Here is a 113,790-nt window from a genome sequence, read left to right as displayed (position 1 = left end):
GACCGAGTCCGGCTTCGTGGTGACGACGCACGGCGGCCGCACCGAGACCAGCCTCGATGCCCTGGACTGGGCGCGTGAGGCGATCGAGCGCGGCGCCGGCGAGCTGCTCGTGAACTCGATCGACGCCGACGGCACGCGGGAGGGGTTCGACCTCGAGCTCGTCGCGCTCATGCGCGAGGTCTCGAGCGTTCCGGTGATCGCCTCCGGCGGTGCCGGCGAGGCGACGCACTTCGGCCCGGCGATCGAAGCCGGCGCAGACGCGGTGCTCGCGGCATCCGTCTTCCACTCCGGTCAGCTGACCGTCGGTGACGTGAAGGCGGCGATGGCCGCCGACGGGATCGCCGTGCGCGACGTGCGAGGGGTGCCCTCATGACCGAGACCGTGCAGGACCGCATCGACCGGGTGGCGTTCAACGCCGACGGACTGGTGGCGGCGATCGTGCAGCAGTGGGACTCCCGCGAGGTGCTGATGCTCGGATGGATGGATGCCGAGGCCCTGCGTCGCACCCTCACCGAGGGGCGGGTGACCTTCTGGTCCCGTTCCCGTCGGGAGTACTGGCGCAAGGGCGACACCTCGGGCAACATCCAGCTCGTGAGGGGTGCGCGCCTGGACTGCGACGGGGATGCGATCCTGCTCGAGGTGGACCAGGTCGGACCCGCGTGCCACACCGGAACCCGCACCTGCTTCGATGCCGACGACCTGGCGCCCGTCGCCGGACCGGAGCGCGGCACCCGATGAGGCTCTGGCGGCGCGTGACGGTCCTCCTCCTGGGCACCCTCGTGGTCGCCGCGACACTCGTCTTCCCCGGCAAAGCCGTCGCCGCCGTCCCCGGCGTCGAGCGCGTGGCCGGTGACGACCGCGACGCGACGTCGGCGCGCATCAGCGCCGCGACCTTCGCACCCGGGGTCGCCGCGGCCTACGTCGCCGCGGGCAACAGCTTCCCCGACGCCCTGTCGGGCGCGGCGGCAGCGGGCACGCGCTCCTCGCCCGTGCTGCTGACCCACCCGGACTGGCTGCCGCCCGTGATCGCCACCGAGCTCACCCGCCTGCGTCCGGCCGAGATCATCGTTCTCGGCGGCGAAGGGGCGGTCTCGCCCGCCGTGGCCGCAGCGCTCGCGCGCCTGACGACGGGCAAGGTGACGCGCCTGCAGGGTATCGACCGGTATGCGACCTCCGCGGCCATCAGTGCGAAGACCTTCCCTAGCGGTGCGTCGATCGCGTACGTGGGCAGCGGGGAGGCGTTCCCCGACGCACTGTCGGCCGGTTCGGTCGCCGGTGGGCAGCGCGGTCCGATCCTTCTGACCCAGTCCGGTGTGCTGCCGACCTCGGTGCGCGACGAGCTCGTTCGGCTCAAGCCGGCATCGATCGTCATCGTCGGCGGCGCCGGCGCCGTGTCGGCTGCCGTCGCCACGCAGATCCGCACGGCTACGGGCATCACCCCGACGCGTCGATCGGGCGCGGACCGCTTCGCCACGTCGGCCGACATCAGCGCATCCGCCTTCGCCCCAGGCGTGCCCGTCGCCTACGTCGCGAACGGAATGGATTTCCCCGACGCGCTGTCCGCCGCAGCCGCGGCGCGCGGTGCCCCGCTGCTGCTCACGACGACCTCCTCGATACCGCTCCCCGTCGCCCGCGAGCTGATCCGGCTGAAGCCGGCGAAGGTCGTCGTCGTCGGCGGCACGGGCGTCGTCTCCACGACGACGGCCACGCGCCTCAGCATCGTCGGAACGGATCTTGCGACGGCGACCGGGTCACGCCTCACCGCGTCGACGGAGGTGCGGGCAGGCACCTGTCTCCCGTCGCCCGACCGCACGGTCTCGCTGTGCGTCTCGGCGACCGGATCCTTCTCGGTGTCGCGCGGGTCGACTGTGCTCTGGTCGTCGGGCACCACCGACGCGGCGCCACGCGGGCTGCGGCTGCGCTCCGATGGCAACGCGATGCTCTACAGCGTCGACGGTCGCCTGATCTGGGAGTGGAGCACTGCCGGCACTCTCGCAAGCGAGCTTGTCGTGCAGAACGACGGAGACCTCATGCTGCGCACTGCGGCGGGCCAGATCTCCTGGTCGAGCATGTCGAGCGCCACCGCGCCCAAGTGGCGGCTGCCGTACGCGGCCGGCCAGAGCTGGGCGGCGGGCGGGCCGCATGCGAACTCCGGCGGCACCGCCGGAGCCCGAGGGTCGATCGACTTCGGACCGCGGGCGGGCGGCGACCGCCGGGTGCTCGCAATCGCCGACGGCACCGTGTACCGGGTGCAGTGCGGCTCCGGCTCGTACCTCGGGATCAACCACGCCGGCGGGTGGCAGTCGACGTACTACCACCTCGTGAACTACCAGGATCAGCTGGTCGGCACGCAGGTGAAAGCCGGGACGTACCTCGGCGACGTCGGCCGCACGGTCCCGTGCGGGGGCGGCGCCAACTTCGACCACGTCCACCTCGTGATCCGGCGTGCCGGCATCCCGGTGTCCGTCGAGGGCATGCGTTTCGGCGACTACACGGCGCGCAGCTCCGGGGCGGACTACTGGGGCTTCTGGGCCGACGTCGCCGGCCGTCGCGTCCTCACCGCCAACGGCGGCGCGACGTGCTGCCTTCCCGCACGATGAGCGGCTCCGCCGCGCCAGCGTCTCCCGGTTACAGTGAAGGGGTGACCCGTCGCGCCCGCCTCGCCGCCGTCGTGGCGATCCTCCTGTGCGGCGCGATCGGCGTCATCTCGTCGACGCAGACGTGGCTGGTCGTGGTCCTCGGCGACAGCGCAGGCCGCACGCTCGAGGTTCCCGGCGCCTCGGCCATCCCCGTCCTCGCCCCGCTCAGCCTCGCGGTGCTCGCCCTCGGCGGTGCGCTGTCGATCGTCGGATCCGTCCTGCGCTACGCGTTCGGGGCGCTCACCGTCGGCATCGCCGTCCTGCTGACGTGGGCGACCGCTCAGGTCGCGCTCACGCATCCGGTCTCAGCCGTCTCCTCGACCGTCACCGAGGCGACCGGAATCACGGGGGAGTCCGCCGTCGCGGGGCTGCTCGACTCGATCACGTCGACGGCCTGGCCGATCGTGACGCTCGTGGTCTGGATCCTGCTGATCGCCGCCGGAGTGTTCACGCTGGCCACCGCGCACCGGTGGCGGAGCAGCGGCCGCCGCTACCGCACCGACGAAGCCTCAACCACCGCAGGACCCCCAGGATCGCGCCCGCACGACGCGATCGACTCGTGGGACGACCTGTCACGTGGCGAGGATCCGACCGCCTGATACGTCGTCAACACTGCTGTGGCGCGGATGTTGCACGCCGGTCCATTTCGTCGCTAGTGTGGCGCCACGCGCCCAGAAGCGTCTCCGGGCACGAGATGAGATGTGCGGTTTGGGGAAGCCCACAAGGGGCTGCTGCCGCACTCGTCCCTGGGGGTCTATACGGTGCTTGCGGTGCGTCAACCTGCGTCGATGTCGGTCGGTCGGGCGTCTCGTACTGGCGGGGCCGTTGGTCGCACTTTCCTCACTGTCGTCGTCGTAATCGTGCTCGCGCTGGGGACAGCGGGTCCAGTCCACGCCGCCACGGCGTTCAAGACGGCACCGACGCCGACGATCTCGGGGACGGCGGCAGCGGGGTCCAAGTTGACGGCGAATTCTGGGACGTGGTTGCCGACGGCGACCTTGAGCTACCAGTGGAAGCGCAACGCCACGGCGATCAGCGGAGCGACTGCTAAGACCTATCTGGTGACTGCAGCCGACCGCGGAACGAAGATCACGGTCACGGTGACGGGGAAGCGTGCGGGCTACACGACGACTTCTAAGACGAGTGCAGCGAAGGCGATCCCGACGATCGCATTCACGACGGCTCCGGCACCGACGATCTCGGGCACGGCTGCCGTGGGACAGACGCTGACCGCGACGCCGGGGACGTGGTCGCCGACGGCGACCTTGACCTATCAGTGGAAGCGCAACGGCACCGCCCTCGCGGGTGCAACCACGAAGACCTACGGCGTGGTCGCCGCCGACCGCGGAACGAAGATCACGGTCACGGTGACCGGAAAGCGTGCCGGCTACACGACGACCTCAAAGACGAGCGCCGCAACGACCATCCCGACGACCGCTTTCACGACGGCACCGACGCCGACGATCTCGGGGACAGCTGCTGTAAGCCGGACGCTCACCGCGAATCCCGGGACGTGGTCGCCGGCGGCGACCCTGACCTACCAATGGAAGCGCAATGGAACAGCTATCAGCGGCGCGATCGCGAAGACGTATCTCGTGGCGGCGTCCGACCGTGGCACGAGCCTGACAATTACGGTGACCGGCAAGCGTGCCGGCTACACGACGACGACGAAGACGAGTGCGGCGAAGACAATCCCGACGATCGCGTTCACAACGGCGCCCGCGCCGACGATCACGGGCACGGCTGCGGTAGGCCAGACGCTCACCGCGAATCCCGGCACGTGGTCGCCGACGGCAACTTTCACCTATCAGTGGCAGCGGAATGGCACGGCCATCACCGGCGCCACTGCGAAGACATACGTAGTCATCGCGGACGACGGCGGCTCGACCCTCACCGTCACCGCGACCGGCTCCAGGACGGGATACACAACAACCAGCAGGACGAGCGCCAGCAAGACCATCCCGACGGTGCCGTTCACGGCGGCGCCGACGCCGACGATCACCGGTACTGCAGCTGTCGGTCAGACGCTGATGGCGAGTCCTGGGACGTGGTCGCCCACAGCGACGCTGAGCTACCAGTGGAAGCGCGACGGCGCCGCGATCCCGGGAGAGACCGAGAGTTCGCATGTCGTCGCCCCCTCGGACGCGGGCACCGAACTCTCGGTGAGCGTGACGGGTGCACGAATCGGATACACGACTACAACGCGCACCTCCTCGGGACTCACGGTGGCGGCGACGGGTCGGGTGACCATTCCTCTCGGTGGGCCGATCGCCGAGGATATGACGCTGCTGCCGGCGGATGAGGCGATCTACGTCGTTTCAGGAGCCCTTCGCGTTCCGCAGGGGCAGACGCTCACCATTCCTGGCGGCGCCGTCGTGAAGTTCGCTCCGGGCGCCGGCGCCGACCTGTACGTGAGTGGTTCGCTTGTGGTGGAGGGGACGGTGGGGAATCCGGCGATTCTGACGTCGCTTTATGACGACACCGTGGGTGGTGACACCAATGGTGACGCGGATGACACCACCCCGCAGGCCGGCAACTGGGGCGGCATCACGTTGGAGAGCGGGTCGAGTGGGTCGGTGTCTGTGACGCATGCGCGGGTTCGGTATTCCGGTAGTGGAGTCACCGGGGATGGTGCGTTGTTCATGGTTCGGGATTCGCAGATCGATGGCAGTGTCAGTACGAGTCGTTCGTCGGGTTCGACGTATGCAGGTCGGAAGATCGAGATCACGGGGAACGCGATCAGTGGTGGTGGTCTGTCGGTGACCGATGACAACACCTCGGCCGGGGCTGTGCCGTTGGTGGTCACCGGGAACACGGTGAGTGGAAACTCGTCGGGCTATCCGATCGAGATCGCTTCCCGTGGACTGCGGCCGTCGAATCTCGTCGGCAACATCGTCACCGGAAACAAGATGAACGTGCTCGCCGTTCGGGGAACGCTGGTCGAGGACTGGACCATCCCCACGAGCGGACCGCAGCTCGTGATCGCCGACGGCAACTTCCGCGGCAGCAACTATTACGGGCTCACCGTAGCCGCTGGCGTCACGCTCACAGTGCCCGCGGGTGCGCTGCTCAAATTCGCCCCCGCCAACGCGGTCAGATACGACTACTACGCAGACAAGTCGTTCCTCAGCGTGAGTGGTTCGCTTGTGGTGGAGGGGACGGTGGGGAATCCGGCGATTCTGACGTCGCTTTATGACGACACCGTGGGTGGTGACACCAATGGTGACGCGGATGACACCACCCCGCAGGCCGGCAACTGGGGCGGCATCACCGTTCAGGCTGGCGGAGCACTTCGGGGGACTGCGCTCGACGTTCGCTTCGCAAGTACCGGCATCTCGATGTCGAAGACTTCTGCGCTGGCACTGAACTCCTCCTCGATCACGCGGGTGGGACAGACATGCTTGGAAGTCAGTGGAGCTGACAGCGCCAGCTACTTCCACGGCATTGTTCGCGATTGCGAGTACGGGATCTTCTCGACCAGCCTTACGTACCTCGATGCCTCAGATGTCGACTGGGGCGACGGGCAGCCTCCTGGCAACGGTGTCGACGGTCGGCCGCGCGCGGCGGGGCCAGGCGTCGACGTCTTCCCGTGGGTCGGCTGGGTCGAGCCGCCGCCGGCACCGCAGCCCGTCTACTACCCGGCCTCGTCATGCAGAGATCTGCTCGTCATCGGTGTGCGTGGCTCTGGAGAGGAAGCGACGACGACCAACCGCCGCATGGGAAATATGGTGAACCGGTTCTACGACGCCTTCGTCACGGAACTCGCCAAGATGGTCGGAACACCGGTCTCGAGTCGGACTCTGGGCCTGGAGTACCCCGCGTACGCAGTACCGCTCTCTGCCTCGGATGCTCCCGGGCTCCTGACATACACGAGCGGGGCGTGGTACGGCGCTGTCGAGCTGATGTCGGCGATCAAGACCGAGATCGAGCGGTGCGGGAGCTCCGGCGAGAGGATTGTTCTTGTCGGATACTCACAGGGTGCGTGGGTGATCCATTCAACCATTGCGTATATGCAGAAGACGGGAAGGCTGCCCGTCAACAACCTAGCCTCCGTCCTCCTCATCGCAGACCCGCAACGATCGCAGCTCGGGGCCGAGCTCAATATGGGCACGGCAACGTCGGATACGTGGGGCGTCGCGAACGCCCAAGTCGTCGGTGTTCCCGCCGCTAAGTTCAGCAACTGGCTTGCCGGATCGATTTATCCGGATGTTCGGGAGTTCCAGGCGAGCAACATCAGCAGTACCGACCTGATCACCCCCGTGGACATACCCGTCGCGCTGTTGTCCCGAGTCGTGACTATCTGTAATTCCTCCGATCCTGTATGCGCAATCGGAGGGCGAGGCTTCCCAGACATCAACGTGCACAGTGAGTACCCGACGTCAAGCTCATGGCTTAGCTTCGTGACGGAGGCAGCATCAACGACCCGTATCTATGTCGATTAGTCACGAACCCCCAACCTGTCACGTGGCGAGGATCCGACCGCCTGACCGCTAGACTGACGTCATCCCGCGCCTAACTGGAGGAGATCCATGAGCAACCACATCGGCGACCCCGGCCACGGACACTCGCCCGCCGCCTGGACGGCCGTAGTGATCATGCTCGTGGCGGTCACCCTCGGCACGCTCTTCTACTGGTTCGACATGCCCGTGCTCGTGTGGGCGTCGGCTGCGCTTCTGGTCGTCGGCCTCATCGTCGGCTGGATCATGGCCAAGGCCGGCTACGGCGTCAACGGCCCGAAGTACACCGCGAAAGAGCACTGACGTGCTGGCCGACCTGACGGCCGGCGCGGTGGAGGATGCCGAGGCGCGTGCCTCGGCGCGGCCCATTGCCGCGGTCGAGGCGGCAGCGCTCGCGCAGCCGTCGGCGCGCGATGCTCTGGCCGCCCTCGCCCCCGCCGACCGCGTGAAGATCATCGCGGAGGTCAAGCGCGCGAGCCCGTCCCGCGGCGACCTCGCCGCCATTCCCGACCCCGCTCATCAGGCACAGCTCTACCAGCAGGGCGGCGCGTCCGCGATCTCGGTGCTGACTGAGGGGCGACGGTTCAAGGGCAGCCTCGCCGACCTCGAGGCGGTCAAGGGTGCGGTCGAGCTGCCCGTGCTGCGCAAGGACTTCATCGCCACCGAGTACCAGGTGCTGGAGGCCCGCGCGTCGGGCGCCGACCTCGTGCTGCTCATCGTCGCCGCGCTCGAGCAGGACGTCCTCGCCCGGCTCCACGCGCTCACGCTCGAGCTCGGCATGACGCCGCTCGTCGAAGCCCACGCTGCCGACGAAGTCGACCGCGCCGCCGACGTCGGTGCGCGCGTCATCGGCGTCAACGCCCGCGACCTGTCGACGTTCGAGCTCGACCGCGATCTCTTCGGCCGCCTGGCCGACCGCATCCCCGCCGGGGCGGTGAAGGTCGCGGAGTCGGCCGTGCTCGCACCGGCCGACGTCGCGCACTACCGTGCGGCGGGGGCCGACGTGGTGCTCGTCGGCGAGGCGCTCGTCACGAGCGACCCCATCACCACCCTGAAGGCGTTCCTGGAGGCCGGCGCATGAGTCTTCGCGAGGCATCCGGACCCTTCTTCGGTGACTTCGGCGGCCGGTACATGCCCGAGTCGCTCATCGCGGCGATCGACGAGCTCACTGCCGAGTACGAGGCGGCCAAAGCCGATCCTGCCTTCCAGGCGGAGTTCGTGCGGCTGCTGAACACGTACGCCGGGCGTCCGTCGCCGATCACGGAGGTGCCGCGGTTCGCCGAGCACGCCGGCGGTGCGCGCGTGTTCCTCAAGCGCGAAGACCTCAACCACACCGGCTCGCACAAGATCAACAACGTGCTCGGCCAGGCACTGCTGACCCGCCGCCTCGGCAAGACGCGCGTCATCGCCGAGACGGGCGCCGGTCAGCACGGTGTGGCGACGGCGACGGCGGCCGCGCTGTTCGGCCTCGAGTGCACCATCTACATGGGCGAGGTCGACACCGAGCGCCAGGCGCTCAACGTCGCCCGCATGCGCCTGCTCGGAGCCGAGGTCGTCCCGGTCACGACCGGGTCCCGCACCCTCAAAGACGCGATCAACGACGCGTACCGCGACTGGGTCGCCACCGTCGAGACGACGAACTACATCTTCGGCACGGCGGCCGGCCCGCATCCGTTCCCAGCCATGGTCCGTGATTTCCAGAAGGTCATCAGCGAAGAGGCGCGCGCGCAGCTCCTCGACGAGGCCGGGCGCCTTCCCGACGCCGTCCTCGCGTGCGTCGGCGGCGGCTCGAACGCCATCGGCATGTTCGACGCCTTCCTCGACGACGAGGGTGTGAAGCTCTACGGCGTGGAAGCGGCGGGCGACGGCGTCGACACTCCGCGCCACGCCGCCTCGATCGAGCGGGGTCGCCCCGGCGTGCTGCACGGCGCCAAGACCTTCGTGCTGCAGGACGACGACGGCCAGACCATCGAGTCCCACTCGATCTCTGCGGGGCTCGACTACCCGGGCGTCGGCCCCGAGCACGCGTGGCTCGCCTCCATCGGCCGCGCCGAGTACATCCCCGCCACCGATGACGAGGCCATGCAGGCGCTGCGTCTCCTCTCGCAGACGGAGGGCATCATCCCGGCCATCGAGTCCGCCCACGCTCTCGCCGGCGCGCTGCGGATCGGGCGCGAGCTCGGACCCGACGCGATCCTCGCCGTCTGCCTGTCCGGCCGCGGCGACAAAGACATGGACACCGCGGCGCGCTACTTCGAGCTGTACGACGAGGGAGCGGATGCCGCGACCGCGGCGGCAGCTCCGCACGACGAGGCCGCAAAGGGCGAGGGGGAGAAGCTGTGACCTCGCGCGTCGCCGCCGCGATCGACGCAGCCCACGCCGACGGGCGCGGAGCGTTCATCGGCTACCTCCCGCTCGGCTTCCCCGACCTGCAGACGAGCATCGACGCCGCAGTCACCCTGGCCGAGAACGGGGCCGACATCCTCGAGCTGGGCCCGCCCTACTCCGATCCCGTGATGGACGGCACCGTCATCCAGGAAGCGACCCAGGCGGCCCTCGCCGGCGGCTTCCGCCTGCGCGACACGTTCACCGCCGTCGCCGAGATCACGCGCCGCGTCGATGTTCCGGTGCTCGTCATGACGTACTGGAACCCGGTGCTGCAGTACGGCGTCGACCGCTACGCCGATGAGCTGCGCGCAGCAGGCGGGGCGGGGCTCATCACGCCCGACATCACGCCCGAAGCGGCGAGCGAGTGGATCGCCGCGAGCGAGCGCACCGGTCTCGACCGCGTCTTCCTCGCCGCGCCCACCTCCACCGATGAGCGCCTCGACCTGATCGTGGAGAACTCGACCGGCTTCGTGTACACGGTGTCGACGATGGGCATCACGGGGGAGCGGGCGGAACTGGATGCCGCGGCCCGCACGCTGGTCGGTCGTCTCCGCGAACGTGGAGCCGAGCACGCCTGCGTCGGCATCGGCATCTCGAATGCGGCGCAGGTTGCCGGCGTACTGGGCTATGCCGACGGCGCGATCGTCGGCACCGCCCTCGTGCGCGCCCTGCGCGACGGCGGGCTGGAGGGCCTCGGCGAGGCCGCTCGCGCACTTGCAGCGGGCACGATCCGCACCGCGAACTAGACTTCTGACGTCGGCCCGCCGCCGACCTCCCCACAGCAAGGATTCCCGCTCCCATGATCAACGCCGCACCGAGCCTCGCCCAGGGCGTCGTCGCCAGCATCCCGAGCCCTTCCGTCAGCTCGTTCCAGCTCGGCCCGCTCACGATCCACTTCTACGCGCTGTGCATCATCGCGGGCATCATCGTCGCCGTCTTCATGACGAACCACCGCCTCACCAAGCGGGGCGCCGAGCCGTGGGTCGTCATCGACATCGCGCTGCTGGCGGTGCCGCTCGCGATCATCGGCGCGCGCATCTACCACGTGCTCACCCACTTCGACTTCTACTTCGGAGAGGGCAGGAACCCGCTGTCCGCGCTGTACATCTGGGAGGGCGGCATCGCGATCTACGGTGCCCTGATCGGCGGCGCCGTCGGCGCGTGGCTGGGCTGCCGCTGGACGGGCATCCGGTTCTGGGCCTTCGCCGACGCCCTTGCACCCGGACTCCTGCTCGCGCAGGCGATGGGCCGCTTCGGCAACTGGTTCAACCAGGAGCTCTTCGGCCTGCCCACCGACCTGCCGTGGGGCCTCGAGATCGCGTACCCGAACCCGGCGTGGCCGGTCGGGCTCCCCGAGGGCACGCTGTTCCACCCCACGTTCCTCTACGAGGTCGTGTGGAACGTGCTCGGCGTGGTGGTGCTGCTATGGGCCGGCCGCAAGTTCCGACTGCAGTGGGGTCGCCTGTTCGGCCTGTACCTCATCTGGTACAGCGGCGGGCGCATCGTGTGGGAGTCGATCCGCATCGATCCGAGCGACATCTTCCTGGGAGTGCGCACCAACGTGTGGGCAGCGATCCTCGGCGTGATCCTCGGTCTGGTGATCTTCTTCGTGCAGAAGCGCCGTCACCCCGGCTACGAGCCGTCGCCCTATGTGTCCGGACGCGAGTGGACTGCCGGACAGGCTGTACAATCGCAGGACACCGACGACTTCGTCGACGTCAGCGAACCCCCGACGTCCGAGTCTGTCGAAGGCACCGCCACAAGCACCCCCGCCACGAAACAACGCATGCTGAACAGCTAGCACGTGCAGTTCGACTAGCACAGGGCCGACGTCGTCCCATCTTGAAGCATCAACGTGAGGACGGTAGGTATGGCTTCGAGCCCCCGTCGCGTCGTCTCCTCCGAGACGAGCACCCAGAACAGCGGCACGGCCGGCTTCCCCGGCAAGCAGGGCATGTACAACCCCGCCTTCGAGAAGGACGCCTGCGGGCTGGCGATGGTCGCCACGCTGCGCGGCGAGGCCGGGCACGACATCATCGACCTCGCGCTGACGGCGTTGCGCAACCTCGAGCACCGCGGTGCGATCGGCTCCGATGCCGGCACCGGCGACGGCGCGGGCATCCTCACGCAGATGCCCGACGCCTTCCTGCGCGCGGTCGTCGACTTCGAGCTGCCTCCGGTGGGGGAGTACGCGGCGGGCATGGTGTTCCTGCCCCGTGACGACGAGGCGCGCGCCGCCCAGAAGACGGGGATCGAGCGGATCGCGGCATCCGAGAATCTCACCGTCCTCGGCTGGCGGGAGGTGCCCACGGTCGACGAGAACCTCGGCAAGCTCGCGTTCGCGGCGCGCCCCGTGTTCGAGCAGCTGTTCGTCTCACGTCCGGCCGTCGGTGACGCGCCGGCATTGTCGGGCATCGCGCTCGACCGGCGCACGTTCCGTCTGCGCAAGCGCGCACGCACCGAGCTCGACGCCTACTTCGTGTCGCTCTCGGCGCGCACGCTCGGCTACAAAGGCATGGTCACCACGCTTCAGCTCGAGCCGTTCTACCCCGACCTGCAGGACGAGCGCTTCGCCTCGGAGCTCGCCGTCGTGCACTCGCGCTACTCGACCAACACGTTCCCGTCGTGGCCGCTCGCGCAGCCGCTGCGCATGCTCGCCCACAACGGCGAGATCAACACGGTCAACGGCAACCGCAACTGGATGCGCGCGCGCCAGTCCCAGCTCGAGTCCGAGCTGCTCGGCGACATCGATCCCCTCCTGCCGATCTGCACGGACGGCGCGAGCGACTCGGCGTCGTTCGACGAGGTGCTCGAGCTCCTGACACTGACGGGTCGCAGCCTGCCCCACGCGATCATGATGATGGTGCCGGAGGCCTACGAGAAGCAGGCCGACATCGACCCAAAGCTGCGCTCGTTCTACGAGTACCACTCGATGCAGATGGAGCCCTGGGACGGTCCGGCCGCGCTGATCTTCACCGACGGCACGCTGGTCGGTGCGACCCTCGACCGCAACGGACTGCGCCCCGGTCGGTGGACCGAGACCACCGACGGCCTCGTCGTGATCGGCAGCGAGACGGGCGTGCTCGACATCGCCCCCGAGCGCATCAAGCGCCGCGGGCGTCTGCGCCCGGGACGCATGTTCCTGGTCGACACCGTGCAGGGGCGCATCGTCGAAGACGACGAGATCAAGCGTCAGCTCGCCGAGCTCGAGCCCTGGCAGGAGTGGCTCGACTCGGGTCGGGTGCGCCTGGCCGAGCTTCCCGAGCGCGAGCACATCGTGCACCCCATCGCCTCCATCACGCGCCGCCAGCGCACCTTCGGCTACACCGAGGAGGAGGTCAGGATCCTCCTGACCCCGATGGGCCAGACCGGCGCCGAGCCGCTCGGCGCAATGGGAAGCGACACCCCGGTGGCCGTGCTCAGCGAGCGACCGCGTCTGCTCTTCGACTACTTCACGCAGCAGTTCGCGCAGGTCACCAACCCGCCGCTCGACTCCATCCGCGAAGAGGTCGTGACGTCGCTGTCGCTGGGCCTGGGCCCGGAGCGGAACCTCCTGGAGTGGGGGCCGGGCCACACGCGCGTCGTGACGCTCGACTTCCCGGTCATCGACAACGACGAGCTCGCGAAGATCCAGCACATCGACACCGCCCTCCCGGGCCGCACGTCGGTCACGATCCGCGGTCTCTACCGCGTCGAGGCCGGACACAAGGGCATGCAGAAGCGCCTCGCGCAGATGTGCCAAGAGGTCGACCAGGCGATCGAGGACGGCGCCGAGTTCATCGTGCTGTCGGACCGCGACTCCAACAAAGACCTCGCACCCATCCCGTCGCTGCTGATGCTCGCCGCCGTGCACCACCACCTCATCCGCAACCAGACCCGCATGAAGTGCGGCCTCGTGGTCGAGGCAGGCGATGTGCGGGAAGTGCACCACGTGGCGACGCTCATCGGGTATGGCGCATCCGCCGTCAATCCGTACCTCGCGATGGAGACGGTCGAGTATCTCGTCCGAGCCGGGTACATCACGGGGATCACCCCCGAGAAGGCGGTCCGCAACCTCATCTACGCGCTCGGCAAGGGCGTGCTGAAGATCATGTCGAAGATGGGCATCTCGACCGTGTCCTCGTACGCGGGCGCACAGGTGTTCGAGGCCGTGGGCCTCTCGCAGGAGTTCGTCGACAGGTACTTCACCGGCACCGAGACGAAGCTCGGCGGCGTCGGGCTCGACGTGATCGCGTCCGAGAACTCGGCGCGTCACGCGTACGCGTACCCGGAGGACGCCGCGGTGCGCGCGCACGAGCGGCTGTGGACCGGCGGCGAGTACCAGTGGCGGCGCGACGGCTCGCCGCACCTCTTCAACCCCGACACGGTCTTCCGGCTGCAGCATGCGACGCGGACCCGCCGCTACGACATCTTCCGCGAGTACACGAAGCTCGTCGACGACCAGGCCAACGAGCTCAAGACCCTCCGCGGACTGTTCAAGCTCAAGACGGCCGGCCGCTCGCCCGTGCCGATCGACGAGGTCGAGCCGGTGTCGTCGATCGTGAAGCGGTTCTCGACCGGAGCGATGAGCTACGGGTCGATCTCCCGTGAGGCGCACGAGACGCTCGCGATCGCGATGAACCGTCTCGGTGCCAAGTCCAACACGGGCGAGGGCGGCGAAGACGTCGATCGCCTGCTCGACCCGGAGCGCCGCAGTGCGATCAAGCAGGTCGCCTCGGGCCGGTTCGGCGTGACGAGCCTCTACCTCACGGAGGCCGACGACATCCAGATCAAGCTCGCTCAGGGCGCCAAGCCGGGGGAGGGAGGCCAGCTGCCGCCCACCAAGGTGTACCCGTGGGTGGCGCGCACGCGTCACGCGACGGCCGGCGTGGGACTGATCTCGCCGCCGCCCCACCACGACATCTACTCGATCGAAGACCTCAAGCAGCTCATCTTCGACCTCAAGCGGGCCAACCCAGGCGCGCGGGTGCACGTGAAGCTCGTGAGCCAGTCGGGCATCGGCGCGGTCGCGGCGGGCACGGCGAAGGCCCTGGCCGACGTCATCCTCGTCTCCGGCCACGACGGCGGTACGGGCGCCAGTCCGCTCAACTCGCTCAAGCACGCGGGAACACCGTGGGAGCTCGGACTCGCCGAGACGCAGCAGACCCTCATGCTCAACGGCATGCGCGACCGTGTCGTCGTGCAGGTCGACGGGCAGCTCAAGACCGGCCGCGATGTGATCATCGGAGCGCTGCTCGGCGCCGAGGAGTTCGGGTTCGCGACGGCGCCGCTCGTGGTGTCGGGCTGCATCATGATGCGCGTCTGCCACCTCGACACCTGCCCCGTCGGGGTCGCCACGCAGAACCCGGTGCTGCGCGAGCGCTTCACCGGCAAGCCGGAGTTCGTCGTCAACTTCATGGAGTTCATCGCCGAAGAGGTGCGCGAGTACCTCGCCGAGCTGGGCTTCCGTTCGCTCGACGAGGCGATCGGCCACAGCGAGCTGCTCGACATCGACGGAGCCGTCGAGCACTGGAAGGCGAGCGGCCTCGACCTGTCGCCCGTGCTCGAAGGCCCCGCGTTCGCCGATGACGAGCCGCGCCGCAACACGACGGCTCAGCTGCACGAGATCGAAGACCACTTCGACGTGCCGCTCATCGAACTCGCCCACGACGTCATCGAGAACGGCGGCGAGCTGACGATCGACCTCCCGATCCGCAACACCGAGCGCGCCGTCGGCACGCTGCTGGGTCACCACGTGACCCGGGCGCGCGGCGAGAACGGGCTGCCGTCGGGAAGCATCGTCGTCAACCTGACCGGCTCGGCCGGGCAGTCGTTCGGAGCGTTCATGCCCGCCGGCATCACCCTGCGGCTCGAGGGCGACTCGAACGACTACGTCGGGAAGGGTCTCTCGGGCGGACAGATCGTGGTGCGGCCTCCGCGGGGCGCCACCTTCGACGCGTCCCAGAACGTCATCGCCGGGAACGTGATCGGCTACGGTGCGACGCAGGGCACGCTGTTCCTGCGTGGAGTCGTGGGGGAGCGGTTCTTCGTCCGCAACTCCGGCGCGACCGCCGTGGTCGAGGGCGTGGGCGATCACGCGCTCGAGTACATGACGGGCGGCCTCGCCGTCATCCTGGGTGCGACGGGGCGCAACCTCGGCGCCGGCATGTCCGGCGGCACCGCCTACGTGTACCGGCTCGACCGCAAGCTGGTGAACCGCGAGGCGCTCGCGACCGGCGAGCTCGTACTCGGCGAGCTGGGCGCCGGTGACGCCGAGATCCTGCGCGACCTGCTCGAGCAGCACGTCGCAGAGACCGAATCGACGCTCGCGGCGGCCCTGCTTGCCGACTTCGACAACGAGCTCGACAACTTCGTCCGCGTCCTTCCGCGCGATTACGCCGCGGTGCTCGAGACGCGTCAGACGGCCGTCGCCGAGGGGCTGGACCCCGACGGCGATGTCGTCTGGAACCGCATCCTGGAGGTGACGGGTGGCTGACCCGAAGGGCTTTCTGAAGGTCACCGAGCGGGAGCTGCCGCCGCGGCGTCCCGTGCCGGTGCGCATCATGGACTGGAAAGAGGTCTATGAGCCGGGCGACACCGCCGTCCTGCGTCGGCAGGCCGGTCGTTGCATGGACTGCGGCGTCCCGTTCTGCCACAAGGGATGCCCGCTGGGCAACCTCATCCCCGAGTGGAACGACCTCACGTGGCGGGGGGAGGGCCGCTCGGCGATCGAACGCCTGCACGCGACCAACAACTTCCCGGAGTTCACGGGCCGGCTGTGTCCGGCGCCGTGCGAGAGCTCGTGCGTGCTGGGCATCAACCAGCCGGCCGTGACGATCAAGCAGATCGAGGTCTCGATCATCGACGAGGCGTTCGCGCACGGCTGGGTGGAGCCCGAGCCGCCGGGACGCCTCACCGGCAAGACGGTCGCCGTCGTGGGCTCCGGTCCGGCCGGCCTGGCCGCCGCCCAGCAGCTCACGCGCGCGGGCCACACCGTGGCCGTGTTCGAGCGTGACGACCGCATCGGAGGGCTGCTGCGGTATGGCATCCCGGACTTCAAGATGGAGAAGAAGCACCTCGAGTCGCGGCTTCGCCAGATGCGGGACGAGGGCACGCGCTTCCGGGCGGGCGTCGAGATCGGCAAGGACATCGCGTGGAATGACCTTCGCGCGCGTTACGACGCCGTCGTCATCGCGACGGGCGCGACGATCCCGCGCGAACTGGCCATCCCGGGCCGTGATCTCGCCGGCGTGCACTTCGCCATGGAGTACCTCATCGAGTCGAACAAGGTCGTGGCGGGCGATGCGATCGCCAACCAGATCTCCGCCGAGGGCAAGCACGTCGTGGTCATCGGCGGCGGTGACACCGGCGCGGACTGCATCGGCACCGCCCACCGTCAGGGCGCGCTGAGCGTCACGAACCTGGCGATCGGCCGGCGTCCTCCGGGCGAGCGTCCCGACCACCAGCCGTGGCCCATGGCGCCGACCCTCTTCGAGGTGTCGTCGGCGCACGAGGAGGGCGGCGAGCGTTCGTACCTCGCCTCCACGGTCGAGTTCCTCGGCAACGACGGCGGCGAGGTGCGTGCGCTGCGCGTTGCCGAGACCGAGTTCGTCGACGGCCGCCGTGTGCCCAAGAGCGGCTCCGAGCGCGAGATCCCGGCGGATCTGGTGCTCATCGCGATGGGCTTCACCGGTCCGGAGCGCGCCCTGCTCGAGGAGCAGCTCGGCGCCCAGTTCACCGGCCGCGGCAACGTGCACCGCGAGAACGACTACCAGACGACGGCGCCCGGAGTGTTCGTCGCGGGCGACGCCGGCCGCGGCCAGTCCCTCATCGTCTGGGCCATCGCGGAGGGCCGTGCAGCCGCCGCGAGCGTTGACTCCTACCTGATGGGCGAAACCCAGCTGCCTGCCCCTGTCCGCCCCACTGATGTCGCCATCGGCCTGCAGCCCGCGTAGGCTGGCCACGGCATTCGCCCCCGAAAACCCGGAGAAACACACGGATGAGACGCGCCAAAATCGTCGCAACCCTTGGCCCCGCCACGTCGTCTTATGAGAGCGTCCGCGCGATCATCGACGCCGGCGTGGACGTCGCCCGCTTCAATCTGAGCCACGGCGACTATTCGATCCACGACAACAACTTCGCCAACGTACGCAAGGCCGCCGACGACGCAGGACGCGCGGTCGCCATCCTCGTCGACCTCCAGGGCCCGAAGATCCGCCTCGGCAAGTTCGAGAACGGCCCCCACGACCTCGCTGTCGGCGACATCTTCAAGATCACCGTCGACGACATCGTGGGCACCAAGGAGATCGTCTCGACGACCTTCAAGGGTCTGCCGCAGGACGTCAAGGCCGGAGACTTCCTCCTGATCGACGACGGCAAGGTGCGAGTCGAGGTCGTCGAGACCGACGGCACCGTCGTGACGACGAAGGTCATCGTGGGCGGCCCGGTCTCCAACAACAAGGGCATCAACCTGCCCGGCGTCGCGGTGAACGTGCCCGCGCTGTCCGAGAAGGATGAGGCCGACCTGCGCTGGGGGCTGCGCGCCGGAGCCGACATCATCGCGCTCTCGTTCGTGCGTGACGCGAAGGACGTACAGCGCGTTCACGTGATCATGGCCGAAGAGGGTCGCCACGTGCCCGTGATCGCGAAGATCGAGAAGCCGCAGGCCGTCGACAACCTCGAGGAGATCATCGACGCGTTCGACGGCATCATGGTCGCGCGAGGCGATCTCGGCGTCGAGCTGCCGCTGGAGGCCGTGCCGATCGTGCAGAAGCGGGCGGTCGAGCTGTGCCGACGCATGGCCAAGCCGGTCATCGTCGCGACGCAGATGCTCGAGTCGATGATCGAGAACCCCGTCCCGACCCGCGCCGAGACGAGCGACGTCGCCAACGCCGTCCTCGACGGCGCCGACGCGGTCATGCTCTCGGGCGAGACGAGCGTGGGCAAGTACCCCGTCGTCGTGGTCGAGACGATGGCCCGCATCGTCGAGTCCACCGAGGAGCACGGACTCGAGCGCATCCTTCCGCTGACGACCAAGCCCCGAACGCAGGGCGGCGCGATCACCCTCGCCGCACTGGAGGTGGCCGAGTTCGTCGAGGCGAAGTACCTCTGCATCTTCACCGAGTCGGGTGACACCGCGCGCCGCATGTCGCGGCTGCGCCCGCGCATCCCGATGATCGGATTCACCCCCGAGCCGTCGATCCGACGCCGCATGGCCCTCACGTGGGGTGTCGAGTCGGCGCTCGTCGAGCACGTCGCGCACACCGACCGCATGTTCATCCAGGTCGACGACTACTTCCTCTCGAGGGACCTCGCGAAGGTCGGCGACAAGGTCGTCGTGATCTCGGGTTCGCCTCCTGGGATCATCGGCTCCACCAACGACATCCGCATCCACAAGATCGGCGATGCGGTGCACGGCAAGGCGCCGATCTACCAGTCCGGCGAGTAGTCCCGGCAATCCTGCCTCGGAACGGTCGCGCTCACTATGCTGAGCGCGACCGCTCCGTTTTCCGGGCAGGAGGCCCTCGCATGGATCTGTTCTGGTGGCTGTTGTGGATCTTCTGGTTCGTCGCCTACATCTACGTCGTGATCGTCGTGATCACCGATCTCTTCCGGGATGACAAGCTGAGCGGCTGGTTCAAGGCGCTCTGGATCATCGCGCTGGTGTTCGTGCCGTTCCTGACCGCGCTGGTGTACGTCATCGCCCGCGGCTCGGGCATGGCGCAACGCGCGCGGGAGCGCTACGCGAGCGCCCCCGAGAACGACGACTACCGGCCTGCCGCGTCGACGAGTCCCTCGGAGGACATCGCCAAGGCGAAGGCCCTGCTCGACGCGGGGACGATCACGCAGGGTGAGTTCGACGCCCTCAAGAGCAAGGCGCTGGGCGGCCAGTACTTCGGCGCGTAGCCGGGGGAGGACGCGACGAAGGCCATTCGACGGCGGGTGATCGACAGCCCGGCCCCGGGCCCCGCACGCCTGGGATGCTGCGCGAGCCGAGTCGGCTAGCGTTGGAGAGCGCGTCTGAGATCTCGCGCGGGAGGAACCCATGACTACACGCACGCCCGAAGCCACGGTGCACATCCTGTCGAGCACCGTCGCGGAGGTCCATGTCGGAACCGACGTGGAGGAGCTCGTGGCCGCTGACAGCCGTGCGCTGCGGGACCGCGTGGTGGAGGAGATCCGGCTCCTCGCCGCATCGGCCGGCGAGCCCGCACGCGCGACCCTCGTGGAGGGCTCATCGCGGTGGCCCTTGATCGTCCACCCCGATGGCACCTTCGCGGAGAACCTCGAGCCGTCGCCGCCGGCCGCGCCGGCGGGGGAGCCAGTGGTCCCCGCGCCCGCGGTGTCCGAGACCGCGATGTCCGAGCCCGCGGTCCCCGCGCCCGCGATGCCCGCGCCCGCGGTCCCCGCGCCCGCGGTCGCCGTCACCCCGGCCTTCGCCGCCGATGCGCCGCCTGCACCGACACCTACGGTCATGGCCACGCGCAGCACCGCGTCGTCCGTGCGCGACCACTCGAAGCCGACCGTGCAGGATCTGCTCGAGTCGCGCGACAAGGGGGACCGTCCGCGCGCGACCGAAGGGTGGCAGGGCGCCGTGCGCCGCGCAACCGGAGGCCTCGTCTCACCCGCTCCGGGCCGTGCGGAGCAGTCGCGACTCGACCGGCAGCAGCGCGTGCAGCGGCGTCTCGACGCCCCGCGCACGATCGTCGTGCTCAACCCGAAGGGCGGAGCTCACAAGACCACGAGCACGCTGCTGCTCGCTGCCACCTTCGGCACCCTCCGGGGCGGTGCGACGCTCGCGTGGGACAACAACGAGACGCGCGGCACCCTCGGCTGGCGAGCGCAGAACGCGCCCCACCACCGCACTGCAGTCGATCTGCTGGAGGAGCTCGATCGCTTCGCCGATCCGGATGGCTCCGGACTGGCCACCCTCGACACCTACGTGCGAACGCAGGTCGACGCACGGTTCGACGTTCTCGCGTCCGACGAGGACGCCGCGGCGTCGTCGACGATCGACGCGGCCGCCTTCGACCGGCTGCACGCACTGCTGCGGCGCTACTACCGCCTGATGATCATCGACACCGGGAACAACATGCGCGCGTCGAACTGGATCGCGTCCGTGGCGGCGGCGGATCAGCTCGTCATCGTGTCGACCGTCCGCGAGGACACCGCTGCAAGCGCCGCCTGGCTGCTCGACGGACTCCGCGAGAAGGGGTTCGGTGAGAAGGTCGACCGTGCCGTCACGGTTCTGACGGCACCCTCCGCGAAGGCCGACCGACGCCTCGAGAGCCGGCTGACGCGCCACTTCGAGCAGGTCACGTCGGGCGTCGTGATCGCTCCGTTCGATCCCTCGCTGGTCGATGGCGGACCGGTCGACTTCGATTCCCTCTCACCGGCGACCCGCGACGCGTGGCTCACTGTCGCCGCCACGGTGGCCGATCGCCTCTGACACGACGACGCGACCACCTCGAGGGGCGCTCGCAGTCCGTGCCGGTGGTGGGAGTCGAACCCACACGCCCTCGCGGGCAACCGAGTTTGAGTCGGTCGCGTCTGCCATTCCGCCACACCGGCCCGCGCGTCCTGCCGCGCGTCCGCGATTGACCATACCGTAGGATTCAATGGTGACTGAGCAGGAGCTGACCCCCGGAGCGCAGGCCTCCACCCCCCGTCGAGTCGTCGTGGCGGAGGATGAGTCGCTGATCCGACTCGATATCGTCGAGATCCTCCGAGACAACGGCTTCGACGTGGTCGGCGAGGCGGGTGACGGCGAGACCGCCGTGCAGCTCGCCACCGATCTGCGTCCAGACCTCGTGATCATGGACGTCAAGATGCCGCAGCTCGACGGCATCTCCGCCGCCGAGAAGCTCAGCAAGAACCACATCGCCCCTGTGGTGCTCCTGACCGCCTTCAGCCAGAAGGAGCTCGTCGAGCGGGCGAGCGAAGCCGGCGCCCTGGCATACGTCGTCAAGCCGTTCACCCCGAACGACCTGCTGCCTGCGATCGAGATCGCGCTCGCGCGCTACGAGCAGATCATCACGCTCGAGGCCGAGGTCGCCGACATGGTCGAGCGCTTCGAGACCCGCAAGCTCGTCGACCGGGCGAAGGGCCTGCTCAACGAGAAGATGGGCCTGTCCGAGCCTGAGGCGTTCCGCTGGATCCAGAAGGCGTCGATGGACCGTCGCCTCACGATGCAGGACGTCGCGAAGGCGATCATCGAGCAGCTCGCCCCCAAGAAGTGAGCTGATCCTCACCCAGGACTTGCGAGAAGCGGATGCCGCGGCATCCGCTTCTTCGTCTCTACTGGTCCTTGATCTCGATACGCGACGTCGGGCTTCGCCCGTCGGCGCTACTCGATCCGGCGGACGTGGTTCGTGATGCGGATCGTGGAGCACCGGCGCCCCTGGTCGTCGGTGACGACGACCTCGTGCACCGTGACGGTGCGGCCGAGGTGCACCGGAGTGCAGACGCCGGTGACGACGCCGGACGTCGCCGAGCGGGTGTGCGTCGCATTGATGTCGACGCCGACCGCGAGTCGTCCGGGTCCTGCATGGAGGTTCGCCGCCATCGAGCCGAGCGACTCGCCGAGCACGACGTACGCCCCGCCGTGGAGCAGGCCGACCGGCTGCGTGTTGCCCTCGACGGGCATCGTCGCGACGCACCGCTCCACCGAGAACTCGGTGAACTCGACGCCCATCTTCTCCGCGAGGGCTCCCATGCCCCGCGCCGCCGCCCATGCGAGTCCGTCGACGTTCACGGGGGCGTTCTCGGGCATGGCTCACCTTCGGGCTGCGGCGGGTGGGGGTGTCTCCGGCCCTGACTAGGCTTGCAGGGTGACGGACTCCGCAAAGCCTACCCTTCTCGTCGTGGACGGCCATTCGCTGGCGTATCGGGCCTTCTACGCCCTTCCCGTAGACAACTTCTCGACGAAGGACGGCCAGCACACCAACGGCATCTACGGGTTTCTGGCGATGCTCATCAACCTCATCAAAGCGGAGAAGCCGACGCATCTGGCCGTGGCCTTCGACACCTCGCGCCAGTCGTTCCGCACGCGCGAGTACGCCGAGTACAAGGCGAACCGCTCCGAGACGCCGTCCGAGTTCAAGGGGCAGATTCCGATCCTGCAGGACTGCCTCGCGGCCATGAGCATCACGGTGCTCCAGAAGGAGGACTTCGAGGCCGACGACATTCTCGCCACGCTCGCTACGCAGGCCGCGGCCGAACACTACGACGTCCTCGTCTGCTCGGGCGACCGCGACACGATCCAGCTGGTGAACGACGACATCACCCTGCTCTACCCCAACGTGCAGGGCGTATCGCAGCTCAAGCGATACGACCGTCAGGCGGTCATCGACCGCTACGGCGTGCCCCCCGAGCAGTACCCCGACGTGGCGGCACTCGTCGGTGAGACGAGCGACAACCTCCCCGGCGTGCCGAAGGTCGGCGAGAAGACGGCCGTCAAGTGGCTGAACCAGTTCGGCTCGCTCGACGAGCTGCTCGACAACGCCGACAAGGTGACGGGCGTCGTGGGCGGCAACCTGCGTGCGCACCTCGACGAGGTGCGCCGCAACCGCACGCTCAACCGTCTGCTGACCGACGTCGAACTGCCCGTGACGGTCGCCGACCTCGAAGTGAAGCCGATGGACGCCCAGGCCGTGCGCGACATCTTCGCCCGGCTCGAGTTCAAGACCCTCATCCCGCGTGTGGCCGAGCTCGCCGGCATCGAGCAGCAGATGGCGGCGGTGACCTCTGCGGCCGCGGTGCCCATGCCGGCTGCAGCCGAGCTCGCCGCTTCCGAGCTGCTCGCGTGGCTCGAAGCCGTCGAGGGCGAAGTGGGGGTCACGGTCCTCACCGAGGGCGGCCTTCCCACCAGGCTCGGAGTGGCGACGCTCGAGGCTGCGGCTGAGGCGACGTGGACTCCCGAGCTCGCCGAGACGCTCGGGTCCTGGCTCGCCTCCGACGTACCGAAGATCTTCAGCGACGCGAAGGCGCAGGTGAAGGCGCTTCGTCGAGTCGGCCTGCGCGTCGACGGGCTCGCGTTCGACACGATCGTGGCCGGATGGCTGCTGCGCCCGAGCTTCCCCGACAAGAACCTGGCCGACCTCGTCGACCGCTACCTCGACGAGAAGCTCCCTGAGGCCGACCCGACCCAGCTCGTCCCCGAGACCGAGGGCGCGACTCCCGGTCAGCTGTCATGGTTCACGATGCGCGTGACCGAGGCGCTGCGCGGCGAACTGCCCGAGAGCGTCGCGCGGGTGCTGACCGACATCGAGCTGCCCACGCTGCTCACCCTCGCCGACATGGAGCTGGCGGGCGTCGCCGTCTCGCACGGCACCCTGTCGACCTTCTCGGCCGAACTGGGTGAGCGGGCCGATGCGATCGCGCAGCAGGCGTTCCAGGCGATCGGCCGCGAGGTCAACCTCGGCTCGCCCAAGCAGCTGCAGGAGGTGCTGTTCGACGAGCTGCAGCTTCCGAAGACCCGAAAGACCAAGACGGGATACTCGACGGATGCCGCGGTCCTCGCCGACCTGCAGGAGTCCAACCCGCATCCGTTCCTCGACCTGCTGCTCCAGCACCGCGAGGCCACGAAGCTGCGCCAGATCATCGAGTCGCTCGACACCGCGATCGGCGCCGACGGGCGGATCCGCACGACGTACGTGCAGACCGGCAGCCAGACCGGCCGGCTGTCGAGCACCGACCCGAACCTTCAGAACATCCCGGTCCGCACCGACGAGAGCCGCCGCATCCGCTCGGCGTTCGAGGTGGGCGAAGATTACGAGACGCTGCTCACAGCGGACTACTCGCAGATCGAGATGCGGATCATGGCCCACCTGTCCGAAGATCCCGGGCTCATCGAGGCGTTCAACTCGGGCGAAGACCTCCACCGCTTCGTCGGCGCCCGCGTGTTCGCGGTAGACCCGTCCGACGTGACGCCGGCGATGCGCACCAAGGTGAAGGCGATGTCGTACGGGCTCGTGTACGGTCTGTCGGCGTTCGGTCTCTCCAAGCAGCTGCGCATCGAGCAGAGCGAGGCGAAGCAGCTCATGATGGAGTACTTCGCACGCTTCGGGGCGGTGCGCGACTACCTGCGGTCGTCGGTCGAGCAGGCTCGCATCGACGGCTACACCGAGACGATCTTCGGCCGCCGTCGGCCGTTCCCCGACCTCGCCAGCCCCAACCGGGTGCTGCGTGAGAACGCCGAACGGGCGGCCTTGAACGCTCCGATCCAGGGCAGCGCGGCCGACATCATGAAGATCGCGCTGTTCCGCATCCACGACGAGTTCATGTCGCGCGACCTGCGCTCGCGGGTGCTCATGCAGATCCACGATGAGCTCGTGGTCGAGGTGGCTCCGGGCGAGTGGGAGGTCACCGAGCAGATCGTGCAGGACCGCATGGGAGACGCCGCGGAACTCTCGGTGCCCCTCGACGTGCAGATCGGCCGCGGACCGAACTGGAACGAAGCCGGACACTGAGCCCCACGTTTGGCGCGTCACGCCCGGGCTCCTTAGGCTCGACTCCATGACTCAAGAAACACGCACGCCCACGCAGATCGACACGATCGCTGATGCATGGGTCGACACGCTCGCCGAGCTCGAGCCGACGCTGGCCACCTACATCGGCCGTTCGGAGTACAACGACCGGTTCGGCGACTACAGCCCGGCCGGCCAGCAGCGCCTCGTCGAAGAGGGCCGCAAGACGCTGGCGGCTCTCGCCGAGGCGACCCCGGTCGACGACATCGACGTCGTCACCCAGGAAGACCTCGCCCGCGAGATCCAGGTGGGCATCGAGCTCAACGAGGCGAACTGGCACCTGCGCGACATCAATGTGATCGCATCTCCCGCACAGGACATCCGTTCGGTTTTCGATCTCATGCCGACGGCGACCGCCGACGACTGGAGCGTCGTCGCGACGCGCCTGAAGGCCGTCCCCGGCGCCCTCGACGGCTACATCGAGACGCTGCGCGAGGGCATCGCCCGCGGGGTCGTCCCCGCACGCCGCCAGGTGACCGAGGTCGTCACGCAGATCGCGCGCTACACCGAGGATGAGGGCTTCTTCGCGACGTTCGTCGCCGAGGCCGCACCCGAAGAGGGTCAGCTGCCCGCTTCGCTCGCGCGAGAGCTGGCCGACAGCGCGAACGCCGCTCGCGTCGCGTACGACGAGCTCGCGAGCTTCCTCGGCAGCGAGCTCAGCGCAGCGGCGACCGACGATGACGCGGTCGGTCGTGAGCTGTACGCGCTGCACTCCCGTCGGTTCCTGGGTGCGACCGTCGACCTCGACGAGACCTACGATTGGGGGGTCGAAGAGCTCGCCCGCATGGTCGCCGAACAGGAGTCGATCGCGAACGAGATCAAGCCCGGGGCATCCGTCGAGGAAGCGGTGGCGTTCCTCGAGCAGGACGAGTCTCGCAAGCTCTACGGCACCGAGGCGCTCCAGAAGTGGATGCAGGAGACCAGCGATCGCGCGGTCGCCGAGCTCGGCAAGACGCACTTCGACATCGCCGAGCCCATCCGCAAGCTCGAGTGCATGATCGCCCCCACGAAGGAAGGCGGCATCTACTACACGGGTCCGACCGACGACTTCTCGCGCCCCGGCCGCATGTGGTGGTCGGTGCCTGAGGGCGTCGAAGACTTCGACACCTGGCGCGAGCTCACCACCGTGTACCACGAGGGCGTTCCCGGTCACCACCTGCAGATCGCGCAGGCCGTGTACAACCGGGCGCAGCTCAACTCCTACCGCCGCCTGCTCGGAGGCACCTCCGGTCACGCCGAGGGATGGGCCCTCTACGCCGAACGTCTCATGGAGCAGCTCGGCTACCTCGACGACCCTGCCGATCGCCTCGGCATGCTCGACGGGCAGCGCATGCGCGCCGCGCGCGTCGTGCTCGACATCGGCGTGCACCTGCGCAAGCCCCGGCCCGACGGCCAGGGCACGTGGGACGCCGACTTCGCGCTCGAGTTCATGCGTCACAACGTGAACATGTCCGACGAGTTCGTGAAGTTCGAGGTCAACCGCTACCTCGGCTGGCCGGGCCAGGCGCCGTCCTACAAGGTCGGACAGCGCATCTGGGAGCAGCTGCGCGATGACGTCGCGGAGCGCGAGGGAGCGGACTTCTCGATCAAGCGCTTCCACAAGCGCGCTCTCGACATCGGCGGCGTGGGCCTCGACACCCTGCGTTCGGCGCTGTCGCGCTGAGCCGACGGGTCACTCACGGAGGTCGTGGGACAGCAGTTCCACGACCTCCGCGTCGGTCGTCTGGGTGAAGTCGTCGTAGAACTGCCCGACCGCCCAGAAGTCGCGCACCCGGTGCGGGCAGACGTACTCGTCGACCACACCGCGCTCGGGTCGCCAGTCCACGGGCGCGACAGGAGCGGCCAGCACGACCGTCTCCGCGCCGCGCGCGCGCAGCGAGAGGCATGCCGCGGTCGCCGTCGCGCCGGTCGCGATGCCGTCGTCGACGACGATGGCCGTGATCCCCTCGACGTGGTCGTCGGTGTGGAAGAGCGCACCACGGCGCTGGAGCTCGACGCGCTCCATGTCCTCGACGAAAGCCAGCTGCTCGGGGGTGACATGGCCCGCCCGCAGAGCCGCGTCGTTCACGACGCGCACATCGTCCGCGATGGCACCCACCGCGAATTCCTCGTGAGAGGGGGCACCGAGCTTGCGCACGACTGCGACAGCCAGCGGGAGCCCGAGCGAGCGCGCGGCGGCGGCCGCGACGACGACGCCGCCGCGGGGGATACCGAACACGACGGCGTCCTGGCGGGCCCAGGGCTGCAGCGACTCGGCCAGTTCCCGGCCCGCGGCGGAGCGGTCGGCGAAGAGTGCCATACCGCCACGCTACGCCCGGCGCCCCGGCTTGTCTTCGGGAATGCCGGCGATGCCGTCGTGGTTCCTCCCGTCGTGCATCTTATGCACGCGAATGGAAAGGACACGCGATGAGCGACCTCGCATCGGTCGAGCTGGGCCTGGACACCTTCGGCGACATCACCCGCGACGAGTCGGGGGAGCTGCGCACAGGAGCGCAGACCATCCGCGATGTCGTCGACGAGGCGGTGCTGGCCGACCAGGTCGGCCTCTCGTTCTTCGGCGTCGGGGAGCACCATCGCCGCGAGTTCGCCGTCTCGAGCCCCGAGATCGTGCTGGCCGCCGCGGCCGCACGCACGGAGCGCATCCATCTCGGAACCGCCGTCACGGTCCTCTCGAGCGATGACCCCGTGCGCGTCTACGAGCGCTTCGCGACGCTGGACGCCGTCTCGAACGGCCGCGCCGAGGTGATCCTCGGGCGCGGTTCGTTCATCGAGTCGTTCCCGCTGTTCGGCTACGATCTGCGCGACTACGAGACGCTCTTCGACGAGAAGCTCGATCTGTTCTCGCAGCTCATCGAGGAGAAGCCCGTCACCTGGCAGGGGACACTCCGCGCGCCGCTCACCGACGCCGATGTGTTCCCGAAGACCGAGAACGGTCTGCGGGCGTGGGTCGGCGTAGGCGGCACCCCCGAGTCGGTGGTCCGCGCGGCTCGCTACGGCTACGGCCTCATGCTCGCGATCATCGGTGGTCCGTCCGATCGCTTCCGTCCCTTCGCCGACCTGTACCGGCGGTCTCTGACGACGTTCCAGCGCGAACCGCTGCCGATCGGCGTGCACTCGCCCGGGCACGTCGCCGACACCGACCAGCAGGCATGGGAGGAGGCGTACGAAGGCTTCGAGGCGATGAACAACACGATCGGCCGCGAGCGCGGCTGGCCCCCTTACAGCCGCATGCGCTTCCAGCGCGACGTCGGGCCAGAAGGCGCCCTGTACGTCGGCTCGCCCGAGACGGTCGCCCGCAAGATCGCCGGCACCGTGCGCACGCTGGGGGTTCAGCGCTTCGACATGAAGTTCTCGACGGGCACGCTGTCGCATGCGCGCATGATGCGGTCGATCGAGCTCTACGGCACGAAGGTGGCGCCGCTGGTTCGCGACCTGCTGTCGTGAGTGCCGCCGGGGCGGCCGCATCCGTAGCATGAAGATATGACGGATGCCGACACCCGCGCTCCCGCGACAGTTTCGGAGCGCCTGGACCGGCTGCCGTTCACGCGCCGGCACCTGCGCGTCCTGACCGGGTCGGGCCTCGGCTGGGCACTCGACGCGATGGACGTCGGGCTGATCTCGTTCGTGATCGCCGCGCTGGCAGCCCAGTGGAGCCTGCAGCCCTACGAGACCGGGTGGATCGCCTCGGTGGGATTCATCGGCATGGCGGTCGGTGCGAGCCTGGGCGGCCTGCTCGCCGATCGCTTCGGCCGGCGCTCGGTCTTCGCGCTCACGCTCATCGTCTACGGGCTCGCGACGGGTGCGAGCGCCCTCGTCGGCGGGCTGGTGGCATTGCTCGTGCTGCGGTTCTTCGTCGGACTCGGGCTCGGAGCCGAGCTGCCCGTCGCGTCGACCTACGTCAGCGAGTTCGCCCCCGCACGCATTCGCGGCCGCCTCATCGTGATCCTCGAAGCATTCTGGGCAGTCGGGTGGACGGCAGCGGCCCTCATCGGCTTCTACGTCATCCCCGCCTCGGAGGCGGGGTGGCGGTGGGCGTTCGCGCTGGGCGCGATCCCCGCCGCCTACGCACTGTTCGTCCGCTGGGGGCTTCCCGAGTCGCCACGGTGGCTCGAGCGACGGGGCCGGCACGCCGACGCCGAGGCTGTCGTGCGGTCGATCGAGGCGGCAGCCGCACCCTCCGCGGTCGCCCAGCCGGCCAGTGCCCAGCCGGACACCGAGCCGCCCGTGGCGTCCTCAGTCCGTTCGCGTCTCGCATCGCTGTGGTCCCGCGAGTTCACGATGCGGACGGCCTGCCTGTGGCTGGTGTGGTTCTGCGTCAACTTCTCGTACTACGGCGCGTTCATCTGGATCCCGTCGATCCTCGTCGCGCAGGGGTACGACCTCGTGCGGTCGTTCGGCTTCACGCTGATCATCACGCTCGCTCAGCTTCCGGGGTATGCGGCGGCGGCCTGGCTCATCGAGGTGTGGGGCCGCCGCGCGACGCTCTCTGTCTTCCTCGTGGGGTCCGCTGTGTCCGCCGTCGTGTTCGGCACCGTCGGCAGCGAGGGCGGCGTGATCGCCGCGGGCATGGCGCTGTCGTTCTTCAACCTCGGGGCGTGGGGAGCCCTCTACGCGGTGACACCCGAGATGTACCCCACATCGCTCCGGGCCACCGGCTCGGGCTGGGCCGCGGGCGTAGGCCGCATCGCGTCGATCATCGCACCGCTCGCCGTCCCGGCCCTCCTGGCGATGGGCGGTGCTCCCACGCTCTTCGTCGTCTTCGCGGCGTTCTTCGTCGTCGCGGCGGTCGCGGCCTGGGGCCTCGTCGACAAGCGGGGCGTCGCCCTCGACGACCGCTGAGCGAGTCGCGCAACGCGCTTAGGCTGGGACGATGGCATCCGTGCGGTACGTCGCGATCGGCGACTCGTTCACCGAAGGCGTCGGCGACGAGCTTCCCGACGGTCGCGTGCGGGGCTGGGCCGATCTCGTCGCGCAAGGCTGGGCGGATGCCTCCGGTCATCCGGTCGAGTACGCGAACTTCGCGATCCGCGGCAAGCTCGTCTGGCCGATCGTCGAGCAGCAGCTCGAGCCCGCGCTCGCGCTGCGGCCCACCCATCTGTCTTTCAATGGCGGGGGCAACGACATGCTGCGGCCCCGCACCAGCGTCTCGCGCATCGTCGACGCCTTCACCCACGTGCTGCGACGATGCGATGAGGAAGGCGTGACGCTCATCGTGCTGTCCGGCGCCAATCCCTCCGCTCAGCTGCCGCTGAGCCGCGTGATCCAGCGGCGCGGCGACCTGCTCTCGGCCGCCGTCGCGAAGCGGCTCGCCGATCGCGGCGATGTCATCCGGGCGTTCAACTGGCCCGATCGCGAGCTGTCGAGCCCGCCGTACTGGTCGGAGGATCGCCTGCACATGAACTCGCGCGGCCACCACCGCGTGGCGGCTCGCGTGCTCACGGCGCTCGGGCAGGAGCCTCCGGCGGAGTGGTGGTCGCTGCCACCGCTGCCGCCCGCGGCCACGCGCGGGGCCGCCTACTACCGCGAGCACGTCGGGCCCTGGGTCCGGCGACGCCTCACCGGCACCTCGTCGGGAGATGGGCGCGCGCCCAAGCACGGCGAGTGGTTCGACGTGCCGCCGTCAGCCCTCTGACTCGACCAGTGCGTACTCGGAGCCCGACCGCGTGCGCTCGAGCAGTCCGGCGTCGACCAGGTGCCTCCGCAGCCCCGCCACGTCGTCGGCGAACCGCGCCAGGCGCTCATTCGTCTGCTGCTCGCTCAGCACCTCGCCCGGTTCGAACGCGTGAGTCGCCACCCACGCGAGCAGTTCGCGGCGATCGCCGTCCTGCACCGGAAAGCGATCGATGCGACCCGCGCCGTCGAGGAACCGCGCCGGCCCGGTGGCCTTGGAGACAGGATTCTCCTCCAGGATGCCGCGCAGCAGGGCGTCGGCGAAGATGAGGCCGTCGGCGGTCTCGCGGACCAGCCCGAGCCCGGCGAGGCGTGCGACGGCACGCTCCCGGCGGGCGGCCGTGAGCGGAGGTGCGGCCATCGCCTCGGCCAGCACGACCCGCAGGTCGGGGTTGAGGAGCGCCGCGATGACGCCCCGCCAGCGGTCGCTCACCCGCCGATCCCATCGACTGCATAGGTGAGCTCCGCGAACGCACCCGCCTGCCGGACGCCGGTGAGGGTCAGCCGGTCAGGGCCGATGCGGCGGGGGAGCAGCGGTTTGCCCGAGGGCAGCGTCGCCGGGGCCACCGACACGACGATCTCGTCGAGCAGGCCCGCGTCAGCGAACTGGCCCGCCAGGTCTCCGCCGCCGACGATCCATACGTCGCGGTCGCCCGCAGCCGCGCGGATCGCGGGCCAAGCGTCCGTCACGTCGCCGCGGATGAAGCGGATGTCGGCACCCGGCACGTCCGGCAGCTCCCGACCGGTGAACACGAACGTCGGACGTGCGCCGTAGTACGCCGGCCACTTCTCGGGGTGATCCACGAGGTGCTCGTGCCGGAGCACCCACTCATACGTCGCCGACCCCTGCACGAGGACGCCGATGCCGGAGAGGAAGTCCATGAAGTCGCTGTCGCCGCCTTCGCCGCCTGGTGCCGCGAAGAGCCAGTCGAGAGAGTCGTCATCGTCTGCCAGGAAGCCGTTGAGGGTGGTGGCGGTGTAGAAGATCACGCGGGCCATTCCGTCACCGTACCGTGATGCGGCGACATCCTTGACAAGTATTCAACCGGTAGGTACTGTACCGAGCAGTTGAATAAACGAGGTGATCATGACCGACCAGCTGAGCCGCACCTTCTCGGCCCTCGCCGACCCCACGCGACGCGCTATCCTCGAGCGACTCAGCGGGGGAGAGGCGAACGTCGGCGAGCTCGCGGCGCCGTTCGACATGACGTTCGCCGCCGTTTCGAAGCACCTGCGCGTGCTGGAAGGGGCGGGGCTCGTCACTCGGGGCAGGGACGCGCAGTACCGACCTGCGCGGCTCGACGCGCGGCCCCTGGCCGCGGCATCCCGCTGGATCGAGAACTACGCGCAGTTCTGGGAGGACAGTGTCGGCGCCCTGGACCAGTACCTCAACGCCCTTCAACAGCTCTCACCCTCGGCGCCCGACCAGCACGACCAGGCCCATCAGGAGAACGATCATGACTGAGTACTTCACCGTCACCCGCACGCTGAACGCGCCGCGCGAACTCGTGTTCGAGGCGATCACCACGCCCGAGCATTTCGCAGTGTGGTTCGGCACCGCTGCCGTCGAGGTGCCCCAGGACACGCTGACCATGGACGTGCGTCCGGGGGGCGCCTTCCGTGCGGTGATGCATCTGCCCGACGGCCATCGCATCCACTGGTCGGGGGAGTACCAGGTCGTCGAGCCTCCCGCGCACCTCGCGATGACGCTGACCGATCAGCCGGGCGACGACGTCGGGCTGCCCGTGCTGTTCGACCTCGAAGAGGTCGATGGCGGCACCAGGCTCACCATCCGCCAGGACCGCTCCGACTTCACCGACGAGCAGGTCGCCGCGACGATCGCGGGCTACAACGCCTTCGTCGACGACATCGAGCGCGTGCTCGCGACGATGCAGGACGCCTGAGCCCCGCGTCACAGAGCGCCCGCGCGGCGCAGCGCGCTCATCGCGAGCTGGCTGCCGGCGCGGGCGCTCTCACGCGGGTCGGCACCCGACAGCGTGGCGGTGATGCAGCCCGCCGCGAACGCGTCGCCGGCGCCGGTCGAGTCGAGCACGTCCTCGACCCGGTCCACCGGCACCTCGACGCGGGAGTCGCCCTCGATCACGACCACGGGGTCGCCGCCGCGCTTCACCACGAACACGGCACCCGTCAGATCCAGGTCGAGCGCGGTCGCCGTGCGAGCCTCCTCGGCGTTGGCGAACACGACCGCCGGCGCGAGGTCGTCGACGATGCGCTGGAGCCGTGCCGCACCGAGGTCGCGCATCGTGGCGACGCTCGAGAGGTCGAGGCTGACACGCGCCCCGGTGCGTCTTGCGGCGGCCGCGGCATCCGTCACCGCCGTTCTCGAGGCGGGCTCGGCGAAGCCGTACAGCGGCAGATGCACCCAGTCGACGCCGGCGAGCCATTCGGGATCGATCGCGGCGAGGTCTGCGGCTGCGCCCCGGTCGGTGATCATGGTTCGCTCTCCGTCGGCGTCGACGAGGACGACGATCGCACCCGTGCGTCCTTCCCGCTGCACCCGCACGTCGACTCCGGCCGCAGCCATCTCGGCGACGAGGACGCGGCCGATGGTGTCGTCGCCCACCCGGCCGATGAAGCGCACGGGATGCCGCGGCGCGGCGGCGACCGCCACGTTGGCGGCACTTCCTCCGCGCGTGATACGCACCTCCGCGGGATTATCGGTGCCCCGTTCGAGCGAGGAGCCCCCGAGCACGATCAGGTCGGCGATCAGGTCGCCGATGACCGCGAGCATCAGGCGCGGTCCGCCAATGCGCGGGCGATGAGCGCACCGAGTTCGACGTTGCCGCGGTAGACCTCGACGTTGGCGTCGAGACTGCGCCCGCCCGTCTCGCGCTGCAGGAAATCGAGGAGGAACGGGGTGGTGTCGTGACCCGTCACGCCCTGGGCCTCGGCCGACGCGAGCGCGCGGGAGAGCACCTGGTCGTGGAGGGCCGGGTCGAGCTGGTGGTCGGCGGCGACCGGGTTCGCGACCAGAAGGGTGGAACGGATGCCGAGACCGTCGCGCGAGCGGGCGATCTCGGCGATCTCAGCGGGGGAGTCGACCGCGTGCTCGATGTCGTGCCCGGAGTCGGCGATGTAGAAGCCGGGGTAGTCGGTGGTGCGATAGCCGACGACAGCCAGGTTCAGCGTCTCGAGCCGTTCGAGCGTCAGCGGGATATCCAGGATCGACTTGACCCCCGCGCTCACGACGATGAGCGGGAGCGTCGCGAGCGTGCCGAGATCGGCGCTCTCGTCGAAGGTCCGCTGCGCCTCGCGATGCACGCCCCCGAGGCCCCCGGTGGAGAAGACCCTCACTCCCGCGAGGTGGGCGAGGTATGCCGTCGCGGCGACCGTCGTGCCGGCGCTGCGTCCCCGCGCGGCGAGGACAGGCACGTCGCGCAGACTCGCCTTCACGACGTCATCGCTCGTGGACAGACGCTCGATCTCGGCGGTCGAAAGGCCGACGGTGGGCCGGCCGTCGATCACGCCGATCGTCGCGGGCACCACGCCGAGGGAGCGCACCCGATCCTCGGCCTCAAGGGCGACGTCGAGATTGCGCGGCCTCGGCAGCCCGTGGGTGAAGATCGTCGACTCGAGCGCGAGCACGGGGTCGCCCGCGGCAACCGCGGCGCGGACCTCGGGCGAGATGGCGAGGGGAGAGGGCACGGGCATCCTTCCGACGGGTACCGCCACCATACAAAGCCCGGGTCCGGGTCCCGTGGATCGGCGCGGGGGCCGAGGACACGTGAGTGTTCGGTCGACGACAGCCGGCGATGGTGGACGGAATGCAGATGCCCTGAAACCGGAGGATTGTCAACCCCCTGCACGAGGTTCGGCGGATCGGGGAGCGTATCTGTCGGGACGGTTGCGTCCCGAACACAGGGGAGGGCCGATCGCCGTGCCCCGGAAAGGAACCTCGCATGAGCATCGGAGCAGGAATCGCACTGTTCGCCATCGGCGCCATCCTTGCGTTCGCGGTGAACGTGGAAGTCGAATGGGTGAACCTCGACATGATCGGCTACATCCTGATGGGTGCCGGCCTGGTGATCTTCCTCGTCGGAATCGTCCTGATGGCCCGCCGCCGCCGTTCGGAATCGGTGACGCACACCGCAGTCGACCCGACCGCCAACGAGCGGGTGACCCGCCGGTCGACGACCACGCCGGATGACACCGTCGGTCTCTGACCGCACCATCGTTCGAACGGGGGCGGGGCCGCGAAGGCTCCGCCCCCGTTCGCCGTCCGCGGCGACGAGCAGTCTGCGGCATCGGGCCCGCTACGCCCGCTCCACGGGCAGCCAGAGCTCGCACGTCGCGGTGGCGAAGTCGGGGGAGCGGTCGAGCACGGCGACCATCGACGGGCCCGGGCGAAGGCGCCACGGGTTCGAGGGGAACCAATCGGTCGCCGTCGCCGCCCACGTCGACTGCAGCGCGGCGGGGTAGTCGCCGTCCACACGGAACACCGCCCACGATCCCGCGGGCACCTCGATGGTGTCGAGGTCGTCCGGAACAGCCGAGTCCGCTCTCACGGCCACGCCGTGGAGATAGGTGAGCTCGCTGCCTTCGGTGTAGTCGGGCGCGACGTCGTCGCTCACCTGCAGGATGCCGGCGGGCTCGGTGTCGCTCAGTGCCTTGAGGCGCGCATGCGCCTCCGCGGGAAGACCCGCGATGTGCGCTTGGATGTGCGGGTTGGCGCCGTCGTGGATGAGCGGCACGCGCGCGGCGTGGCCCACCAGGCGGAAGGCGGGGCGATCTGCGATACGGGTGTCCATGGGGGAGTTCCCTTCGACGGTCAGGCGGAACCTGAGTTGCGGCTGTGAGCGAAGGGGACCGCCGTCGCGGCGCACGTCGCCGGGGCCGACGCCGTGCACGGCGCAGAACGCGCGCGCGAACGCCTCGGTCGAGCCGTAGCCGTAGCGCACCGCGATCGTGAGCAGTTCGTCGCCGGAGACCACATCTGCCGCAGCAGCCGTCATCCGCCGACGGCGCACATACTCGGAAAGCGGCATCCCGGCGAGCGATGAGAACATCCGGCGGAGGTGATACTCGGTCGTGCCGGCGTCGCGTGCGAGGGCCGCGAGGTCGATGTCGTCGGTGAGATGATCCTCGACGAACTCGACCGTGCGATTGAGCGATGCGATCACGGTTCCTCCTTCAGATACCAGCCTGCGCGGGGAAGCGGGGGCGCGCCCGATGATCCCGGACCGCTTCTGTCGGTTCAGAAACGCGAGTTGACATAATGTGCATTATCGGCGAGAGACCATTCTGGTCGCACGTCCGATTCTCCTCGGTTGAGCAGGACGCGTCGCGCGCGGGTATCGTCGCTGTCGCGGATCGGCTGGCCGGCGTCGTGTCGGTGATCCGCGCCGCGTACTGCCAGCCCTGGAGTCGACTGCCCATGCGTGAACGCAATCTGCCGCTGGTCCTGACCCTCGTCGCCGCACAGCTCGTCGTGATGCTGGACTCCAGCATCCTCAACGTCGCGCTGCCGTCCATCGCCGAGGACCTCGGACTCACGGCCGTCGGCACCGCGTGGGTGCTCAACGCCTACTTCCTGACCTTCGGCGGTCTGCTGCTGATCTCCGGACGCGCCGCCGACGTCTTCGGACGGCGGCGCATGTTCCTCATCGGCGCCACCGTGCTCGCCGCCGGCTCGGTCCTCGGCGGCTTCGCTGCCGACGAGACGATGCTCGTGCTTGCGCGCCTGGTGCAGGGCGCGGGGTCGGCCATGCTCAGCCCTGCGGCCATGTCCGTCATCCTCGCGACCTTCTCCGGGACGACGAAGACGAAGACGATGGCGTGGTGGGGCGCGGCATCCACCGCGGGCGGCGCGCTCGGTGTCACCGTCGGCGGCATCCTCACCGGCGCGTTCGGCTGGCAGAGCGTCATGTTCGTCACCGCCGCGGCCGCCGCTCTCGTCGTCGTCGCGGGCCGGCTCCGACTCGAGCGCGACACGCCGGCGACGCGTCGCACCTTCGACGGCACGGGTGCGGCTCTCATCACCCTCGCGGCCGGCGCCGTTGTCTACGGCGTTCTGAGTATCCCTCACGCGGGACTCGCATCTGTCGAGGTCGTCGTCGCGGCGGTCGTCGCCCTCGCCGCCGGGATCGGCTTCGTGCTCGTCGAGCTCCGCTCATCGGACCCCGTCCTTTCCCTCCCGGCCCTGCGCGAACCGCGCGTCGCCGGAGGCATCGTCGTCAACCTGCTCGGCGGCGGCGCGCGGATCGCGTGCTTCGTGCTGGTCGCGCTGCTCATTCAGCAGGTGCTCGACTACGACCCCGCGGTCGCCGGTCTCGCCATGCTCCCCACCTCGCTCGCCGGCTTCGCCATCAGCACCCTGGTTCTCCCCCGCGCACTCGCCCGTTTCGGACCGGAGAAGGTGACGGTCATCGGGCTGATCCTGCTCGTCGTCGCGCATCTGCTGTTCGCGACCATCGACTACGGCGCGCCGTACGTCTGGCGAGTGCTCCCCGTTCTCGTCATCGCAGCCGCCGGAGTGGCCTTCAGCTTCACCCCGACCACGCTGGTGATCTCCAGCGGCATGGCCGCGCGCAACGCGGGCGTCAGCTCGGGTCTCGCGTCCTCGACGGCCCAGATCGGCGGCGCCATCGGCATCGCGGCGTTCGGCGCCGTCGACGCCTATCGCCGCGCCGCCGTGCTCACCGCCGGCGGCACCGACCTCGCTGCAGCCGAAGCAGGGCTCTCCGCCGCCCACCTCGCAGCGGCGATCGCCGCGGCAGCAGCGACTCTCCTCGCCGTCGCCACGTTCCCGTCGCTGCGGCCACGGCGGCGACTTCCCGACGACGTCGACGCAGCCGCCTGACCTGGGCGGCGCGGCTGACTCAGCAACGCAGGCGCAGAGCCGCGGCGTCCCGCTCATACATAGCCGCGTGCTCGAGGAAGTCGGCGCGCCCGGTCTCGTCCGCGCGGTCGCGCGTGAAGGCCGCGAGGTCGTCGAGCCGCTGCGCCATGACATCCAGGATCTCCGCCTCGGTGAACTGCATGCCGTACGCGTCGAACAGCTGCGCGAGCCTGCGATCCGTGTCCAGACCGTCGGCACCCACCGCGTCCTCGGCGAACGGAACGAGCCGGTACGCCAGGTACGCCAGATCCCACAGCCGCGGTCCCGGCGACGCGAAGTCGAAGTCGATCACGCCGACGAGACCTCCGTCGCGCGCGACGAGGTTGTAGGTCGCGAAGTCGTTGTGACAGATCACCTCCGCAGGCTCGCGACGTGGCGACCGCCACACGAGGGACTCCTGGGCCACAAGGACGGCGCCGGCGTCGTGGAGCTGCCGCAGCAGTCGACCGGCTGCATCTAGGACATCGCCTGCCCACCTCACGCCCGGGGTCGCGTCGCTGAGCATCTCCCCCTCGAGGTAGGTCAGGATCTCGCGGCCCTGTGCATCCCGACCGAGTACACGCGGCACCCCCTCGACGTCGGCGTCGGCCAGGGCGCCCAGCAGCCGGTGGACCGCAGGCGTCCACCGCCCCGTGACGCGCCGCACCGTGTCACCGACACGGATCACCGGCGCCATGTTCCCGCCGCTCAGGTGCCGCTCGATGTCATCCACGCGTTCCACGCTACCCACCCCGCTTAGGCTCGTAGCGTGCTGGAATCGCTCACCGGGTTCGTCGTCGTGGGCGTCGCCATCCTCGTCGGGTGGATCATCGGCCGGATCGATCTGCTCGGCGAGCACGGCCGTCCGGTGCTGGCCCGGCTCACGTTCTTCGTACTCTCCCCCTTCCTGCTGTTCGTCGTGCTCGCGCAGGCCGACGTCCGCACGCTGTTCTCGGCCCTGCTCCCGGTGTCGGCGATCGCTGCCGTCGCGATGATCGCGGTGTTCGTGGTCATCGCACGCTTCGTGTGGAGGCGCTCCGTCGGCGAGACCGTGATCGGCGCCCTCAGCGCCGGGCAGGTGAACTCGAACAACATCGGCATCCCCCTGTCGCTGTACCTGCTGGGCAGCGCGGCATACCCGGCACCGGTCATCCTGCTGCAGCTGCTGATCTTCACCCCGATCACGATGTCGATCCTGGATGCCGTCACCTTCGGCCGCGCGACGCTGTGGCGCTCCATCGTCCGCACCGCGACGAACCCGATCGTGCTCGGCTCGGTGCTGGGCACGCTCGTCTCGGTCGCCAGGGTGGAGCTGCCGCCGGTCGTGCTCGAACCCGCTGTGCTCATCGCCAACGCGTGCGTCCCGGTGCTGCTGATCAGCTACGGCATGTCGCTCGTCGGTCAGCGCGTGCTCGCCCCGTCGGGCCGGCGGCGCGACATCATCCTCGCGACGACGCTCAAGCTCGTCGCGATGCCTGTCGTGGCGTGGGCGGTCGCCGAGTTCGTGTTCGGTCTGAGCGACCAGGACGTGCTCGTGGTGGTGGTGCTGGCCGCGCTCCCCACGGCGCAGAACGTCTTCAACTACTCGCAGCGCTACGACGTCGGCGAGACGATCTCGCGGGACACCGTGTTCCTGACCACCCTGGGCTGCCTCCCGGTGCTCATCGTCATCACGCTCCTCCTCGGCTGACCCCGCAGGCGGCGTCAGGAGTCGGACAGCTCGCGGAGCATCCCGATCACGACGCGGGTGCGCCCGTCCGTACGCAGCACGGTGAAGAGCGTGTGCGTGCACGAGCGGCAGCGCACGATCGCCGCCGTGTCGTCGAGCTCCACGACCGTCTCGGCCAGTGGTCCCGCCGACCCGCACCCGCCGCATACTGCCGTCATGACCGTGATCTCGCCGGCCAGCAGATCGTCCATCATTCCTGCCAGCGCGTTCCCGTCGACCGTCGATGTCGCGTTCTCCGCACGCATCATGCGCCCCCGAATCGTTCCGTCTTCACGCGCGCCGGCGGATGCCCGAGGCGCACCAGCGCATCGGCGACGTGCTCGACGAACCCGGTCGGTCCGCACACGAACACCGTCGGTGCATCGCCTGCCGGCCAGATGGCCGCGCGGATCCCCTCGTCGTCGAGTCGGCCGACGCGCCCGGTCCAGCCCGCCGGAGCCTCCCGCGTGTACGCCCACGTGACCGCCACTCCCCCGTCGCCCGCCGACATCTCGATCTCATCGCGATATATCGCGTCTCCGGGGCGGCGGACGGAATACAGCAGGCGGAAGGATGACGCGGCCGCGGCATCCCGAGCCGCCCGCGCCATCGCCATCAACGGCACGATCCCCGACCCTCCTGCGATGAGCTGCACCGGTCCCTCTCCCCCGGCCCGCCAGACGAAGTAGCCGCCGAGCGGTCCCTTCACCTCGAGTTCATCGCCGGGGAGCACGTCGCGCACGAGGTACGGCGACACCTCGCCGTCAGGGATCTCGTCGACCGCGAGCTCGATGACCGGGCCCGCGCCGTAGGAGCCGAGCGAGTAGGAGCGCTCGGCCTGGTAGCCGTCCTCCGCGGTCAGCCGGATGTCGACGTGCTGGCCGGCGTCGCTCCCGGGCCAGTCCTCGACGTTCAGCCGCAGGACGCGGGCGCTCGGGGTCGCCTCTTCGACCGAGGCGACCCGGGCGGGGCGCCACCCGCCGACGATCACCAATACCGCTCCTCGGTCCACGGGTCCCCGTGCATGTTGTAGCCGTTCTGCTCCCAGAACCCCGGCTCGTCGCTGTCCATGAGCGTGAGGCCCTGCACCCACTTCGCGCTCTTCCAGAAGTACAGGTGCGGGACCAGCAGCCGGGCGGGTCCGCCGTGCTCGGGGTCCAACGGCGCGCCGTCGAACTCGAATGCGACCCACGCCCTCCCGCCGAGGAGGTCCTCCAGCGGGATGTTGGTGGTGTAACCGCCATAGGAGTGCGCCATCGCGAACGCGGCGTCGGTGTCGACGTGCTCGAACACCGTGTCCAGGGACACACCACGCCACGACGTGCCGAGCTTCGACCACCGGGTCACGCAATGGATGTCGGTCGACACGTGCTCGATCGGCAGCTCCATGAACTCGTCCCAGGTCCAGGACACCAGTTCTCCCGACTCGTTTCGCACGCCGAACGACCACTCGGCCGTGTCGACCCGAGGAGTGGGCCCGGCCGACAGCACCGGAAAGTCCTCGGTAAGGTACTGCCCCGGCGGCAGGTTCGCATCGCTCTCCCGACGACGTGCCCCGAAACCGCGTGAGAAGACTGCCATGGTTGCCCTCCGTATCGGACTGCGCGCACGCTCACCGTAGTACCGGGGCCGCCGGGTGCGCGAGGGCGGAAATGCGCGCTCCCTGCCCGAGTGCGCGACACGCAGTGTGCAATGCGCCGATATTCGACCTCGGGTCTAAGCTTTGACCGCTCGTTAACAGCAAATTCTCAGAAAGGACCCTCGCATGTCCACAGCAGACGCGGCCGAGAAGTCGGCCGTCAACGGCATCCGCACGGCACTCGGCATCGGCGGTGTTCTCGCGGTCATCGTCGGCATCCTGATCCTGGCCTGGCCGGGCAAGACCGCGATGGTCGTCGCGGCGATCATCGCCATCTACGCGATCGCCGCCGGGCTCGTCTACGCCGGGCTCGGCATCTTCTCAAAGAACAAGGGCGGGTGGGCGCGCGTCGGACACATCGCGCTCGGAGTGCTCTTCGTCATCGCGGGTGTCGTCGCGCTGATGAACCTCGGCCAGACCACGGCCTGGCTCGCCGTCTTCGTCGGCATCCTCGTCGGTATCATGTGGATCGTCGAAGGCATCGTGGCTCTCTCGACCCTCGGCGACGCCGCGTCGAAGGGGTGGTCGATCTTCTTCGCGATCATCAGCATCATCGCCGGTATCGTGCTGCTCTTCTCGCCGCTGTGGGGCGCCGCGGTGCTGTGGTGGCTGATCGGCATCGCACTCATCGTGCTCGGCATCATCAACGTGGTGCGCGCGTTCACCTTCGGCAAGAAGGACCTCTGAGGCGTCGATACCGCGAAGAGGGGCCCCGGCGTCGCGCCGGGGCCCCTCTTCCTACTGCGATCGGTCAGTCGGCCGGCAGGTGCCGAGCCCACCACGCGAGCACCGCGTCGAACCGCTGCACGCGGTGGCGCGGCTGGCCCGAGCGGGTGAGCTCGTGATTCTCGCCCGGGAACACGAGCATCTCGGCCTCGGTCCCATTGCGCTTGAGCGCCGCGTAGTAGCGCGTCGCCTGCTCGAGCGGGCACCGGAAGTCGAGCTCGGAGTGGATGACGAGGGTCGGCGTCGTCACCTGCTCGACGACCGCCATCGGGCTCTGCCGTGAGATGGCATCGGCATCGATCCCGACGTACTCGTCGCCGAAGAACGTGCCGATGTCGCTCGTGCCCTGGAAAGACACCGGGTCGAGGAATCCGCGCTCGACGATGGCCGCGGCGAACCGGTGGTCGTGGGCGATGACCCACGCGGTGAGGTAGCCGCCGTACGAGCCGCCCATCACGCCGACCCGCGTGCCGTCCAGGCGGGGGTCCGACGCGATGGCGCCCTCGAGGAAGTCGATCACGTCTGCGAAGTCGACGGTGCCCATGGCCCGGCGGATGCTGCGTCCGTGCGCGCGCCCGTAACCGGCCGAGCCCCGCGGGTTGCTGTAGACGACGGCATAGCCGGCATCGACGAGGACCTGCGTCTCGTCGAACAGGTGCACGCCGTACGACGCGTACGGCCCACCGTGGATCTGCAGGATCACCGGGAACGGACCCTCGCCCTCGGGAACGGCGACCCAGCCGTGCACGGGATAGCCGTCGCGACCGTCGACTGTGAGCTCGCGAGGAGTGACGATTCCGGATGCCGCGGCCCGCGCCCCGAAGGCGGTGAGCGTGCGGTCGGTCCCCTCCTCGACGAGGACGAGCTCGCCGTAGGAGTCGGGCCGCGCGATCGCGGCGACGATCCGCTCGCCGGCGGCGGCATGTCCCGCCACCTCGACGTCGCCGCCGAGCACTTCGCTGATCTCGCCCGCGCGCGTCACGCGCAGCAGCCGCACGCGCCCGCGAGTGCGGTCCTGCACGAGGAAGTCATCCCCTACAACCGTGATGTGGCTTCCGACCTCGCCGAGGTCGACGGATTCCGCGTCGGTCAGACGGCGCGGCCCGTCGGCTTCGAGGAGCCAGAGCCCCACCCCGGGAGCGACGAAGTCGATGCCGTCTTCGCCGACCTCGTGGCCGAGCAGCGCGACGGTCCCGTCGGGGGCGACCTCGACTCCGTAGAGCGACAGCCCGGCGTCGACGCCCAGCACCTCGCGCTGTCCTGAGCCGTCGGTGGCCACGGCGATGACGCGCGTGCGGAGGTCGCGACGCGACGGCTCGATCTCGTCGACGGCGGTCAGCACCTCGGTGCCGTCGGCGGAGAAGACGACACCGCCGTGCGACACGGCGCCCTCGGTGAGCCGCCGTGCGTCGGACGCCACCGTCTTCTTCTTCGGGGGCGTCCCATCGGTGTCGCGGACAGCGGCGGCGGGTTCGTAGAACGGCTCGGAGTCGGTCGCGGGAGCATCCACGACGAACATGTGCGCGGGGCGGTCGGCGATGTACCCGAGTCCGTTGGCGTGCCAGCGGATCCCGGTGATGTGGCGGGGCGCCTCGGCCGAGGCATCCAAGCCCTCCACACTGCCGTAGCGCCCCTTCTCGGGAACGCGCGCGGCGAAGGCCAGTGTGCGCCCGTCGGGCGACCATGCGAAGCCCTCGACGCCGAGGACCGTGTCAGTCGCCTGCACGGGCTCGCCGCCTGCGGCCGAGACGACCCAGACCTGGCCCTTGCCTTTTGCGTCCGCGCGCACGAAGGCGAGGGTCTGCCCGTCCGGCGACAGCCGAGGGCCGGAGTCGGACGTGCCGCGCGTGAGGCGGCGGGGAGTGCCGTCGGGCAGGTCGACGCGCCAGAGCTGGCCGACGGCGCGGTTGGCTTCCAGGTCGGCGCGCGAGGTCGCGAACACGGCGAACGAGCCGTCAGGCGCGATGGCGGGCCGACCGACTGAGACGAGCGTGTCGATGTCGAGCGCGCGCACGCGTCACTCCCCCGCGAACGAGCTCGTGTCGCCGACGAGGCGGGTGTTGTCCGCCGGGACGGGGTCCAGTGCGGCCGCGGCGACCTCCGCGGCGAACTCCGACACGTTGTAGAGCTTGCCGGCGTCGTCGCGGCGGGCCGCGATCGCGCCCGGGTTGGCGCGCTCGAGCAGCGTCGCGGTGATCGTGCCCTCGATCATGTCGCCCGACACGACCACGAAGCCGATCCCGCGCTCGCTCAGCGCGGGGATGCGCTCGCGCAGGGCGTCTTCGCCGGCGCGCTTCGAGAGCGCGACCGGCTCGTATTCCGGCATCGTGGGGGTCGTGCGGATGAAGTGCGCCTGGTGGCTCGTCACGAACACGACGCGTGAACCGTCGCCGAGGAGCGGCAGAGCGGTCTCGAGCACGCGCACCTGTGCGTCGCGGTTGAGCTGAAGCGCGTAGTCCTCCGCCATGCCGGACTCCATGCCGCCCGAGGCGTTGAGCACGAGGATGTCGAGGCTGCCGAACACACGGCCGACCTCGTCGAACATCGCCTGCACCGAGTCCGCGTCGGTGAGGTCGGCACCGACCACGAGCACCTCGACGCCGAGTCCACGCAGCTCGGTGGCGAGCTTCTCAGCACGCGGCGCCTTGTTGCGGTAATTGATGACGACGTTCGCGCCCGCCTCGGCGAGATAGCGCGTGGTGTCGGCGCCGATGCCGCGAGAGGCACCGGTCACGAGGGCGGTCTTGCCGCTCAGTGAACCGGCAGGAAGCGTGGGGGATGTCTCAGTCACGCCCTCGACCCTACCTGCTAGGTTCGAAGGACAAGGAGGCGCATCGTGGAGCTCATCCAGACCATCGAGCAGTGGGCGTGGATCGGGTGGCTCGTGCTGATCCTGGTCTTCCTGGTCATCGAGATGCTCACGCTCGATTTCACGTTCCTGATGCTGAGCATCGGCGGTCTCGCGGGTCTCGGCTCCGATCTCCTCGGGGCACCCATCTGGCTGCAGGTCATCGTCGCCGGCGTCGTCGCGGCCGTGCTCGTCCTCTTCCTGCGTCCGCCGCTGCTTCGGCGCCTTCGGCGCGGTGAGGACCCGACGCCCTCCAACGTCGACGCCCTCATCGATCTCCGCGGACGTGTGATCGCGACCGTCTCCACGCACGGCGGCCAGGTCAAGCTCGCCAACGGAGACGTGTGGACGGCGCGCTCCGAGGCCGGCGAGCTCGAACCGGGCACCCCCATCCATGTGAGTCGGATCGACGGCGCCACCGCTGTCGTGCGCTCCGACGCACCGACCGCATCTCCGACGGAGGACCCCCGCGCATGACCGACCTCGACACCCTGATCCCCACCACGATCGCCTGGCTCCTGGCGATCGCGGTCTTCATCTTCGTGCTGGTCGTGATCGTCCGCTCGATCCGGATCATTCCACAGGCGAGCGCGGGCATCGTCGAGCGCCTCGGTCGCTACCACAAGACGCTCAGCCCGGGCCTGAACCTCCTGGTGCCGTTCATCGACCGCCTTCGTCCCCTCATCGACATGCGCGAGCAGGTCGTGTCGTTCCCGCCGCAGCCCGTGATCACCGAAGACAACCTGGTCGTCTCGATCGACACGGTGGTCTACTTCCAGGTCACCGACGCGCGCGCCGCCACCTACGAGATCGCGAACTACCTGGGCGCCGTCGAGCAGCTCACCACGACGACACTGCGCAACGTCGTCGGTGGTCTGAACCTCGAAGAGGCACTGACGAGCCGTGACAACATCAACGGCCAGCTGCGTCTCGTCCTCGACGAGGCGACGGGCAAGTGGGGCATCCGCGTCGGACGCGTCGAGCTCAAGGCGATCGACCCGCCGCACTCGATCCAGGACTCGATGGAGAAGCAGATGCGCGCCGAGCGGGACCGCCGCGCTCTCATCCTCACGGCCGAGGGCACGAAGCAGTCGGCCATCCTGACAGCCGAGGGTCAGCGACAGGCCGAGATCCTGAAGGCCGAGGGCGACAAGCAGGCCGCCGTGCTGCGCGCCCAGGGCGAGGCCGAGGCGATCCAGACGGTCTTCGACGCCATCCACGTCGGCAACCCCGACGACAAGCTCCTGGCCTACCAGTACCTGCAGACCCTGCCGAAGATCGCCGACAGCGCCTCGAGCAAGCTCTGGATCATCCCGAGTGAGTTCACCGAGGCGCTCAAGGGGCTCAGCGGCTCATTCCTCGGCGCCGCGACCGACGCCCCCACGCCGCAGCGCAGCGTCGACCCGCCCACTCCGTGACCCACCCCTGGTTCGAGGGCGCCCGCACCCCGCGGGTCCTCGCGCATCGGGGGCTGGTGGTGGCGGAGGATGCCGCGCACGGCGTCGAGGAGAACTCCTTCGCCGCCGTCGCAGCAGCCCACTCGGCGGGCGCCGAGTACGTCGAGTCGGACTGCCACGTCACCGCGGACGGAGTCGTCGTGCTGTTCCACGACGACGACCTCTCGCGGGTGACCGGTGACCCCCGGCTCGTCGCCGACGTCACGTCCGTCGAACTCGGGGACCTGATGTCCGGCCGCGGCGGTCTGATCACGCTCGCGCAGGCGCTCGACGCGTTCCCCACTCTCCGGTTCAACCTGGACGTCAAGGCAGCCGCCGCCGCCGTGCCCGTGGGCCGGATCGTGGCGCCGCACGGCGACCGTGTGCTGCTCACGAGCTTCTCCGATCAGCGGCGACGCGCCGCTCTCGCTGCCGCGGAAGCATCGGCGCGCGGCATCCGCCCCGCCACCTCCGCCGGTTCGGCGACGATAGGGCGAGTGCTCGCCGCCGTCGCCACGCGCTCCGATCGACTCGTGCGTCGCGCGCTCCAGGGGGTGGACGTGCTGCAGATCCCAGAGCAGCAAGGCCGTCTGCGCGTGCTCACGCCACGGCTGATCTCCGCCGCCCACCGCCACGATGTCGAGGTGCACGTGTGGACCGTGAACGAGCCGGACGACATGCGCCGGCTGATCGACTCGGGTGTCGACGGCGTGGTGACCGACCGGGCCGATGTGGCCCTCCGCACGCTGGGCTGACTCGGTTCCGCCATACGGCCGAGGCGGCGCTCCTCCCCCCTGTGCATCCACTGTGAAAGGCGAGCGCGCAAGCCCCTTTCGGATGATCCGCTCAGGTCGCTTGGTTATACCTATACAGCGACGAGAGGACCACAAAATGGCAGACCGCAGCTTGCGCGGCATCCGACTCGGCGCCCAGAGCCTACAGAGCGAAGAGGGCGTCGTGTTCCATGAGCGTGCACAGCACATCTATTCGTGTACGTCTTGCGGACGTGACACGACACTGACTTTCGCGGCCGACGCCGAGGTTCCGCCGGCATGGGAGTGCCGCACCTGTGGTGCGGAGGCGCTCCTGCGCGTCGGTGAGGGCACCGCGACGGTCGACCACTCGGGTGACAAGACCCCCCGCTCGCACTGGGACATGCTGCTCGAGCGGCGTTCCCTGCCCGAGCTCGAGGAGCTCCTCGAGGAGCGTCTCGCCTATGTCCGCGCCCGTCGGGGCGCCGGCGAGGACGTCACCCTCGACAAGATCAGCGCCTGACCCTCAGTCAGCCGCCTGCGCGACGCCGGTTCCTGCGGGAACCGGCGTTTTCGCGTCCACGCGGCCGGTCAGCGTCACCACGACGCCCAGCGCCATGAGCACGAGAAGGCTGCCCCACCCGAGAAGAGCCTGAACCCAGGGGCCCGCGATGACGGCGGGCGTCAGCCCGGTGCGCAGCGGCACCTCGGTCAGCATGTGCCCCGCCTCACCGGCCGGCAGTCCGTCGAGGGTGCTGCCGTCGGGCGCGATCACCTGGCTGGTGCCCACGGTCGACAGGTTCACGACCGAACGGCCGGTCTCGACCGCGCGCATGCGCGCGAACGCCAGCTGCTGGAGGTTCTCGTCGGTGTCGCGGAAGTCGGCGTTGTTGGTCTGGAACATGTAGACCTGGGCGCCGTCCTGCGCGCCGGCCCAGATGACCTCGTCGTAGATGACGTCGAAGCAGATGGCGAGGCCGACGCCGACCCCGTCCACGTCGAGGAACGGCGCATTCGTGCCGGGCGTGTACTCCCGCTGGATCAGACCGATGAGGTCGGGAGCGAGCGACTCGTAGAACCACCGGTCGGGCACGTACTCCCCCATCGGCACGGGGTTGGTCTTGTCGTGGTACTGGACTGCGCCCTCGCCCGCCTTCCACAGCATGGAGGTGTTGAACGTGTCCTCGCCGCGCGTGGTCGCCGCGTTCACGATGAGGGGTGCGCCGATCCTCTCCGAGAGCGCATCGAGCGTGCGCGCCGTGCTCTCGTTACGGGTCGGGTCGGAGTCGATGCCGCCCTCCGGCCAGAGCAGGACGTCCACGTCCTCATCGAGAAGCGGAGCGGATGCCGCCAGCTGTGCGTTCAGCACGTCGTTGCGGTCGCGGGGGTCGAAGTAGCCGGAGGGGCCGTTGCCCTGGGCGCTGCCGACGCGCAGGGTGCCCGCCGCGGTCGTCGGGAAGGCGGGCACGAGCAGGAGCAGGGCGGCGAGGCCGATCGAGGGAAGTGCGGTGCGCACGTCGCGGAACCGGGCGACGCGCCCCCACTCGATGGCTGCCGCCGTGAAGGTCACCATCAGGAAGGAGAGACCTGCGACACCCATCCACGACGCGAGGTGCGCCAGCGGGCTCTCGGACTGGCTCATGCCGATGCGCGCCCACGGGAACCCGGTGTAGGGCCACGAGCCCATGAACAGCTCGCGTGCCGTCCAGAGGCCGCCGATGAGGATCGGCAGGGCGATGAGCGACACCCATCGCGAGCGGAAGAGCCGCGGCATCCATCGGTATGCCAGCGTGAGCGCGATCGAGCCGACCGCCATGAAGACCGTCTCGAGGCCGGCGAGGGCGAACCAGGGCACGAGGCCGAGGTACCGCGTGATCCACATGATGTGGATCAGGTAGAACGTGGCGCCGAAGATGAACCCGACCAGCAGCGCGCCCCACACCGAGCGACCGATGAGGGCAACGAGCGACAGCCCGACGCCGACGAACGCAAGCGGCCACCAGCCGACGGAGGGGTAGGCGAGGTCCAGGATCGCCCCGCCCGCGATCGACGCCACGACAGCGGCCCACAGGGGCAGGAGCGGGCGCGGCGCGGCGGCGAGAGGCACGTGAATACCCTAAGCGGCGGGAACTGGACGGCCGCTGTCAGACGGCCGAGTAGGCGACGATTCCGCGGCGCACGGACTCCAGCGCCTTCCGTGCGGTCGAGGCGAGGGCGGGCTCGGCCACGATCGAGAGCTGGTCGAGGAGGTCGATCGTCTGCTTCGACCAGCGCACGAAGTCGCCCGCCGCCATGTCGGCCTCGCTCAGCACACGGTCGAGCATGCCCCCGCGGGCCCACGAGTGCATGGCCTGCGCCAGTCCCGCGGCGATGGGCTCGGACCCGGGCAGTCGGTGCTCGCGCTCGAGGTCGTCGAGTCGCTGCCACAGGTCGAGGGTCTCGGCGAACGCGGTGCGGAACGGCCCACGCGGGAGGCCCCCCTCCCCCGGTCCGGCCTCGTCGCGCCGCGGCTCGTACACGATGCAGCAGGCGAGTGCGGCGAGCGAGGGAGCGTCGAGCGCGTCCCACAGGCCGCGTCGCAGCGACTCGGCGACCAGCAGGTCGCGCTCGCCGTAGATGCGGCGCATCGTGCGCCCCGACGGCGTGAGGGTGGTCACGCCCGCGTCGTCGAGTCGCACGTATTCGAGCTCGTCGAGTACGTCGACCACGCGGTCGAAGATGCGGGCGACGGTGCCGGTGCGGGTGTCGATCTGCTGACGCAGCTTGTCGACCGTCCGACGCAGCTTCCAGTACCGCTCCGCCCATCGCGCGTGCTGCTCCCGGTCGGGGCACTGGTGGCACCCGTGGCGCTGCATGCGCTTGCGCAGGTTCGCGATCTGGCGCTGCCGCTCATCGCGAGTGCGGCGCGAGGCGTTCGCATCCTTGCGGTTCAGCTTCTCGAGGTCGCTAAGCTCGCGCCGGATGGAGGAGTACTCGGTGAAGTCGCCCCGGTCGCACGTCATGGCCTGCTCGTAGCCGGCGAGGGACTCCTCCTGCTCGCGCACCTGGCGGGCGAGTCCGACGACGGCCCGGTCGGCCTGGAACTGTGCGAACGACGACTCGAGGATCTCGCGGGCGCGCGCCCGCCCGAACTGGTCGATCAGATTGACCGCCATGTTGTATGTCGGCCGGAAGCTGGAGTTGAGCGGATACGTCCGGCGCGAGGCGAGCGCCGCCACCGCCTGCGGGTCGAGGCCCTCCGTCCACTGGATCACCGCGTGGCCTTCGACGTCGATCCCGCGACGCCCCGCGCGGCCGGTGAGCTGCGTGTACTCCCCCGACGTGATCGCGACGCGGGCCTCGCCGTTGAACTTCTCGAGCTTCTCGAGCACCACGGTGCGCGCGGGCATGTTGATGCCGAGCGCGAGGGTCTCGGTGGCGAAGACGGCTTTCACCAGCTTGCGCTGGAAGAGGTCCTCGACGACCTCCTTGAACGCCGGGAGCAACCCCGCATGATGCGACGCAACACCGCGCTCGAGGTTGTCGAGCCACTCCCAGTAGCCGAGCACGGCGAGGTCCTCGTCGTGCAGGCTGCGTGTGCGCTCCTCGACGATCGCGCGGATCTCGGCGCGCTCCTCGTGCGAGGTCAGCCGCACCCCGGCGCGGCGCACCTGCTGCACGGCGGCGTCGCAGCCGACGCGGCTGAAGATGAAGAAGATCGCCGGCAGCAGGTTGGCACGCGCCAGCAGCTCGACGACGTCGGGGCGGTCGAGTCGTTCGATCCGCTGCACGTTCGCGGACCGCACGGGGCGCTTTCCGCCGCGGTTCGGACGACGGCGGGATGCCTCGTATCCCGCGTTGCGTGCACTGCTGGCCGACTGCGCCCTGCGGTTGTTGTCGAAGTTCGCGCCCTTGAACGACCGGATGCGCATGAGCTCCTGGTTCACCTGCGCGGTCGCGATGCCGGCGCGGTCGTCGAACAGGGGCAGCAGGTCGCCGCGCACGAGCACATGCTGCTCGAGCGGCACGGGACGCGTCTCGGACACGATCACCTCGGTGTCGCCGCGCACCGTGTCGAGCCAGTCGCCGAACTCCTCGGCGTTCGACACGGTCGCCGACAGCGACACCAGCTTCACACTCGGCGGCAGGTGGATGATGATCTCCTCCCACACCGCGCCGCGGAACCGGTCGGCGAGGTAGTGCACCTCGTCCATCACGACGTACCTCAGTCCGCGCAGGGCGGGCGAGTCGGCGTACAGCATGTTGCGCAGCACCTCGGTCGTCATGACCACGATGCGCGCGCTGCCGTTGATGTTCGTGTCGCCGGTGAGCAGGCCGACGTCGTCGGGACCGTAGACGTCCTGCAGCTCGCGGAACTTCTGGTTCGACAGCGCCTTGATCGGTGTCGTGTAGAACGCCTTGTCGCCGTGGCCGCCGACCACGGGCTCGCGCATGGCGAGGTGCACCGCGAACTCGCCGACGATGGTCTTGCCCGCGCCGGTGGGCGCGGCCACCAGCACGCTGCGACCTTCCTCGAGGGCGCGGCATCCGGCGATCTGGAACTCGTCGAGCGTGAAGCGCTGGGATGCCGCGAACGCGGCCGTGATCGGATGGCTCCGGTCGAGGGCGGCGGACGCCTGTGCGCGGGCGTACCGCTCGGAGGGCCCGGGGTCGGTCATGCGGCGGCCTCGGGCGGGAGGAATTCGGCCTGGCGCTTGGCCTTGCGCCGGTCGAACAGCATCGACAGCCCGGCGGCGGCGAAGAACAGCACGACCAGGATGCCGGCGAGCATCAGCATGCTCACGACGTCGGCGGCCGGAGTGGCCAGAGCCGCGAAGATCACGGCGATGAGAACCGCGACGCGCCAGCCCTTCAGAATCGCCCTACCCGACATGACGCCGGCGAGATTCATCGCCACGAGGAAGACCGGCAGGATGAAGGCGACTCCGACGACGACCAGCAGCTTGAAGACGAAGTCGTAGTAGAACAGCGCGTCGTAGAACTGCGCGCCGCCCTGCGGCACGAATGTGGCCATGAGCTCGACGACGTGCGGCATGATCAGCAGGCCTACGTAGCAGCCCGCGAAGAACAGCGGAACGGCTGCGGCCATGAACCCGACCGTGTATCGGATCTCTTTGCGCGTGAGTCCGGGCATGATGAACGCCCAGATCTGCCAGATCCAGATCGGCGCCGAGATCAGGATGCCGATTGCGAACGAGATGCGCAGTCTCATATCGAACGGGCCGGTGATGGTCTGGTACATGAACTCGACCTTGCCCTCTTCGCCCTGCGTCTCCGCGACGACGCGGATCGGCTCGGTGATGAGGTGGATGACCGGGTCGGTGATGAAGAACGCCACCACCATGCCGATGACGAGGGCGAGGGCCGCCCACATCAGGCGCCGACGCAGCTCGATCAAGTGCTGCCCCAGCGACATGCGCTTGTCACGCCGCGTCGGGTCGGTTTCCCCTACGCGCGGCGATCCCGCCGTTGCCACGACGGCGTCAGGGCTTGGAATCGGCGGTGCCGCCAGCGTCCGTCCGGATCTCCGTCGACGGAGCCTCGGTCGAGGCGGCGGTGGCCGACTCTGCGTCGGTCTTGGACGAGTCTTCGTCCTTCATCGCCTTCATCTCACCCTTGAAGACGCGAGCGGACTGACCCATGCTCTTGGCCAGCGCTGGCAGCTTCGCCGCGCCGAACAGCAGCAGGATCACAGCGAGGATGATCAGGAAGTGCCACCCCGTGAGGCCTTGCAGCATGTCGAATTCCTTTCGGCGGGTCCGGACTCAGTGTAACCCGCGGTCGGGCGGCGAAGTGCGCAGCGCAGAAAGTACCGGGCGAGCGGTCAGCGGTACTGGCTCAGGCCTGCATCGGCCCACTCGGCTGCCGCCTGCCTCGCGGCGGGCGGTTCGAGGACCTCCACGTCGCCGCCGCGCTTTGCGACGAGGCGTCTCAGGCTGTACTCGTCGGCGACGTGCATGGTCGCGACGGTCACGCCGTCGACGGTCTCGAGCGATGCGCGGTCCAGGTAATCGCCGAGCAGGGGGCCGACCGACTCGTCGAACCGGATGCGCACCACCATGTCGCCTTCGCCCGACTCGAACCAGCCGCGGGCGGGCTCTCCGGCGTGAGTGATCGGGATCTCCGTGAGCTCGAGCTCGCTCACCCGGTCGAGGTGGAACGTGCGCATCGCCTCACGGAGGTGGCACCACCCCTGCAGGTACCACTGGCCGTCGGCGATGTGCACCTTGACCGGGTCGACCGTGCGGGTCGTGGGCGCGGCATCCGGAGCCTTGTAGGTGAACGACACGGCCACGCCCCGGCGGAGTGCGGTCGCGACGAGGTCGCGGACGGTGTCGACCGGGCCGGGGGCGACGATGACCTCGGCCGGAGCGCTCGAAGCTCCCCGCGCGAGCTTCGCCAGGAGGCCCGAGAACAGATCGGTGTCGCCGACGCCGGGGATCGTGCGCGCGAGCTGGAGTCCCGCCAGCAGCGCCGCGGCCTCACGTGCGGTCAGCTTTGGCGACCTCTCCAGGCCGACCGAGTTGGTGATCACGATGAGATCGCGCTGATCGAGCAGATCCCAGTCGATGTCGAACAGGTCGTTCGCCATCTGCCAGTAGCCGCCGTCGCCGGGCAGCCCGATCACGGTGAGCTTCTCCACCATCGAGCGCATCTGATCGGGGGTGACGTCGAACTCGTCGGCCGCCTCTGCCACCGAAACCTCGCCCTTGCCGATCAGATACGGGACGAGCTGAAGCATCAACGCGGCGCGATCCGTCGCGACCAGCGAGCGGCGGGCGGTCATGCGGATGCTCCGTTCACGTCGCGGGCGGCGGCGAGACGCTCGATCACCTGATCGCGCAGCTCCGCCGGCTCGACGACCCGCACCTCGGGGCCGTAGGACGCCAGCTCATCGGCGAAGATGTGGACGTCGACGTATGGCACGCGGATGCCCTGCTCGGCAGGGCGCGCGCGACGCGCCAGCCGCAGGGCGGCCTCGGTGCCGGGGTTGACCTCGAGCAGCGACGTGCTGCGCGCGGCCACCTCTTCGAGCCCGCGCAGGGCGCGCTCGCCCGCGCCGTCGCGCAGAGCGGCGTCGAACGTCTCACGCGTGGTCGCCACCGGTCCGACGATCCGCGACAGCAGGAAGGTGCGGTCGGCCCGCACATCGAGGTCGATGCCGAACACGTGCCAGCGCGCTTCGTACTCGACGAGGGCGAGCGGCTGCACGCGACGCGTGCGCGGCGCCGCCTCGCCGGGCTTCAGGTACGGGAACCGCACCACACGACTCTGCTCGATCGCCCGCTGGAGATCGGGGAACGACGGCTCGCGCAGACTGATGCGGGGTGAGTAGCCGATGATCGGCTCGTCGACGGGGATGCCCAGCGCACGAATCTTGCGGAGCCCGCTGCGGGCATCGTCCGACATGGAGCTCTCGCTCCACACACCGCCCGCGAGATTGAGCAGGGCGAGTTCGGCAGGAGTGAACTCGATGTCTTCGGGGAGCGCGTACTCGGTCGTGGGAACGCGGTAGCGGGCTTCGCGGAGGTCGTCGGGATCGGCCCAGTCGCCGATCGTCTCGATGGGCACACCCAGGCCGCGCAGGCTCTCCTTGTCGCGCTCGAACATCTTCTCGAGGGCGTCCTTCGACGCGCCTGACTCGCTCTGCTCGCGGTAGCCGGCGACGGAGGACAGGATGGTGTCCTTCGTCAGTCCCTGGTCGGTGGCCATGAGGGCGACGACCAGGTTGACGAGTCTCTCCTCAGGCGGGGACTTGGCAGGGGCGTTCGCAGGCACCCCATCATCCTAGGGTCGGTGCGGCCGGCTCGTCGGCGGTCCGGCGACCACTGGTCGCGCGGAGACGGTGTCGACTTACTGCGTGGTGCCGGGGTCGACGCCGAGGAGGTCGAACACGAAGACGGTCGGCTTCTCGGTGCCGCCCTGCTCGGCCGGCACGACCACCAGCACCTGGGAGCCGATGGTCTGGCCGACGAGCGCCTCTGCGAGCACCGGGTCGCTGTCGAGCGGGACCGACTGGGGCTGCGAGTCCCACGTGTTCGTGACCGCTTCGGTCTCTCCCCACGGCACGCCGAGGATGTGCGCACGGACCGGCGCGTCGGCCGTGACGACCTCGCCGTCGCCCTTCTTGAGGGTCTGGACGACGACGTCGTCCGGGGCCTCGCCCTCGGGGATGATGAGGCCCGGACGTCCGTCCGGCGTGCGCACGACGGTGGGCATGCCGGTTCCGCTGTTGAACTGGTCAGCTCCGTCGGCAGCACCCAGATAGACCTTGTGCACGTCGATGACGGCGACGGCGGAGTCGCCCTCGGCCAGGCCGATGCTCGCGGCGGCCTCGGCCTCGATGTCTTCCGGCGCCAGCGACACGACGACCCGCGAGCCCGCTGAGGCGCACTGGAGCGCGTCACCCCACGTCGGGAACGTCTGAACGATCTGCGGCAGGCCGAGCACGTTCGACTGTTCCTCGGAGTACGGGCTGGCGACGAGCGTCTCGCCGGTGTCGCCCGATACGAGCGTGAAGTCGATGACGACGAGCTGGTCGTCACGCGTGATGACCGCCCCGCCTGTTCCCTGCTCCAGCGTCGCCGACGACCCCTCCGTGACGTGGAACGGAGTGTAGAGCTCGACGTCGGGCGCGCTGCCGACCTCTCCGCTCACCTCGACGACGTCGAGCAGTTCGGCGTCGGAGACGGACTCGGAGCAGTCGGAGCTTCCGGGCAGCGAGCAGCCGGCCAGGCCGACGGTCGCGAGTCCGAGGATCGCGAGGGCAGCGGGGATCTTACGCACCGCAACAGTCTAGGCGGCATCCGGATGTGCGCTGTGCGCCTACACCGCGTCGGGAGCGTCGCTCTGCTCGGCCGCGTGGCGCGCGCCCTCCGCCGCACGCTGCGCTTCCCGGACCCGCTTGCGGAGGTTCTTGTCGGTGATCTGGCGGTCGCCTACCGCGCCCGGCGTCCACAGCTCGACGTCCTCGTCGCCGTAGCTGGTCTTCGAGGCGCGGCGCTTGACCTCGGGCGGAATCGCGCCCGGAGCGAGACGGCGCGCCCAGAGCAGGAATCCGGTGTGCGCCACCATGCGGTGGTCGGGCCGCACCGCGAGTCCCTCGACGTGCCACCCGCGCACCATGGTCTCGCTGGCCTCGGGCTCGGTGAACAGCCCGGTGTTGCGGAGATACTCGGCCACGCGGCTCAGCTGGGTCGCCGTGGCGATGTAGCAGAGCACGACGCCGCCCGGCGTGAGGGCGTCGGCGACCACGTCGATGCACTCCCACGGGGCGAGCATGTCGAGCACGACCCGATCGACGGATGCCGGGGCGACGGCATCCGGAAGCGCCTCGACCAGATCGCCCACGACGACGCTCCAGTTCTCAGGGGTCTCGCCGAGGTAGGTCTCGACGTTGGCCTGAGCGACCTCGGCGAATTCGGGTCGGCGCTCGAACGAGATGAGCCGGCCCTCGGAGCCCATGGCGCGCAGGAGCCAGAGCGAGAGCGCGCCCGAGCCGACCCCGGCCTCGACGACCACCGCGCCGGGGAACACGTCGGCCTCGGCGATGATCTGCGCGGCGTCTTTCGGGTAGACGATCGCCGCGCCGCGCGGCATCGACATCACGAAGTCGCGCAGGAGCGGCCGGAGTGCGAGGTACTCGTGCCCGCTGCTGTTGGCGACGACGGACCCGTCGGGCTGGCCGACGAGCTGCTCGTGCTTGAGCACGCCGTGGTGCGTGTGCAGCTCGCCCTTCTCGCGCAGCGTGATCGTATGCAGTCGACCCTTGGGCCCGGTGAGCTGCACGCGGTCGCCGAAGCGGAAGGGGCCACGGGGTCGTTCGGTCACTTGGCGGCCTCCTTGGCGCGGTGTTCGGCATGGAAGGATGCGACGTCCTGGGCGGTGCGCCCTTCGAGGGTCGGCCACACGGCGTGCGCGCCCGCCCCCGCGATCGAGACCATGAGCGGCACGCCGATGGTGGCGGCGCCGGACGCGACGGCAGATCGCAGACCGTTCGGCGAGTCTTCGATCGCGACCACCTCGTCGGGCGTGACGCCGAGCGCCTCGCACGCCTGCAGATACGGGTCGGGGAACGGCTTCGGCCGGGTCGAGTCGTCACCCGCGATCACCACGTCGAACGCCTCGAAGTCGATCAGGTCGACGACGGTGCGCGCCATGCGCCGCATCGACATCGTCACGAGCGCCGTCTTGATGCCCGCGGCGCGCAAGCTCGCGAGCAGCTCCCTCGCGCCGGGGCGGAAGGGCACGCCCGTCTCGCCGAGCTGGCGCATCACGTCGTCGGTGAGGTGATCGATGATGGCGTCGACGCTCATGCGCACGCCGGCGCTCTGGAAGATCCGGGCCGAGTCCTCGAGTCCCAGGCCGACGAGTGCCAGTGCCTGCTCGTGCGACCAGGTTCCGCCGAAGCGCTCGACGAGCGGCGTCTCGGCCGCCATCCAGTAGGGCTCGGTGTCGACGAGGGTTCCGTCCATGTCCCACAGGACGGCGGACAAGGACGGTGCGCTCACCGCTCCATGCTACCCAGCGGCCCGCGGCCGCCCCGCCGAACGTGGCTCAGGGGCTGGGCGGGGGTACCCCCGGCGCGCGTGCCACCGACCACAGGCAGTGTGCCGGGCCTATCCTGGAAGGACCCGCATCGCGGGTGGAGGAGGTCTCGTGGACGGACTGGGACGCCGGGTGCTCGTCGCCGCGTTCGACGGGTGGAACGATGCCGGAGAGGCCGCGTCGTCCGCCGTCACGCAGCTGCGCGAGGGCGGGACGTACGAGACCGTGTTCTCGGTCGACCCCGAGCTGTACTTCGACTACCAGTACACCCGTCCGCAGATCGCCGCCGACGCGGACGGCAAGCGCGTGCTGCGGTGGCCCGAAGCATCCCTCCTCCGTCCCACCCGCACGACGCGCGGCGGCACTCAGCTCTGGCTCCTGACCGGAGTGGAGCCGGCACGCGCCTGGCAGGCGTTCGCGTCCGAGTTCATCGACATCGCACTCCGCGAGGACATCACGGGCTTCCTTTCGATGGGGTCGATGATGTCGGACGTGCCGCACACCCGCCCCATCTCGGTCTTCGCCGGCAGCGACAACGACGCGCTGCGCACGTCGCTCGAGCTCGAGCGGAGCACGTACGAGGGTCCGGTCGGCATCCTGAGCGTGCTCGGCCACGCGGCCGATGCCGCCGGCATCCCGGCGGCGAGCCTGTGGGCCAGCGTGCCGCATTACGTCGCGGGTCACACGCCCTCGCCCAAGGCGACGCTCGCGCTGCTCGACCGGCTCGAGGACCTCACCGGCGCCACCGTGCCCCGAGGCGACCTCGCGACCGAGGCGGCGGCGTGGGAGGCGTCCATCGACGCGGCTGCGGCCGACGACGAGGAGATGACCGAGTACATCCGCCAGCTCGAGCGGACGCGCGACACGTGGGACTCCCCCGAGGCGTCCGGGGACGCGATCGCTCAGGAGTTCGAGCGCTACCTGCGTCGCGGCGGAGACGGCCCGACCAAGCCCGGCCGCGACGACCCGCGTCGCTGACCCGCTACGCCGAGATCGCACCCACGCTGAGCAGCACCAGCAGCGTCGAACCGAGGGCCACGCGGTAGACGACGAACGGCAGGAAGCTGTGCTTGGAGATCCAGTTCATGAAGAACGCGATCACGCCGAGCGCGACGAGGAAGGCGACCACCGTGGCGACGGCCGTCTCGCCGAGGGTGAAGACGCCCGGCTCGTTCCAGCTCTTGGCCAGCTGGTAGAACCCGCTGCCGAAGACCGCGGGGATCGCCAGGAGGAACGCGTAACGGGCCGCCGCCGAGCGCTCGTAGCCCATGAAGAGTCCGGCCGTGATCGTGCCGCCCGACCGCGAGACGCCCGGGATCAGCGCGAGCGACTGCGCGAACCCGTAGATCACGCCGTGACCGACGGTGATGTCCTGGAGCTTGCGCTTCTTCGCGCCCACATGGTCGGCGATGCCGAGGAGCACGCCGAAGAAGATGAGCATGCCGGCGACCAGCCACAGGGACCGGAACGTCGTCTCGATCTGGTCCTGGAACAGCAGCCCGAGCACCACGATGGGGATGCTGCCGACGATGATCAGCCAGCCCATCTTCGCGTCGGGGTCGTTGCGCGGGATACGTCCGACCAGCGCCTGGCACCAGTGGCTGATGATCCGCACGATGTCGCGCCAGAAGAACAGCACGACGGCGGCCTCGGTGCCGATCTGCGTGATCGCGGTGAACGCGGCACCCGGATCCTGCGCCGACGGAAGGAACTCCCCCAGGATGCGCAGGTGCGCGCTGGAGGACACGGGCAGGAACTCGGTGAGTCCCTGCACGAGACCGAGGATGATCGCCTCGAGGAGCATGGGCGCCTTTCGATGCGGGATGCCGGGCCGCGGCATCCGCTGTCTGTCAGTACGTGCGGAGGAGATCGGTCAGCACTCGCTGGCCGAACTCGAGGGCGTCGATGGGCACGCGCTCGTCGACGCCGTGGAACATCCCTGTGAAGTCGAGGTCGGCGGGAAGCCGCAGCGGGGCGAAGCCGTACCCCGTGATGCCCAGATACGCGAGCGCCTTGTTGTCGGTGCCTCCGCCCATCAGGTAGGGGATGACGGGCACGCCGGGGTCGTGGCGGTCGAGCGCCGACACCATCGCGTCGACGAGGTCGCCTGCGAAGGGCACCTCGAGTCCGATGTCCTGGTGCACGACCTCGACTGCGACGTCGTCGCCGACGATCCGGCGGATGTCGGCCAGCGCGGCGTCCTCGGTGCCGGGGAGCACGCGGACGTCGATCAGCGCCTCGGCGCGATCCGGGATGACGTTGTGCTTGTAGCCGGCGGTCAGCCCGGTCGGATTGGTGGTGGTCCGCAGGGTGGAGCGGAGGAAGCCGGATGCCGCGCCCGTCGCTGCGGCGATCTCGTCGGCGTCGCCCGAGCCACCCGTGAGGACGCCGAGGCGCTCGGCCATCTCGCGTGTCGTGTCGGTGAGCGTGACGGGCCACTCGGTGCGGCCCAGCGCGGCGACGGCCGCTGCCAGCCTCGTGACGGCGTTGTCGCCGTGGAAGCTCGAGCCGTGGGCGGCACGCCCGCGCGCCACGAGGCGGATCCAGATGAGTGCCTTCTCCCCCACCTGCAGGAGGTACGCGCGGCGGTCGCCGACCGCGATCGAGTACCCGCCGACCTCGCTGATCGCCTCGGTCGCCCCGTCGAACCACTCGGGCTTGTTCTGGATCACCAGCGCGGAGCCCTCGACGCCGCCGTTCTCCTCGTCGGCGAAGAACGTCAGCACGAGGTCGCGCTCGGGCTGCTCGCCGCCACGCAGGATGTCGCCCACCGATGTAAGGATCATGGCGTCCATGTCCTTCATGTCGACGGCACCGCGGCCCCACAGCATCCCGTCGCGCACGACGCCCTCGAACGGGTCGACGCTCCAGTCCTCTGCGATGGCCGGCACGACGTCGAGGTGGCCATGCAGGACCAGCGCCGGCTTGGAGGGGTCACGGCCCGGAACGCGGGCCATCACGTTCGTGCGGCGCGGGATGGGCTCGTAGTACTCGGGAGTGAGCCCGAGTCGCTCCAGATAGGCGCCGACGTACTCGGCGGCTTCGCGCTCACCGGCGGCGCGTCCGCCGCCGTGGTTCGTCGTGTCGAAGCGGATGAGATCCTGGGCGACGGAGGCGACTTCGGGCAGCTCCACGTCGGAAGAAGACATGCCGACCAACCTATCCTCTCGACGAAGAAGGCCCCCTTTCGGGGGCCTTCTTCCTACTGTGCGCGAGGGGGGACTTGAACCCCCACGCCCTATACGGGCACTAGCACCTCAAGCTAGCGCGTCTACCTATTCCGCCACCCGCGCAGGTGGTTTTCGGTTTCGCAACCGAGGAATGACATTACCACGTCGCCTGGCCTTCAACGAATCGGCAGGGACCCTGCGCGCGTCATCCCAGTGTGACGCCGAAGAGCAGCCCGAGGGCGTAGGTGACCGCCGCGGCGCCGAAGCCGATCGCGAGCTGGCGCAGCGCGCGGCGCAGCGGCGGCGCCCCGGAGAGCAGCCCCACCGCCGCGCCCGTGCACATCAGCGCGATGCCCACGAGAGCGAGCGCGAGGACGATCGCGGCAAGCCCCGACAGCCCGAAGATCCAGGGCAGCACCGGGATGATCGCGCCCGAGGCGAAGAACAGGAAGCTCGACAGCGCCGCGCTCCAGGCGCTTCCGACGACCTCGCCGTGGTCGATGACCTCGATCGACGAGGAGTGGGTGCGTCCCTGGCCAAGGGCGCGCGCGGCCTCGACCGCCTGTCGCGCGCGGGCGGTCGCCTCGGACTCGGCCATCCCGCGGGTGCGGTAGACGAGCGCGAGCTCATTGGCATCGATGTCGAGGTGCGGGATCGCCCCGTCGGCGAAGGTGCTCGGCTGGGTGGACTGCAGCAGCTCGCGCTGGGAGCGGACCGACACGAACTCGCCCGCGCCCATCGACAGCGCGCCGGCCAGCAGCCCGGCGACCCCGCTGAAGAGCACGAACTGCGGTGAGACGCCCGTGGCGCCGATGCCCATCACGAGCGCGAGGTTCGACACGAGCCCGTCGTTCGCCCCGAAAACGGCGGCGCGGAACGTGCCGGACAGGCGGCGGCGACCCCGTGCGGCCAGACCCCGGACGACTTCGTGGTGGATCTTCTCGTCGGCGCCCATCGCCGGCGTCGCGAACGGCTCATCATCGTACGGCGAGCGGGCTTCGGCGTTCTGCGCGAGCGCGAGGACGAAGATCGAGCCGAACCGCTTCGCCATCCAGCCGAGCAGGACGGTGCGCACGTCAGGTCGGGGCAGCCGAGCCGGCTCGCCGCCCAGCAGCCGCAGCCAGTGCGCCTCGTGCCGGCCCTCGGCGTCGGCGAGAGCCGTCAGGATCTCGCGCTCCTCGCCCCTGCGGCGAGCCGCCAGTTCGCGGTACACGTGGGCTTCGGCGCGCTCGTTCACCAGGTAACGCTCCCAGCGCCGTCGATCGCGGGACGTGGGGGAAGCGGGCACACTCACAGAAGGCCTCCGGGCCGGGGTCAAGGGGACCCATCCACGGTAGTCACCGGTCGGACGCCGCATCCCTCGAGGCCGCGGATTGACAGCATTTCGGGGCTCCGAACCACCTCACCCGCTGCGCCCGGCGAGCTCCTCGCGAAGGCCCCGCTCCCCCGCCCTCATCACGTGCGCGTGTGCGCCCTCGAACGCCGGGCGCAGCGCCCACGCCCACGTGTTCATCCAGCGACGTTCGGTCACGACGTCCCACAGGAATACCACGACGGACGCCGCGTCCCCGTCCGGCTCCACCGACAGGCGTCCCCTGCCGCGCAGATCGCCTGCGCTCGAGGTCGCGAGCGTGCGCCCGGGCTCGATGTCGTCCACGGTCAGCCGGACGCGGAGCCGGTAGCCGAGGGGGCTCCGCACCGTGAGAAAGAGGATCACGCCGGGTTCCAGAGACGCGGGCGCGCCCTCGAAGCGGACCCCTGGCCACCAGGTCGTGCCGGGGCCGGTCAGGTCAGGCGCTCCATCGCCAGAAGGCGTCGTCAGCAACCGGACCGTCTCGCGCCACACGCGGTCGGCGTCGGCGGGCACACTCCACCGCGAGACGAACGAGTACTCCGCGGGCATGCCGGGAGTCTAGGCGGCGGGTGCGGCGCTCAGGAGTGCACGCGCTTGCGCAGCACGTCGATGCGCGACTGCAGCTGGGCGACCGTGGCATGCGAGACGGCCGGGCCGCCGCAGATGCGCCGCAGCTCGGCGTGCACCAGACCGTGCGGCTCGCCGGACTGGCGGGCGTACAGCCCGACCAGGCTGTTCAGCAGCTGCCGCTGCTCCTTGAGGGATCGGTGCAGTGCCGGCGGCAGCGTCGTCTCTGACTCGCCGGGCGGGCTTTGAGCCTCCCGCGCCTCGCGCACGCGCCGATGCCTGCCTTGACGAGCCTGGCGCTGCATCAGGAGCTCGTGCACGTGCTCGGGCTCGAGGAGCCCGGGAAGCCCGAGGAACTCCTCCTCCTCGGGGGTTCCCGGCACGGCGAGCTGGCCGAACTCCTTGCCGTCGAACAGCACGCGGTCGAAGTGCGCGTGCGAGCCGAGCGCCTGGTACTCGAACTCCTCGGTGAGCGCGTCGGACGCCTTGTCCTCGCGCTCTGCGGCGTCCATCAGGTCTTCTTCGGCGTTCCACTCGTCGCCGTCGCCGTCGCGGTCGAGCGCGTGATCGCGCTGCCGCTCCATCTCGTTGGCGAGGGCGAGCAGCTGCGGCACGTTCGGAAGGAAGACGCTCGCTGTCTCGCCGCGGCGCCGTGCGCGCACGAAGCGCCCGATGGCCTGCGCGAAGAACAGCGGCGTCGAGGCCGACGTGGCGTACACACCGACGGCGAGACGCGGCACGTCGACGCCCTCCGAGACCATGCGCACGGCGACCATCCAGCGGGTGTCGTCCTTCGAGAACGCCTCGATGCGCGAGGATGCCTCGGCCTCGTCGGAGAGGACGACGGTGACGTCCTCTCCGGCGATGCCGCGCAGGATCTCGGCGTAGGCGCGCGCGGCGGTCTGATCGGTCGCGATCACCAGTCCGCCGGCATCGGGCACCTGCTCGCGGACCTCGGACAGGCGCCGGTCGGCGGAGCGCAGCACGGCCTGGATCCACTCCCCCTCGGGTGAGAGCGCCGTGCGCCACGCCTGTGAGGTGATGTCCTTCGTGTTGTCCTGGCCGAGCTGCGCCTCCATCTCGTCACCGGTCTTGGTGCGCCAGCGCATCTGCCCCGCGTACACCATGAACATGACGGGCCGCACGACGCCGTCCTCGAGGGCGCGACGGTAGCCGTAGGCGTAGTCGGTGCGGGAGACGCGGATGCCGTTCTCATCGGGGTGGTACTCGACGAACGGGATCGGCGCGGTGTCGCTGCGGAACGGCGTGCCCGAGAGCAGCAGCCGGCGCGTGGCGCGACTGTACGCCTCGCGCAGCGCGTCGCCCCAGCTGAGGGCGTCGCCGCCGTGGTGGACCTCGTCGAGGATCACCAGGGTGCGCGCATCCATCGTCAGCCGCTGATGGACGGATGCCTTGACCGCCACCTGGGCGTAGGTGACGGCCACCCCGTGGTAGTGCCGGGCGGGCGCGAAATGGCGGTTGCTGAAGGCGGGGTCGAGGCGGATCGACACGCGCGCGGCGGCGTCGGCCCACTGCGTCTTCAGATGCTCGGTCGGTGCGACGACCACGATCCGATCGATGATGCGCCGGCGCAGCAGCTCGCTCGCGAGCCTCAGGGCGAAGGTGGTCTTGCCGGCGCCCGGCGTGGCCGCGGCGAGGAAGTCGCGTGGTCCGCCGCCCGGCCCGTCCGGCCCGTCGAGCTCGAAGTAGAGATCGAGCGCCTCGGCCTGCCAGGCGCGCAGCCGCTGCGCGGTTCCCCACGGAGCGCGCTGGGGGTAGGTGGGCGAGAGGTGATCGGCGGCTCTGCCGCCGAGTGGAACAGACGCCTTGGCGAAGCTGCCGAGATGCGCCTCCTCGCGGGTGGCGTCGAGGACCGTCTCGTCGTCCATTGCACCTCCCCGCCAGCCGCGCACAACGAGTCACAACCTTAACCGAGCGCGACGACAACACCCGTCCACCGCACCCGGTGCAGCAGCATCCACCCCCGTCCGCACCACGCGGTACCCTGTCTGTCGGCCACGAACCGAGGAACCATGACACGCAGCGACGACAACCGCACTCCGTACGTCCCCAACGCGCAGCCGCACCCGTGGCGGCGCTACGTCGCGATCGGCGATTCGTTCACCGAGGGCGTGGGCGACCCCGAGCCGACGGCGCCGAACGGATTCCGCGGCTGGGCCGACCGCGTCGCGGAGGTTCTGTCGCAGCAGGTCGATGACTTCGCGTACGCCAACCTCGCGATCCGCGGACGCCTCATCGGCCAGATCGTCGCCGAGCAGGTCGAGCCCGCGGTCGCCCTCAAGCCCGACCTGGTCACGTTCTCGGCGGGCGGCAACGACGTGATCCGTCCCGGGGCCGACCCCGACGCGGTGGCCGCACTGTTCGAAGACGCCGTGGTGCGCCTGGGGAGCAGCGGGGCGACGGTCGTCGTCTTCACCGGCATCGACACGAACTTCACGCCGGTGTTCCGCGGCATCCGCGGCCGGGTGGCGATCTACAACGAGAACATCCGTGCGATCGCCGACAAGTACGACTGCATCGTGGCCGACCAGTGGGCGCTCAAAGAGGTGCAGGACATGCGATTCTTCGACGACGACCGCCTGCACTACAACCGGCTCGGACACCACGAAGTGGCGCGCATGGTGCTGCGCGCGCTCAACGTGCCCAACGATCTGCAGCCGATGCAGCCCGATCCGATCCCGTCGCGCACGTGGCGCGAGGCCCGTGCGGTCGACCTCGTGTGGGCGCGCGAGTTCTTCGTGCCCTGGGTGCTGCGCCGCCTGCGCCATCAGTCGTCGGGCGACACGATCACGGCGAAGCGCCCCGACGTGCTGCCCGTGACCACGCTCGCTCCCGGGCGCGACGCGACCGAGCATCCGGGCGAGAACGCCTGACGCGAGGCGTTCAGCGCGCTCGCAGCTCCCACAGCGCGACAGCGCTGGCGGCGGCGACGTTCAGGGAGTCGACGCCGCCCGCCATCGGGATGACGACGGCGGTGTCGGCGGCCGCCATCGCCGCGCGGCTCAGACCGTCGCCTTCGGCGCCCAGCATGAGCGCGACGCGACCCGGCACCCGCTCCCGGAACACGTCCAGCGGAACGGCGGTGTCGGCGAGGGCGAGCGCGGCGAGGTGGAAGCCGGCAGCGTGCAGGATGCCCCGCGCCTCACGCCACTCGGGCAGCCGTGTCCACGGCACCTGGAAGACCGTCCCCATGCTCACCCGCACACTGCGGCGGTAGAGCGGATCCGCGCAGCGTGCACTGACCAGGACGGCGTCGGCGCCGAGACCCGCGGCGGCACGGAAGATCGCGCCGACATTGGTGTGGTCGACGATGTCCTCCAGCACCACGACGATCCGCGCGTCAGCGATCACCTCGGCGACCGGGGGCAGCGCGGGGCGGTGCATGGCCGCCAGTGCTCCGCGGTGGACGGCGTAGCCGGTCAGCTGCTCGGCGATCACGGCGTCGGCGACGTAGACCGGCACGTCCGGATGCGGCGCGAGGATCTGCTCGGCGTCGCCGAGCCACTTCTCCTGCACGAGGACCGAGCGCGGCGAGTGTCCCGCGGCGATCGCGCGCCCGATGACCTTCGACGACTCCGCGATATACAGCCCGCCCTCGGGTTCTAGCACGCGGCGCAGCGCCACGTCCGTCAGATCGCGGTAGTCGGCCAGTCGCTCGTCGTCCGCCGACGTGATCCGCTCGATCCGCACGGGTCCACTCTCGCACGACGCGTAACATCCCGGTAAACCGTGCGGCCTACACTCTGACCCGAAGGGGTGATTCGTGACCACCGTGACCGAGCTGGACGCCGCAGCGATCGACGCCGTGTCGCGCGCCGTCGCGGCCCTCGCCGGTCGCCGCGTCGCGGTGCTCACCGGCGCCGGGGTGTCGACGGACTCGGGCATCCCCGACTACCGCGGCCAGGGCGCCCCCGTGCGCACCCCGATGACCGCGGAGCACTTCCTCTCGAGCGACTCCGCGCGCCGACGCTACTGGGTGGGCAGCCACCTCGGGTGGCGGGCTTTCGCCGCGGCCGAGCCCAACTGCGGACACCGCGCGCTGGCGTCGCTCGAGCAGAGCGGAGTCGCGACGGGCGTCGTGACGCAGAACGTGGACGGCCTGCACGTGCGTGCCGGCAGCCGGCGCGTGGTCGAGCTCCACGGCACGATGCGCCGCGTGTTCTGCACGCACTGCGGTCAGGTGTTCGACCGGCGCGACCTCGCGCACCGCGTCGAGCACGACAACCCATGGATCACAGTGCCGGAGAACGTGCCGCTGGGTCCCGACGGCGACGTCCTGCCCGAGCGCACCGACGGCTTCGTCATCCCCGAGTGCACCGTCTGCGGCGGGATGCTCAAACCCGACGTGGTCTTCTTCGGCGAGTACATCCCGGCCGAGAAGTTCCGCGAGGCCGAGCAGCTCGTCCACGCCAGCGAGGGTCTCGTGATCGCGGGCTCGTCGCTGGTGGTCAACTCCGGCATCCGCCTGCTCGAACGTGCGCGGCGCCGACGTCTGCCCGTCGTCATCGTGAACCGCGGCGCGACGCGGGCCGACTCCCGCGCGACCGTCAAGATCGACGCCGGAACGAGTGAGGTGCTCCGCGCACTCGCCGACGCTCTGCCCTCAGCGGGCTGACAGGCCACTGCCCGTAGGCTCGACGGGTGACCGTCCTCACCCTGATCCGCCACGGCGAGACCGACTGGAACCGGACCCGGCGCATCCAGGGCTCGACCGACATCCCGCTGAACGACACCGGCCGCGCGCAGGCGCGTGCCGCCGCTGCCGCGCTGCGGGAGGCCCGGGATCCCGCGATCCCCGTCACGGTCGCCGCGAGCGATCTCGCGCGTGCACGCGAGACCGCCGAGATCATCGCCGCCGAGTTGGGCACCGAGCCGCCGCGGCTCTACCGCGGGCTCCGCGAGCGGAGCTACGGCGAGGCCGAGGGCGTCGACGCGGAGGACTTCCTGCGCCGGTGGGGGCCCTGGCACACCGCAGAGGTGCCGGGCGCCGAGCCGTGGCCGAGCGTGCGGGCGCGTGCGCTGACCGCGATCGGCCGGGCGGTCCGGGATCATCGCCGCGCGACGGCGCCGGCCGAGGCGTCCCTCATCGTCGTCGCCCACGGCGCGCTGATCCGCGAGGTCATCCGCCACGCGTCCGGCGGCACGCTGCCGCTGGAGGGCGAGCGCGTGGCCAACGGCTCCGCCCACGAGCTGCTCTACGAACGCGACCGAGTGCGACTGCTTTCCTACGTGGGGTCGGTCACCTAGGCTCGGCGCCATGGCCAGCGCCGCCACCGTCGACGAGTACATCGCCGGGTTCCCGCCCGAGGTCGCCGAACGCCTGCAGCGCATCCGCACGCTGATCGTCGATGCCGTCGCCGCGGAGTCCGGCAGCGCGCCCGAGGAGAAGGTGCGCTACGGAATCGCCGCGGTCATGCTCGGCGGCCGCTACGCGCTGCACTTCGCAGGCTGGAAGAAGCACATCGGGCTCTATCCTGTTCCCGTGCTGACGGCGGCGCTCGAAGATGAGATCGCGCCGTACCGCTCCGAGAAGGACTCCGTGGTCTTCCCGCACTCGCGCGAGGTGCCGTACGACCTGATCGGCCGCGTCGCGCGCGAGATCGCCGCTCAGCGAGGGCCGGCGAAGGACTGACCCCGTTCGGCGAGATCCTCGCGGAGGATCCTGACAGCCTTCGGGCCCACGCCGTGGATCGCCAGCAGCTCACGCTCGGTGCGCTCGGCCAGGGACGCGTAGTCGACGATGCCCTGCAGCGCGAGCTCACGCAGCGCGACCCGCCCGATGCGCGACGTCAGCTCTTCGCTCATGACTCCGCGCGGCGCAGGGTTTCCCGCGCGTGCTGGAGGACCGGCTCGTCGACCATGCGGCCGTCGTACGTGAACACACCGCGCTCGGTCTCGGCGGCTGCGAGCACTCCCCTCGCCCAGTCCACCGTCTTCCCGTCGGGGCGATACGCGTCGCGGATGATCGTGACCTGGCTCGGGTGGATGCAGGCGGTGGCGGTGAATCCGGATGCCGCGGCATCCGCTGCGTCGATGGCCAGACGCTTGGTGTCCTCGATGTCGAGGTGCACGGCGTCGATGGCCGCCTTGCCGCGCGCTCCCGCGGCCAGCAGCACGCGGGCGCGCGCATACCTGGCGATGTCGCGGTAGCGGCCGTTCGGCTTGCGGCTCGATGTGCCGCCGATGCTCGCGACGAGATCCTCGGCGCCCCACATCAGAGCGCTGACGTTCGGCAGAGCGGCGATGCGGTCGGCCTGCGCGATACCCTTCGCCGTCTCGCAGAGCGCGATGACCTCGAAGCGGACGTCGAGCTTCTGCAGCCGTTTGGGCGATTCGGCCTTCGCGACCATGATCCGGCGATAGTCGGTCTGCGACAGGGTCGCCAGGTCGGAGACGAAGTCGTCGGTCCCGGGCGGGTTCACGCGCACGATCACCCGGTCGGGGTCGAGCTCCGACTCGATGACGGCGCCACGGGCAGCGGCCTTCGCAGGTGCAGCGACGGCGTCCTCGAGGTCGAGGATCACCGCGTCGGCGCGCTCGAGCGCCTTCGCATACCGCTCCGGGCGATCCGCAGGGCAGAAAAGGATGGCGGGCCCGAGGCTGAAGCGGGTATCGGTCATGGCGTTCCTCCGGCGTCGGACGCGGCATCCCGAACCGCGTCATCGGGCGCGAACCACATCAGCGCGGTGCGCGTCGCTGTGGCGACAACGACTCCCTGCTGGTTCCGTCCGGTGTGGCGCATCGTCACGATCCCCTGGCGGGGCCGCGACGACGAGGGGCGCTTCTCGAGGATCTCGGTCTCGGTGTAGAGCGTGTCGCCGTGGAACACGGGCGCGGGGAAGGCGATGTCGCTGAGGCCGAGCTGGGCGACGAGGGTGCCCTGGGTGATCTGGGAGACCGACGCGCCGACCATGGTCGACAGCGTCCACATCGAGTTCATCAGGCGCTGCCCGAACGGCTGCCCCTCCGAGAACGCGGCATCCAGGTGGAGGGCCTGCGTGTTCATCGTCAGCGACGAGAACAGCACGTTGTCGGCCTCGGTGGCGGTGCGTCCTGGCCGGTGGAGATAGCGGGCGCCGACCTCGAGCTCGTCGTAGTAGAGCCCGCGCTGCACGATCGCGCGCGCCTCTCCCGTGCCTTCCACAGCTGTCACGCTACCCCGAGAGCGCGCGCGATGACGAGCAGCTGCACCTCGTTCGTGCCCTCGCCGATCTCGAGGATCTTCGAGTCCCGGTAGTGGCGCGCGACGGGGTACTCGTTCATGAAGCCGTTGCCGCCGAAGACCTGTGTTGCGTCGCGCGCGTTGTCCATCGCCGCGTCGCTCGCGGTGAGCTTGGCGATCGCCGCCTCGGTCTTGAACGGCTTGCCGGCGTCCCGCAGGCGCGCTGCGTGGTGCCAGGCGAGTCGGGCGTTGTGCACGCGCAGCTGCATGCGGGCGAGCAGGAACTGGATGCCCTGGCGCGTCGCCAGCGCGTCGCCGAAGACGGTGCGCTTCTTGGCGTAGTCGATGGCGGCCTCCAGGCATCCCTCCGCCGCTCCGGTCGAGAGGGCGGCGATCGCGATGCGCCCCTCGTCCAGGATGTGGAGGAAGTTCGCGAAGCCGCGGCCGCGCTCACCCAGGAGGTTGCCCGCGGGGACCCGGACGTCCTGGAAGGTGAGGGGGTGGGTGTCGGACGCGTGCCAGCCGACCTTGTCGTAGCCCGGCTCGACGGTGAAGCCCCGGGTGCCCGACGGCACCACGATGGTCGAGATCTCCTTGCGCCCCTCGGCCTCGCCGGTGACGGCGGTGACGGTGACGAAGCGCGTGATGTCGGTGCCCGAGTTGGTGATGAATTGCTTGGACCCGTTGATGACCCACTCGTCGCCGTCGAGCCGCGCGGTGGTGCGCGTCGCGCCGGCGTCGGAGCCCGCTTCGGGCTCGGTGAGCCCGAAGCCCGCCAGCGCCTTTCCAGCGAGGAGGTCGGGCAGCAGCTCCCGCTTCTGCTCCTCTGTCCCGAACCGGAAGACCGGCATGGCACCGAGGCTCACCCCCGCCTCGAGCGTGATCGCTATGGACTGGTCGACTCGCCCGAGCGCCTCGATCGCGAGGCACAGCGCGAAGTAGTCGCCGCCCTGTCCGCCGTACTCCTCGGGGAACGGCAGCCCGAAGAGGCCCAGTTCGCCCATCTGCGCCACGACGTCCATGGGGAGCGTCTTGGTGCGGTCGGCCTCGTAGGCCTGCGGTGCGACGACCTCTTCGGCGAAGTCGCGCACCAGTCGCGCGAGCTCGCGTTCGTCGTCGGTCAGATTCGCGTGGTCCATGGGTCTCCTCGGGGTGGTCAGGAGCGGGTATCGGGTTCTTCGGACGAGACGTGGGCGAGCACCTGGTCGCGACGCACCTGGTCGCCCGTCGCGACGTCGAGGCGAACGACGCCCGCGTGGGGCGCGACGACGGGGTGCTCCATCTTCATGGCCTCGATCGTGACGATGCGGTCGCCGGCGGCGACGCGGGTGCCGTGGCCGACGTGCAGCGCGACGACCGCACCGGGCATCGGCGCGCGCAGTTCGGGATCGGTCGCGGCGGCATCGCGCTCACGCGCGGCGAGGCGTGCGTGCAGGGCATCGCGCCTGCTCAGCGGGCGGAGCCGATGGGTCGCGCCGTCGGCGTGCACCCAGAGCGCGCCGTCCGCGTCCTGCGCCACGACCGCGTCCATGGGCTCGTCGGCGGCGTGGCCGCCATCCGCGGTCTGGAGTGCTCCGTCGTCGTCGAGGAACCGCTGCACGGTGCCCGCCCGCAGCCCGCCGATCCGCCAGCCCTCCGCCGTGCGCCACAGTTCGCCGGCGCTCGTGCGCCGAGACGACGCATCGGCGACGAGACGCTGCGCCGCGGTCGCCGTCTCGTGCGGATCGTGCTGTCTCGCGAACGCGGCGGCGGCGGCGAGGGCTGCCGCCGAGGGCTCCGCGCCCGCATGCGCGGGCAGGCGGTCGATCAGACCGGTGTCCAACGCGCCGGACTGCACGTCCTCGTGCGCCAATAGAGCGCGCAGGAACCCGATATTGCTGTCGACGCCGAGCAGCACGGTCTCGGCCAGGGCGGCGTCGAGCTTCCGGAGTGCGCCCGCGCGATCCGCAGCGTGGGCGATCACCTTCGCGATCATCGGATCGTAGTCGGCGGTGACGGTGCTGCCGGTCTCGACCGCGGCATCCGTCCGCACATCCGCCGCGGCATCCCACACCAGCACCTCACCGGTCGCGGGGAGGAAGCCGCGCTCCGGGCTCTCGGCGTACACGCGCGCCTCGATCGCGTGCCCGTCGAGGCGCACATTCTCCTGCGCGAGGGCGAGGTGCTCTCCCGCGGCGACGCGCAGCTGCTGCTCGACGAGGTCGATGCCGGTGACGAGCTCGGTCACCGGGTGCTCGACCTGCAGGCGCGTGTTCATCTCGATGAAGAAGAACTCGTCGGGGCGGTCGCCGGCCACGAGGAACTCGACCGTCCCCGCGCCGAGGTAGTCCACGCTCGCGGCAGCCGCGCACGCGGCGGCTCCGAGGCGAGCGCGCGTCGCGGCATCCACCACCGGCGAGGGCGCCTCCTCGATGACCTTCTGATGGCGACGCTGCAGCGTGCACTCGCGCTCACCGAGGTGGATGACCCCGCCGTGCGCGTCGGCGAGCACCTGCACCTCGATGTGGCGCGGGCGCTCGATCAGCCGCTCGAGCAGGAGGCTGTCGTCGCCGAACGCGGCGGCGGCGACACGCCGGGCAGTGGCCAAGGCGTGGGCGAGGTCGTCTGCCGAACGCACCACCTGCATCCCCTTGCCGCCGCCGCCCGCGGAGGGCTTGACCAGCAGCGGGTACCCGGTGGCCTCGGCGGCCTCGGCGATGGCGGCATCGGACATGCCGATCGCGCTGAAGCCGGGGACCGTCGGCACGCCGTGCCCCGTCACGTGCTCCTTCGCGCGGATCTTGTCGCCCATGACCTCCAGCGCGCGCTCCCCCGGTCCGATGAACACGATGCCGGCGCCGGCGCAGGCGCGCGCGAACTCTGCGTTCTCCGAGAGGAACCCGTAGCCCGGATGCACCGCGTCGGCGCCGGTCTGGCGAGCGGCGGCGATCACGGCGTCGATGTCGAGGTACGAAGCGGATGCCGCAGCCGGCCCGATCCGCACGGCCAGGTCGGCCTCCCGCACGTGGGGAGCGTCGGCGTCGGCATCGCTGTAGACGGCGATCGAGCGGATGCCGAGCCGGGCCAGCGTGCGGATGACCCGCCGCGCGATCTCCCCGCGGTTGGCGACGAGGACGGTGGTGAAGGGGGGCGTGTGCGTGTCGGTCACGGGGCTCACATCCGGAAGACGCCGAAGCGCGGTTCGGGCAGCGGGGTGCGCGAGACGACGTCCAGCGCGAGGCCGAGCAGGTCGCGGGTGTCCGCAGGATCGACGACGCCGTCATCCCACAATCGGGCAGTGGCGTAGTACGGGCTCCCCTGCTCTTCGTACTGGGCACGGATCGGAGCCTCGAACTCGGCCTGGTCGGCCGCGGACCACTCCTCGCCGCGCGCGTCGAGCTGGTCGCGCTTGACGGTCGAGAGGACGGATGCCGCCTGGGGTCCGCCCATCACCGAGATGCGGCTGGCCGGCCAGGTCCACAGGAACCGCGGCGAGTAGGCGCGACCGCACATCGAGTAGTTGCCCGCGCCGAACGAGCCGCCGATGACGACGGTGAGCTTGGGCACGCGGGTGGTGGCGACGGCGGTGACCATCTTGGCCCCGTCCTTCGCGATGCCGCCGGCCTCGGCATCCCGCCCCACCATGAAGCCGGAGATGTTCTGCAGGAAGAGAAGCGGCGTGCCGCGCTGGTCGCACAATTCGATGAAGTGGGCGCCCTTCTGGGCCGATTCGCTGAACAGCACGCCGTTGTTGGCGATGATGCCGACCGGGTGGCCGTGGATGCGCGCGAAGCCGGTGACCAGCGTGTCCCCGTACTCGCGCTTGAACTCGTGGAACTCGCTCGCGTCGACGAGCCGGGCGATGACCTCGCGCACGTCGTACGGCTGGTTGACGTCGATCGGCACCACGCCGTACAGGTCGGTGGGATCGACGGCCGGGGGAACGCTCGGGGTGACGTCCCACGCGGGTTCGGCGGGCAGCGGCAGCGTGGCGACGATGTCGCGGACGATCTCGAGCGCGTGCTCGTCGTCCTCCGCGAGGTGATCCACGACGCCCGAGCGCTTCGCGTGAAGCTCTCCGCCGCCGAGCTCCTCGGCGGTGACGACCTCGCCGATCGCCGCCTTCACGAGGGGCGGCCCTCCGAGAAAGATCGTGCCCTGGTTGCGGACGATGACCGTCTCGTCGCTCATCGCCGGCACATAGGCCCCGCCGGCGGTGCACGAGCCGAGCACCGCCGCGATCTGCGGGACGCCGGCGGCCGACAGCCGCGCCTGGTTGAAGAAGATGCGGCCGAAGTGGTCGCGGTCGGGGAAGACCTCATCCTGCTTGGGAAGGAAGGCGCCGCCCGAGTCGACGAGATACACGCACGGCAGGCGGTTCTCGAACGCGATCTCCTGCGCGCGGAGGTGCTTCTTGACGGTCATCGGGTAGTACGTGCCACCCTTGACGGTGGCGTCGTTGCACACGACCATGACCTGGCGCCCGTGGATCAGTCCGATGCCGGCGATCACGCCGGCCGCGGGTGCCTCGCCGTCGTAAAGACCGTCGGCGGCCAGCGGGGCGATCTCGATGAAGGGACTCCCCTCGTCGAGCACGCGCGTGACGCGGTCGCGCGGGAGCAGCTTCCCTCGTGCGACATGGCGGGTGCGGGATGCCTCGGGGCCGCCGAGCGCCGCCTTCGACAGCCGCTCGCGCAGCTGCGCCGCCAGCGTCGCCTGCGCGTCGCGGTTGCGGGCGAAGCCTTCGTCCTGGACGACCGCGGTGGTCAGCGCACTCATGTCATCTCCGTCGACGTCACGATCGGGTCACGTTCGTTGAGCGGACGCGACACAATTGGTTAGTGTTCACTAACTGGAGTCTAGGTTAGCGAGGATTAACTGAGATGACAAGCGGTGTCACCGAGCGCGACCGGGCCAAGGCCGATCGCCAGGCGTCGATCCTGCACGAGGCCGCGCGTCTCTTCGCGGAGCGCGGGTTCAGCGGCGTCAGCCTGGAGGACCTGGGCGCCGCCGTGGGCGTGAGCGGACCCGCGCTCTACCGGCACTTCGCCAACAAGCAGGCACTGCTCGGCGCGATCCTCATCGGCGTCAGCGAGCGACTGCTCGCAGGCGGCCGCCGGGTCATCGACGACGGCGGCACTCCCCCGGCCCAGCTCGAGGCGATCATCGCGTTCCACGTGGATTTCGCCCTGAGCGACGCCGACGTGATCCGGGTTCAGGATCGCGATCTGGCCAGCCTGGCCGACGACGACCGTCACACCGTCCGCCGACTGCAGAGAGAGTACGTCGAGGTGTGGATCGGCATCCTGTCGGCGCTCCATCCCGATCGCACCGTGGCCGAGCTCCGGGTGCGGGCGCACGCGTGCTTCGGCCTCATCAACTCGACACCGCACAGCGTCCGGGCGCTGCGGTCGCAGCCCGACGACGGCGCGGTGCGCGGCATCCTCGAATCGATGGCTCTGGCCGCACTCACCGCCTAGCGAGTGTTCGGCGTCGTCGCGCCCACCGCGAACGCGACGAGGCAGATCGGCGACAAAGGACAAGCCCCTGAGCAACCCCGGCCGTGGGCTTCTCGGCCTGCTGCTCGCCCGCTACGCCGGGCCGGGGCATCCCGACCCCGTCACCTACGCCGACGCGTACGACGTCCTGCAGGCGCACGGGCTGGACCTGTTCTACCCGAAGCGCGGCTGAGGGCGGAGGCGGGGGCGGCTCAGGCAGGACGAAGGGGCCGGGCGGATGCCTCCGCTCGGCCCCTTCCGTCGGTCCGCGGTCAGCGCAGCAGCATGGCGCGGCCCGGCTCGCGCAGCACATCGGCGACCTCGACCATGAAGCGCGACCCCTGCTCGCCGTCGACCAGCCGGTGGTCGAACGACAGCGCGAGGGTCATCACGTCGCGCAGCGCGATCTCGCCGCGGTGCTCCCACGGCTGACGCCGCACGGCGCCCAGCGCGAGGATGCCGGCTTCACCGGGATTGAGGATGGGTGTGCCGGCGTCGACGCCGAAGACGCCGACGTTCGTGATCGAGAACGTGCCGCCCATCATGTCGGCCGGCGGCGTCTTGCCCGCCCGCGCGGTCTCGGCGAGGGTGCGGATGGCGTCGGCCAGCTCGACCAGCGTGAGGTCCTGGGCGTCGCGGATGTTCGGCACCACGAGTCCCCGGCCGGTCGCCGCAGCGATGCCCAGGTTGACGTAGTGGTGCTGCACGATCTCGCCGGCGGCGTCGTCCCAGCGCGAGTTCAGCTCGGGGTGGCGGGCGAGTGCGAGGCACACGGCCTTGGCTGCCACCGCCATCACGCCGATCTTGTGCTCCTGCAGCGCGCGGTCGCCCTTCAGCGATGCGATGAGCTCGGTCGTCGCGGTGACGTCGACGGTGAGGAACGTCGTGACGTGCGGGGCGGTGAACGCGCTGCGCACCATCGCGTCGGCGGTGTGCTTGCGGACTCCGCGGATGGGCGTGCGCGTGGTGCGCTCCCCCGTGGCAGCCGCTGTGCGCAGCTCGGGAAGGAACTCGGGCTCCGGCACGGGCGCCGCCGTGATCGGCGTCGCTCCGACGCGCTGGGCGTAGGCCTCGACATCCGCGCGCGAGATGAGCCCGTTGGCGCCGCTCGCCTCGACCAGCGCGAGGTCGATGCCCAGCTGCTTCGCGAGGAGTCGCACCGGAGGCGTCGAGCGAGGACGCTCGAGCGGTCGCTCGTGGGCGACCTGGATGGCGTCGTGCGGCGCGGCTTCGAGGACAGCGGTGTCGGATGCCGCCGGCCGGCCCGCGACCGCACGCGAGCGTCGCTGAGGGCGGGCGGTGCCGCGCGGGGCGACGCCGTACCCGACGAGGTTGGGCTCCGCCGTGGCGGGCTCCTCGCTCTGCTGCGGCTCGGCAGCCGGAGCGGGCGTGGGGGCGCTGTCGCCGCCGAGGTCGAACGAGATGAGCACCGAGCCCACCTCGACGACGTCACCGGCGGCCGCGTGCAGCTTCGTGATCTTCCCCGCGTGCGGCGAAGGAAGCTCGACGACGGCCTTGGCCGTCTCGACTTCGGCGATCGTCTGATTGAGGGTGACGGTGTCGCCCTCCGCGACGAGCCACGCGACGATCTCGGCCTCGGGAAGCCCCTCGCCGAGGTCGGGGAGCCTGAAGTCCTCCATCACAGCACACCTCCCGTCATGCTCGAGCCGCGGCCGCCCTCGGCTGCGCCGAGCTCCTCGAAGGCGCTCATGCTGTTCGGGCGGTCCATCACGCGGTCCACGGCATCGAGGATGCGGTCGAGGTCGGGGATGAAGTGCTTCTCGAGCTTGGCCGGCGGATACGGGATGTCGTGACCGGTGACGCGCTGCGGAGCGGCCTCGAGGTAGTTGAAGCATCGCTCGGTCACACTCGCGATGAGCTCTGCTCCGACGCCGGCCTCGCGGGCCGCCTCGTGCGTGACGACGACGCGACCGGTCTTGCGCACCGAGGCCGTCACGGTGCGGTAGTCGACGGGCGAGATCGAGCGCAGATCGATGACCTCGATCGAGACGCCGTCGTCCTCGGCGGCGGTCGCGGCATCCATCGCCGTCGCCACCTGCGAGCCGTACGTGAGCAGCGTGACGTCACTGCCCTCGCGGACCACCCGCGCCAGACCCATCGGCGGGGCGTCGGCGAGGTCGACGTCCAGGTCGACCTCCCCCTTCGTGTGGTACAGCTTCTTCGGCTCGAAGTACATCACCGGGTCGTTCGACGCGATGGCCTGACGCAGCATCACATAGGCATCCTGCGGGTTGGAGACCGCGATGACCCGGAGTCCCGACGTGTGCACGAAGTACGCCTCGGGAGACTCCGAGTGGTGCTCGGCGGCGCCGACACCGCCGGCCCACGGGATGCGGATCGTGATGGGCATCTGCACGTTGCCGCGTGTGCGGTAGTGGAGCTTGGCGACTTGGCAGACGATCTGGTCGAAGGCCGGGTAGACGAACCCGTCGAACTGGATCTCGACGACCGGGCGGTACCCCCGCATCGCGAGGCCCACCGCGGTGCCCATGATCCCGGACTCGGCCAGAGGGGTGTCGACGACGCGCTGCGCGCCGAACTCGTTCTGCAGCCCGTCGGTGATGCGGAACACCCCGCCGAGCTTGCCGATGTCCTCGCCCATGACGAGCACCTTCGGATCGTCGGCCATCGCGCGACGCAGACCTTCGTTGATGGCCTTGGCCATGGTGAGCTGCGTCATCGCGCCACCGCCTCGTCCTCGGTCGCGAAGCCGTCGAGGTACGCGCCGAACCACGCGCGCTGCTCTTCGAGGCCCGAGTGCGGCTCGGCGTACACGTTGTCGAGCACCGTGATGGGGTCGCGGGTGACCGCGCCCTGTGCGGCGGCCCGGACCTCGGCCGCGAGGGCGTCGGCGTCGGCCGCGACGCTCGCCGCGAACTCGTCGTCGAACTCGCCCTGGGCACGCAGCAGCGCCTCGACGCGTGCGATCGGGTCACGGCCCTTCCAGCGCTCGACCTCCTCCTTATCGCGGTAGCGCGTGGGGTCGTCGGAGGTGGTGTGGGGTCCGATCCGGTAGGTCACCGCCTCGATGAACGCCGGCCCGTTGCCCTTGCGCGCGTGGTCGACCGCCCACCGCATCGCGGCGAGGCAGGCGAGGACGTCATTGCCGTCGACGCGCATGCTGGGGATGCCGAAGCCCGGCGCGCGGCCGGCGATCGGGAACTTCGCCTGCACCGTGACGGGCTCGGAGATCGCCCACTGGTTGTTGCTGCACACGAACACGACGGGCGCGCCGTACGAGGAGGCGAAGACCATGGCCTCGTTGACGTCGCCCTGACTGGATGCGCCGTCCCCGAAGTAGGCGGCGGCGACCTGGTCGGTTCCGTCGCGCTGGATGCCCATCGCGTAGCCCACCGCGTGCAGCGACTGTGCTCCGATGATGATCTGCTGCGAGGCCGTGTTGATGTCGTAGGGGTTGTACGTCGAGTGCTCCTCGCCGCGCCACGCGAGCACGTAGTCGGCGGGCTTGGCGCCTCGCGCGAACACCACGCCGGTCTCGCGGTAGCTCGGGAAGGCGAAGTCGTCGGCGCGGAGCCCGCGCGCCGTGCCGATCTGCGTGGCCTCCTGGCCCTGGCACGGAGGCCACAGCGCCAGCTGGCCCTGACGCTGGAGGGCGACGCCCTCGCTGTCGATGCGCCGGAGCAGCACCATGTCGCGGTAGAGCGCGCGCAGGGCGGCGGCATCCACATCCGCGACCCAGCGGTCGAGTTCGGGGTCGGCGATCCGCTCGCCGTCGGGGGTCACCAGCCGGGCGACGTCTTCGGTGTCTGTCGCAAGATCGGCGGTCGGGGTCAGGGTGTGCGTCATCGCCATCACTCCTCGGTGCAACCCTCCCTCGTGAGGAGGGGCGTCGTGGTTCACCGGCAGCTTCGCCGGTAGCCCGAGAGTACGTCGACATCGCACCTCGCTCAAGCATTCACGATCCGCTTGAGCATGTTGACAACCAACCACTCCTCAAGGCGTGCTAACGTTTCGCACTATGAGTGCCCTCGATCATGTCGACCTGGAGCTCCTCGCCGCCCTCTCCGCAGACCCGCGAGCCACCGTCGTCGCGCTCGCCGAGCGGCTCGGACTCTCGCGCAACACCGTCCAGGCGCGCATGGCGAGACTGGAGCGCTCCGGCGTGTTCCTCTCGTATGAGCGGGCCATCTCGTCGTCATCGCTCGGCTACCCGATCGAGGCCTTCATCAGCGTCATCGTGCGCCAGGCCGACCTGCCGCGGATCACCGCCGAGCTCGCGCGCGTCCCTGAGATCGTGCAGGCGCATGGACTGTCCGGCCAAGTTGATCTGCTCGTGCGGGTCGCGTGCCGTGACACCCAGCATCTCTTCGACACCGATGCCCGCATCCTCGCGATCGAGGGCGTCGAGCGCACGGAGACCTCGCTCGTCATGGGCGAGGTCATCCCCCATCGCGTGATGCCGCTCATGGAGCTCGCCCGCCGCGAGTCCTGAGCCTCACCCGGTCAGGGCAGGGGGACGGATGCCGCGGCCGGCGTCGCAGGCTGTGCAGGCGCCCGGCGCAGGTCATCCACCTTCACGAGGATCACCCCTGCGAGGATGAGAGCTCCCCCCGCGAACTGGATCGGCGCAGGCACCTCGGCGAGGAACACCCACGCGAAGCCGAGGGCGAACAGCACCTCCGAGAGGCCCACGAACGACGCGACGCGCGACCCGATGCGCGGCACTGCCATCACGCCGAGCGCGTAGCCGAGCGTCGTGGCGACCGCCGCGACCCACAGGAGCGGAACGAACCAGGGGACCTCGACGCCGCCGAGCATCACCGAGACCGCCGGAGCCTCGAACGGCATCGCGCCCGTCAGACACAGGACGCCCATCATCGCCGCGCCTACGAGCAGGCCGCTCGCGGCGAGAGCCGGCGGAGGCAGATCGTCGCGGGCGCGCTCGGAGATCACGAAATAGGCGCACACGCACACAGCCGCGGCGAGGGCGAGCAGCGTGCCGATCAGGTCGAAGGAGGCACCGGAGATGTCGACGACGAGGATCAGCCCGACCACCGCCACCGCGGACCCCCAGAGCACGAGCGCCGACGGCGCCCTGCGGGAGCGGAGCCAGACGAACGCGACGAGCATGACCGGCGCGAGGTACTGGATCAGCAGGGCGACGGCCACCGGCATCCGCTGCATCGCAGAGAAGAAGAAGAGCTGGCAGCCGAGCACGGGCATGAGACCGAAACCGAGGATCAATCGCCAGTGCTGCCTCAGGAACCGGGGATTGCGGCCGATGGCCCGGAAGACGGCGGGTGAGAGGATCAGCCCGGCCAGCCCCATGCGCACGAGGAGCGCCGCGCCCAGCGACCAGCCGTTCTCGAGCAGGGGCTTGATGAACGGACCGCTCGACGAGAAGGCCAGAGCGGACGCAACCGCCATGATGAGCCCCGTGGTGCGAAGACGCGGGGATGCCACGACCGGCGTGATCACCGGAAGCGAGGCGGTCGGAACGGTCATGGGCGGCATCCGGCTGTCAGGAGTGAAGTGTGCTTACACTGGTGACGGTATCGGAGAGGATGTCAGGAGTCAACATGGTTTTCATTCATGACACGAAGCGCACCCTCATGATGGTCGTCGACCTCGTCAACACGCTGCCCGGATACGACGGCGACGACACTCTGCAGTCGCCCGAAGACCTGCGCGAGTTCCTCGTCACGAACCCCTACTCCGGCACGATCCGGCTCGACGCCGATGCGGTGGCGGCGGTGCGTGCGGTGCGCGCGCGACTGCGCGAACTGTGGGCGGTCGACCGTGCCGGCGCGGTCCCGCTCGTCAACGCCATGCTCGCCGACGGGGAGGCTCTGCCCCGCCTCGTCATCCACGACGAGTACGACTGGCACATCCACGCCACGTCCGACGACTCACCGCTCGCCACGCGCATGTTGGTCGAGGCGGCGATGGCGTTCGTCGACGTCATTCGCTCCGACGAGTACGAGCGGGTGCGTACGTGCGCGGCGGACGACTGCGACGCCGTCTACATCGACTACTCGAAGAACGGCTCGAAGCGCTACTGCGACACCGGCAACTGCGGCAACCGCATGAACGTCATCGCGTACCGGGCTCGGAAGGCGCGAGAAACGCCCTGATCGCCGTGGCGGCAGCCGCCGGCGTCTCGTAGTGGATGAGATGCCCGACATCGTCGATCTCGACGAGATCAGCCTCGGGGAAGAGAGTCACCAGATGCCGCTCCGCCTCGATCGGGGTGATGTCGTCACGCACCGCTGCGACCAGCAGAGTCGGCTGGGCGATGCGCGGAGCGAACTCCCGCACATCGCTCGAGACCGAGGCGACGAACGCGTCGTGCAGCACGTCACGGTCGGCGAAGCGCGAGAAGTAGGTGTCGTGCTGGTCATGGATGAAGCGACGCAGGTCGGCGTCCTTCGTCTTGGCCATCGACTCGCTCATGACGCGCACGATGAGCCCGTTGCGCAGGAGCGCGTCACCGGCCCGCTTCGGCAGGCGTGCCCCCGCCCAGTAGTAGAAGACCGCGAGACGGGTCAGCAGGCCGCGCGGGCCCTCCAATGCGGGCGCGCCGATCGGGTTGACGAGGATGACGCGTGGGGTGGCGAGGCCGCCGGCGACAGCGGCCGAGACGACGATCGAGCCGAACGAGTGGCCGAGGACGACCGCACCCGGGGACACGGTCGCCGCGAACTCGCGCAGCCAGCGGCCGTAGGCGTCGAGGTCGTGCCGGATGCCCGGAAGCGGAGGCGTTTCGCCGAAACCGGGGAGATCGGGTGAGATGATCCGCACGTCGGGGAGGTGGGCGACGACCGGCTCGAGGCCGTGGTGCTCGCCGCGGAAGCCGTGCACGGCGATCACGGTGGTCTCGGCGTCGTGGTGCCCGTACACCCAGTACGCAGTCGTGCCGCCGAGCACCGTCGCCTCGCGCCGCTCGACGGGGATGACATCGAGCAGCGGTGCGTACGGGTTCGGGGAGGCCACCCCCCGAGTCTACGAGGGCGGTGCCGGAGCGCCTCGAACGCGTTGTCGGACGGGGCCCATACCGTGTGGGGCATGGTTCGATGGCAGCCCGAGACACTGTCGCTCTTCGACACTCCCGAGTGGCTTCGCGTCGTCGGGGTGTTCGACCTCGAGACGACTGGGGTCGACGTCGCCACCGACCGCATCGTGACCGCCCATGTTGGCGTACTCGACGCCTCGGGGGCCGTCATGAGCGCTCGCGACTGGCTCGCCGATCCCGGAGTCGAGATCCCCCAGGGCGCGACCGCGGTGCACGGCATCACCACGACCCACGCCCGCACGCACGGACGCCCCGCCCCCGTCGTCGTCGGCGAGGTCGTCAGCGCCGTCCGGGGGCTGCTCGATGCGGGCATCCCGGTCGTCGCCTACAACGCACCGTACGACTTCTCGCTGCTCAAGCACGAGGCGCTGCGGCACGGCATCGATCCCATCGCGGACCCATCCCCCGTGATCGATCCGCTCGTCGTCGACAAGGCGTACGACCGCTGGCGGCGCGGCAAGCGCACCCTGTCGGTCGTCGCGGAGCACTACGCCGTGCGACTCGACGGCGCGCACGACGCCTGCGCCGACGCGGTCGCCGCGGGCCGAGTGGCTCAGGCGCTCGCCGAGCGCTTCGCGCCATGGCTGCCCGCGACGGTGCACGAGCTGCACACCCGGCAGATCGCGTGGGCGCGTGCGCAGGCTGCGAGCCTGACCGACTACTTCATCCAGATCGGGCGGCTCGACCCCGATGATCGCCTCGACGGCAGCTGGCCGATCCGCTGACCAGCGCATGCCCGGGAACGGCGAAGGCCCCGCCGAAGCGGGGCCTTGCACGTGGGCTGCTTACTTGGAGCCGAAGTTCTTGAAGCGCTGGTTGAACTTCTCGACGCGACCGGCCGAGTCCATGATGCGCTGCTTTCCCGTGTAGAACGGGTGCGACGCCGACGAGATCTCGACGTCGATGACGGGGTACTCGACGCCGTCGAGCTCGACCGTCTTGTCGCTGGTCACCGTCGAACGGGTGAGGAAGGTCTCGCCCGAGCCGAGGTCGCGGAACACGACCGCCTGGTAGTCGGGGTGGATGTCAGTCTTCATGGGAAGTCCTTTGAAAGTGGTGCCCTGGATTTTGCCAGGACGGACAAAGTCTGAGGTGCGAGCGCACCAAAGAGCGATTCTATCAGCCTCCTGGCCCCGACGCGGAATCGAGACCGAGTTCTGTCAGTGCGCGGCGCGCGCCGCGTACCGCCCGTCGTGCTCGGTGAGCTGGATCTGCACGCCGAACGTCTCGGTGAGGTTCTCGGCGGTGAGGGTCTGGCGCACCGGTCCGGCGGCCACTGCACGGCCCTCGCGGAGCAGCAGGACGTGCGTGAATCCGATGGGGATCTCCTCGACGTGGTGGGTCACCATGACCATCGCGGGAGTCGTGGGGGCCTGCGCGTAGCCGCTGAGCAGCGTGAGCAGCTCTTCGCGCGCACCGAGGTCGAGGCTCGCTGTCGGCTCGTCGAGCAGCAGCAGCTCGGGGTCGGTCATGACCGCGCGTGCGATCTGGACGCGCTTCTGCTCGCCGTCGCTCAGCGTGCCGAACGTGCGGTCGGCGAGGTGGTCGAGCTTCCACTCGGCGAGCACGCGCAGAGCGCGACGCTCGTCGATGTCTTCGTAGTCCTCGCGCCAGCGGCCGAGAACCGAGTACGCGGCAGTGAGCACGACGTTGAGGACCGTCTCCTCCGGCGGGACGCGGCGAGCCATGGCAGAGGACGCGAAGCCGATCCGCGGACGCAGCTCGAACACGTCGGTGCGGCCGAGCCGCTCCCCCAGGATCGAGACGACACCCGACGTCGGGTGCATGAGAGTGTCGGCGAGCTGCAGCACCGTGGTCTTGCCGGCGCCGTTCGGCCCCAGGATCACCCAGCGCTCGTCATCGCTGACGGTCCAGTCGAGGTGGTCGACGATGTCCTTGGCGTTTCTGCGGACGACGACGTCGGAGAATTCGAGCACCTGCGGCATGTCGTCCAGCCTATCGGCCGTCGGCGGCGACCTCCGCGTACAGCGCCGCGGTCTGCTCGGCGATGCTCCCCCAGCTGAAGTCCTCGGTGGCCCTCGCGCGCCCTGCCGCGCCATACGCCCGCGCGCGCTCGGGATCGCTCACGACCTCCGTCAGCACTCGTGCCAGATCGGCCACGAAGCGCGCCGGGTCGGTCGGCGTGCCGGTTCCGTCCTGCGCCTGGTCGATGGGCACCAGGCGTCCGGTGACGCCGTCGAGGACGACCTCCGGGATGCCGCCGGTCGCTGTGCCCACGACGGCGGCGCCGCACGCCATCGCCTCGAGATTGACGATGCCCAGCGGCTCGTACACCGACGGGCAGACGAACGTCGTGGCGGCGGTCAGGATCGTGCACAGCTCGTGGCGCGACAGCATCCGATCGATCCATACGACACCCTCACGGGTCTCCTGCAGTCCGCGTACCAGCCCCTCCACCTCCGCCATGATCTGCGGCGTGTCGGGCGCGCCCGCGCACAGGACGACCTGCACGTCGGGTGGAAGCAGCTCTGCCGCACGAAGGAAGTAGGGCAGCCCTTTCTGGCGCGTGATGCGCCCGACGAACACGACGGACGGTCGCGACGCGTCGACGCCCAGCTGTGCGAGCAGGTCGGGATCGTCGACCGGATGCCACGACTCGACGTCGATCCCGTTGTAGATGACGCGGACCTTCGCGGGATCGAGCGCCGGGTAGCTGCGCAGGATGTCCTGGCGCATGCCGTCGCTCACGGCGACGATGGCCGCGGCGCCCTCGTACGCCGTCTGCTCGATCCAGCTCGAGACCGCGTACCCGCCGCCGAGCTGCTCGGCCTTCCATGGCCGGAGTGGCTCGAGACTGTGCGCCGTGACGACGTGCGGGATGCCGTGAAGGAGCGACGCCAGGTGTCCGGCGAAGTTCGCGTACCAGGTGTGGCTGTGCACGACGTCGGCGCCCGCGACATCGGTCACGATCTCGAGGTCGGTGCCGAGCGTCTGCACGGCCGCGTTCGCGGAGGCGAGCTCGGCCGGCACACCGTACGCGGACGTCCCCGCCTCGTCGCGGTCGGCGCCGAACGCCCGGACCCGCACGTCGATGCTCTGCCGCAGCGCCTTCACCAGTTCGGTGACGTGCACGCCGGCTCCGCCATAGATCTCCGGCGGGTACTCCTTGGTCACGATGTCGACGCGCATGGGACGCAACCTAGTACACGAGTCATCCCGCGTGTAGCCGTTGGGCCCGATCGGGATGCGGGCCTAGGGTGGTGCCATGCCTGCAGCGCCGAAGGTCTTCGGAATCATCCTCGCCGGCGGCGAGGGAAAGCGTCTCATGCCGCTCACCGCGGACAGGGCCAAGCCGGCGGTGCCGTTCGGCGGCCAGTACCGGCTCATCGACTTCGCGATCTCGAACCTCATCAACTCCGGCCTGCGGCAGGTCGTCGTGCTGACCCAGTACAAGTCGCACAGCCTCGACCGCCACATCTCCCAGACGTGGCGGATGTCGGCGCTGCTCGACTCGTACGTCGCCTCGGTGCCCGCCCAGCAGCGCCTGGGCAAGCGGTGGTTCTCCGGCTCGGCGGACGCGATCCTGCAGAGCCTGAACCTCATCAACGACGAGCAGCCCGACATCGTGGTCGTCATCGGCGCCGACCACGTGTACCGCATGGACTTCCGTCAGATGCTGGCCGCCCACATCGACTCGGGCGCGCGCGCCACGGTCGCCGGCATCCGTCAGCCGATCTCGCTCGCCAACCAGTTCGGTGTGATCGACGTCGACAAGTCCGACCCCACGCGCATCAACGAGTTCCTCGAGAAGCCGCAGAACCCGACCGGGCTGGCCGACTCCCCAGGCGAGGTGCTGGCGTCGATGGGCAACTACATCTTCGACACCGACGCGCTGATCGAGGCCGTCGAGGCCGACGGCGAGCTGCCGACCTCCAACCACGACATGGGCGGCGACATCGTGCCGTACTTCGTCGGCCGCGGCGAGGCAGGCGTGTACGACATGAACCGGAACGACGTTCCGGGCTCGACTGATCGCGACCGCTACTACTGGCGCGACGTCGGGACGATCGACTCGTTCTTCGACGCCCACCGGGACCTCATCTCGACGCTGCCGGTGTTCAACCTGTACAACACCGACTGGCCGATCCACTCGCAGGCGGTGAATTCGCCGCCCGCGAAGTTCGTGCGCGACTCGGTCGGGCGGATCGGCAACTCGATCGACTCCATCGTCTCGCTCGGGTCCGTGCTCTCCGGCACCCACCTCGAGCGCAGCGTCGTCGGTCCATGGACGCTCGCGGGAGGCGGCTCGACGATCACCGACTCGGTGCTGTTCGACCACGTGCAGGTCGGCGCGGGCGCGCGGATCCACCGCGCGATCCTCGACAAGAACGTCGTGCTGGCCGACGGGGCCACCGTCGGCGTCGACCGCGATCGCGACCTGGCACGGGGCTACACCGTCACCGACAGCGGCATCACCGTGGTCGGCAAGGGCATCCACGTCGAACGGTGACCGCCGGTTTGGGGTCTCGTGTGCCCGCGGCGCTAGCGTGGAGGGATGCCTGCACCCGCCCACGCCCGATTCCTCGTCGTGCTCGACGCCGACTCGACCCTGATCCGCAACGAGGTCATCGAGCTCATCGCCGATGAGGCCGGACGCGGTCCCGAGGTCGCCGCGGCGACGGAGGCGGCTATGCGGGGGGAGGTCGACTTCGCGGCCAGCCTGCGGTCGCGGGTCGAGCGGCTCACCGGCGTCCCTGTGACGGCGTTCGCGAACGTGCTCGACCGGATCGAGCCGACGCCCGGAGTGCGCGAGCTCATCGACGCCGTGCACGCGCGCGGCGGTGCGGTGGGCGTCGTGTCGGGCGGGTTCCACGAGATCCTCGACACAGTCGCGCCGTCTCTGGGTGTCGACGTGTGGCGGGCCAATCGCCTCGCAGTGGCCGGCGACACACTCACCGGGGTCGTCGACGGCGACATCGTCGACGCCGAGGGCAAGGCGGCGGCGCTGCGCGAGTGGGCATCGGCGGCGGGTGTGCCGCTGGCTCGCACGATCGCCATCGGCGATGGCGCGAACGATCTGAAGATGATGGATGCCGCGGGCCTCGGCGTCGCCTTCAACGCCAAGCCGGCGGTGCGCGAGCGCGCCGACGTGGTGGTCGGCCCCGTCGACCTGGCCGAGGTGATCGCGCTGCTGCCCTGAGCTGCCGGAATGTCGGCGACCCTCGATAGCGTCGCCGTCATGGACATCATCCTCGTTCCCGGTCTCTGGCTCGACGCGGGGTCATGGGACCCCGTGGTTCCCGCGCTCCGACAGGCGGGCCACACGCCCCGCCCCCTGACTCTTCCGGGCGTCGGCGCGCCGGCGGCCGAGTCGGCCGACATCGGCATCCAGGACTGGGTCGATGCCGTCGTGGCCGAGGTCGACGCGTCGGCCGGCCCGGTCATCCTCGTGGGGCACAGCGGCGGGGGCAACGTGGTGTGGGCCGCTGCCGAGGCGCGCGCCGATCGCGTGGCCCGCGTGGTGTTCGTCGACACCGTGCCGCCCCCATCAGGGGGAAGCATCTCCGAGTTCGACGTGATCGACGGTGTGATCCCGTTCCCGGGCTGGGAGTCCTTCGACGAGCCCGACGTCGCCGACATCGACGCCGAGACCCGTGCGACCTGGGCGCAGCGCACGCGCTCCGTCCCGGCCAGGGTGCCGACCGACGAGGTGCGGTTCGAAGGCACGGCGCGTCATGCGGTCCCCGTGACCATCCTCTCCGGAGGCATGGACGAGGCGGCCTTCCGCGAGGCGATCGCCCAGTGGGGGCCGTACGGCGCCGAGTTCGACGCGATCGCCGATGCCGAGGTCGTCGCGCTGGGTTCGGGCCATTGGCCGCAGTTCTCTCAGCCTGAGCGTCTGTCGAGTGCGCTCATCGCCGCGGTGCGCTGAACGACGGATCGGCCGGGCGGGGTCAGTGCCCCATCCCGAGACCGCCGTCCACGGGGATGACAGCGCCCGAGATGTAGGCGGCATCGTCGGACGCCATCCACGTGACGACGCCCGCGACCTCGTCCGCCGTGGCGAAACGGCCGGCGGGGATGCTCTTCTTGTACTCGGCCTGTGTGGCGTCGCCCAGCTCTGCCGTCATATCCGTCTCGATGAACCCGGGTGCCACGACGTTCGCAGTGATCCCCCGCGCGCCGAGCTCGCGGGTGAGCGAGCGGGCGAAGCCCACGAGCGCGCTCTTCGAGGCTGCGTAGTTGATCTGCCCGGCCGAGCCGTACAGTCCCACGACGCTCGAGATCAGGATGACGCGCCCCCAGCGTGCCCGCAGCATTCCCTTCGACGCGCGCTTGACCACGCGGAACGCTCCTCCGAGGTTCGTCGCGACCACGCTGTCGAAGTCGTCCTCGGTCATGCGCAGCAAGAGCGTGTCCTTGGTGATGCCGGCGTTCGCGACCACGATCTCGACAGGACCCAGAGCCTGTTCGACCTCGGTGAAGGCGGCGTCGACCGCCGCGGCATCCGTCACATCGGCGCGCACCGTCAGCGTGCCCTCCGGACCCTCGCCGGAACGAGCGGTCACGGCGACCTTGTATCCCTGCGCCACGAAGCGCTCGGCGATGGCACGGCCGATGCCGCGGTTTCCGCCGGTGACGAGGACGACGCGATCGCTGGACATGATGAGGCTCCCGGAGGGTTGTGACGGATCCGGACCAGCCTAGTCGCGCAGCGTTTGACACCCCACGCCGTGCGCTGGAACGCTAAGAGCAGTCTCGAGAAAGGTCAGCCCGTGAGCGACAACACCCCCGACGCGCCCGCACCCGACCCGGCGGCGCAGCCCGGCGCCGGGTACCCACCGCCGGCAGCACCGGCGTATGGCGCCCCCGCCCCCTACGGCGCACCCCAAACGCCCCCGACGTACGGAACGCCTCAGGCACCGTACGGCGCAGCCCCGCAGTACGGCGCCGCGCCGCAGTACGGGGCCCCCGCCTACGGCTACGGCGCACCGGCCAAGACCAACGTGCTCGCAATCGTCTCGCTCATCGCGTCGATCGTCGGATTCATCGGAATCCTGCCGTTCATCGGATCTCTCGGCGGCATCATCACCGGCCACATCTCGCTCAACCAGCTGAAGACCAACGGCGAGAACGGCCGCGGCATGGCGCTTGCCGGCACCATCGTCGGGTATGTCGGCCTCGCGCTGTGGATCCTCGGCACGATCCTGTTCTTCGCGTTCTTCGCCTGGGCCATGGACCAGGGCACCGTCTACAGTTCCTGACCGCTCGCGGCCTCTGCAGGCGCCCTCGAGGGGACGTCGGCAGGGGCCGCGCGGCGTAGTCTTGAAGGACGGTGAAAAGTTCGAGTCGGCCCCAGTCCGCCACGTCGCTGCCGCGTGCGCCACGTGACGATGTCGACGCGCGATCGACCAGGTATCTGCTCACCATGGGCGTCCGCGTCGCCTGCTTCATCCTGATGGTCGTCATCACGCCGTACGGCTGGTACACGTGGGTGTTCGGTGCCGCGGCCATCTTCCTCCCCTACATCGCGGTCGTCCTCGCCAACGTCGGCCAAGAGGCCCGGCGCAACCGCCGGGAAGACCCCGAGCGCGCACTCCCCGCCGCGCCCGCCCCTGCGGGCGGTCCCCGCGCGGGCGACGTGATCCGCATCGACGAGACGCCGGCTATCGACGGGGCGTCGCCTGCCTCTGCAGCCGCGCCTCCGTCCGGAGCCGCCGAGCCGGACACGACCGACGACCGCCCGGACGGCACCGCATGAGCCTCGCGCAGGACGAGCCCGTCGCCTCCGCGACCTGCTCGAGGGCAGGATGCCGCGCCGAGGCGACATGGCGGATCGACTGGCGCAATCCGCGCATTCACACCGCCGACCGCACGAAGACCTGGGTGGCGTGCGACGAGCATCGTGACTACCTGCGTGAGTTCCTCGCCGCACGCGACTTCCCCGTCGCGGTGGAGCCGTTGCGCGCGAGCGGAGCGGCCCGGTGACCGCCCGTCGCGAAGTCAGCATGCAGTCGCTCCCTCGTGCCGGTCGCTGGGCGATCTACATCTCGCTCGCGGTCGTCTTCGCGATCGCCTGCGCATTCCTGTCGAACTGGCAGTTCACCCGCAATGAGGAGCGCTCCGCGCAGCTCGCCCTCGTCGAAGCGAACTACGACGCCACGCCCGTTCCCCTCGGCGAGCTGATTCCGGCCGGTGGCGCGCTCGACCCCGGAGACCAGTGGCACCCGGTGCGCCTGGTGGGCGAGTACGTCGCCGACGACGCGCTGTTGGTGCGCAACCGGCCGCATGGTGGGACCTCGGCTTTCGAGGTGCTCGTGCCGTTTCGTCTCCTGGACGGTCGCGTGCTGCTCATCGACCGCGGCTGGGTGCCGCCGGGCGACGACCAGCCCGAGCCCGATGCGGTCCCGGCCCCGCCCGAGGGCGAGGTGACCGTGATCGCACGGCTCAAGCCCGGCGAGCCGCTCCCGTCGTCGGGGCGCTCCGCGCCCGATGGCCAGGTGCCGACGATCCACCTTCCGCTCGTCGCGGACGCCGTCTCCGCCGACGTCGGTCGTGCGCTCGAGCTGAGCGCGTACGGAGTGATGGCCTCGGAGGATCCCGCGGCCGCCGACCGCCCCCAGGCGCTCGCGTCCCCGTCCGAAGACCCGGGCCCGCACCTCTCGTACGCGATCCAGTGGATCCTCTTCGCGGTGATGGGTTTCGTGTTCATCGGCTACGTCATCCGCACCGAGCGGCTCCATCGCCGCGAAGACGCCCAGGACGAGCCGGAATCGGATGCCGCTCCCCCGCGTCCGGCATCGCGCCGACGTGATCGCGATGCCGAGGATGAGGACGCCCTCCTCGACGCCGCGGGCCGCTGACGCCGGGGATCACGCGAGCGTGGTGGGTTTCGCTACGCCGCGGCTGAAGCCGCGGCTACTCAACCACCGGGAGTGCTGATCACGCGAGCGTGATCAGATCGGCGTAGTCGCGGCCCCAGATGTCCTCGACACCGTCGGGCAGGATGAGCACGCGCTCGGGGTTGAGCGCCTCGACAGCGCCTTCGTCGTGCGAGACGAGCACGACCGCGCCCTCGTAGTGCGACAGCGCACCGAGGATCTCCTCGCGGGAGGCGGGGTCGAGGTTGTTGGTCGGCTCGTCGAGCAGCAGCATGTTCGCGCTCGAGACGACGAGCGTCGCCAGCGACAGCCGGGTCTTCTCGCCACCGGAGAGCACCCCGGCGGGCTTGAGCACGTCGTCTCCGGTGAACAGGAACGACCCCAGCACCTTGCGGGCGTCGGTGGCGGTGATGTCCGGCGCAGCCGACATCATGTTCTCGAGGACGGACCGCGAGACGTCGAGATTCTCGTGCTCCTGCGCGTAGTAGCCGACCTTGAGACCGTGACCGGGTTCAATCCTGCCGGTGTCGGGCTTGTCTACGCCCGCCAGGATCCGAAGCAGCGTGGTCTTGCCGGCGCCGTTGAGCCCCAGGACGACCACCTTCGAGCCGCGGTCGATCGCGAGGTCGACGTCAGTGAAGATCTCGAGCGAGCCGTACGATTTCGACAGCCCAGACGCCATGAGCGGCGTCTTTCCGCACGGCGCGGGCTTGGGGAAGCGCAGCTTGGCGACCCGCTCCTCCTGACGCACGTCGTCGAGACCCGACAGCATCTTCTCGGCGCGCGCGACCATCTGGTGCGCGGCGGCGGCCTTCGATGCCTTCGCGCCGAACCGGGCGGCCTGCAGCTGCAGCGCCGTGGCCTTCTTCTCGACGTTGGCGCGCTCCTTCTTGCGGCGCTCCTCGTCGGCCACCCGCTGGCGCAGGTAGTTCTTCCAGTTCATGTTGTAGACGTCGATGACCTGACGGTTCGCGTCGAGGTAGAACACGCGGTTCACCGTCTCGCCGACGAGCTCGACATCGTGGCTGATGACGATGAGCCCGCCCTTGTAGCCCTTGAGGAACTCGCGCAGCCACACGACGCTGTCGGCGTCGAGGTGGTTCGTCGGCTCGTCGAGGATCATCGACTCGGCATCGGAGAACAGGATGCGCGCGAGCTCGATGCGTCGGCGCTGACCGCCCGAGAGGGTGCGCAGCGGCTGGTCCAGGATGCGGTCCGGCAGTGACAGGTTGTGCGCGATCGAGGCCGCCTCCGCCTCGGCTGCGTAGCCGCCGAGCGCCTCGAAGCGCTCGGTGAGGTTCGCGTACTTGCGCATGGCGCGGGCCGCGGCAGCCGGATCATCACTGCCCATCGCGACGGATGCCTCGTGCATGCCGAGGGCGAGGGTCCCGAGACCGCGGGCGTCGAGGATACGCGTTCTGGCGAGCATCTCGGGATCGCCCGAGCGGGGGTCCTGCGGAAGATAGCCGAGCTCCCCGATGCGATCGACCTTGCCGTCGGACGGCAGCAGGTCGCCCGCGAGCACCTTCGTCAGTGTGGTCTTGCCGGCGCCGTTGCGGCCCACCAGCCCGACCTTGTCGCCCGCCGAGACGCGGAACGACACGTCGGACATGAGCACGCGGGCGCCCACGCGAATCTCGAGGTCGTGCACGGCGAGCACAGCGGAAGTCCGATCCGTCGATGGAGAAGGGGAAGCGGCCGAACGGCCAGCCTCCCAGTATAGGCGGCGGAGACGGTGCGGCTGCCGGGCGCCGTTCCCGCCTCGGAACGACGGGAGCCCCGGCCAGACCGGCGGGGCTCCCGCGCGAGGGTCGAGAGATCAGCCCTGCGCCGCGGAGGCAGCGGCCGCGGCGGCCAGCTGCTCGACGATGTCGGGAAGGATCCAGGGCAGGGTGAGCGCAGTCGGAGAGATCGCGGCGACGTTCTCCTCGCCGACGATGGCTGCGACGGCGCCGGTCCCGACGGCGGGGATGAGCGCGGCGCGGTCCGACGCCAGGAAGTCGTCGATGTCGGCCTGCTGCTCGGCCTGCGTGAAGAGCACGTCCGCGTCGATCTGATCGAGGTTCTCGCTGCTCACGGTCGTGTAGAAGGTCGACTCGCCGCTGTCGAGCGCGGTCACGGAATCGGCGCTCGTGAAGCCCAGGTCCTCGAGGATCTCGACGCGCGGGTCTGCGGGCAGGTACAGGTAGAACGTGTCGACGTCGTCGTCCGCATAGGCGATCGAGAGGCCCTCGAACTCCGGGTGCTCGGCCGCGGCGTCAGCGATCTGCTGATCGAGGTCGGCCAGCACGGCGTCCGCCTCATCCGCCAGGCCGAGCGCGCGACCGGTGTCGCTGATGACGTCACGCCACGGCGTGGCCCAGAGCGCCTCCTCCGGCGCGATCACCGGGATGCCGGCGCCGGTGACGGCGTCGTACTCCTCCTGCGTCAGTCCCGAGTACGACGCGATGAGCACGTCGGGGTCGGTCGCCAAGAGTTCCTCGACCGACAGCTCGTATGCCGAGTTGTCGAGGATGACGGGGGGCTCGCCGCCGAGCTCGGCGACCGCCTCGTCGACCCACGGGGTGATGAGGTCGTCTCCGCCGCCGTACTCCGACGACGGGATCGCGACGGGCACGATTCCGAGCGCGAGGACGGCGTCCGTCGCACCCCAGCCCCACGTGGCGATGCGCTCCGGCGCCTCGTCGAGGGTGGTCTCGCCGTAGATGTGCTCGAAGGTCACAGGGAAGCCGTCGGAGGCGGCGGCGTCATCCGAGCCGGAGGACTCGGGCGCAGCGGCGCCGGCGCAGCCGGAGAGCACGAGGCCGCCGGCCAGCGCGATCGCGACCGCGGTCAGGGCGCTGAGGCGCAGGTGTGGAGTGGACATGGGGTCATCCTTTCGATCGCGTCAGGCCTCGTCCGCTGCGGCGTGGGCGCCGCCGGGGACGGGGATGACGAGGGGGGTGGAGGTGAGGGGGTCGGGGATCACGAGCGCGTCGAGATCGAAGGCGTTCGCCACGACGTCGTGGGTGAGGACGTCGGCCGGTGCGCCGTGCGCGACCACCCGCCCGCCGCTCATGACGACGAGGTCGTCCGCGTACCGCGCGGCGAGGTTCAGCTCGTGCAGGACGACCACGATGGTCGTGCCGTCCGTGCGGTTCAGCGTGCGCAGCAGATCCAGGACTTCGATCTGGTGGCTCAGGTCGAGGAACGTCGTCGGCTCGTCGAGCAGGAGCACGCGCGGCTCCTGGGCGAGGGCCATGGCGATCCACACGCGCTGACGCTGACCGCCCGACAGGTCGCCGACGGGCCGGTCGGCCAGCGCGGCGACACCGGTCTTAACCATCGCATCGTCGACCCGGGCGGTGTCGGCGGCGCTCCACCGCTGGAAGACGCCGCGATGCGGGTGGCGGCCGCGCGAGACGAGCTCCGCGACCGTCAGGCCGTCGGGTGCGGTGGGATGCTGCGGCAGCAGCCCCACACTCTGAGCGAACCGGCGGCGGGGCAGGGTCTGGATGTCGATGCCGTCGAGCTCGACGCTTCCGGCGAGCGGCTGGTTCACGCGGGCGAGCACGCTCAGCAGCGTCGACTTGCCGCAGGCGTTCGCGCCGATGACCATCGTGATGCGGCCGGGGGCGAAGTCGAGATCGAGATCTTCGATCACCCGCCTGCCGGGGTAGCCGGCAGCGAGCCCGCGGGCGCTGAGGCGCGGTGCGGATGCGGAGGTCACAGGTTGCGTCCTTTCGAGGTCGCGAGGAGCCAGAGGAGGAAGACCGCGCCGATGGCACCAGTCACCACGCCCACCGGCACCGACAGGCCGGGCAGTGCGAACTGAGCGATGAGGTCGGCGGCGGCGAGCAGGCCGGCGCCGACGGCGGCGCCCGTGCCGATGCCGACGGCGCCGTGGCCGAGCAGCGGCCGGGCGATCGCCGGGGCGCACAGTGCGATGAAGCCGATCGGGCCGACGAACGCGCACGTGACCGCGGTGAGCAGCACGGCCGTCAGCACCGTCACCACCCGCACGCGCGAGGCCTTGACCCCGAGCGAGGCGGCGGTCGGCGCGCCCATCTGCGTGATCGGGAGCCAGCGTGCGCAGGCCACCACGGCCGGAGTGCACAGGACCACGACGACCAGCACGGTCAGGACGCTCCACCACGGCGTTGAGGAGAGGCTGCCCGTCAGCCAGATCAGCGCCGCCTGGGCGAGCTCGACCTGTGCGCGGACCATGAGGTAGTTCGTGATCGCGACCGTCAAGAACGCGATGCCGATGCCGGCGAGGATCAGGCGGTATCCGCCGTCCGCGCGGTGCCGGCCGGCCAGCAGCAGGAACGCGGCCACCGCGAGGCCGCCCAAGAATGCGGCGACGGCCAGCACCGGACCGCCCATCCCCAGCGTCAGGATGCCGAAGACGGCCGCTGCCCCGGCGCCCCCGCTGATGCCGAGCAGGTCGGGACTGGCGAGCGGGTTGCGCAGAAGTGACTGGAGCAGCCCGCCGGCCGCGCCGAGAGCGGCGCCGACGACGAGAGCCATCACCAGCCGCGGAGCGCGCACCTGGAAGATGACGTACGACTGCACGCGGTCTCCCCCGCCCCACAGGGTGCCCCAGACGTCGGCAGGGGCGATGGGATAGTCGCCGATCGAGAGCGAGAGCATCGCGAGGAGCACGAGGGCGACCATCACCGACGAGACGACGAGCGAACGGCGGCGGCCCACCCGGGCGCGGACCTTCAGAACCGAAGCGGTCACAGGGTCACCCGCCCACGCCGGAGGACGAGCGAGATCAGCACGGGAGCGCCGACGAACGCGACCACGAGGCCGGCCTGCACCTCGCCCGGCAGGGCGATGACGCGTCCGAGCACGTCGGCGGCAAGGAGCACGGCGGCCCCCGCGGGTGCGCCGATGGCCAGCAGCCACCGGTAGTCGCCCCCGATGACGGCGCGCAGCGCGTGCGGCACGAGCAGCCCGAGGAAGACGATCGGCCCGGCGATCGCGGTCGCACTGCCGCACAGCAGAACGGTGGCGACGATGCCGAGCGTGCGGGTGCGGGTGACGCTGTGCCCGAGCCCGGTGGCGGTGTCGTCACCGAGGGCGATGAGGTCCAGGCCGCGGGCCGACGTGAAGGCGATGACGGCGCCGACCAGGATCGGGAGCACCACGACGGCGACCGTGTCGAGACCGCGGTTGGTGAGGCCCCCGACCTGCCAGTAGCGGAACACGTCGAACGCGGTGATCGACGTCGTGAGGATCAGAGTGCTCACGGCGGTGAGCCCGGCGGTGACCGCGGCGCCGGTGAGAGCCAGCTTGGCGGGATTGGAGCCGTCGGCGCCGCGTGAGCCGATGACGGCGACGGCGACCGACGCGACTGCTGCACCGATGAAGGCGAACCACACGAAGCCCGACGGCGCAGTGATGCCCCACAGCGTGATCGCGGCGAGGACGGCGACGGACGCACCGGCGTTGACGCCGAGCAGTCCCGGATCGGCCAGCGGGTTGCGGGTGAGGCCCTGCATGAGCGTGCCGGCGAGGGCGAGCGACGCCCCGGCGAGGATGCCGATCACTGTGCGGGGCACACGCTGGGTCAGGATCACGCTGTGGTCGGCGAGTGACGTGTCAGGTCGCAGGAGGGCGTCGATCGCCACGGACGGTGCGACGGGTCGCGCACCGATCATGAGGCTCACCAGGACCATGACCACCAGAAGCGCGATCGTGGTGAGCAGAACGAGCCTCCCGCGCCGGTCGCGGGCCGTGGTCATTCCTGCCGCTCGGCCTGTCCGAGCCGCCAGTACCCCATGAAGGCGACCCGCTTCCGGTCCACACCGCAGCCCTGCACGAGGAGACGGCGCAGGCCCTTGACCATGGCGGCCTCGCCCGCGATCCAGGCGTAGAACTCTCCCTCGGATTCCTCGGGGCTGTCCCACAGCAGATCGGTGTCGACATCGACGTCCGCGAGCTCCTGACGCCGAGGCGCGGCGGCGCGTGCCAGCGTGTCTGCGGCGGTCGTCGACCACGCGGTGACGGCCTCGGTGAGAGCGGCTCCGTGGTCGCGGTCATCGCGCGCGAGCCATGTCACACGGAAGCCCGGGGCGACCTCGAGGGTGAGGGCGTCGGCGCGGGTCGGCACCTCGATGAAGGCGTCCACCTCGAACGAGGCGTCGAGCGACTCGAGGATCGAGCCGATGGCGGGCGCTGCGGTCTCGTCGCCGGCGAGCACGAGTCGACGCGCGGTGCCCGGGTGCCAGTCCAGACCGAGGCGATAGCCGTCGCTGCGCCGATCGGGTCCGACGATGACGATCTCGTCGCCGACCGAGGCCGACTCGGCCCAGCTGCCCGCGGGGCCGGCGCCATGGTGCACGACGAAGTCGACGTGCAGCAGACGCGCGTCGGCATCGATGCGGCGGACCGTGTAGGTGCGCAGCGGGCTGCGCGATTCGGTCGGGATGCCGCGCCACGCGGCGTACCAGTCGCCCGCGTCGATCATGGCCTCGTCGTGCTGGCCGATGTCGCTGAGCGACCCGTCCGAGAGCGGCAGGATGAGCTTGATGCGCTGGTCGAGGCCGGCCGTGCCGAACACGTCGAAGTCGGGCCCGGTGAACGCGACGCGAACGAAGTGCGGCGACAATCGGTGCACATCGGCCACGGTCGCGATGTAGGGGCGATACGCGGGCCGCGTGCTGACGGCGATCGAGGTGCTCACATAGTAAGGCTAGCCTTACCAACCCTGCTTCCCAAATTCTCCCGTCATGAATGACGGGAGACCGGTGACGTCTCGTGCGCGTGCCCCATCCGCAGGCCCGGGACCAGCGCGAGCAGCGCGAGCACCGTCGCCATGGCGAAGACCGCCGGGAAGCCGGCATCCGTCCCCATGAGAGTCGTGAAGACGAGCCCCATGATCGCTATGGAGGTGGCTGCGCCGACCGAGTCCGAGATGGAGAGCGCCGAGGAGTTGAAGCCCTGATTCTGCGGAGTCGAGTAGGCGAGGGTCAGGACCGTGAGTCGCGGGTACATGAGACCCATGCCCGCACCGGCGAACGCCCACCCGAGGATGATCACCGCCGGATGGAGGCCGAACAGCGCAGTGGCGCCGGCCAGCAGGGTCGAGGTCGTCAGCAGCGCCGTGCCGATCAGGGTGATGCGCGCGTTGCCGAGCCGGTCGCCGATGCGGCCCTGCACATCGGCACCTGCCGCCCAGGCGACCGCGCCCGCTGTGAGACCGAGACCCGCCCACGTCGGTGAGAAGTCGTAGTGATCGATCAGCAGATACGGAACGTAGATCTCGGCACCGAACAGCGCTCCTGCGATGAGTCCGCGCATGAGGACGACGCTGGGCAGACCGCGGCGCGCGAGAAGTGTCCCCCTGGGCAGAAGCGGCCGCGAGGCGAGAGTGATGACGACAGCGGATGCCGCGACCACCACCCACGCGTAGACGCCGAGCTCGCCGGCCAGACTGAGCGCCAGGGCGCCGGCTGCGACGGCGACCGCACACGCCATGCGCGGGCCGACGCGGCCGGTGGCGGGATCGTCGGTGTGGAGCGGAAGCCCGTGCAGACGCAGGACCACCATCGCGAAGGCGATGACGGTGAGAGCTGCGACACCCAGGAACACCCACCGCCAATGGAGGAACTCGGCTACCGCGCCGGCGAGGAACGGGCCGATGAGCGACGGGACCACCCACGCCGCAGAGAACGCCGCGAACACCTTGCCGTGCATGGTCGCGGGATAGACGCGCGCGACGACCACGTACAGCGCGACGGTCTGGCCGCCGGTGCCGAGGCCTTGAACGAGCCGGCCGGCCACGAGCAGCGGCATGGCCGTGGCGAGCCCGGCGATGACGAGTCCGATGACGAACAGCACGACGGCGGTCGTCAGAGGGGCGAGCACTCCCCCGCGGTCGCACCATGCGCCCGCGGCGACCATTCCGATCACGCTCGTCGCGAGAGTGCCGGCGAACGCCACGGCGTAGAGGGCGTGACCGTCGAGGTCGTCGCTGACCACGGGCATCACCGTCGTCACGGCCAGCGCCTGCATCGCCGCGAGGAAGATGAGGGCGACCGCCCCGACGGTCACCCAGACGTACCGCGACTGCCAGATCCCCGTCTCGGTCTGGACGGGTGCGGCGCTCATCAGACCAGGCTACCCACCCGCCGGATCGCCTCGGTCAAGAGCTCGGGGGAACACCCGAAGTTGATCCGCACGTGCCCCTTGCCCTCCTCGCCGAAGAACGGGCCGAGATGGAAGGCCACCTTCGCCTCCCGACGGATCTTCACCGCGGGGTTGTCGCCCCACCCGACGCCTGCGAGGTCCACCCACGCCAGGAAGCCGGCATCCGGGATCCGATATCGTGCGGCGGGCACGTGCTCGGCGAGCAGCTCCGCGAGGAGCCGACGGTTGTGGTCGAGTGCCGAGAGCTCCGCATCGAGCCAGGGATCGCTCTCCTCCGAGAAGGCGGCGACCGCCGCGAGGGCGCCGAACAGACCGGTGCGCCACTCGACCTCGTCTGGAAGCGAACGGACCGTCGCTGTGGTGGCGTCGTCGGCGGTGACCATGAGCGCGCACTTGAGACCAGCCAGATTGAACGCCTTGCTCGCGCTGACCACTGCGTAGCCGATGCGCGCGGCGACGGGTGAGGCATCCAGGAAGGGGGTGAAGGTCGCGTCGTGGTGCGTCAGGGGGGCGTGGATCTCGTCGCTGATCACGGTCGCGCCGTACGCCGCGGCGAGCTCCGCGAGTGCCGCCAGCGTCTCTCGCGCGTGCACGGTGCCGGTGGGATTGTGCGGATTGCAGAGCAGGATCGCCCGCGCTCCGCCGGCGAAGGCCGCCTCGATCCCGGCCAAGTCCAGCTCCCACCCGGTGCCGTGGTCGATCAGCGGCACGCGCTCGACCACGCCGCCCGCCTCGGGGACGCACTCGAAGAACGGCGGATACACCGGGGGCGTCACGATCACGCGGTCGCCCGGCGCGATCGTGTGGCGCAGGATCTCGACGATCGCCATCATCACGTCGCATGTCGTGCGGATGCGTGCCGGATCGGCGCTCCACCCGAACCGGCGCTGCGCGAATCCCGCGTACGCGGCTGCGACGCCGGCATCGGGCGGGGTGTACCCGGTGTCGCCGAGGGCGACAGCCCGGGTCAGCGCGGCCGTGACTGCGGGGGCCTGCGGATAGTCCGTCTCGGCGACGAAGAACGGCAGCACGTCGTCGCCGTACTTGCGCCACTTCGTGCTCGTCCGCTGTCGCAGCTGGTCGAGGGGAAGGGCCTGCAGGGGGGCGACGCTCATGCGCTCGACCATATCGAGCGCGCCCGCGCCGGCACGCACCCGCCGTCATCGAGTGAAACGCCGAGCATCTGGACGTCAGATGGCGAAGCCCAGGGCCCTCATCATGTCGCGGCCGTCATCGGTGATCCGCTCCGGACCCCACGGCGGCATCCAGACCCAGTTGATGCGGAAACGATCGACGACCTCGTCGAGAGCCTGGGCGGTCTGCTCCTCGAGCACGTCGGTGAGCGGGCAGCCGGCCGACGTCAGGGTCATGTGGATGACCAGCGCGTCGTTCTCGTCATCCCAGCCGAGGTCGTAGATGAGGCCGAGGTCGACGACGTTGATCCCCAGTTCGGGGTCCATGACGTCCTTGAGAGCCTCGGTGACCTCGTCGTACTTCTCGGGCGTGAGCGTTGCGGTCATGTAACGATTCTATGCTTCGGTGCCCACGGGGGCGTCGGCCGGCTCTTCCTCGCCGGTGGGGAGGTAGCGGTCGTAGCCCTCGTCCTCGAGGCGGTCGGCCAGCTCGGGGCCACCCTCTTCGGCGATGCGTCCGCCCACCATGACGTGGACGAAGTCGGGGCGGATGTAGCGCAGGATGCGCGTGTAGTGCGTGATGAGAAGCACACCCAGGTCATTGTCGACCTTGGCGCGGTTCACACCCTCCGAGACGATCTTGAGCGCATCGACGTCGAGTCCGGAGTCGGTCTCGTCGAGGATCGCGATCTGCGGCTTGAGCAGCTCGAGCTGGAGGATCTCGTGGCGCTTCTTCTCGCCGCCGGAGAAGCCCTCGTTCACGTTGCGCTGGGCGAACTTCGGGTCCATGCGCAGCGCCTTCATCGAGGACTTGACCTCCTTCGTCCACGTGCGGATGGACGGCGCCTCGCCGTCGATGGCCGTCTTGGCGGTGCGGAGGAAGTTCGTGACGGTGACGCCGGGGATCTCCACCGGGTACTGCATCGCGAGGAACAGACCGGCCCGGGCGCGCTCGTCGACCGACATCTCCAGGACGTCCTCGCCGTCCAGCGTGATCGTGCCGCTTGTGACCGTGTACTTGGGGTGACCGGCGATCGTGTAGGCGAGCGTCGACTTGCCCGAGCCGTTGGGGCCCATGATGGCGTGCGTTTCGCCGGTGCGGATGGTGAGCGTCACGCCGTTGAGGATGGGAGTGGTTCCGGCATCCGTCTCGACCGTCACGTGGAGGTCGCGGATCTCGAGGACAGACATTCAGGCTTCTCTTCTCATTGTGCGGGCGGTCGGGTCCGTGAGGAGCTATCCGACCGGCTTCTTCACGTCGGGATCGATGAGCACGTCGTCGCCGTCGATGACGACGGCGAAAACCGGGACGGGCTCGTAGGCGGGGAGATTGAGCGGCTTGCCGGTGCGCAGCGAGAACGCCGAGCCGTGGGCCCAGCACTCGAGCGTGTCGCCGTCGACGAAGCCTTCGGAGAGGGAGATGTCGCCGTGGGTGCAGGTGTCGCCGATGGCGTGCACCTCGCCGGCGGAGTCGAGCACGACCGCCATCGCGACACCGTCGATCTCGACACGGCGGGCCTCGTCCTGGACGAGCTCGCTGAGGGCGCACGCGCGCTGAGCGGTCATCGGGCCACCCCCTGCGCGAGCTCTTCCTCGATCGCGGCGAACAGCTCGTCCTCGAGGGCGGGAACGCCGATCTTCTGAACGATCTCGGCGAGGAAGCCGAGCACGACGAGACGGCGCGCCTCGTCCTCCGCGATTCCCCGAGCCTGCAGGTAGAACAGCTGCTCGTCATCGAAGCGGCCGGTCGCGCTGGCGTGACCGGCACCGCGGATGTCGCCGGTCTCGATCTCCAGGTTCGGGATCGACTCGGCGCGAGCCCCGTCCGTGAGCACCAGGTTGCGGTTCGCCTCGTACGAGTCCGTTCCGACCGCGTCGGGTCCGATCAGGACGTCGCCGATCCAGACGCTGCGGGCGCCCTCACCCTGCAGCGCGCCTTTGTACAGCACGTCGCCGCTGGTCTCGGGGCCCTTGTGATGCAGGTAGACCTGGCTTTCGAGGTGCTGCCCCGCGTCGGAGTAGCTGAGGCCGTAGAGCTCGCCACGCGCACCCGCGCCGGCGAGCTCGACGCTCGGGTTCACCCGCACGACACCGCCGCCGAAGCTGACGACGATGTGACGGAGCGTCGCATCGCGATCGACCCGGGCCTGGTGGGATGCCGCGTGCACCGCGTCGTCGTCCCATCGCTGCACCGACACCACCGTGAGGTGGGCGCCGTCGCGGACGATGATCTCCACGTTCTGCGCGTGCTGCGCGGTTCCGGCGTGATGGAACACGATGGTGGCGTGGGAGTTGGCCTGCGCCTCGATGACCACGTGCGCATGGGCCAGGCCGCCGGTGCCCTTGAGATCGATCATGATCGGCTCGCGGATCTCGACGCCGGCGGGGATGCGCAGCAGCGGTGCCTCCGACTCCTGTCTCCACGCGATGGCGCTGGGGAGGTCTTCGGGCTGGAACACCTCGCCGCGGGGGGCGGTGCCGTGCGTGAGGCGCTCCTGCACCAGCGTGTCCGGCGCGTCGACGTTCACCTCGATGACGCCGTGGGGTCCGGCCTCATCGACGTAGAGCGCGGCCAGCTGAGCGACTGGAGTGTGCTTCCAGTTCACCTCACGGCCGGTGGGCGCGTCGAAATCGGAGGGGTCGAACGAGCGCAGGCGCTCGTCGCGGGTCTGCACCGGCACGAACGCGCCGGCACCATCGGTATGGCCCTGCGCACCGGGGACGGTGACAGGGGCCTGGGTCACGGAGCTCACTATCCGACGGATCCTTCCATGCCCATCTCGATGAGCTTGTTGAGTTCGAGCGCGTACTCCATGGGCAACTCGCGGGCGATCGGCTCGATGAAGCCGCGCACGATCATCGCCATGGCCTCGTCTTCGGGCATCCCGCGGCTCATCAGATAGAAGAGCTGCTCCTCGCTGACCTTCGAGACCGTGGCCTCGTGGCCGAGCTGCACGTCGTCGACGCGGATGTCGATCGCGGGATAGGTGTCGGAGCGCGAGATCGTGTCGACGAGCAGCGCATCGCAGCGCACGGTGTTGGCCGAGTGGTGCGCGTTCGCGTCGACGCGGACCTCGCCGCGGTAGCCGGCGCGGCCGCCGCCGCGGGCGATCGACTTGGAGACGATCGACGACTGCGTGTACGGCGCCATGTGGATCATCTTCGCGCCGGCGTCCTGGTGCTGACCGGGGCCCGCGAAGGCGACAGACAGGGTCTCGCCCTTGGCGTGCTCTCCCATCAGGAAGATGGACGGGTACTTCATCGTGACCTTCGAGCCGATGTTGCCGTCGATCCACTCCATCGTCGCGCCCTCGTGGGCGACGGCCCGCTTGGTGACGAGGTTGTAGACGTTGTTCGACCAGTTCTGGATCGTCGTGTAGCGCACGCGGGCGTTCTTCTTCACGATGATCTCGACGACGGCAGAGTGCAGCGAGTCGGACTTGTAGATCGGAGCCGTGCAGCCCTCGATGTAGTGGACGTACGATCCCTCGTCGGCGATGATCAGCGTCCGCTCGAACTGGCCCATGTTCTCGGTGTTGATGCGGAAGTACGCCTGCAGCGGGATCTCGACGTGCACGCCCGGCGGGACGTAGACGAACGAGCCGCCCGACCAGACCGCGGTGTTCAGCGCGGCGAACTTGTTGTCGCCTGCCGGGATGACGGTGCCGAAGTACTCCTCGAAGAACTCGGGGTGCTCGCGCAGCGCGGTGTCGGTGTCCATGAAGATGACACCCTGCGCCTCGAGCTGCTCGTTGATCTGGTGGTAGACCACCTCGGACTCGTACTGCGCGGCGACGCCCGCGACGAGTCGCTGGCGCTCGGCCTCGGGGATTCCCAGGCGCTCGTACGTGTTGCGGATCTCTTCGGGAAGCTCCTCCCACGACCCGGCCTGCTTCTCGGTCGAGCGCACGAAGTACTTGATGTTGTCGAAGTCGATCTCGCTGAGATCGGCGCCCCAGGTCGGCATCGGCTTGCGGCCGAACAGCTGATAGCCCTTGAGACGGGTCTTCAGCATCCATTCCGGCTCGCTCTTGAGGGCCGAGATGCCGCGGACGACGTTCTCGTTGATGCCGCGCTGCGCGACGGCACCCGCGGCGTCGGTGTCGTGCCACCCGAACTCGTAGACACCCAGGCCATCCAGCTCCGGGCGGTCGATCAGCACATCAGACATCGTCACGTTCTCCTCCGGGCTCTAGCGGTGTCATCCGCCCCGGCATTCCGGCTCCTCCGGTGGAGTTACCGGAGGGGGATGCCGCTCGTGGGCCCTCTCATTCGGCGCAGACCATCGCGCCTAGACTGTCAGTGGTTCACCGCGCCCGAACCCATGCGGTTCATCGCGAGCGACCGACCCCTCGATTCTACAGGTTCCACCCTGGCACCGGGCTCCGCATGTCCTGCGGACCGTGGCGCGGAACCATCTCCAGGAGGCTACGAGAAGCATGTCCGCGCAACCGACGACGACGGAGACCGGCGTGTGGCAGCGCTGGTGGAGCCGCCTTCCGGCGACGATCGACCGTCGGGTGATCGCACTCGCGTGGGCGACGCTCTTCGTTCAGATCGCCATCGTCGGCACGGGTGGTCTGGTGCGGCTCACGGGATCCGGCCTCGGATGCCCGACCTGGCCCCGCTGCACGCCGGAGTCCTTCGTCGCGACGCCGGAGATGGGCATCCACGGCGTCATCGAGTTCGGCAACCGCCTGCTGACGTTCGTGCTCGTCATCGTCGCGATCCTGATGTTCCTCTTCGTCGTGCGGATGCGCCGTGAGCGTCCGGATCTCTTCTGGCTGTCTCTCGTGATCGGCCTCTACGTGCCCCTCCAGGCCGTGATCGGCGGCATAACCGTGCTGACGAACCTCAACCCCTACGTCGTCGGGCTGCACTACTTCGCCTCGGTCGTGCTGGTCGCGCTGGCGGCCGCACTGGTCGTGCGTGTCTACGCCACCCCGGGTCCGCGCGTGCTCGCGGTGCCCGGGTGGTACGCCGTCACCACCCACATCACGAGCGCGTTCGTGGTCATCACGGTCATCGTCGGCATCCTCGTGACCGGTTCCGGTCCGCACGCGGGCGACGGCGGGGCGGCGCGCAACGGTCTCGACGCGGAGTTCATGCAGCACGTCCACTCGTGGCCCGCGTACATCACCCTCGGCCTCACGATCGTGCTGCTGGCCGCCGCGCGCCGGACTCCCCCGGCCCAGCGGCTGACGCTCTGGGTCGGCGTTCTCCTGCTCGTCGAGCTCGCACAGATCGGTGTCGGACTCTGGCAGGCGCGCACGGGCCTGCCGATCTGGCTCGTCAACATCCACATGGTCCTCGCTGTGATGCTGATCGCGGCGATGACGGCGGTCGTGATGCACCTCACGGCGCCGGTCGCCGAAGTCGAGCGCACAGCGGACTCATAGCCGACGCACCGCTCCTGCACCGGGGCGCATGGAAGCGTGACGGATGCCGCGGCCGACCGTGCCGCGATCTCGGAGGAGTGATCCCAACAATGCCCACCCGCCCCCGTTTGCTCCGCAGCATCCCGTTCTGGGCTCTTGTCGTCGCCTCCCTGGCCACCGCTGCCTACGGATCGTGGCTCCTGCTCGACAAGCTCGGCGTCATGACCACGACGCTCACCGACGGCACCGCCACGGGTGTCGAGGTCTACGTCGGTCAGTCCATCGCGGTCGTCGGCGGCATCCTGCTCGGCGCCGGCGTGCTCGGCGTGATGCTCGCGCTCACCGTCGCCGCCATCGCGACGCTTCGTCCGTACGCTCCCGTCGACGTCGCTGAGCCCCTCGCGTGGACCGCAGACGACGCCGTCGACGCGCCGGCTGCCGGCCACGGCTACGAGCGTGGACTCGGCTACACGTCCGCGATTCCGACGGCCGACGTCGACGCCCGGGACGACGCGGCAGTCACCCCGCCCGCGACCACGCGCTGACTTCGTCCCTCGGCCCCCTGCGCCGGCTGCGGCCGGCTCAGGGGGCCGAGTGCTGTCCGCTGACCACGGGCAGGCTCAGTGACGCGCGACGATGGCCCCGGTATCCGTGCCCGTCGGCAGGGCCCCGTACTGCGCCGCCCGGTCATCCCCCAGGCGCGCGGCGATGAAGGCCTCGGCGTCCGCCGACGGGGCGTGGCGCAGCATGAGCGAGGCCTGCAGAGCGATCGCAAGCGACTCGCTCAGGCGGCGCGCCTGCGCCTGCGCCTCGGTCTGATCGGCGCGGGCGAGCCTGCCGAGCAGTGCGAGCGTGCGCGCGGTGTGCGTGTCGAGGATCATCGAGGCGCCGGCTGTGGTGGACAGCTCGTCGGCGAACGCGGCCGCCGAGTCCGGATCGCGCGTGAGCGCACGCAGGACGTCGAGCGCGATCACGTTGCCCGAACCCTCCCAGATCGCCATGACCGGCTGTTCGCGGTAGCGCCGCGCGAGCGGGAACGACTCGGTGTAGCCGTTGCCGCCGAGACACTCGAGCGACTCATACGCATGGTGCGGGCCGCGCTTGCAGACCCAGTACTTGGATACCGGAGTCGCCAGCCGGCGCAGGGCGATGTCACGATCGGATGCTTCGGCCTCGAACAGCTGCGCCAGTCGCAGGCCCGTCAGCATCGCCGCCTCGGACTCGAGTGCGAGGTCGGCGAGCACGGCCGTCATCGCCGGCTGGTCGACGAGCTTCGCCCCGAACGCCGATCGCCCCCGTGCGTGCCACGCGGCCTCCGCCACCGACTGGCGCATGCCGGCGGCCGTGCCGAGGACGCAGTCCAGGCGCGTGCGCTGGACCATCTCGATGATCGTCCGCACGCCGCGGCCGGGCTCGCCGAGCACGAAGCCGACCGTGCCGTCGAACTCGACCTCGGCGGAAGCGTTCGACCGGTTGCCGAGCTTGTCCTTCAGCCGCTGCAGGCGGAACGCATTGCGCATGCCGTGCGGCAGCAGCCGCGGCACGAAGAGACACGACAAGCCCTCCTCCGTCGCGCCGGAGCGCGTCTGCGCGAGGACGAGGAAGCCGTCCGACATCGGCGCCGAGCAGAACCACTTGTGTCCGGTGAGCTGATAGGCGTGGCCGCCCATCGACTCCCCCACAGTCGTTCCGGCCCGCACGTCCGAGCCGCCCTGCTTCTCGGTCATCGCCATGCCGACGAGTGCGCTCGCCTTCTCCTCGTTGGGCAGCAGGCGCGGCTCGTACTCGCGGGAGAAGAGCCGCGGCAGCCAGGCATCCGCGACCCACGGGGAGTCCTGAATCGACGCGACCGCCGCGTGGGTCATGGAGACCGGGCACGCGTGACCGGGTTCGACCTGCGCGAACAGCATGAAGGTCGCCGCACGGGCCACATGCGCACCCGGTCGCGGCTCGGCCCACGCCGACGTGTGCGCTCCGTGGGCGAGCGCGTCGGAGATCACACGGTGATACGACGGGTCGTACTCGACCTCGTCGAGTCGGAATCCCCAGCGGTCGTGGGCGTGGAGTGTCGGCGTGTGCACGTTGGCGAGTTCGGCGTCCCGCTGGAACCCGGCCGATCCGACGAGAGCGCCCACCTCGTGGAGGTGAGCGCTCGCCCACCCCGCCCCGAACGCGTCCACGGCAGCCGCGAGCGGGGCGTTCAGCGCGAACTCGTCGATGTCGACGCGCCACGGTGGCTGGTTCTCGACGTAGTGCGTCGCCGCCCCGATGACGCGTTCCCCGCGGGAGAACGCTGTCATGCCTGCTCGCTGTCGTCGCGCGCGAAGGCCAGCGCCGCCTGCTCGTCGAACGTCAGCGGCGCGCGGGTGATGATGTCGTGGACGAACTCCAGCTTGTGCCGCACCGGTCCGACGATCGTGAACGGGTAGAGGTCGCCGAAGCCCATCGCCCGGTTTATCCGGTTGAAGCCCTGCGACATCCACTCCCAGTCGTTCAGCAGGCGCTGAACCGGCTCGTCGCGGTACGAGGCCAGCGGCACGACGTCGGTGTCGCGGAGGTTCGTGACCGTCGCGTCGAGGTGGATTCCGATCACCGCGGCCGTCTGCAGCGTGCCGGTGATGTGCAGGTAGTGCGCGAACGTCTCGGCGAAGTCCTCCCACGGGTGCATCGTCGCGTACTCGGAGATGAAGCTCTCGTGCCAGTCGGGCGGCGCGCCGAGCTTGTAGTGACGCGTCAGCGCCTCCCGGTAGCTCGTGCGCTCGTCGCCGAACAGTTCGCGGCACCGGGCCCAGGCCCCGTCGTCGTTGAGGAGCACGTTCTGGTAGTAGTGGCCGACCTCGTGGCGGAGATGCCCGAGGATCGTGCGGTAAGGCTCGCCGAGCCGCACCCGGAGTGCTTCGCGCCGGTCGTCGAGGCTCTCTGCAAGGTCGATCGTGATGATTCCGTTCGCGTGGCCGATCACCACCGGCTTGCCGTCGGAGAGGCTCGAGATCAGGTCGAATCCGAGTCCGCCCGGCCTGACGTCCCATGGCACGACCGGCAGCCCGAGGTCGCCGAGTTGGAGGAGGAGCCGCCGCTTGGCCTCCTCGGTCTTGGCGAGCTTCTCGAGTGCGACCGTGTCGTCGGCGTCGGGCTGTCGCCGGGTGAGCCGGCACGAGAAGCATCGTCCCGCGGGAGCGTCCTCGCGCACGAGCCAGTTGCACGCCCATTCGCGGTTCGAGCACGTGTACCAGGTCTTGTCCCCGATCAGAACGCGCCCCTGGCGCAGGCCGAAGAACTCGCGCGTGACGATGTGGTAGCCGAGTTCTGCTTCACAGTTCGGGCATGTCAGGGCGTCCAGGTAGACGAAGTGCCGACAGTGCGGACACCGGGGCTGAGAGCTCACGGTCTCACCGTAGTGCGCGCCGTGCGCGGTCGGACGATGGAGCGGGTCATGTCGCCGGCGCCAGGGCGAGGCGCAGCAGCAGGTCGTCTTCGGCACGCGGGTCACCGCGCCCGTCCGTGTTGTTCGTGAGCACCCACAGAGTGCCGTCCGGGGCGACGACCGCGTCGCGGAGCCTGCCCTGGTCGCCCGTGAGGACCGCCAGCGGCTCGGCGGCGAGCGCGCCCGCCGCGGTGTCGACGGTCCAGAGCCGCTGGCCGCGGAGACCGGCGACGAAGACGGTGTCACCCTGCGCCGCGATGCCGCTCGGGCTGGCCTCGCTCGTGGTCCACGCGACGACCGGGTCGACCATGCCGTCGCGTCCCGCCGTCCCCTCCACGATCGGCCAGCCGTAGTTCGCCCCCGGCTCGATGCGGTTCAGCTCATCCCAGGCGTTCTGGCCGAATTCGCTCGCCCACATCGTGCCGTCACTCGTCCACGCCAGCCCCTGCACATTGCGATGCCCCAGCGTCCACACCGCGTTGTCCCACGGATTGCCCGGTGCGGGGTCGCCCTCCGGCGTCAGGCGCAGGATCTTTCCGCCGAGCGCCGCGGGATCCTGCGCCGCGTCGCGCCGCTGCGCGTCGCCGGTCGAGACGTAGAGATAGTCGTCCGGGCCGAACGCGAGCCGTCCGCCGTCGTGGGTGCTCTCGCGCGGGATGCCTTCGAAAACCACCTCCGCCTCACCCAGCGTCAGCTCCCCCGGGGCACCGAGCAGCGGCATCCGCACCACACGGTTGTCGTCTCGCGCGCCGTGGTAGGCGTAGAGCCACGTGTCTGCGCCGTCCGAATGCAGTGCCAGGCCATGGAGTCCCGACTCGCCACCCGAGACCACCCCGGGGACGACCCCGGCGTCGCGCACCTCCCCCGCCGGCGTGAGCTCGAGCACCCGGCCGTCGTTCCGCTGCGAGATGAGCGCTCCACCGTCGCCCGTCGGGACGACGGACCACGGCGCCTGGAGTCCCGAGGCGAGTGTCTCGGGGTTCGATGCCACGCGCCACCAGCCTTCGGCGGAAGCGGTCGCGGTCGGCGCGGGTGTCGCCGCCTCCGGCGAGGAAGCGCGGGGCGGGACCGGCGCTGCGGGCGGTGTCGCGGAGCAGGCGGATGCGGCGAGGGCGGCGAGAGCGAGGCATCCCGCCACCGCGGTCAGGCGCGCGCGCATCATGCCGCCGCGGCGGCGGCCTCGATCGCGGCGATGTCGATGCGGTGCATCGTCAGCATGGCCTGCACCGCGCGGTGCGCGGTTTCCGGATCGGGGTGACGGATGAGCTCGATGAGGCGATCGGGGATGATCTGCCATGACAGGCCCCAGCGGTCCTTGAGCCAGCCGCACGGCTGCTCCTCGCCGCCGTCGGCGACGAGCGCGTCCCAGTAGCGGTCGACCTCCTGCTGATCGCCGCACGCGACGTAGAGGGAGACCGCCTCGGTGAAGGGGAACTGCGGCCCGGCATCCATCGCGTAGTAGTCGCGTCCCGCGAGACGGAAGTGCGCGTGCATGACCTTCCCGCCCATCCCAGGCACCTCATCGGGGTACCGTCCCACCGAGACGATCGCCGACTCGGGGATGAGCTCGGTGTAGAAGGCGATCGCGGCTTCGGCATCGTTGTCGAACCACAGGAACGGGGTCACGTCGGTCATGGGGGCCTCCTCGGGACTCCCCCAGGCTCCCCCGTCGCCGCGAGACGGTCAAGCGCTCGGGGCATCCGCAACGGCATCGCGCCCTGAGTCCGATCAGCCGTCCACCGGAGAGGGCGCCGTGAGAGCCTCTCGGCCGGCCTCCACCCCGGGGCGCTCCGCGAGCCGAAGCCAGGTGCCGACGATCGTGTCGGGGCTCAGCGAGATGGACTGGATGCCGCGGTCGACGAGCCAGTCGGCGAGATCCGGATGATCCGAGGGGCCCTGGCCGCAGATGCCCACGTACTTCCCGCGCCGGTTGCACGCGTCGATCGCCATGCCGAGGACGCGCAGCACGGCTGGATCCCGCTCATCGAACTCATCCGCGACGAGCTCGGAGTCGCGGTCGATGCCGAGCACGAGCTGCGTCATGTCGTTGGACCCGATCGAGAACCCGTCGAAGTGATCCAGGAACTGGTCGGCGAGGAGCGCGTTCGAGGGGATCTCGCACATCATCATCACCTCGAGTCCGTTGCGCCCGCGCTCGAGACCGTGCGTGGCGAGCTCCGCGCTCACGGCTGCTCCCTCCGCCACGGTTCGCACGAACGGCACCATGATCTTGAGGTTGGTCAGTCCCATCTCGTCGCGCACGTAGCGGAGTGCTTCGCACTCCATCGCGAAGCACTCTCCGAACTGCGGGGTGAGGTACCGCGCCGCTCCGCGCCACCCCAGCATCGGGTTCTCCTCCTGCGGCTCATACCGGTCACCACCGAGGAGGTGCGCGTACTCGTTCGACTTGAAGTCGCTGGTCCTGACGATCACCGGGTCGGGTGCGAAGGCTGCGGCGATCGTCGCCACGCCCTCCGCGACCCTCCGGACGAAGAACTCTCGCGGCGAGGGATAGGCGGCGATCCTCACGTCGATCTCTGCGCGGAGCTGCTCCGGAAGCGAGTCGAGCTCGAGGAGAGCACGGGGGTGGATGCCGATCTGGTTCCCCACGATGAACTCGAGCCGGGCCAAGCCGACCCCGTGATGGGGCAGTGCCGCGAAGCCGAACGCCTGATCGGGCGTGCCGACATTGAGCATGAGTTGCACCGGAAGCTCCGGCATCCGCTCGATGGCGATCTCCTCCGTCACGAAAGGCAGCAGCCCCTCGTACACGAGCCCGCTCTCCCCTTGCGAGCAGACGACCGTCACGCCGTCGCCGTCGGCCAGGTCCCGCGTAGCCGTCCCGGTGCCCACGACAGCGGGGATGCCGAGTTCACGCGCGATGATGGCCGCGTGGCACGTGCGCCCGCCGCGGTTCGTCACGATGGCGGCCGCCCGCTTCATCACGGGCTCCCAATCCGGATCGGTGATGTCTGCGACCAGGACGTCGCCGGTGCGGACCTTCGCCATCTCCGACGGCGACCGCACGACGCGCACCGTTCCCCCGCCGATCCGCTGACCGATCGCGCGACCCTGCACCAGCACCCTGCCGTGCTCCTGGAGCGCATAGCGGGTGTGGCTGTGCCCTTGCAGGCGAGACGCGACGGTCTCGGGCCGAGCCTGGAGTACGTACAGAAGCCCGTCGACGCCGTCCTTCGCCCACTCGATGTCCATCGGACGACCGTAGTGATCCTCGATGATGAGAGCGGACCGCGCGAGCTCCATCACCTCGTCGTCGTTGATGCTGTGCACGCGGCGCTCCGCCGGTGGCACAGTCGTGATCATGGTGCTCGCCCCGACCTCATGGCCCGCGGCGAACCTCATGGCGATGGCCTTCTCCCCCACGCTGCGGCGGAGAATCCCCGGCCGGCCCTCGCGGACCGCCGCCTTGTACACCGCGAACTCGTCCGGATTCACCTGTCCCTGGACGACCGTCTCGCCCAGGCCGTACGCGCTCGTGATCAGGATCGCGCCGTCGAACCCGGTCTCGGTGTCGATGGTGAACATGACGCCCGAGGCCCCGATGTCGGAACGCACCATGCGCTGCACGGCAGCGGAGAGCGCCACGTCGCCGTGAGCGAAGCCCTGGTGCACGCGGTAGGCGATCGCACGATCGTTGTACAGGGATGCGAACACCTTGCGCACGGCGGCCAGCACATTGTCGACGCCGGCGATGTGGAGATACGTCTCCTGTTGACCCGCGAAAGAGGCACTCGGAAGGTCCTCCGCCGTCGCCGACGAGCGCACGGCCCACGTCGCGTCGGCGAGGTCCGGTTCCGCAGCCGTCATGTCGTCGAACGCGCGCCGGATGTCGGACTCGAGATCCGCCGGCAGCGGCTGATCCTCGATCCAGGAGCGAATGGTCCGGCCCACGCGAGCGAGGTCTTCGACATCGGACACGTCCAGCGGCGCCAGCAGCGCCTCGATGCGCCCGGCGAGCCCGGCCTGTCGCAGGAAAGAGCGGTACGCGGTCGCGGTGGTGGCGAACCCGCCAGGCACCCGCAGCCCGGCGCCGCTGAGTCGCGAGATCATCTCTCCGAGCGACGCGTTCTTCCCGCCGACGTGGGGCAGGTCGGCCATGGTGATCTGGTCGAGCGCGAGGATGTTCGTCATGACACGACCCTGTGCCGGGAGCCGCTCCGGCGTTGGGCCGAAGGTCCCGCATTCTGGCCGGCCTGACCGGCTCCGCACGGCGGTCGGGTGGCGCCGCGGGTCCAAGGTCCCTATCGGACGATGATCGGGGAGAGGACGATGGGCCTCGTCGCCCCGTGCGCAGACATCCGAGGAGTGAGAGATATGAAGGCGCTGGTCTATCAAGGTCCGGGATCCATCGAATGGCAGGAGAAGCCGGCACCTCGGATACAGAAGCCCACGGACGCGATCGTGAAGATCGAGACCACGACCATCTGCGGCACGGATCTGCACATCCTCAAGGGTGACGTGCCGGCGGTGGAGTCCGGGCGCACCCTCGGGCACGAAGGCGTCGGCGTCGTCACCGAGGTCGGTGAGGCGGTGACGGAACTCGCCGTAGGAGATCGCGTGATCATCTCCTGCATCTCGGCGTGTGGGAAGTGCAGCTACTGCCTCGAGGGGATGTACTCGCATTGCCTCGCCGACGAAGGAGCGTCCGGGATCGGCTGGATCCTCGGACATCTCATCGACGGCACACAGGCCGAGCTCGTGCGGATCCCCTTCGCGGAGACCTCGCTTCACAAGGTGCCGGAGGGCGTGTCGGCCGAAGAGGCCGCGATGATCAGCGACATCCTGCCCACGGGGCACGAGATCGGGATCCGATACGGCGCCGTCGAGCCGGGCGATGTCGTGGCGGTCATCGGCGCGGGTCCGGTGGGCCTTGCAGCCATGACCACAGCCTC

111 protein-coding genes and 2 tRNA genes (2 of these 113 cut by a window edge) are annotated in these 113,790 nt (G+C 69.8%); 50 read left to right on the top strand and 63 right to left on the bottom strand.

What is annotated here, in order from left to right:
• From hisF to MK786_RS02205, 15 genes are all read left to right on the top strand, one after another.
• A protein-coding gene (hisF, locus tag MK786_RS02275) for an imidazole glycerol phosphate synthase subunit HisF (RefSeq protein WP_241110629.1) crosses the window boundary here: on the top strand, window positions 1–373 show its 3' end. 410 nt of this gene lie to the left of the window's left edge; only the last 373 of its 783 coding nucleotides appear in the window; the start codon falls outside the window, past its left edge; it ends in the stop codon at window positions 371–373.
• Window positions 370–738, top strand: coding sequence for a phosphoribosyl-AMP cyclohydrolase (gene hisI, locus MK786_RS02270; RefSeq protein ID WP_241110628.1), 369 nt, complete (start codon window positions 370–372; stop codon window positions 736–738). Before hisF ends, hisI begins: the two co-directional genes overlap by 4 nt.
• 14 nt (window positions 739–752) lie before the next feature.
• Entirely contained in the window at window positions 753–2,600 is a 1,848-nt protein-coding gene (locus MK786_RS02265) for a cell wall-binding repeat-containing protein (RefSeq protein ID WP_241110627.1), read from the top strand.
• Between the two features lie 41 nt (window positions 2,601–2,641).
• Window positions 2,642–3,238 carry a Trp biosynthesis-associated membrane protein gene (locus MK786_RS02260; RefSeq protein WP_241110626.1) on the top strand — a complete coding sequence of 199 codons (597 nt, stop codon included), beginning with the start codon at window positions 2,642–2,644 and terminating at the stop codon, window positions 3,236–3,238.
• Between the two features lie 399 nt (window positions 3,239–3,637).
• Complete coding sequence (locus tag MK786_RS02255) at window positions 3,638–7,081, top strand: cutinase family protein (protein WP_241110625.1); 3,444 nt, start codon at window positions 3,638–3,640, stop codon at window positions 7,079–7,081.
• A gap of 87 nt (window positions 7,082–7,168) precedes the next feature.
• Complete coding sequence (locus MK786_RS02250; RefSeq protein WP_241110624.1) at window positions 7,169–7,399, top strand: DUF6704 family protein; 231 nt, start codon at window positions 7,169–7,171, stop codon at window positions 7,397–7,399.
• Window position 7,400: 1 nt separating this feature from the next.
• Window positions 7,401–8,177 carry an indole-3-glycerol phosphate synthase TrpC gene (trpC, locus tag MK786_RS02245; RefSeq protein WP_241110623.1) on the top strand — a complete coding sequence of 259 codons (777 nt, stop codon included), beginning with the start codon at window positions 7,401–7,403 and terminating at the stop codon, window positions 8,175–8,177.
• The gene (gene trpB, locus MK786_RS02240; protein WP_241110622.1) at window positions 8,174–9,439 is read left to right on the top strand and encodes a tryptophan synthase subunit beta; all 1,266 of its coding nucleotides are present in this window, start codon (window positions 8,174–8,176) and stop codon (window positions 9,437–9,439) included. Before trpC ends, trpB begins: the two co-directional genes overlap by 4 nt.
• Complete coding sequence (gene trpA / locus MK786_RS02235; protein ID WP_241110621.1) at window positions 9,436–10,230, top strand: tryptophan synthase subunit alpha; 795 nt, start codon at window positions 9,436–9,438, stop codon at window positions 10,228–10,230. Before trpB ends, trpA begins: the two co-directional genes overlap by 4 nt.
• A gap of 53 nt (window positions 10,231–10,283) precedes the next feature.
• Complete coding sequence (lgt, locus tag MK786_RS02230; protein WP_241110620.1) at window positions 10,284–11,285, top strand: prolipoprotein diacylglyceryl transferase; 1,002 nt, start codon at window positions 10,284–10,286, stop codon at window positions 11,283–11,285.
• A 69-nt stretch (window positions 11,286–11,354) separates the two neighbouring features.
• Entirely contained in the window at window positions 11,355–15,959 is a 4,605-nt protein-coding gene (gltB, locus tag MK786_RS02225; RefSeq protein ID WP_241110619.1) for a glutamate synthase large subunit, read from the top strand.
• A complete protein-coding gene (locus MK786_RS02220; protein ID WP_241110618.1) occupies window positions 15,952–17,418 on the top strand; it encodes a glutamate synthase subunit beta in 1,467 nt (488 codons plus the stop codon). Before gltB ends, MK786_RS02220 begins: the two co-directional genes overlap by 8 nt.
• Before the next feature lie 44 nt (window positions 17,419–17,462).
• Window positions 17,463–18,911: a pyruvate kinase gene (pyk, locus tag MK786_RS02215; RefSeq protein WP_241110617.1), complete on the top strand. Its 1,449-nt coding sequence runs from the start codon at window positions 17,463–17,465 to the stop codon at window positions 18,909–18,911.
• Window positions 18,912–18,991: 80 nt separating this feature from the next.
• Window positions 18,992–19,369 (top strand): SHOCT domain-containing protein, encoded by a 378-nt coding sequence (locus MK786_RS02210; protein WP_241110616.1) that lies wholly within the window; start codon window positions 18,992–18,994, stop codon window positions 19,367–19,369.
• A 139-nt stretch (window positions 19,370–19,508) separates the two neighbouring features.
• Complete coding sequence (locus tag MK786_RS02205; protein WP_241110615.1) at window positions 19,509–20,912, top strand: chromosome partitioning protein; 1,404 nt, start codon at window positions 19,509–19,511, stop codon at window positions 20,910–20,912.
• Between the two features lie 39 nt (window positions 20,913–20,951).
• Here the strand turns inward: MK786_RS02205 and MK786_RS02200 are convergent.
• Window positions 20,952–21,034, bottom strand: a tRNA-Leu gene (locus MK786_RS02200).
• A 47-nt stretch (window positions 21,035–21,081) separates the two neighbouring features.
• On the opposite strand from MK786_RS02200, the gene MK786_RS02195 reads away from it, so the two are divergent.
• A complete protein-coding gene (locus tag MK786_RS02195) occupies window positions 21,082–21,702 on the top strand; it encodes a response regulator (protein ID WP_225221961.1) in 621 nt (206 codons plus the stop codon).
• 107 nt (window positions 21,703–21,809) lie between these two features.
• On the opposite strand, the gene MK786_RS02190 is transcribed toward MK786_RS02195, so the two are convergent.
• Window positions 21,810–22,235 (bottom strand): hotdog fold thioesterase, encoded by a 426-nt coding sequence (locus tag MK786_RS02190; protein WP_241110614.1) that lies wholly within the window; start codon window positions 22,233–22,235, stop codon window positions 21,810–21,812.
• A gap of 58 nt (window positions 22,236–22,293) precedes the next feature.
• Here MK786_RS02190 and polA point away from each other — a divergent pair, with 58 nt between their 5' ends.
• Together polA and MK786_RS02180 are read left to right on the top strand one after the other, a co-directional pair.
• Entirely contained in the window at window positions 22,294–24,933 is a 2,640-nt protein-coding gene (gene polA / locus MK786_RS02185) for a DNA polymerase I (RefSeq protein ID WP_241110613.1), read from the top strand.
• A 46-nt stretch (window positions 24,934–24,979) separates the two neighbouring features.
• Entirely contained in the window at window positions 24,980–26,653 is a 1,674-nt protein-coding gene (locus tag MK786_RS02180) for a DUF885 domain-containing protein (protein WP_241110612.1), read from the top strand.
• Window positions 26,654–26,662: 9 nt separating this feature from the next.
• Here MK786_RS02180 and MK786_RS02175 read toward each other — a convergent pair whose 3' ends face one another.
• Window positions 26,663–27,289: a phosphoribosyltransferase gene (locus MK786_RS02175; RefSeq protein WP_241110611.1), complete on the bottom strand. Its 627-nt coding sequence runs from the start codon at window positions 27,287–27,289 to the stop codon at window positions 26,663–26,665.
• Between the two features lie 107 nt (window positions 27,290–27,396).
• Between MK786_RS02175 and MK786_RS02170 the strand changes: the two genes are divergently transcribed.
• The 3 genes from MK786_RS02170 to MK786_RS02160 are packed head-to-tail and all read left to right on the top strand — an operon-like array spanning window position 27,397 to window position 30,622.
• Window positions 27,397–28,434, top strand: a complete 1,038-nt coding sequence (locus MK786_RS02170) for an LLM class flavin-dependent oxidoreductase (RefSeq protein ID WP_241110610.1) — start codon at window positions 27,397–27,399, stop codon at window positions 28,432–28,434.
• A 36-nt stretch (window positions 28,435–28,470) separates the two neighbouring features.
• Window positions 28,471–29,829, top strand: a complete 1,359-nt coding sequence (locus MK786_RS02165) for an MFS transporter (RefSeq protein WP_241110609.1) — start codon at window positions 28,471–28,473, stop codon at window positions 29,827–29,829.
• 31 nt (window positions 29,830–29,860) lie between these two features.
• Window positions 29,861–30,622 (top strand): SGNH/GDSL hydrolase family protein, encoded by a 762-nt coding sequence (locus MK786_RS02160; protein ID WP_241110608.1) that lies wholly within the window; start codon window positions 29,861–29,863, stop codon window positions 30,620–30,622.
• Here MK786_RS02160 and MK786_RS02155 read toward each other — a convergent pair.
• Together MK786_RS02155 and MK786_RS02150 are read right to left on the bottom strand one after the other, a co-directional pair.
• The gene (locus MK786_RS02155) at window positions 30,611–31,093 is read right to left on the bottom strand and encodes a DUF2087 domain-containing protein (RefSeq protein WP_241110607.1); all 483 of its coding nucleotides are present in this window, start codon (window positions 31,091–31,093) and stop codon (window positions 30,611–30,613) included. The two genes, MK786_RS02160 and MK786_RS02155, sit on opposite strands and share 12 nt — an antisense overlap.
• Window positions 31,090–31,659 carry a dihydrofolate reductase family protein gene (locus MK786_RS02150; protein ID WP_241110606.1) on the bottom strand — a complete coding sequence of 190 codons (570 nt, stop codon included), beginning with the start codon at window positions 31,657–31,659 and terminating at the stop codon, window positions 31,090–31,092. The genes MK786_RS02155 and MK786_RS02150 overlap by 4 nt, the downstream gene beginning before the upstream one ends.
• 88 nt (window positions 31,660–31,747) lie before the next feature.
• On the opposite strand from MK786_RS02150, the gene MK786_RS02145 reads away from it, so the two are divergent.
• Together MK786_RS02145 and MK786_RS02140 are read left to right on the top strand one after the other, a co-directional pair.
• Window positions 31,748–32,125, top strand: a complete 378-nt coding sequence (locus MK786_RS02145; protein WP_241110605.1) for a metalloregulator ArsR/SmtB family transcription factor — start codon at window positions 31,748–31,750, stop codon at window positions 32,123–32,125.
• Window positions 32,118–32,564 carry an SRPBCC domain-containing protein gene (locus MK786_RS02140; RefSeq protein WP_241110604.1) on the top strand — a complete coding sequence of 149 codons (447 nt, stop codon included), beginning with the start codon at window positions 32,118–32,120 and terminating at the stop codon, window positions 32,562–32,564. The genes MK786_RS02145 and MK786_RS02140 overlap by 8 nt, the downstream gene beginning before the upstream one ends.
• A gap of 8 nt (window positions 32,565–32,572) precedes the next feature.
• On the opposite strand, the gene MK786_RS02135 is transcribed toward MK786_RS02140, so the two are convergent.
• Together MK786_RS02135 and MK786_RS02130 are read right to left on the bottom strand one after the other, a co-directional pair.
• A complete protein-coding gene (locus MK786_RS02135) occupies window positions 32,573–33,412 on the bottom strand; it encodes a carbohydrate kinase family protein (protein ID WP_241110603.1) in 840 nt (279 codons plus the stop codon).
• Window positions 33,412–34,332, bottom strand: a complete 921-nt coding sequence (locus MK786_RS02130; protein WP_241110602.1) for a pseudouridine-5'-phosphate glycosidase — start codon at window positions 34,330–34,332, stop codon at window positions 33,412–33,414. The genes MK786_RS02135 and MK786_RS02130 overlap by 1 nt, the downstream gene beginning before the upstream one ends.
• 248 nt (window positions 34,333–34,580) lie before the next feature.
• On the opposite strand from MK786_RS02130, the gene MK786_RS02125 reads away from it, so the two are divergent.
• Complete coding sequence (locus tag MK786_RS02125) at window positions 34,581–34,844, top strand: DUF6458 family protein (protein ID WP_191766500.1); 264 nt, start codon at window positions 34,581–34,583, stop codon at window positions 34,842–34,844.
• Window positions 34,845–34,934: 90 nt separating this feature from the next.
• Here MK786_RS02125 and MK786_RS02120 read toward each other — a convergent pair whose 3' ends face one another.
• On the bottom strand, window positions 34,935–35,801 hold the full coding sequence (locus MK786_RS02120) for an AraC family transcriptional regulator (protein ID WP_241110601.1): 867 nt from the start codon (window positions 35,799–35,801) through the stop codon (window positions 34,935–34,937).
• Window positions 35,802–36,055: 254 nt separating this feature from the next.
• Here MK786_RS02120 and MK786_RS02115 point away from each other — a divergent pair, with 254 nt between their 5' ends.
• Window positions 36,056–37,480, top strand: coding sequence for an MFS transporter (locus tag MK786_RS02115; RefSeq protein WP_241110600.1), 1,425 nt, complete (start codon window positions 36,056–36,058; stop codon window positions 37,478–37,480).
• A 19-nt stretch (window positions 37,481–37,499) separates the two neighbouring features.
• Here MK786_RS02115 and MK786_RS02110 read toward each other — a convergent pair whose 3' ends face one another.
• Entirely contained in the window at window positions 37,500–38,231 is a 732-nt protein-coding gene (locus tag MK786_RS02110) for a phosphotransferase (protein ID WP_241110599.1), read from the bottom strand.
• Between the two features lie 36 nt (window positions 38,232–38,267).
• Between MK786_RS02110 and MK786_RS02105 the strand changes: the two genes are divergently transcribed.
• Window positions 38,268–39,188, top strand: coding sequence for an AEC family transporter (locus MK786_RS02105; RefSeq protein WP_241110598.1), 921 nt, complete (start codon window positions 38,268–38,270; stop codon window positions 39,186–39,188).
• Between the two features lie 14 nt (window positions 39,189–39,202).
• Here MK786_RS02105 and MK786_RS02100 read toward each other — a convergent pair whose 3' ends face one another.
• From MK786_RS02100 to MK786_RS02090, 3 genes are read right to left on the bottom strand one after another with little or no spacing between them, the layout of a single operon-like run.
• Window positions 39,203–39,475: a DUF6510 family protein gene (locus MK786_RS02100; RefSeq protein WP_241110597.1), complete on the bottom strand. Its 273-nt coding sequence runs from the start codon at window positions 39,473–39,475 to the stop codon at window positions 39,203–39,205.
• Entirely contained in the window at window positions 39,472–40,197 is a 726-nt protein-coding gene (locus MK786_RS02095; protein ID WP_241110937.1) for an FAD-binding oxidoreductase, read from the bottom strand. The genes MK786_RS02100 and MK786_RS02095 overlap by 4 nt, the downstream gene beginning before the upstream one ends.
• Entirely contained in the window at window positions 40,194–40,787 is a 594-nt protein-coding gene (locus tag MK786_RS02090; protein WP_241110596.1) for a sulfite oxidase-like oxidoreductase, read from the bottom strand. Before MK786_RS02090 ends, MK786_RS02095 begins: the two co-directional genes overlap by 4 nt.
• A 184-nt stretch (window positions 40,788–40,971) precedes the next feature.
• On the opposite strand from MK786_RS02090, the gene MK786_RS02085 reads away from it, so the two are divergent.
• The gene (locus tag MK786_RS02085; RefSeq protein WP_241110595.1) at window positions 40,972–41,532 is read left to right on the top strand and encodes an HdeD family acid-resistance protein; all 561 of its coding nucleotides are present in this window, start codon (window positions 40,972–40,974) and stop codon (window positions 41,530–41,532) included.
• 64 nt (window positions 41,533–41,596) lie between these two features.
• Here MK786_RS02085 and MK786_RS02080 read toward each other — a convergent pair whose 3' ends face one another.
• Together MK786_RS02080 and MK786_RS02075 are read right to left on the bottom strand one after the other, a co-directional pair.
• Window positions 41,597–43,585 carry a S9 family peptidase gene (locus MK786_RS02080; RefSeq protein ID WP_241110594.1) on the bottom strand — a complete coding sequence of 663 codons (1,989 nt, stop codon included), beginning with the start codon at window positions 43,583–43,585 and terminating at the stop codon, window positions 41,597–41,599.
• 3 nt (window positions 43,586–43,588) lie between these two features.
• Window positions 43,589–44,362 carry an SDR family oxidoreductase gene (locus MK786_RS02075; RefSeq protein ID WP_241110593.1) on the bottom strand — a complete coding sequence of 258 codons (774 nt, stop codon included), beginning with the start codon at window positions 44,360–44,362 and terminating at the stop codon, window positions 43,589–43,591.
• A gap of 45 nt (window positions 44,363–44,407) precedes the next feature.
• Between MK786_RS02075 and MK786_RS02070 the strand changes: the two genes are divergently transcribed.
• The 4 genes from MK786_RS02070 (at window position 44,408) to MK786_RS02055 (ending at window position 47,130) form a co-directional block, all read left to right on the top strand.
• Window positions 44,408–44,896 (top strand): NfeD family protein, encoded by a 489-nt coding sequence (locus MK786_RS02070; protein ID WP_241110592.1) that lies wholly within the window; start codon window positions 44,408–44,410, stop codon window positions 44,894–44,896.
• Window positions 44,893–45,837: an SPFH domain-containing protein gene (locus MK786_RS02065; RefSeq protein WP_241110591.1), complete on the top strand. Its 945-nt coding sequence runs from the start codon at window positions 44,893–44,895 to the stop codon at window positions 45,835–45,837. The genes MK786_RS02070 and MK786_RS02065 overlap by 4 nt, the downstream gene beginning before the upstream one ends.
• Window positions 45,834–46,610, top strand: a complete 777-nt coding sequence (locus MK786_RS02060; protein ID WP_241110590.1) for a glycerophosphodiester phosphodiesterase family protein — start codon at window positions 45,834–45,836, stop codon at window positions 46,608–46,610. The genes MK786_RS02065 and MK786_RS02060 overlap by 4 nt, the downstream gene beginning before the upstream one ends.
• Window positions 46,611–46,746: 136 nt before the next feature.
• Complete coding sequence (locus tag MK786_RS02055; RefSeq protein WP_241110589.1) at window positions 46,747–47,130, top strand: RNA polymerase-binding protein RbpA; 384 nt, start codon at window positions 46,747–46,749, stop codon at window positions 47,128–47,130.
• A 3-nt stretch (window positions 47,131–47,133) separates the two neighbouring features.
• Here MK786_RS02055 and lnt read toward each other — a convergent pair whose 3' ends face one another.
• The 9 genes from lnt to MK786_RS02010 all read right to left on the bottom strand — a co-directional run bounded on the left by lnt (window position 47,134) and on the right by MK786_RS02010 (window position 57,118).
• The gene (gene lnt, locus MK786_RS02050) at window positions 47,134–48,714 is read right to left on the bottom strand and encodes an apolipoprotein N-acyltransferase (RefSeq protein WP_241110588.1); all 1,581 of its coding nucleotides are present in this window, start codon (window positions 48,712–48,714) and stop codon (window positions 47,134–47,136) included.
• 37 nt (window positions 48,715–48,751) lie between these two features.
• A complete protein-coding gene (locus MK786_RS02045) occupies window positions 48,752–51,265 on the bottom strand; it encodes an RNA helicase (RefSeq protein WP_241110587.1) in 2,514 nt (837 codons plus the stop codon).
• The gene (gene tatC / locus MK786_RS02040) at window positions 51,262–52,023 is read right to left on the bottom strand and encodes a twin-arginine translocase subunit TatC (protein WP_241110586.1); all 762 of its coding nucleotides are present in this window, start codon (window positions 52,021–52,023) and stop codon (window positions 51,262–51,264) included. Before tatC ends, MK786_RS02045 begins: the two co-directional genes overlap by 4 nt.
• Before the next feature lie 67 nt (window positions 52,024–52,090).
• Entirely contained in the window at window positions 52,091–52,345 is a 255-nt protein-coding gene (gene tatA, locus MK786_RS02035; protein WP_191766520.1) for a Sec-independent protein translocase subunit TatA, read from the bottom strand.
• An 86-nt stretch (window positions 52,346–52,431) separates the two neighbouring features.
• Window positions 52,432–53,394, bottom strand: coding sequence for a YafY family protein (locus MK786_RS02030; RefSeq protein WP_241110585.1), 963 nt, complete (start codon window positions 53,392–53,394; stop codon window positions 52,432–52,434).
• Window positions 53,391–54,386, bottom strand: a complete 996-nt coding sequence (locus MK786_RS02025) for a YafY family protein (RefSeq protein WP_241110584.1) — start codon at window positions 54,384–54,386, stop codon at window positions 53,391–53,393. Before MK786_RS02025 ends, MK786_RS02030 begins: the two co-directional genes overlap by 4 nt.
• A 75-nt stretch (window positions 54,387–54,461) precedes the next feature.
• Entirely contained in the window at window positions 54,462–55,394 is a 933-nt protein-coding gene (locus MK786_RS02020) for an FKBP-type peptidyl-prolyl cis-trans isomerase (RefSeq protein WP_241110583.1), read from the bottom strand.
• 39 nt (window positions 55,395–55,433) lie between these two features.
• Complete coding sequence (locus tag MK786_RS02015; protein WP_241110582.1) at window positions 55,434–56,438, bottom strand: tRNA (adenine-N1)-methyltransferase; 1,005 nt, start codon at window positions 56,436–56,438, stop codon at window positions 55,434–55,436.
• Window positions 56,435–57,118: an HAD family phosphatase gene (locus tag MK786_RS02010; RefSeq protein ID WP_241110581.1), complete on the bottom strand. Its 684-nt coding sequence runs from the start codon at window positions 57,116–57,118 to the stop codon at window positions 56,435–56,437. Before MK786_RS02010 ends, MK786_RS02015 begins: the two co-directional genes overlap by 4 nt.
• A gap of 148 nt (window positions 57,119–57,266) precedes the next feature.
• Between MK786_RS02010 and MK786_RS02005 the strand changes: the two genes are divergently transcribed.
• Window positions 57,267–58,133 carry a PAC2 family protein gene (locus tag MK786_RS02005; protein ID WP_241110580.1) on the top strand — a complete coding sequence of 289 codons (867 nt, stop codon included), beginning with the start codon at window positions 57,267–57,269 and terminating at the stop codon, window positions 58,131–58,133.
• 4 nt (window positions 58,134–58,137) lie between these two features.
• On the opposite strand, the gene MK786_RS02000 is transcribed toward MK786_RS02005, so the two are convergent.
• From MK786_RS02000 to MK786_RS01975, 6 genes are all read right to left on the bottom strand, one after another.
• Window positions 58,138–58,959 (bottom strand): undecaprenyl-diphosphate phosphatase, encoded by an 822-nt coding sequence (locus tag MK786_RS02000; protein WP_241110579.1) that lies wholly within the window; start codon window positions 58,957–58,959, stop codon window positions 58,138–58,140.
• 46 nt (window positions 58,960–59,005) lie between these two features.
• Complete coding sequence (locus MK786_RS01995) at window positions 59,006–60,304, bottom strand: M20/M25/M40 family metallo-hydrolase (protein ID WP_241110578.1); 1,299 nt, start codon at window positions 60,302–60,304, stop codon at window positions 59,006–59,008.
• Between the two features lie 59 nt (window positions 60,305–60,363).
• Window positions 60,364–60,448: transfer RNA gene (locus tag MK786_RS01990), tRNA-Leu, on the bottom strand.
• 82 nt (window positions 60,449–60,530) lie between these two features.
• Window positions 60,531–61,619, bottom strand: a complete 1,089-nt coding sequence (locus tag MK786_RS01985; RefSeq protein WP_241110577.1) for a VIT1/CCC1 family protein — start codon at window positions 61,617–61,619, stop codon at window positions 60,531–60,533.
• A gap of 108 nt (window positions 61,620–61,727) precedes the next feature.
• Complete coding sequence (locus MK786_RS01980) at window positions 61,728–62,228, bottom strand: hypothetical protein (protein ID WP_241110576.1); 501 nt, start codon at window positions 62,226–62,228, stop codon at window positions 61,728–61,730.
• A gap of 29 nt (window positions 62,229–62,257) precedes the next feature.
• Window positions 62,258–64,135, bottom strand: coding sequence for a DEAD/DEAH box helicase (locus MK786_RS01975; RefSeq protein ID WP_241110575.1), 1,878 nt, complete (start codon window positions 64,133–64,135; stop codon window positions 62,258–62,260).
• A gap of 144 nt (window positions 64,136–64,279) precedes the next feature.
• Here MK786_RS01975 and MK786_RS01970 point away from each other — a divergent pair, with 144 nt between their 5' ends.
• The gene (locus MK786_RS01970; protein ID WP_241110574.1) at window positions 64,280–65,140 is read left to right on the top strand and encodes an SGNH/GDSL hydrolase family protein; all 861 of its coding nucleotides are present in this window, start codon (window positions 64,280–64,282) and stop codon (window positions 65,138–65,140) included.
• A 10-nt stretch (window positions 65,141–65,150) separates the two neighbouring features.
• On the opposite strand, the gene MK786_RS01965 is transcribed toward MK786_RS01970, so the two are convergent.
• The gene (locus MK786_RS01965) at window positions 65,151–65,957 is read right to left on the bottom strand and encodes an RNA methyltransferase (RefSeq protein ID WP_241110573.1); all 807 of its coding nucleotides are present in this window, start codon (window positions 65,955–65,957) and stop codon (window positions 65,151–65,153) included.
• A gap of 73 nt (window positions 65,958–66,030) precedes the next feature.
• Here MK786_RS01965 and MK786_RS01960 point away from each other — a divergent pair, with 73 nt between their 5' ends.
• From MK786_RS01960 to MK786_RS01950, 3 genes are read left to right on the top strand one after another with little or no spacing between them, the layout of a single operon-like run.
• Window positions 66,031–66,882 carry a Sir2 family NAD-dependent protein deacetylase gene (locus MK786_RS01960; protein WP_374200398.1) on the top strand — a complete coding sequence of 284 codons (852 nt, stop codon included), beginning with the start codon at window positions 66,031–66,033 and terminating at the stop codon, window positions 66,880–66,882.
• A 26-nt stretch (window positions 66,883–66,908) separates the two neighbouring features.
• Complete coding sequence (locus MK786_RS01955) at window positions 66,909–67,514, top strand: histidine phosphatase family protein (protein ID WP_241110572.1); 606 nt, start codon at window positions 66,909–66,911, stop codon at window positions 67,512–67,514.
• A 10-nt stretch (window positions 67,515–67,524) separates the two neighbouring features.
• Complete coding sequence (locus MK786_RS01950; protein WP_241110571.1) at window positions 67,525–67,899, top strand: hypothetical protein; 375 nt, start codon at window positions 67,525–67,527, stop codon at window positions 67,897–67,899.
• Here MK786_RS01950 and MK786_RS01945 read toward each other — a convergent pair.
• From MK786_RS01945 to MK786_RS01920, 6 genes are read right to left on the bottom strand one after another with little or no spacing between them, the layout of a single operon-like run.
• A complete protein-coding gene (locus MK786_RS01945) occupies window positions 67,875–68,072 on the bottom strand; it encodes a hypothetical protein (protein ID WP_241110570.1) in 198 nt (65 codons plus the stop codon). The genes MK786_RS01950 and MK786_RS01945 overlap by 25 nt on opposite strands.
• Window positions 68,069–68,887 (bottom strand): CoA ester lyase, encoded by an 819-nt coding sequence (locus tag MK786_RS01940; protein ID WP_241110569.1) that lies wholly within the window; start codon window positions 68,885–68,887, stop codon window positions 68,069–68,071. Before MK786_RS01940 ends, MK786_RS01945 begins: the two co-directional genes overlap by 4 nt.
• Window positions 68,884–69,411 carry a MaoC family dehydratase gene (locus MK786_RS01935; protein WP_241110568.1) on the bottom strand — a complete coding sequence of 176 codons (528 nt, stop codon included), beginning with the start codon at window positions 69,409–69,411 and terminating at the stop codon, window positions 68,884–68,886. The genes MK786_RS01940 and MK786_RS01935 overlap by 4 nt, the downstream gene beginning before the upstream one ends.
• Before the next feature lie 5 nt (window positions 69,412–69,416).
• Entirely contained in the window at window positions 69,417–70,568 is a 1,152-nt protein-coding gene (locus MK786_RS01930) for an acyl-CoA dehydrogenase family protein (protein WP_241110567.1), read from the bottom strand.
• A gap of 17 nt (window positions 70,569–70,585) precedes the next feature.
• Window positions 70,586–72,586: a biotin carboxylase N-terminal domain-containing protein gene (locus MK786_RS01925; protein ID WP_308220014.1), complete on the bottom strand. Its 2,001-nt coding sequence runs from the start codon at window positions 72,584–72,586 to the stop codon at window positions 70,586–70,588.
• Entirely contained in the window at window positions 72,583–74,187 is a 1,605-nt protein-coding gene (locus MK786_RS01920; protein WP_241110565.1) for a carboxyl transferase domain-containing protein, read from the bottom strand. The genes MK786_RS01925 and MK786_RS01920 overlap by 4 nt, the downstream gene beginning before the upstream one ends.
• A 104-nt stretch (window positions 74,188–74,291) precedes the next feature.
• Here MK786_RS01920 and MK786_RS01915 point away from each other — a divergent pair, with 104 nt between their 5' ends.
• Window positions 74,292–74,888, top strand: a complete 597-nt coding sequence (locus MK786_RS01915) for a TetR/AcrR family transcriptional regulator (RefSeq protein WP_241110564.1) — start codon at window positions 74,292–74,294, stop codon at window positions 74,886–74,888.
• Between the two features lie 290 nt (window positions 74,889–75,178).
• Here the strand turns inward: MK786_RS01915 and MK786_RS01910 are convergent, their stop codons facing one another.
• From MK786_RS01910 to pdhA, 3 genes are read right to left on the bottom strand one after another with little or no spacing between them, the layout of a single operon-like run.
• On the bottom strand, window positions 75,179–76,549 hold the full coding sequence (locus MK786_RS01910) for a dihydrolipoamide acetyltransferase family protein (RefSeq protein ID WP_241110563.1): 1,371 nt from the start codon (window positions 76,547–76,549) through the stop codon (window positions 75,179–75,181).
• Window positions 76,546–77,607: an alpha-ketoacid dehydrogenase subunit beta gene (locus MK786_RS01905; protein WP_241110562.1), complete on the bottom strand. Its 1,062-nt coding sequence runs from the start codon at window positions 77,605–77,607 to the stop codon at window positions 76,546–76,548. Before MK786_RS01905 ends, MK786_RS01910 begins: the two co-directional genes overlap by 4 nt.
• On the bottom strand, window positions 77,604–78,740 hold the full coding sequence (gene pdhA / locus MK786_RS01900; protein WP_241110561.1) for a pyruvate dehydrogenase (acetyl-transferring) E1 component subunit alpha: 1,137 nt from the start codon (window positions 78,738–78,740) through the stop codon (window positions 77,604–77,606). Before pdhA ends, MK786_RS01905 begins: the two co-directional genes overlap by 4 nt.
• A gap of 166 nt (window positions 78,741–78,906) precedes the next feature.
• Here pdhA and MK786_RS01895 point away from each other — a divergent pair, with 166 nt between their 5' ends.
• Window positions 78,907–79,380 (top strand): Lrp/AsnC family transcriptional regulator, encoded by a 474-nt coding sequence (locus MK786_RS01895; protein ID WP_191766546.1) that lies wholly within the window; start codon window positions 78,907–78,909, stop codon window positions 79,378–79,380.
• An 11-nt stretch (window positions 79,381–79,391) separates the two neighbouring features.
• Here the strand turns inward: MK786_RS01895 and MK786_RS01890 are convergent, their stop codons facing one another.
• Window positions 79,392–80,393, bottom strand: a complete 1,002-nt coding sequence (locus MK786_RS01890; RefSeq protein WP_241110560.1) for a DMT family transporter — start codon at window positions 80,391–80,393, stop codon at window positions 79,392–79,394.
• 74 nt (window positions 80,394–80,467) lie between these two features.
• Between MK786_RS01890 and MK786_RS01885 the strand changes: the two genes are divergently transcribed.
• Window positions 80,468–81,022 carry an ABATE domain-containing protein gene (locus MK786_RS01885; protein ID WP_241110559.1) on the top strand — a complete coding sequence of 185 codons (555 nt, stop codon included), beginning with the start codon at window positions 80,468–80,470 and terminating at the stop codon, window positions 81,020–81,022.
• Here the strand turns inward: MK786_RS01885 and MK786_RS01880 are convergent.
• Window positions 80,982–81,881: an alpha/beta fold hydrolase gene (locus tag MK786_RS01880; RefSeq protein ID WP_241110558.1), complete on the bottom strand. Its 900-nt coding sequence runs from the start codon at window positions 81,879–81,881 to the stop codon at window positions 80,982–80,984. The two genes, MK786_RS01885 and MK786_RS01880, sit on opposite strands and share 41 nt — an antisense overlap.
• 72 nt (window positions 81,882–81,953) lie before the next feature.
• Here MK786_RS01880 and MK786_RS01875 point away from each other — a divergent pair, with 72 nt between their 5' ends.
• The gene (locus MK786_RS01875; protein WP_241110557.1) at window positions 81,954–82,685 is read left to right on the top strand and encodes an exonuclease domain-containing protein; all 732 of its coding nucleotides are present in this window, start codon (window positions 81,954–81,956) and stop codon (window positions 82,683–82,685) included.
• Window positions 82,686–82,745: 60 nt separating this feature from the next.
• Here the strand turns inward: MK786_RS01875 and MK786_RS01870 are convergent, their stop codons facing one another.
• The 3 genes from MK786_RS01870 to glgA form a co-directional block, all read right to left on the bottom strand.
• On the bottom strand, window positions 82,746–82,997 hold the full coding sequence (locus MK786_RS01870) for a type B 50S ribosomal protein L31 (protein WP_241110556.1): 252 nt from the start codon (window positions 82,995–82,997) through the stop codon (window positions 82,746–82,748).
• Window positions 82,998–83,120: 123 nt separating this feature from the next.
• A complete protein-coding gene (locus MK786_RS01865) occupies window positions 83,121–83,906 on the bottom strand; it encodes an ABC transporter ATP-binding protein (RefSeq protein ID WP_241110555.1) in 786 nt (261 codons plus the stop codon).
• A 10-nt stretch (window positions 83,907–83,916) separates the two neighbouring features.
• Window positions 83,917–85,110 carry a glycogen synthase gene (gene glgA / locus MK786_RS01860; RefSeq protein WP_241110554.1) on the bottom strand — a complete coding sequence of 398 codons (1,194 nt, stop codon included), beginning with the start codon at window positions 85,108–85,110 and terminating at the stop codon, window positions 83,917–83,919.
• A gap of 76 nt (window positions 85,111–85,186) precedes the next feature.
• On the opposite strand from glgA, the gene MK786_RS01855 reads away from it, so the two are divergent.
• The 3 genes from MK786_RS01855 to MK786_RS01845 are packed head-to-tail and all read left to right on the top strand — an operon-like array spanning window position 85,187 to window position 87,853.
• Window positions 85,187–86,431 carry a glucose-1-phosphate adenylyltransferase gene (locus MK786_RS01855; RefSeq protein WP_241110553.1) on the top strand — a complete coding sequence of 415 codons (1,245 nt, stop codon included), beginning with the start codon at window positions 85,187–85,189 and terminating at the stop codon, window positions 86,429–86,431.
• Window positions 86,432–86,476: 45 nt separating this feature from the next.
• Window positions 86,477–87,121: a phosphoserine phosphatase SerB gene (serB, locus tag MK786_RS01850; RefSeq protein WP_241110552.1), complete on the top strand. Its 645-nt coding sequence runs from the start codon at window positions 86,477–86,479 to the stop codon at window positions 87,119–87,121.
• A gap of 39 nt (window positions 87,122–87,160) precedes the next feature.
• Window positions 87,161–87,853: an alpha/beta fold hydrolase gene (locus tag MK786_RS01845; protein ID WP_241110551.1), complete on the top strand. Its 693-nt coding sequence runs from the start codon at window positions 87,161–87,163 to the stop codon at window positions 87,851–87,853.
• 22 nt (window positions 87,854–87,875) lie between these two features.
• On the opposite strand, the gene fabG is transcribed toward MK786_RS01845, so the two are convergent.
• On the bottom strand, window positions 87,876–88,586 hold the full coding sequence (gene fabG, locus MK786_RS01840) for a 3-oxoacyl-ACP reductase FabG (protein ID WP_241110550.1): 711 nt from the start codon (window positions 88,584–88,586) through the stop codon (window positions 87,876–87,878).
• Window positions 88,587–88,697: 111 nt separating this feature from the next.
• Here fabG and MK786_RS01835 point away from each other — a divergent pair, with 111 nt between their 5' ends.
• The 4 genes from MK786_RS01835 to MK786_RS01820 all read left to right on the top strand — a co-directional run bounded on the left by MK786_RS01835 (window position 88,698) and on the right by MK786_RS01820 (window position 90,785).
• Window positions 88,698–89,186 carry a DUF4190 domain-containing protein gene (locus MK786_RS01835; protein WP_241110549.1) on the top strand — a complete coding sequence of 163 codons (489 nt, stop codon included), beginning with the start codon at window positions 88,698–88,700 and terminating at the stop codon, window positions 89,184–89,186.
• Window positions 89,187–89,257: 71 nt separating this feature from the next.
• A complete protein-coding gene (locus tag MK786_RS01830; protein ID WP_241110548.1) occupies window positions 89,258–89,683 on the top strand; it encodes a DUF3099 domain-containing protein in 426 nt (141 codons plus the stop codon).
• Window positions 89,680–89,910, top strand: a complete 231-nt coding sequence (locus MK786_RS01825) for a hypothetical protein (protein WP_241110547.1) — start codon at window positions 89,680–89,682, stop codon at window positions 89,908–89,910. Before MK786_RS01830 ends, MK786_RS01825 begins: the two co-directional genes overlap by 4 nt.
• 20 nt (window positions 89,911–89,930) lie before the next feature.
• Complete coding sequence (locus MK786_RS01820; RefSeq protein ID WP_241110546.1) at window positions 89,931–90,785, top strand: SURF1 family protein; 855 nt, start codon at window positions 89,931–89,933, stop codon at window positions 90,783–90,785.
• 79 nt (window positions 90,786–90,864) lie between these two features.
• Here the strand turns inward: MK786_RS01820 and MK786_RS01815 are convergent, their stop codons facing one another.
• The 13 genes from MK786_RS01815 to sufB form a co-directional block, all read right to left on the bottom strand.
• Window positions 90,865–92,463: an ABC-F family ATP-binding cassette domain-containing protein gene (locus tag MK786_RS01815; protein WP_241110545.1), complete on the bottom strand. Its 1,599-nt coding sequence runs from the start codon at window positions 92,461–92,463 to the stop codon at window positions 90,865–90,867.
• A gap of 159 nt (window positions 92,464–92,622) precedes the next feature.
• Window positions 92,623–93,669 (bottom strand): ABC transporter substrate-binding protein, encoded by a 1,047-nt coding sequence (locus MK786_RS01810; protein ID WP_241110544.1) that lies wholly within the window; start codon window positions 93,667–93,669, stop codon window positions 92,623–92,625.
• Window positions 93,670–93,690: 21 nt separating this feature from the next.
• On the bottom strand, window positions 93,691–94,512 hold the full coding sequence (locus tag MK786_RS01805) for an ABC transporter ATP-binding protein (RefSeq protein ID WP_241110543.1): 822 nt from the start codon (window positions 94,510–94,512) through the stop codon (window positions 93,691–93,693).
• Window positions 94,509–95,528, bottom strand: a complete 1,020-nt coding sequence (locus MK786_RS01800; RefSeq protein ID WP_241110542.1) for an iron chelate uptake ABC transporter family permease subunit — start codon at window positions 95,526–95,528, stop codon at window positions 94,509–94,511. The genes MK786_RS01805 and MK786_RS01800 overlap by 4 nt, the downstream gene beginning before the upstream one ends.
• Window positions 95,525–96,535 (bottom strand): iron ABC transporter permease, encoded by a 1,011-nt coding sequence (locus tag MK786_RS01795; protein WP_241110541.1) that lies wholly within the window; start codon window positions 96,533–96,535, stop codon window positions 95,525–95,527. Before MK786_RS01795 ends, MK786_RS01800 begins: the two co-directional genes overlap by 4 nt.
• Window positions 96,532–97,476 carry a siderophore-interacting protein gene (locus tag MK786_RS16410; RefSeq protein WP_241110540.1) on the bottom strand — a complete coding sequence of 315 codons (945 nt, stop codon included), beginning with the start codon at window positions 97,474–97,476 and terminating at the stop codon, window positions 96,532–96,534. Before MK786_RS16410 ends, MK786_RS01795 begins: the two co-directional genes overlap by 4 nt.
• Before the next feature lie 44 nt (window positions 97,477–97,520).
• Window positions 97,521–98,903, bottom strand: a complete 1,383-nt coding sequence (locus MK786_RS01785; RefSeq protein ID WP_241110539.1) for an MFS transporter — start codon at window positions 98,901–98,903, stop codon at window positions 97,521–97,523.
• Window positions 98,903–100,057 carry a MalY/PatB family protein gene (locus MK786_RS01780; protein WP_241110538.1) on the bottom strand — a complete coding sequence of 385 codons (1,155 nt, stop codon included), beginning with the start codon at window positions 100,055–100,057 and terminating at the stop codon, window positions 98,903–98,905. The genes MK786_RS01785 and MK786_RS01780 overlap by 1 nt, the downstream gene beginning before the upstream one ends.
• A 75-nt stretch (window positions 100,058–100,132) precedes the next feature.
• Entirely contained in the window at window positions 100,133–100,462 is a 330-nt protein-coding gene (locus tag MK786_RS01775) for a metal-sulfur cluster assembly factor (protein WP_127475313.1), read from the bottom strand.
• 9 nt (window positions 100,463–100,471) lie between these two features.
• Window positions 100,472–101,266: a Fe-S cluster assembly ATPase SufC gene (gene sufC / locus MK786_RS01770; RefSeq protein WP_241110537.1), complete on the bottom strand. Its 795-nt coding sequence runs from the start codon at window positions 101,264–101,266 to the stop codon at window positions 100,472–100,474.
• Between the two features lie 45 nt (window positions 101,267–101,311).
• Window positions 101,312–101,641 carry a non-heme iron oxygenase ferredoxin subunit gene (locus MK786_RS01765; RefSeq protein WP_241110536.1) on the bottom strand — a complete coding sequence of 110 codons (330 nt, stop codon included), beginning with the start codon at window positions 101,639–101,641 and terminating at the stop codon, window positions 101,312–101,314.
• Window positions 101,638–102,828 (bottom strand): Fe-S cluster assembly protein SufD, encoded by a 1,191-nt coding sequence (gene sufD, locus MK786_RS01760; protein WP_374200397.1) that lies wholly within the window; start codon window positions 102,826–102,828, stop codon window positions 101,638–101,640. Before sufD ends, MK786_RS01765 begins: the two co-directional genes overlap by 4 nt.
• Window positions 102,828–104,246, bottom strand: a complete 1,419-nt coding sequence (gene sufB / locus MK786_RS01755; RefSeq protein WP_241110534.1) for a Fe-S cluster assembly protein SufB — start codon at window positions 104,244–104,246, stop codon at window positions 102,828–102,830. The genes sufD and sufB overlap by 1 nt, the downstream gene beginning before the upstream one ends.
• A gap of 268 nt (window positions 104,247–104,514) precedes the next feature.
• On the opposite strand from sufB, the gene MK786_RS01750 reads away from it, so the two are divergent.
• Both MK786_RS01750 and MK786_RS01745 read left to right on the top strand, forming a co-directional pair.
• On the top strand, window positions 104,515–105,474 hold the full coding sequence (locus MK786_RS01750; protein WP_241110533.1) for a heme A synthase: 960 nt from the start codon (window positions 104,515–104,517) through the stop codon (window positions 105,472–105,474).
• A gap of 89 nt (window positions 105,475–105,563) precedes the next feature.
• Entirely contained in the window at window positions 105,564–105,998 is a 435-nt protein-coding gene (locus MK786_RS01745) for a dinucleotide-utilizing enzyme (protein WP_241110532.1), read from the top strand.
• Between the two features lie 75 nt (window positions 105,999–106,073).
• On the opposite strand, the gene MK786_RS01740 is transcribed toward MK786_RS01745, so the two are convergent.
• From MK786_RS01740 to ppsA, 5 genes are all read right to left on the bottom strand, one after another.
• Window positions 106,074–107,753 (bottom strand): acyl-CoA dehydrogenase family protein, encoded by a 1,680-nt coding sequence (locus tag MK786_RS01740; protein WP_241110531.1) that lies wholly within the window; start codon window positions 107,751–107,753, stop codon window positions 106,074–106,076.
• Window positions 107,750–108,838 carry a putative zinc-binding metallopeptidase gene (locus MK786_RS01735; RefSeq protein WP_241110530.1) on the bottom strand — a complete coding sequence of 363 codons (1,089 nt, stop codon included), beginning with the start codon at window positions 108,836–108,838 and terminating at the stop codon, window positions 107,750–107,752. Before MK786_RS01735 ends, MK786_RS01740 begins: the two co-directional genes overlap by 4 nt.
• A 46-nt stretch (window positions 108,839–108,884) precedes the next feature.
• Entirely contained in the window at window positions 108,885–110,039 is a 1,155-nt protein-coding gene (locus MK786_RS01730) for a sorbosone dehydrogenase family protein (RefSeq protein WP_374200395.1), read from the bottom strand.
• On the bottom strand, window positions 110,036–110,512 hold the full coding sequence (locus MK786_RS01725; RefSeq protein WP_241110528.1) for a VOC family protein: 477 nt from the start codon (window positions 110,510–110,512) through the stop codon (window positions 110,036–110,038). Before MK786_RS01725 ends, MK786_RS01730 begins: the two co-directional genes overlap by 4 nt.
• Before the next feature lie 93 nt (window positions 110,513–110,605).
• A complete protein-coding gene (gene ppsA, locus MK786_RS01720) occupies window positions 110,606–113,029 on the bottom strand; it encodes a phosphoenolpyruvate synthase (RefSeq protein WP_241110527.1) in 2,424 nt (807 codons plus the stop codon).
• A 183-nt stretch (window positions 113,030–113,212) separates the two neighbouring features.
• Between ppsA and MK786_RS01715 the strand changes: the two genes are divergently transcribed.
• Window positions 113,213–113,790 carry the 5' portion of a zinc-dependent alcohol dehydrogenase family protein gene (locus MK786_RS01715; protein ID WP_241110526.1) on the top strand. It continues 478 nt past the right edge of the window, so 578 of the gene's 1,056 nt are visible here — the first part of the coding sequence; the start codon lies at window positions 113,213–113,215; its stop codon lies off the right edge, out of view.

It is taken from the genome of Microbacterium sp. CFH 31415 (assembly GCF_022538185.1).
Taxonomy (GTDB): domain Bacteria; phylum Actinomycetota; class Actinomycetes; order Actinomycetales; family Microbacteriaceae; genus Microbacterium.
Note: the sequence above shows the minus strand (reverse complement) of the source record. Positions and strands in the feature narration are given on the sequence as shown.

Coding starts and splice junctions, on each gene's coding strand:
- hisI (WP_241110628.1), top strand. CDS start 370: ATGACCGAGACCGTGCAGGACCGCATCGACCGGGTGGCGTTCAACGCC.
- MK786_RS02250 (WP_241110624.1), top strand. CDS start 7,169: ATGAGCAACCACATCGGCGACCCCGGCCACGGACACTCGCCCGCCGCC.
- trpB (WP_241110622.1), top strand. CDS start 8,174: ATGAGTCTTCGCGAGGCATCCGGACCCTTCTTCGGTGACTTCGGCGGC.
- lgt (WP_241110620.1), top strand. CDS start 10,284: ATGATCAACGCCGCACCGAGCCTCGCCCAGGGCGTCGTCGCCAGCATC.
- gltB (WP_241110619.1), top strand. CDS start 11,355: ATGGCTTCGAGCCCCCGTCGCGTCGTCTCCTCCGAGACGAGCACCCAG.
- pyk (WP_241110617.1), top strand. CDS start 17,463: ATGAGACGCGCCAAAATCGTCGCAACCCTTGGCCCCGCCACGTCGTCT.
- MK786_RS02210 (WP_241110616.1), top strand. CDS start 18,992: ATGGATCTGTTCTGGTGGCTGTTGTGGATCTTCTGGTTCGTCGCCTAC.
- MK786_RS02205 (WP_241110615.1), top strand. CDS start 19,509: ATGACTACACGCACGCCCGAAGCCACGGTGCACATCCTGTCGAGCACC.
- MK786_RS02195 (WP_225221961.1), top strand. CDS start 21,082: ATGGTGACTGAGCAGGAGCTGACCCCCGGAGCGCAGGCCTCCACCCCC.
- MK786_RS02190 (WP_241110614.1), bottom strand. CDS start 22,235: ATGCCCGAGAACGCCCCCGTGAACGTCGACGGACTCGCATGGGCGGCG.
- MK786_RS02180 (WP_241110612.1), top strand. CDS start 24,980: ATGACTCAAGAAACACGCACGCCCACGCAGATCGACACGATCGCTGAT.
- MK786_RS02175 (WP_241110611.1), bottom strand. CDS start 27,289: ATGGCACTCTTCGCCGACCGCTCCGCCGCGGGCCGGGAACTGGCCGAG.
- MK786_RS02170 (WP_241110610.1), top strand. CDS start 27,397: ATGAGCGACCTCGCATCGGTCGAGCTGGGCCTGGACACCTTCGGCGAC.
- MK786_RS02165 (WP_241110609.1), top strand. CDS start 28,471: ATGACGGATGCCGACACCCGCGCTCCCGCGACAGTTTCGGAGCGCCTG.
- MK786_RS02160 (WP_241110608.1), top strand. CDS start 29,861: ATGGCATCCGTGCGGTACGTCGCGATCGGCGACTCGTTCACCGAAGGC.
- MK786_RS02150 (WP_241110606.1), bottom strand. CDS start 31,659: ATGGCCCGCGTGATCTTCTACACCGCCACCACCCTCAACGGCTTCCTG.
- MK786_RS02145 (WP_241110605.1), top strand. CDS start 31,748: ATGACCGACCAGCTGAGCCGCACCTTCTCGGCCCTCGCCGACCCCACG.
- MK786_RS02140 (WP_241110604.1), top strand. CDS start 32,118: ATGACTGAGTACTTCACCGTCACCCGCACGCTGAACGCGCCGCGCGAA.
- MK786_RS02135 (WP_241110603.1), bottom strand. CDS start 33,412: ATGCTCGCGGTCATCGGCGACCTGATCGCCGACCTGATCGTGCTCGGG.
- MK786_RS02130 (WP_241110602.1), bottom strand. CDS start 34,332: ATGCCCGTGCCCTCTCCCCTCGCCATCTCGCCCGAGGTCCGCGCCGCG.
- MK786_RS02125 (WP_191766500.1), top strand. CDS start 34,581: ATGAGCATCGGAGCAGGAATCGCACTGTTCGCCATCGGCGCCATCCTT.
- MK786_RS02115 (WP_241110600.1), top strand. CDS start 36,056: ATGCGTGAACGCAATCTGCCGCTGGTCCTGACCCTCGTCGCCGCACAG.
- MK786_RS02100 (WP_241110597.1), bottom strand. CDS start 39,475: ATGATGCGTGCGGAGAACGCGACATCGACGGTCGACGGGAACGCGCTG.
- MK786_RS02090 (WP_241110596.1), bottom strand. CDS start 40,787: ATGGCAGTCTTCTCACGCGGTTTCGGGGCACGTCGTCGGGAGAGCGAT.
- MK786_RS02085 (WP_241110595.1), top strand. CDS start 40,972: ATGTCCACAGCAGACGCGGCCGAGAAGTCGGCCGTCAACGGCATCCGC.
- MK786_RS02065 (WP_241110591.1), top strand. CDS start 44,893: ATGACCGACCTCGACACCCTGATCCCCACCACGATCGCCTGGCTCCTG.
- MK786_RS02055 (WP_241110589.1), top strand. CDS start 46,747: ATGGCAGACCGCAGCTTGCGCGGCATCCGACTCGGCGCCCAGAGCCTA.
- MK786_RS02045 (WP_241110587.1), bottom strand. CDS start 51,265: ATGACCGACCCCGGGCCCTCCGAGCGGTACGCCCGCGCACAGGCGTCC.
- tatC (WP_241110586.1), bottom strand. CDS start 52,023: ATGTCGCTGGGGCAGCACTTGATCGAGCTGCGTCGGCGCCTGATGTGG.
- tatA (WP_191766520.1), bottom strand. CDS start 52,345: ATGCTGCAAGGCCTCACGGGGTGGCACTTCCTGATCATCCTCGCTGTG.
- MK786_RS02030 (WP_241110585.1), bottom strand. CDS start 53,394: ATGACCGCCCGCCGCTCGCTGGTCGCGACGGATCGCGCCGCGTTGATG.
- MK786_RS02000 (WP_241110579.1), bottom strand. CDS start 58,959: ATGCTCCTCGAGGCGATCATCCTCGGTCTCGTGCAGGGACTCACCGAG.
- MK786_RS01995 (WP_241110578.1), bottom strand. CDS start 60,304: ATGTCTTCTTCCGACGTGGAGCTGCCCGAAGTCGCCTCCGTCGCCCAG.
- MK786_RS01980 (WP_241110576.1), bottom strand. CDS start 62,228: ATGCCCGCGGAGTACTCGTTCGTCTCGCGGTGGAGTGTGCCCGCCGAC.
- MK786_RS01975 (WP_241110575.1), bottom strand. CDS start 64,135: ATGGACGACGAGACGGTCCTCGACGCCACCCGCGAGGAGGCGCATCTC.
- MK786_RS01970 (WP_241110574.1), top strand. CDS start 64,280: ATGACACGCAGCGACGACAACCGCACTCCGTACGTCCCCAACGCGCAG.
- MK786_RS01950 (WP_241110571.1), top strand. CDS start 67,525: ATGGCCAGCGCCGCCACCGTCGACGAGTACATCGCCGGGTTCCCGCCC.
- MK786_RS01945 (WP_241110570.1), bottom strand. CDS start 68,072: ATGAGCGAAGAGCTGACGTCGCGCATCGGGCGGGTCGCGCTGCGTGAG.
- MK786_RS01940 (WP_241110569.1), bottom strand. CDS start 68,887: ATGACCGATACCCGCTTCAGCCTCGGGCCCGCCATCCTTTTCTGCCCT.
- MK786_RS01930 (WP_241110567.1), bottom strand. CDS start 70,568: ATGGACCACGCGAATCTGACCGACGACGAACGCGAGCTCGCGCGACTG.
- MK786_RS01920 (WP_241110565.1), bottom strand. CDS start 74,187: ATGAGTGCGCTGACCACCGCGGTCGTCCAGGACGAAGGCTTCGCCCGC.
- MK786_RS01915 (WP_241110564.1), top strand. CDS start 74,292: ATGACAAGCGGTGTCACCGAGCGCGACCGGGCCAAGGCCGATCGCCAG.
- MK786_RS01905 (WP_241110562.1), bottom strand. CDS start 77,607: ATGACGCAGCTCACCATGGCCAAGGCCATCAACGAAGGTCTGCGTCGC.
- pdhA (WP_241110561.1), bottom strand. CDS start 78,740: ATGGCGATGACGCACACCCTGACCCCGACCGCCGATCTTGCGACAGAC.
- MK786_RS01895 (WP_191766546.1), top strand. CDS start 78,907: ATGAGTGCCCTCGATCATGTCGACCTGGAGCTCCTCGCCGCCCTCTCC.
- MK786_RS01890 (WP_241110560.1), bottom strand. CDS start 80,393: ATGACCGTTCCGACCGCCTCGCTTCCGGTGATCACGCCGGTCGTGGCA.
- MK786_RS01885 (WP_241110559.1), top strand. CDS start 80,468: ATGGTTTTCATTCATGACACGAAGCGCACCCTCATGATGGTCGTCGAC.
- MK786_RS01875 (WP_241110557.1), top strand. CDS start 81,954: ATGGTTCGATGGCAGCCCGAGACACTGTCGCTCTTCGACACTCCCGAG.
- MK786_RS01870 (WP_241110556.1), bottom strand. CDS start 82,997: ATGAAGACTGACATCCACCCCGACTACCAGGCGGTCGTGTTCCGCGAC.
- MK786_RS01865 (WP_241110555.1), bottom strand. CDS start 83,906: ATGCCGCAGGTGCTCGAATTCTCCGACGTCGTCGTCCGCAGAAACGCC.
- glgA (WP_241110554.1), bottom strand. CDS start 85,110: ATGCGCGTCGACATCGTGACCAAGGAGTACCCGCCGGAGATCTATGGC.
- MK786_RS01855 (WP_241110553.1), top strand. CDS start 85,187: ATGCCTGCAGCGCCGAAGGTCTTCGGAATCATCCTCGCCGGCGGCGAG.
- serB (WP_241110552.1), top strand. CDS start 86,477: ATGCCTGCACCCGCCCACGCCCGATTCCTCGTCGTGCTCGACGCCGAC.
- MK786_RS01845 (WP_241110551.1), top strand. CDS start 87,161: ATGGACATCATCCTCGTTCCCGGTCTCTGGCTCGACGCGGGGTCATGG.
- fabG (WP_241110550.1), bottom strand. CDS start 88,586: ATGTCCAGCGATCGCGTCGTCCTCGTCACCGGCGGAAACCGCGGCATC.
- MK786_RS01825 (WP_241110547.1), top strand. CDS start 89,680: ATGAGCCTCGCGCAGGACGAGCCCGTCGCCTCCGCGACCTGCTCGAGG.
- MK786_RS01820 (WP_241110546.1), top strand. CDS start 89,931: ATGCAGTCGCTCCCTCGTGCCGGTCGCTGGGCGATCTACATCTCGCTC.
- MK786_RS01810 (WP_241110544.1), bottom strand. CDS start 93,669: ATGTCCACTCCACACCTGCGCCTCAGCGCCCTGACCGCGGTCGCGATC.
- MK786_RS01795 (WP_241110541.1), bottom strand. CDS start 96,535: ATGACCACGGCCCGCGACCGGCGCGGGAGGCTCGTTCTGCTCACCACG.
- MK786_RS01785 (WP_241110539.1), bottom strand. CDS start 98,903: ATGAGCGCCGCACCCGTCCAGACCGAGACGGGGATCTGGCAGTCGCGG.
- MK786_RS01780 (WP_241110538.1), bottom strand. CDS start 100,057: ATGAGCGTCGCCCCCCTGCAGGCCCTTCCCCTCGACCAGCTGCGACAG.
- MK786_RS01775 (WP_127475313.1), bottom strand. CDS start 100,462: ATGACCGCAACGCTCACGCCCGAGAAGTACGACGAGGTCACCGAGGCT.
- sufC (WP_241110537.1), bottom strand. CDS start 101,266: ATGTCTGTCCTCGAGATCCGCGACCTCCACGTGACGGTCGAGACGGAT.
- MK786_RS01765 (WP_241110536.1), bottom strand. CDS start 101,641: ATGACCGCTCAGCGCGCGTGCGCCCTCAGCGAGCTCGTCCAGGACGAG.
- sufB (WP_241110534.1), bottom strand. CDS start 104,246: ATGTCTGATGTGCTGATCGACCGCCCGGAGCTGGATGGCCTGGGTGTC.
- MK786_RS01750 (WP_241110533.1), top strand. CDS start 104,515: ATGTCCGCGCAACCGACGACGACGGAGACCGGCGTGTGGCAGCGCTGG.
- MK786_RS01745 (WP_241110532.1), top strand. CDS start 105,564: ATGCCCACCCGCCCCCGTTTGCTCCGCAGCATCCCGTTCTGGGCTCTT.
- MK786_RS01740 (WP_241110531.1), bottom strand. CDS start 107,753: ATGACAGCGTTCTCCCGCGGGGAACGCGTCATCGGGGCGGCGACGCAC.
- MK786_RS01730 (WP_374200395.1), bottom strand. CDS start 110,039: ATGATGCGCGCGCGCCTGACCGCGGTGGCGGGATGCCTCGCTCTCGCC.
- MK786_RS01725 (WP_241110528.1), bottom strand. CDS start 110,512: ATGACCGACGTGACCCCGTTCCTGTGGTTCGACAACGATGCCGAAGCC.
- ppsA (WP_241110527.1), bottom strand. CDS start 113,029: ATGACGAACATCCTCGCGCTCGACCAGATCACCATGGCCGACCTGCCC.